The organism is Pseudomonas sp. IB20, assembly GCF_009707325.1.
Taxonomy (GTDB): domain Bacteria; phylum Pseudomonadota; class Gammaproteobacteria; order Pseudomonadales; family Pseudomonadaceae; genus Aquipseudomonas.
The window spans coordinates 1,830,026-1,945,368 of record NZ_CP046103.1 but is presented as its reverse complement, the minus strand read 5'-3'; the positions used below and the strand labels follow the sequence as shown (position 1 = coordinate 1,945,368).

Sequence of the window (115,343 nt, the reverse complement as noted above, 5' to 3'; positions counted from 1 at the left end):
TGCTGGCGACGGCAATCGCGATCAAGCTCGACTCTAAAGGCCCGGTGCTGTTTCGCCAGAACCGCTTCGGCTACAACGACAACGAGATTCGCGTGTTCAAGTTCCGCTCGATGTTCACCGACCAGAGCGACTTCACCGCCGAGCAACAAACCACCCGCAAAGACCCGCGCATCACCCGCGTGGGCCGGATTATTCGTAAAACCAGCATCGACGAACTGCCGCAGCTGTTCAACGTGCTGCTGGGCAATATGTCGATGGTCGGCCCACGCCCCCACGCCACGGCGACCAAGGCCGCCGGTATCCCGTTCGAAGTCGCGGTGAGCGAATACAGTTCGCGACATCGGGTCAAGCCGGGCATCACCGGCTGGGCACAGATCAACGGCTACCGAGGCGAGACCGACACCCTGATCAAGATCCAGAAGCGCGTCGAGTACGACCTGGAGTACATCTCCAAATGGTCGGTGTGGTTTGACTTGTACATCGTCTTTATGACGGTCCCCGCCGTCCTCTCCACCAAGGAGGTCTATTGATGAATGCCCTCAACGGCTTGATTCCCTGCATTATTTCCGGTGGTTCGGGCACACGGTTGTGGCCAGTGTCGCGGCAGAACATGCCCAAGCCCTTCATGCGCATGCGTGACGGCATGAGCCTGTTGCAAAAGACCTTCCAGCGCGCCGCGCGCCTGCCAGGTGTGGAAAGTGTGCTCACGGTGACCAACCGCGACCTGCTGTTTCGCACCCTGGATGACTACCGCGTGGTCAACAAGGCGCACCTGCCGTTGGACCTGTTGCTGGAGCCGTTCGGGCGCAACACCGCGGCGGCCATCGCGGTGGCGGCGCTGCATGTGCAGGAGCATTTCGGCGATCAGGCGCAGCTGCTGGTAATGCCTGCCGACCACTTGATCAGCGATGAAACCGCGTTCGCCGCCGCTGTGACCCAGGCCCGTGAGCTGGCCGAAGCGGGCTACCTGGTGACATTCGGCATCCAGCCCGACCACCCGGAAACCGGCTTCGGCTATATCGAAAAAGGCGACGTGCTGGGCACCGGCAACCGCGTCAAACGCTTCGTCGAGAAACCCGACCTGGCCACCGCGCAAGGCTACCTCGACGGTGGCAAACACCTGTGGAACGCCGGCATGTTCTGCTTCAAGGCCAGCACCTTGGTGGACGAACTCGCCGTTCATGCTCCCGACGTACTCGCGGCCGCGAGAGCCGCGCTGGAACACAGCCAGAACCTGCAGAATAAAACCTCGCGCCAGCGTGAACTGAGCGCCGAAGGCTTTGGCGCTGCGCCGGATATTTCCATCGACGTGGCGCTGATGGAGAAGTCCAAGCAAGTTGCCGTGGTGCCCTGCGACATCGGCTGGAGCGACATCGGTTCCTGGGAAGCGCTGCGCCAGCTCACCCCCAGCGATGCCAATGGCAACCAGGTCAATGGCGAAGCGATTTTGCATGACGTGCACAACTGCTACGTCGACTCGCCCAAGCGTGTCCTCGGTGCTGTCGGCGTGCGCGACCTGATCATTGTCGATACCCCTGACGCGCTGCTGATCGCCGACGCCAATCGCAGCCAGGATGTGCGCTACATCGTTGCCGAACTCAAGCGCCAGGACCATCCGGCGTACAGCCTGCACCGCACCGTAACCCGGCCGTGGGGCACCTACACGGTGCTGGAGGAAAGCAGCCGCTTCAAGATCAAGCGCATCGTGGTCAAGCCGCAGGCGTCGCTGTCATTGCAGATGCATCACCACCGCAGCGAGCACTGGGTGGTGGTCAGCGGCGCGGCACAGATCACCAATGGCGAGCGCGAATTCCTGATCAACGCCAACGAGTCCACCTACATTCCGGCCGGGCACAAACACCGCCTGACCAACCCCGGCATCATCGACCTGGTGATGATCGAGGTGCAGAGCGGCGAGTACCTGGGCGAAGACGACATTGTGCGTTTTGACGACATTTACGGGCGTGCGCCCGCTGCCGACGTGAAAAAGTGATATGCGTACCTCGCTGATCATCCCGACCCGCAACGCGTCCAGCCACCTGGCGCGATTGCTGCCCGCGCTGAAAATGCAGACGCTGCTACCGGACGAAATGCTGGTGGTCGACAGCGCCTCCAGCGATGACACCGTGGCGCGCTTTCGAGAGTTCGGCGCGCGGGTCGAGGTGATCAACGCCCGCGATTTCAACCACGGCGGCACACGACGTTGGGCCAGTGAACAGGTGAGCGGTGACGCGCTGATCGTGATGACCCAGGACGCGATCCCCGAAAGCCCCGAGACCTTCGCCAACCTGCTCGAAGAATTGCAGCAAGACCCGCTCAACGGCGTGGCCTACGGCCGCCAACTGCCGCACCCCGGCGCCGGCGTGCTGGGTGCGCAATCACGGCACTTCAACTACCCGCAACACAGCCGCAGCAAGAGCCTGGCCGATGCGCCGCAGTTGGGGATCAAGACCTGCTTCAGCTCCGACTCGTTTTGCGTGTACCGACGCAGCGCCTTGCAGGCCGTCGGCGGTTTTCCCGCCGATGTGATCGGCAGCGAAGACGCCTACGTCGCTGCGCGCCTGCTGCTTGACGGCTACAAGGTGCGCTACGCCGCGTCAGCGCGGGTGTACCACTCCCACGATTACCGACTCATGGATGAGTTTCACCGCTACTTCGACATTGGCGTGTTTTACGGCCGCGAGCCGTGGATTCGCCAGGCCTTTGGCGATGCCGGCGGTGAAGGTAAACGCTATGTACAGGCTGAGCTCGCGGCATTGCGCGCAGCCGGTGCATTGCACCGCGTACCCGAAGTACTGGTGCGCAGCGCGTTCAAGTTGCTCGGCTATCGGCTGGGCCATCTGGAACGCCGGCTCCCACTCGCCCTCAAGCGGCGCATCAGCATGTTCCCCGGTTATTGGAGGTGAGCAGCATGACCTACAGGAAGTCCCCCTTGATGAAAAAAACCGTGCTCCTCTTGGCCATGTTGGCCTTGGCCGCCTGCAATACGCCGGCACGCATCGTCCCGCCGGATGACCAGACCGTGGAGGACGGCAAACGCGCCCTCGACCAGTTGGCGCAGTTGCCGCCGGCGGTGGAACGCATCCGCATCGGCGACCAGTTGCGCATCGTGCGCGATGCCGGCGAGATGCCGACGCTGTCGGCGTTCAACGTCAGCACCATCTACGAGCTGACGCTGTACACGGTGCAGACCGACGGCAAGATCAACTACCCGTTCCTGGGCCCGATCCAAGTCGCCGGGCGCCAGCCATCGGAACTGGCCACCGAGCTAAGCAAAAAGCTCGCGCCGGTTTACCGCGAGCCACGCGTCACGGTGAACATCAACCAGGCACCGGGCAACTCGGTGATCGTCGGCGGCGCGGTGAATAACCCGACGGCGGTACAACTGGGCACGGCCAACACCCTGGAGCAAGCGATTGTCGGCGCCGGCGGGGTGAACCCATCGGGCAATGCCAGCATGGTTGCGTTGTTGCGCGAAGATGCCCAAGGCGCCTACCACGCCTACTTCCTGGACTTCAGCCAATACCTCAAGCCCGGCCCCAACGGGCGTAAACCGGTGCACCTGCAACGCGGTGACGTGGTGTTCGTGCCCAAATCCAATGTGGGCGAGCGCATCCAAGGAGTGGATACCTACTTGAACCAACTGATCCCGTTCACCAAGTCCATTGGGGTTGGCTACAACTACACCCGAACCAGCGGCGGCAATAACTAAAGGAGCGACATCCCATGATCGAGATCCGTTCTTTTCGTGATCTTCTGCGTCTGTTCTTCATCTTCCGGCATGAGTTCAAACTGGCGGCCATCGCGGCGCTGGTGATCATTTTGCTAGGGGCCTTTTTGCTGCCGGCCAAGTACGAATCCACCGCGCGCCTGCTGGTCAAGCCGGGGCGCGATTCGACCTTGCCGATCGAGATCAGCAACCGCCAGGCGCTGGTCATGCCCAGCACCCAGCGTGACCCGATTGTCGACGAGGAGCGCCTGCTGACCGGGCGCCCCATCGTGCGTGCGGTGGCCGAGCATTACCTGGAAGCGATCGACAAAATGCCGCCACCGGAAGGCTTCTGGAAGCGCACCAAGTACTACGTCAAAAGTGGCGTCGGCGCCGTGTTCGGCGGCCTGCGCGTGGTGTTAGAAACGGTGGGCATCGTTGAAAAAACCACCCCAGTGGAACGCCTGGCCGCGAGCCTGGAGAAGAACTTCGAAGTGAGCCACGCCGCCGGCTCCACGGTGATGGATATCAGCTTCAAGTGGGGCGACCCGGAGATCGCCCAGGCGGTGGTCAAAAGTTGGGTCGAGACCTACATCAACGAACGCACCCAGGCCTTGGGGCGCAAGAGCCTCTACGCCTTCTATGAAGGCCAGGTGTCCAACAGCGCCACCGAGATCAAGCGCTATAAGGAGCAAATCCTCAAGCATTTAAATGAGATCGGCGCGGCAAGCATCACCGATCGCCTGGAAGATTTGTCCGAACGCATCAACGTGCTGCGCGGCGAAACGTTCAACACCACGCGCCTGATCGCCTCTTCCGACAGCGCTCTGGACAGCACCCGCACTCAGCTCAAGACCCAGCCCAAGGAGGTGACCACGGTCCGCCAGATTGCGCTGAACCCGCAGCAGCAAGATTTGCGTCGCCTGCTCAACCAGAAGCTGCTGGAAAAAGCCGACATGATGCGCACCTACACCGACAACGCGCCGCCGGTCAAAGCCCTGGATGCCTCGATCCGGGCGATGCAGGCCCAGGTTGCAGGTGAAAGCAACACGGTGCAAAGCTCGGAAAACCGTGCGCCGAACACCCTGGAAATCCACTTGCAGCGCGTGCTGCTGGATGAGTCGAGTAACAACCTGGCCTTGCGTACCCAGTTGGTGCAGCAGCAGAAGCAATTGGTGAACCTCGAAGCGCAGCGCAAGCAAGCCTTGGAGATCGAACCGGAACTGGCGCGCCTTGCCCGTGAGCTGAGCGCCACCGAGCGCAACTACGCGCTGTACGTGGACAACCTGGAAAAATCGCGCATCGACCGTGAGCTGGACAACAGCCAAATCAGCAACATCGCGGTGATCGAAGAAGCCACCTTGAACCCAGGCCGCATCTTCCCCAAAACCCTGGTGATGCTGGTGTTGGCGATCCCGTTCGCGATCGTCGTCGGCCTGCTGGTGATCTACCTGTGCTACCTGCTCGACCAGCGCATTCACGACGGCGGGCTGGTAGAGCGCAAGTTCGGCTTGCCCCTGTGGACGACACTGCCGGAGCTGGACACCAGCACCGCGCAGAGTACCAACGCGTTCAATGCGAGCATTTACCGGCTGTATAGTTTGCTGCAATTGGACCGCGTGGCCGAACAAGGCCTGACCCTCGGGCTGACCTCGGCGCGCCACGGCGAAGGCGTGACCTTTGTGGTGGAACAGCTGCGTCAATTGCTGCAGGAAAACGGCATCACCGTGCGGGTCGGCGGCGTCGAGCCGCCAGCCCGCGGCGAAGTGGTGCTACTGGATGCCTCGGCGCTGCTGGACAACCGCGATGCCTTCATCAACCTGCGCCGCGCCGACCTGATCGCCTTGGTAGTGGAAGCGCAGAAAAGCACGGTGCCGGTGGTGGAACACGCGCTGTCGATCCTCAACACCGCGTTCGGCAAGGTGGACGGCATCATCATCAACCGGCGCAGATTCGAAGTGCCGGCCAAGGTGCTTAAAACCATCGCCAAATACCGGGGTGCGTTTTGATGCACATCGCCCTGCTCGCGCCTTTGCCGCCGGAGAAAAATGGGATCGCCGACTACGCGAACCATTTCAAGACGGCCTTGGAACAGCTGGGCGTGACGGTGGCGACACCGTTGAGTGGCGTGCAAGGCACGACGCAAGCGATCAAGCACGCCATCGCCGCGTTCGACTGGCACAGCGTGGACCTGGTCCACGCCGAGCTGGGCGGCGGGCGATTGGGCGAGTTCCTGGCCCTGCGCGAACTGCGCAAGGCTTACCCCCGGCTGCCGCTGACCGCCACGGTGCACGACCCGGAACGCATGGTGTGGCGCCGCGAGCACCTGCCCTTCCCGTTAAACCTGCTGGAGCGTTTGCCCAACCCGCTGCCGCAAGCGGCGGTGGTGCTCGCCGACCCGCTGACCTTGCGTGAAGAACGCCACGTCGCCCAAGGCCTGACGCGGCTGATCACCCTCACGCGCCTGGGTGCCGATTGCCTAGGCCTGCGCATGCAACTGCCGGCGGGCAAAGTGGCGGTGATCAACCACGCCAACCTGGCGATTGCTCCCGCGCCATTACCCTCGCTGGACACCTTGCACCTGCTGTATTTCGGTTTTATCTACCGTGGCAAGGGCATTGAGGACCTGCTGCAGGCCCTGGCCGATGCCTTCAAGCAAGCCCCCCAGTTGCGTGACCGTGTGCGCCTGACCCTGGCCGGTGGCACTGCCGCCGAAATGGCGTTCGGCGCAGGCGGCAATTACCTCGAGCAGTTGAACCGCCAGATCGCTGAACTTGGCCTGGCGGGCGTTATCGACTGGCGGCTGAACCTGCCGGCCAGCGAGATTGCACAGACGATCCAGGCGCACCATGTGATGGTGCTGCCGTACCGCGAATCGAAAAAGCTCAGCCTGCTGGGGCGCCAGCGCGGCACCAGTGGCGCGCTGTCCTGGGCTGCGGCGTGCGGGCGCGGGGCGATTACCTCGGATGCGCGGGCGTTTGCCGAAGAAGTCGCCAGCGGCAATGGCGCGATCTATCCCCAAGGCGACGTGGCGGCGCTGAGCGAACAACTGCTGCGCCTGGCGCGCACGCCGACATTGGCCCGCGACTGGGCCGAACGTGCCGGGGAAATTGGCAGCGAACGCCTGTGGCCGTTGACCGCACAGCAATTCAAGCAACTCTTTGAGCAGGCAATTGCAGGAGCCCCTGATGGCGCGTAAACGCACGTTCCTCGCCATCCTTGCGGTGGTTGCCGCACTTGGCCTGACCGCCTTTATGTGGGGCCGCCAGGCCGACGCCGAGAGCCATGTGCTCAAGGGCAACAAGGTGGTGGTGTGGAAGGATTTTTTGGGGGTTAACGCGCAATTCCTGTGGTTCAGCCCCGAGCGCTACCAGATGCAGATCAATCGCCTCAAGGCCTTGGGCCTGGAATGGGTGCGCCTGGACCTGCATTGGGATCAACTTGAGCCGGTGGAAAACCAGTATCAGGTGGCGACCCTTGATCAATTGGTCGGCAACCTGCAAACCAACCAGCTCAAGTCGGTGTTCTACCTGGTGGGCTCGGCGCCCTTCGCCACCACCGCGCCGGTCGGTGCGCCCTATCAGGACCAATACCCGCCCAAGGACCCGAACGTGTTTGCCAACCGCATGGCGCTGTTGTCGCAGCGCTACCCCAGCGTGAATGCCTGGCAGGTGTGGAACGAACCGAATTTGCTCGGTTTCTGGCGCCCGGTGGCCGACCCGGCCGGCTACGCCAACTTGCTGACAGCCACGGCCGCCGCGTTACGCGCGGTTAACCCGAGCAAACCGGTGGTGGCGGCCGGCATGGCATTCTTCAGCGAAATGCCCAACGGCCAGACCCTGTTCGATGCCCTCGGCGCACTCGGCGTGGCCAGCCTTAACACGGTGATTTCCTACCACCCTTACACGCAGCTGCCCGAAGGCAACGACCCGGCCAACCTGGACTTTATCGCCAAGACCACTGCGCTTAACCAATCCCTGCGCAACGCCGGCGTGCAAACGCTGTGGAGCACCGAGTGGGGCTGGTCGACCTACCCCGGGCCGAAAGACGCCCAGGACCTCATCACCCTGCAGGGCCAGGCCGATTATGTGGTGCGCCGCGTGGCGTTGATGAGCGCAATGGATTACGACCGGATCTTCCTGTTCACCTTGAGCGACCTCGACCAGCGCGCCAGCGTGCGCGACCAGTTCTATGGCTTGCTCGACATCGACGCCAACCCCAAGCCGGTCTATACCGCCTTGAAGAACTTCCTCGACGTCAGCGGCCCGCAGCTCACGCCCGGCGACCCGCCGACCGCCGACCAATTGCCCGACGGCCTGTTCAGCATCGGTTGGACCCGCGCCGACGGCCACAAACTGTGGTTCTTCTGGTCGGCCCAAGGCGGTAACGCGCACTTGCCCAACCTCGCCAGCGCCACGCTCTACGACCCGCTGCGCGGCACGCAAACCCCGGTGAGCGGCACCAACGGGCTGACCCTCGCGGTCAAGTCGAACCTGCAAATTTTGTTATGGGATTGAAGCCCGCCATGCGTATTTTATGGATCCTGCCTTACTCGCCCTGGCCGGCCACCATCGGCGGCAAGACGCGCCAGTTTCACCTGCTGCGCAGCCTCGCCGCGCGTGGGCATCGGATTACCTTGCTGCTGCATGACAAGCACCCGGTGTCGCTGACCGATTGCCAGGTGCTGGAAGCGTTCCTGGAACAACTGATCATCCTGCCGCGCCGCCCGCTGCGCAGCTTGAAAACCCTGGTGGCCGGGCTGTTTGCGCCCTACCCGTTGCTGGCCAGCGTGAATGGTCTGTCGGGGGCGCTGCAGGACACCTTCAACCAATTGCTGAAGGAGCATTGGGACGTGGTGCAGATCGAGCACAGCTACACGTTCCAGCCGTACGAAGACGCGCTGGCGCGCACATCCCAGCCTTTCGTGCTGACCGAACACAACGTTGAATCGGCGCTGGGCGCGGCCACTTATGACCGCCTGCCACGCTGGGCGCTGCCGTTCATTCGCTACGATCAATGGCGCTATGTGCGCTGGGAACGCCGGGTGATGCGCCAAGCCACGCAGGTGGTGGCGGTCACCGACGGCGATGCGCAGGTGCTGGCAACGATCGCCGGTAAACCGGTGCCGGTGGTGGTCAATGGCGTGGACTGCGATCACTTCGCCGCCGCCCACCCCGACCCGTCGACGCGCCGCGTGTTGTTCCTCGGCAACTATGAATACGCGCCCAACGTGGACGCCATCGAGTGGGCCCTGGATGAAATCCTGCCCAAAGTCTGGGAGCGCTGCCCCGACGCGCGCATGAGCGTGTGCGGCTTCGGCATGCCCGGCAGTTGGCGTGAGCGATGGAAAGACCCGCGCATCGAATGGCAAGGGTTTGTGCCGAACCTGTTGAACCTGCAATCGAGCTGTTCGGTGTTTCTGGCGCCGCTGCGCCATGGCGGCGGCTCCAAATTGAAAGTGCTCGAAGCGCTGGCCGCCGGGCTACCCTTAGCGAGTACCGAGCAAGGCGTGTCGGGCTTGGACCTGATCGAAGGCCTGGACTATCTGGGCGGGCAAACCGCCGACAGCCTGGCGGATGCCGTGGTGCGCCTGCTGCAATTTCCCGAGGCCGCCGCGCCCATGGGCGAAGCGGGCCGCGCCTATGTTCGCCGAGCTCATGACTGGAGTGTCGCCGCCAGCCAGCTTGAGCAGGTGTACGCGCGCCTTGCGCCGCTCAATCAAAAGGAGCCCGCATGCGTATAGGCCTGGATTACCGCACCGTCGGCACCTCGCCGCACTCGGGGATCAGCCGACAGGTGTACGCGCTGGAAGCTGCCTTGCGTACCTTGCCGCAGGTTGAACTTGAGCGATTTACCGTGGCGCCGCTGGGCGATGAAACCCGCTTGCAGGCGCACTGCCCGGCCTGGGGTTGTGCGAAAACCGCAATGCATCAGCCGCAGAATCGCCTGCGTTTCGAGGCCGGTTTTTTGCCGCGTGCATTGCGTGAACAACAGATCGACCTGTACATCAGCACCTTCAATATGGGCCTGCCGCTGCCTCCCAAACCCAAGGGTTTGCGCACCGTGGTGCTGTTGCATGACCTGTTCCAGATCACCTTGAACAACTACCACGCCAACCGCTTGAAGGCGCTGATCTACAAGACCTGCGATCGGCTGTCGATTGCCTACGCGGTGCACAGCGCCGACCGCGTATGGACGCCTTCGCAGTACAGCTTTGAAGAAACCGCGCGGCTGTTTCCCAAGGCAGCAGGCAAGATTCGGGTGCTGCCCAATCAAGTGGACAGTTTTGTCGAACTGGCGGCCGACCTCACGCCGCGTAACCTACCCGAGCAGTTCTGGCTGCTGGTGGGCACCCGCGAACTGCGCAAGAACGTGCCATTTCTGGTCGACGCCTGGCAGCAAGCGCGGCGCCTGTCACCCGACGTGCCGGCCTTGGTGCTAGTGGGCAGCCTTGAGCATTTGCCCGAGGCGCAGCGCAACCTGCCGGGCATTCGCGCCCTCAGCGGTGTGACGGATGCCGAGCTGCACGCGCTGTACCGCCAGGCCTCGCGCCTGTGGCAGCCGTCGTATGCCGAAGGGTTCGGCTTGCCGGTGATTGAAGCCCTGAGCGTCGGCACGCCGGTGGCCGTCGCCAGTGGCACCTCGCTGGATGAAATCACTCCGCCTTCAGCGCCGCGCTTCTCGCCCACTGACGGTCCAGCGCTGATGCAGTTGATGCTCGACCTAGTGGCGCGCCCCGCGCAAGAGTCGCCTGAGCAATGCCGGCTGTGGGCGCAACGTTTCAACCATCAGGCTTATCGCCGACGCCTGGCCGAACTGATCGAGGAATTGAAATGAGAGTCTCCCTGGCAAGCCTCGTCGCGATCCTGTTCGGCCTGCTGTTTGGCGCCCTGGCCTTGCTGCTGTCACCGGCCAAGGCGTTCCTCGCGTTGATCGGCCTGGCCGCTGCTGTGACCATCCTGCGCTTCCCGCTCTGGGGCTTGTTGCTGTTTGCCGGGGTCGCGACGTTTATGCCGTATTCGACGCTCAACCTGGGCATCCGCAGTACGGTGAGCGAAGCCATCCTCGCGCTGACTTGGGGCGCGGTGCTGTGGCACAGCTTTCTGTCGCGACTGCCCGACACGCCGAGCCTGTCGCGCCGCCCCACCGACCAGATGCTGTTGTGGCTGATGCTGTTCAGCGTGTTCCCGTTTATCGTCGGCCAAGTCACCATCCACGCCGACAGCAGCGGCGTGGCCAACTGGCTGCGCTGGTTGCTGAACCTGTCGGGGGTGTTCCTGACCGCCAAGTTACTGGTGAACCAAAAGCAGCGCGAATCCCTGGTCATTGCCCTGCTGCTGGGCAGCCTCGCGATGCTGGTGCTGTCGATTGCGGTGTTTGTGCGCACCCGCTCGGGCGCCGGCATTGCGCCGATTCTGGCGCTGTTCAATTACGGCAACTTCGACATGTTGAAATTCGGCCTGGAGGCAATGGCATCACGCATGGGCTCGCCGTGGATGCACCCCAATGCCATCGGCGGGATCATGGCGCTGCTGCTGCCGTTGGCGTTCTGCTACGGCATGACCGAACAAGGTTGGAAACGCGCACTGGGCCTAAGCGTGGCCTGTCTGGGCGCCGCTGCGTTGCTATTAGCCAGTAGCCGTGGCGCGATGGTCAGCCTGGCCTTGGTGCTGATCTGGATGGCCACGCGCCGCGTGCCCTACACCGGGCGCCTGTTGATGATCGGCGCAGCACTGACGGTGGCGCTGGTGATGGCCTACCCGCCGCTGCAGGACCGCCTGGCAACGATTTTTTCGTCGGACAACGCCAGTACCGAAGTCCGTTTCGACGAATACCGCATGTTCCCGCAGGCCGTGGAGGCGTACCCGTTCGGCATCGGTTTCAAGGTCGACCCGCCGGTGCCAGGTACGCACTTTTTAGGGATCTCGAACTTGTGGCTGAACTACATCTACAAGATCGGCATTGTCGGCATGCTGCTGTTTGTCGCCGTCACCGTGCGCTGGTGGCGTGAAGCGCGCCCGGAGCCAGGCCCAATCCGCCTGACCAAGGACAACGCGTTGTGGCTGGGCAGCACCGCCGGGATTCTCTCGGCGCTGGTCAGCGGCTTGTTTGACCACTACTTCAGTTTTGCCGTGGTGATGGTGTCGCTGTTCTGGTTGATGGTGGGCCTGAATGTGCTGGAGGCACGGCGGCTGTTTCCGGCGCGACTGCCGCAGGCCAAGGCCGTGGCTCTTCGCAAGCCGATGCTTGACGGCGCAAGGCCTTAGCCGTGCTTGGCAGCGCCGTCTGGCTGACCCTGGCGACCTTATTGGGCCTGTGCCTGGGGTTCGCCCGCGAGTGGCTGCTGGTGGCGGCCTGGGGCGCGGGCGAGCGCAGCGATGCGTTCCTGATCGCGCTGTTTTTGCCTGAGGCGTTGCGTATGTCGCTGGCCGGTGGCGTGCTCAGCGCCGCCGCGCTGCCGTTGTACCTGCAACGCAAAGATGGCGAGCGCTTGGACTGGCTGGGCGTGCTGTTCCCGGCATTGATGCTGATTGCCTTGCTCACCAGCCTGTTGCTGACGCTGTTGGCGCCGTGGCTGGTGCAGTTGCTGGGCCCGGGGCTCGCGGCGAGTGCCACGGCGCTGGCCAGCGGCAACCTGCAGATCGTCGCGTGGTGTGTGCCGGGCTTGATGCTGCATGCGCTGTTCAGTATTCCGTTGCAGGCCCGCGAGCGGTTTGTGCTGGCGGGGCTGGGTTCGCTGCTGTTCAACCTGCCGCCGGTGACGTACCTCGCCGTGGCCGGCACCGCCACCCAACCCCATGGGTTGGCACTCGCTTGCCTGGCCGGCAGCCTGTTGATGCCCTTGGCGCTGCTGCCGTCGATCTGGCGTCAGGGCTGGCGGCCGTGGCGCTGGCAATTGAGTGTTGCGCCACTGCGCGAGCTGGGCCAGCGCATCGGGCCACTGTTGCTGAGCAATGGCGCCAGCCAAGGGCTGGCGTTGATCGAGCGGCTGGTGGCCTCGCTGCTCGGCGAAGGCGCGGTGACTTGGGTCAACCTCGCCCGCAAGCTGATGAACCTGCCGCTGATTGCGTTGATGAGCCTCAACCAGGTGCTGCTGGGCATGATGAGCCGACGCCAGGGCGATGAGCGCCTGGCCTTGCTCAAGCGCGGCCTGGAAACCGCCAGTGTGCTGACATTGCCGGCCGGGGTTGGGCTGGTCGCGGCGGCGCCGAGCCTGGTGGCGCTGCTGCTGCCCAAACAATCGGCGGACTCGCCACTGCCGCTGCTGCTGGCGTGGTTCGCCGTGCCGCTGGTGTTCGGCGCCTGGAACGCCTTACTCGCGCGCTATGCCTACGCCGCCGGCGATACGCGCCAGCCGCTGCGTTGCGAGTTGCTCGGCAGCCTGGTCAACGTGCTGTTGCTGGGCGCCCTGCCGTTTGCGTTTGGCTTGGCGGGTATCCCGCTGGCCGCGCTGGCGGGGGTGATCTGCACGGCATTGCTGCTGATGCAGCGTCAAAACCTGCTGGGCGCCCTGCCCTGGGCGCGGCAATGGTTACTCAGTGCGGCTGTCATGGGGTTGGCCGCGCTGGTGCTGTTTCGGATTCAAGGCGTATGGCTGCAACTGGGGCTCAGCACCCTGGCAGGCGTCGTGGTGGTGCTGGGCATGGGGCTGTGGCTGAAGCCGTGGCGCAAGGCGTGAATAATCGATCGGGGGTGGTCAGGTGAAACATCGTTGGATACAGATGGATATTGCCAAAGGCATTGGTATCCTGATGATCGTGTACGGCCACAGTTGGTTCGTCGCCAACTCTCCGGAGCTGATCTATCCGGTCATCGCGTCGTTCATATTGCCGTTGTTCTTTTTCCTGTCCGGGGTGTTCTTCAAGCCCGAGCAACCGTTTGTGGAGATGGCGATACGCAAGGCCGACGGCCTGCTCAAGCCGTTTTTCTTCACGATGCTGGTGTATGTGATCGTACGCAGCCTATTGCGCGGGCAACCGCTGCTGCCGGATGTTGGCGGCGTGCTGTACGCCTCGGTGGACACCATTCCATGGCAGGCACTGTGGTTTCTGCCGCACTTTTGGGTAGCGATTCTGTTCAGTGGGTTGATGCTGCGGCTGATCCAGCGCCTGAAGCTGTCACTGGCGATGGGCTGCCTGCTGATGGTCGCGCAACTGTTGCTCGGCATCTGGGTGCTGCCGTGGTTCTGGCAAATTCCCGTGACCGTCGGTGAGCACACCTGGACGCTGCCCGGCCTGCCCTTCAGCCTCGAGATCACCCTGATCAGCAGTACCTACTTCGTGTACGGCTACCTGCTGCGCGATTGGCTGCGCCGCCATGAAGGCTCGCTGCTGACGCTGGTGATTTCAGTGGCACTGTTCGCCGCGGTGTTCCTCTACAGCCACGACACCATGGACCTGGCGCAGCGGCGCTACGACCACTGGTTGTGGACCAGCCTGCTGGCGGTAATCGGCGTGTACGCGTGCTGGGCACTGGCGCGGGTGCTGATGGTCTCGGCCGTGATCACGCGGGCGATGACCTACATCGGCCAGTCGACCCTGATCCTGTTGATCTTCCATGGGGAGATCCAGCACAAGACCGTCGACCTGATGGAGCGCCTGGGCCTGCACCCGTTGGTGTCGGCCTGCGTGGGCCTGGTGGTGGCGGTGGTGGTGCCGTTGCTGATCGGGGAAGTGATCAAGCGGGTGGCGTTCCTGCGGTTTTTCTACTTTCCGTTTCCGGTGCGCAAGGCCGCTAAAACTTCAGAGCAACGCTAACACGCCTGTGGGAGCGGGCTTGCCCGCGATAGCGGTGGATCATTCAAAGGTGTTTTGACTGACACTCCGTCATCGCGGGCAAGCCCGCTCCCACAAGGGTTATGTAGGTTCAATCATCGAGTTGCGCAGGGGCTGCCTTGCTGCCGGCCTTGGCAGGCTTGGCTGCTTTGGCGCCTTTGGCTGGCTCGGCGGCTGGCTCGGGTTCGGCTGGGGCGGCGAGTTCTTTTTCAGCCATGGGCATCTGGTCGATGGCGCTGAAGAACTCTTTCAGGTCGAGGGTATCCGGTGGCACGGTTTTCTCGACTTTCTTCTCGCCGTCCTTGCCCACCAGAATCACTTTGGTGCCGCTGCCGGCGCCGAGTTTGAGGGCGCGGATCAGCGCGTTGGTTTCAGGCGGCGTGAGCTTTTTGTTGTCCTTCGCGTCCTTGGCGAATTTTTCGCCTTCAGCACCGATGCTGCCGAACTTCACGGTGTAGAACACCATGTTGCGCTCTTCAAAGGACTGCTTGTTGGCAGGCTCGTCCAGCTGTTTTTTGAGGGTCGCCAATGTGTCGTTGCCGGAATCAAGTTCCACCACCACCAGCGGACGGGACTTGCCCACGTCCTGCTTGAGCGGGTTGATATCATCCGCGGCCAACAGCGGCCCCGTAAAAGCCATCAAGGTAGCCAGGGTCAGCGACCGGATGAGCATGCGCACCTCCTTTGAATTCCATGCAAGTTCTTGAGTTTCATGTCTGCGACAGCCAAATTCAAGGATGATTCCTACACCTCGTTAAGAAGCGTAGGTCAGGAAGCCCGCTACGCAAGGGGTTGGACAGGTGCAACGGTGATTGTTTCTTCTGATTGCAGAAACATTAGGAGACGCCCCATTCCGGCCAATGCCGAGCAAACACGGGCGCCACGAGGGGGTCGGCATCCACCTGCGCCAGCGTCTGGGCAAAGCCTGGCGCCAGGTCGTTTAACACATCCCGCGCCGCGTCCCAGCGCGACACCGCTGCGGCCATGATGCCCAGTGCATTCGGCACAGTATCCGGGGTAAACAACTGGTCGGCGAACTGCTGGGCGAACACCACCCAGGCGTGATGCAGATAGCGCCGCGTACCGGTGGTCAATTGCGTTTGCAGCGCTTCATCTGCAGTGCCCAGCCAGCGTTGCGGGTAGTCGATGATGCCGATGGCCGAGTAGCAGTTCGCGGCGATGTACACCAGGCCGCGCAGGATCTGCGCGCGGTTGCCGGCGAGTAGATGGGAGGCGGGGAACTCCAGGCCCAGGTGGATCAGGATCGCGGCGCTTTCGGTCAGCACCTGGCCATCGGGCGTGACCAGGGTGGGAATCTGTTTGAGCGGGTTGATGCGCGCCAGGTCTTCGCTGCCCTCGCCGTCCGCCCAGGAACTGGCGTCGATACGGCGCCAGGGCACCGCGCAACGCTGTAGGGCGATTTCGATCATGCAAGAGCCGGATTCATCAATGCCGTAGAGCGTGTACATGGGCGTTTCTTCCTTATCGCAGCAGTTTGGCCTGCAAGTTGGCCTTCACCTGCGGCCATTCCGAATCGATGATGCTAAAGCGCACCGAGTTGCGCTTGCGCCCGTCGGGCATGATGCGTTCGTGGCGCACGATGCCTTCTTGTAAGGCGCCGAGGCGCAGGATCGCGGCGCGGGACTTTTCGTTGAGTTCGTCGGTGCTGAATTGCACGCGCACGCACTCCAATACTTCGAAGGCGTAGGTCAGCAGCAACAGTTTGGCTTCGGTGTTGACCGCGGTTTTTTGCGTGGATTGCGCCAAGAAAGTGTGGCCGATCTCAAGCTTGCGATTCACCCTGTCCACCTTCCAGAAGCGTGTACTGCCGACCACCTGGCCGCTGTCGCGACGTACCACAGCGAACGGGATCATGCTGCCGGCCTCACGGCCGATGAGCGCAATGTCGAGGTACTTGTCGACAGTCTCGGGGCCGGGCACATTGGTGACGTTGAGGTTCCACAGCTCGCCGTCGGCGGCAGCCTCGACCAAGGCAGCCGCGTGTTCACGTTGCAGTGGCTGGAGTTCGACCGTGTTGCCGGTCAGGGTGATCTGAGTCATGAGAAGCTGCGCCGTCTGAAGGTGGTCATCATCAGGCCAAGAGTGCAGGCTCGTATCCCCTCCAGGCAAGCATTTTAGAACAGGCCCATTTGCCCGCCGACCAGGGTGGCGAAATCGTCGTTGACGAACGGCAAAATCGCATCCGCCACCGGCTGCAATTGCCGGGTGACGTAGTGGTCGTAGTCGATCGGCGCCTGCCGCACTTCCAGCGGTTCCGGGCCGTTGACCGTGATCACATAGCTGATCCAGCCACCGCGCTGGTACTGGCGCGGGCGCCCCAGGCGGTCGTTGTATTCATCGGCCAGGCGTGCGGCGCGCACATGCGGCGGCACGTTGCGTTCGTAGTCGTCCAATTGGCGGCGCAGGCGTTTGCGGTAGATCAGCAAGTCGTCGAGTTCGCCACTCAAGGTGCGGCGCACGTAGTCGCGAACGTAGTCCTGATGGGGCTGGCGATGGAAGATGCGCTGGTAGAGCTCCTGCTGGAATTGCCGGGCCAGGGGCGACCAGTCGCTGCGCACGGTTTCCAGGCCTTTGTAGATCATCTCTTCGCTGCCATCAGCGCGCACGACCAAGCCGGCGTAACGCTTTTTGCTGCCCTCCTCCGCGCCGCGAATGGTCGGCATGAGAAAGCGGCTGAAGTGGGTTTCGTATTGCAGTTCCAGGGCGCTTTGCAGGCCGTATTCAGCTTGCAAATGCGCGCGCCACCAGTCGTTGACGTGCTGCACCAATTCCCGGCCGATGCGGCTGGCGTCATCCGCAGCATGCGCACTGCCGAGCCAGACGAAGGTGGAGTCGGTGTCGCCGTAGATCACCTCATACCCCTTGGCCTCCACCAGCTCGCGGGTCTGGCGCATGATCTGATGCCCGCGCATCGTGATCGAGGACGCCAGCCGGGTGTCGAAGAACCGGCAACCGCTGGAACCGAGCACGCCGTAGAAGGCGTTCATGATGATCTTCAGCGCCTGGGACAATGGCGCGTTGTGGTCACGCTTGGCGGCTTCGCGCCCTTCGGAAACGCGGGTGACGATGGACGGCAGGCAGTGCCGGGTACGCGAAAAGCGCGCGCCGCGAAAGCCTTCCACCGACTCGCTGTCATCGGGGTGCTTGAGGCCTTCGATCAGCCCCACCGGGTCGATCAGGAAGCTGCGAATGATCGACGGGTAAAGGCTTTTGTAGTCGAGCACCAGCACCGATTCATAGAGGCCGGGACGCGAGTCCATCACGAACCCGCCGGGGCTGGCCTGGGGCGGTTTGTCGCCCAGGTTCGGCGCGACGAAGCCCTGGCGGTGCATCAGCGGCATGTACAAATGGGTGAACGCCGCGACGGAACCGCCGTTGCGGTCGGCCGGCAGCCCGGTGACGCTGGCGCGCTCGAGCAGGAACTTGAGCAGCTCGGTTTTCTCGAAAATCCGCGTGACCAGCTCGCAGTCCTTGAGGTTGTAGCGCGCCAGGGCGGGCTTGTCCTCGGCGAACATGCGGTTGATTTCGTCCATGCGCTGGTACGGCGTGGAGATGTCCTTGCCTTCGCCGAGCAGGGTTTGCGCGACGTTTTCCAGGCTAAAGGACTCGAAGCTCCAAGTGGCCGAGCGCAGGGCTTCGATGCCGTCGATAATCAAGCGCCCCGCTGCAGACGCGAAGTAGTGATTGCGGCTGCCGTGTTCGCGCCAGGCCATGGCTTCACCGCCACGGCCCAGCAACAGCGGCACGTTGAGGCGCTGGGCATGCTCGTGGAGCACGCGCAGGTCGAACTGCACCACGTTCCAGCCGATGATCGCGTCGGGGTCATGGGTGGCCAGCCATTGGTTGAGGCGTTCGAGCAGTTGCGCGCGGGTGTCGCAGTAGTCGAGTTTGAAGTCCACCGCACAGGTTTTGTTCGGCGGGCCGAGCATGTACACCTGGCGCTCGCCGCAGCCCTCGAGGGCGATGGAATACAGATCGCCCTGGGCGGTGGTCTCGATGTCCAGGGACACCAGCTTCAGCGGCGGGCGGTAGTCGGGCGCGGGTTTCATCTGCGCGTCGATCAGGCTGCCGTTGGCGTCTGGTGTGCCGCCGAACCACACCGGGGCGGTGATGAAGCGCTCCATCATGTAGCGCTCGGGCGGGCGCACGTCGCCTTCGTAGACATCCACACCGGCGGCACGCAGGCGTTTTTCCAGGTCCATCAACTGGCGGTGCTGGCGGGTGTAGAGGCCCAATACCGGGCGGTGATGGAAATCGCACAGCTGCAGCGGGCGCAGCTCGATATCGCGCTCGCCGTTGAGCAACCAACCCAGCGGCTTGCGATAGGCCTCGGGAATGAACATCACCGAGGTTTGCGCGGGTAAGCGCACGCACCGGGGGCCTTGGTCGGTCGCCAGCCAGAAACTGACCTCCGTACCTGCCGCCGTGTCGCGCCAATGCCGGGTCAGGACAAAACCCTGCTGTAAATCCACCGTACCGCACCTCAGGAATCGCTTTCAGGGCGTGATTCTACTCGGCATCCGGGCAAACGCGGCACGTTAACGCGCAGGGCGAACGCAATCTCACAAATTGGCTGAAGAACATTAATAACACTTACTATTATTCGCGCCGGAGTCGTCTGCGCGTTTGGATGTGCCGTTGCGCCGTTTCAGCACGGACATCAGCAGTGATGGGCGGGTTGGCGAACACCTCGACATCGGCGGCTAGCCACTACGCACCGAAATGGGGTTACACCAATATTGAAGACTCGGTCGGCATGCTGCGCGCTTAATATGACCTAAGCGACCACTGGACGGCTTACCTCGCGGACGCTGACAGACAATCTCGGCAACGCCACGGTGACGGGCTCGCGTATTCACCACTTGGAAGACAACACCCGCTTGATGACCGGCTGAACGGTAGGTGCCGTCAGCCACACACTCAGTGTCGGGCTGACGGGGATCTGGACACAGGCGCGCAACCGGTCAAACGACTGAGCGTGTTGATAACGGGCAGCATCAAGATGCCCGTTTGGGTCAGTCGCGACGGGCCTGGCCCAGATAGGTTTCGATGTTGCTCATTTGCTCATCCCAGCCACGGGAATTCTTCTTGAAGGCTTTCTGGCGTCGGGCTTCGGGCACGGCGTCAAAACCGGATTCAACCACCCGCAGCAGAATGCCTGGCGCGCGATCTTCGATGGTGAATTCCACCAGGGTTGGTGTTTCGCTGTCGTAGTCGACACCTTCTTCGACCGAGTAAGGGTGCCACCAGAACGAGAACAAGGTTTGTGGCAAGATGCGCTCGATCTTGGCCTTCCACACCACATGCTCGTAGCCTTTATAGGTGATCGGCGCTTCGATGGTTTGCCCGGGGGCAAAGGTTTTGCCTTCGAGGGCGATGCCGAACCAACTGCCGAATTGCTCGGCATCGGTGAGTGCTTCCCACACCTGTTTACGTGGAGCGTTGAGCAGGACTTTTCGTTCGATGCGATCTAATACATGCATAAGTCACCTCCTCCATTGACAGTAGGCGACATCGACCAATGCGCAACCGTCGGTTCTGCGCGATGATGAGCCCATCCCTGATCAGGTAATACGAGTATGACTGACCCGTTGAATGGAAGTTGCTTCTGCGAGGCTGTGCGCTACCAAGTCGACAACCTGGACATGCCCATCAGCCATTGCCACTGCGACAGCTGCCGTAAGGTGCATGCCGCAGCATTTGTGGCCACGGCTGGGGTGATGCGCGAACATTTTCGCTGGACGCAGGGTGAGGCGCTGCTGTCGTCGTTTGAGTCTTCGCCCGGCAAACTCCGGCATTTCTGCTCGCGTTGCGGCTCACATCTGATGGCGGAGCGAGGGCATCAGCCCCATGTGATTGTGCGGGTGGCGACGCTGGATAATGATCCGGGCGTACGGCCCACCGCGCACATCTGGACGGCCCATGATGTGCCCTGGCTTGCGTATGCAGGCGTAGAGCACTGGGACGAATGGAAGGCCTGATTTAAACGCGCGGGTCGCCCGGGGCTTTGGCCGGCGTGGCATATTGCGGCTTCAGGTGGCCGTCCTGGTCGAGTAGCCAGGCATCCATGATTTGCCGCACCACAGGGCCCGCTACCCGGCCTCCGGCCTCGCCGTTTTCGATCATCACCGAGATCACGATTGTCGGGTGCTCGGCCGGCGCGAAGCCAACGAACAAGGCGTTGTCGCGATGGCGCTCCAGGGTCTTGTTACGGTTGTAACGCTCACCCTGCTTGATCGCGACGACTTGCGCTGTACCACTCTTGCCGGCGATGCGGTATTGCGCGCCTGCTGCTGCGGCCCGCGCGATACCACGCGGGTCATGCATCACCAGCTGCATGCCATGGTTAACCTGCTCCCAATCACGCGGGTCCTTGAGGACCACGTTGGGCATCGGGTTCTCATCCACTGGCGGCACGCCATTGATGGTCTTGGCCAGGTGCGGTCGGTTCCACACGCCTTTGTTGGCAATCAAAGCGGTGGCCTGGGCTAACTGCAACGGTGTGACTTGCATGTAGCCCTGGCCGATGCCGAGGATCACGGTTTCGCCCGGGAACCACGGCTGGCGCCGTGTCGCGCGCTTCCAGGCCTGGGAAGGCATCAGGCCGGCTGACTCTTCGAACATGTCGAGGGAGACTTTCTGGCCGAGGCCGAATTCGGCCAGGTAGTCGTGCAGGCGGTCGATGCCCAGCTTGTGGGCCAGGTCGTAAAAATACGTGTCGTTGGAACGCATGATGGCGGCGTCCATGTCCACCCAGCCGTCGCCGCTGTGGTTCCAGTTACGGTATTTGTGGTCAAAATCGGGCAACTGGTAGTAACCGGGGTCGAACACGCGGGTTTGCGCGGTGACCACACCACTGTCGAGGCCGGCGATAGCGACTTCCGGCTTGATCGTCGAACCGGGCGCGTAGAGCCCGCGCAGCACGCGGTTGAACAGCGGCCGGTCGATGGAATCATGCAGCGCGGCATATTCCTTGAAGCTGATGCCGGTGACGAACAGGTTCGGGTCAAAGCTCGGCTTGCTGACCATCGCCAGGACTTCGCCAGTTTGCGGGTCGAGGGCAACCACCGAACCGCGCCGATCGCCCAAGGCCTCTTCCGCGGCTTCCTGCAGTTTGACGTCCAGGCTCAGAACGATGTTTTTACCGGGGATCGGGTCGGTGTGCTTAAGCACCCGCAGCACACGGCCTTGGGCGTTGGTCTCGACCTCTTCATAACCCACGTGGCCGTGCAGTTCGGACTCGTAGAAGCGCTCGATACCGGTTTTGCCGATGGACTGGGTACCGCGGTACTCCACGGAGTCGAGGGCTTTGGATTCTTTTTCGTTGATTCGGCCGACATAGCCGATTGAATGCGCAAAGTGCGCGCCCAACGGGTAATGGCGAACGAACTGCGGTTCAACGTCCACCCCGGGCAGGCGGAATTCGTTAACAGCCAATACGGCGATCTGTTCTTCGGTCAATTCGTAGAACAACGTGACGGGCACGAAAGGATGGCGCGCCTGTTTCAGCGCCTTGTCGAATACGGCGCGGTCTTCGGCGGGCAAGTGCAACAGATTGACGATGGCGTCCAGTTCACCCTTGAGGTCGGTGGTACGTTCGCGGGTGATCGTCAGGTTGTAGCTGGGACGGTTGTCGGCCAGCACCACGCCGTTACGGTCATAGATCAGCCCGCGGGTGGGCGTAATCGGCAGGACGTGGACCCGGTTGTTTTCGGAAATGGTCGAGTGATAGTCGTACTGCACCACTTGCAGGAAATACATGCGGCCCACCAGGGCACAGGTGATGCCGATGACCAACAGCGCACAGGCGAGCAGGCGCTTGTTGACCAGGCGGTTTTCTTTTTCGTGATCCTTGATCGGTATCGGTTCAGGCATTTCTACAGCATCTCGTTGAAGAAGGTCGACGCCGCGTCCTGCGAATGAAAGATCAATCCTTGTGAAAATGTGCTGCACCATACCAAAAATGCAGAAACACTTTGCATCGATTTCCCCAACGGCATGCTGTTTTGTCAGGCCAGGACCGATTTTGCCTGCTGAAAGGCCTCCAGATCGAAAGTGCCATACTCTCGGCAAGGGTATGGGCTCTTTACAGTCCCTAGGCCCGAGGAAAAAATGTGGGCCTGGAGACCGTAGGGTGTGTCGTTGGCGATGGCCCCAGCCCCAGCGCTTCCTCCCTAAGGGCTTAGGCGCTAGAGCGTGTCAGATACGCGCGTTAACATTGAGATTACTCGCGAGCATGACTTCTTTTACACTTTCCGACCGCCCAAAACAAAGTCGTCGGTTGCCGTGAACCACCATGAATCCAGCGCTGAGGGACGTCGCATCCGGCATAACGGCTTCCTTGGGAAAAGCAAAATCGAGGCATGGACTTTAGCATTGAAGGCGACCGCAAGCTGCAAACGAGGCGGGCCGCATTAAGCGATGGTCCATAGGTTGCTACAGTTTTCGACCGCCCAAAACAAAACCCCTGTTTGCGTTAGCAAACAGGGGTTCTGGAATTTAATCTTGACGATGACCTACTCTCACATGGGGAAACCCCACACTACCATCGGCGATGCATCGTTTCACTGCTGAGTTCGGGATGGGATCAGGTGGTTCCAATGCTCTATGGTCGTCAAGAAATTCGGGTACTGAGTCGTGACCTTATGGCCTCGCTTCAGCAAATTGGGTATGTGATAGCTTTCGGTGTTTTGTGAGATCGAACTTTCGGTTCTATCGTCTTCACACACCGCAATCTGATGCTTCTACTTGTTTCCAAGTCCGAAGTAGTCAAATTGCTTGGGTGTTATATGGTCAAGCCTCACGGGCAATTAGTATTGGTTAGCTCAACGCCTCACAGCGCTTACACACCCAACCTATCAACGTCGTAGTCTTCGACGGCCCTTCAGGGGACTCAAGGTCCCAGTGAGATCTCATCTTGAGGCTAGTTTCCCGCTTAGATGCTTTCAGCGGTTATCTATTCCGAACATAGCTACCCGGCAATGCCACTGGCGTGACAACCGGAACACCAGAGGTTCGTCCACTCCGGTCCTCTCGTACTAGGAGCAGCCCCTCTCAAATCTCAAACGTCCACGGCAGATAGGGACCGAACTGTCTCACGACGTTCTAAACCCAGCTCGCGTACCACTTTAAATGGCGAACAGCCATACCCTTGGGACCGGCTTCAGCCCCAGGATGTGATGAGCCGACATCGAGGTGCCAAACACCGCCGTCGATATGAACTCTTGGGCGGTATCAGCCTGTTATCCCCGGAGTACCTTTTATCCGTTGAGCGATGGCCCTTCCATACAGAACCACCGGATCACTAAGACCTACTTTCGTACCTGCTCGACGTGTCTGTCTCGCAGTCAAGCGCGCTTTTGCCTTTATACTCTACGACCGATTTCCGACCGGTCTGAGCGCACCTTCGTACTCCTCCGTTACTCTTTAGGAGGAGACCGCCCCAGTCAAACTACCCACCATACACTGTCCTCGATCCGGATAACGGACCTGAGTTAGAACCTCAAAGTTGCCAGGGTGGTATTTCAAGGTTGGCTCCACGCGAACTGGCGTCCACGCTTCAAAGCCTCCCACCTATCCTACACAAGCAAATTCAAAGTCCAGTGCAAAGCTATAGTAAAGGTTCACGGGGTCTTTCCGTCTAGCCGCGGATACACTGCATCTTCACAGCGATTTCAATTTCACTGAGTCTCGGGTGGAGACAGCGCCGCCATCGTTACGCCATTCGTGCAGGTCGGAACTTACCCGACAAGGAATTTCGCTACCTTAGGACCGTTATAGTTACGGCCGCCGTTTACCGGGGCTTCGATCAAGAGCTTCGCGTTAGCTAACCCCATCAATTAACCTTCCGGCACCGGGCAGGCGTCACACCCTATACGTCCACTTTCGTGTTTGCAGAGTGCTGTGTTTTTAATAAACAGTCGCAGCGGCCTGGTATCTTCGACCGGCATGAGCTTACGGAGCAAGTCCTTCACCCTCACCGGCGCACCTTCTCCCGAAGTTACGGTGCCATTTTGCCTAGTTCCTTCACCCGAGTTCTCTCAAGCGCCTTGGTATTCTCTACCCAACCACCTGTGTCGGTTTGGGGTACGGTTCCTGGTTACCTGAAGCTTAGAAGCTTTTCTTGGAAGCATGGCATCAACCACTTCGTTAACTAAAAGTTAACTCGTCATCAGCTCTCGGCCTTAGAATCCCGGATTTACCTAAGATTCCAGCCTACCACCTTAAACTTGGACAACCAACGCCAAGCTGGCCTAGCCTTCTCCGTCCCTCCATCGCAATAACCAGAAGTACAGGAATATTAACCTGTTTTCCATCGACTACGCTTTTCAGCCTCGCCTTAGGGACCGACTAACCCTGCGTCGATTAACGTTGCGCAGGAAACCTTGGTCTTTCGGCGTGGGTGTTTTTCACACCCATTGTCGTTACTCATGTCAGCATTCGCACTTCTGATACCTCCAGCAAGCTTCTCAACTCACCTTCACAGGCTTACAGAACGCTCCTCTACCGCATCACCTAAGTGATACCCGTAGCTTCGGTGTATGGTTTGAGCCCCGTTACATCTTCCGCGCAGGCCGACTCGACTAGTGAGCTATTACGCTTTCTTTAAAGGGTGGCTGCTTCTAAGCCAACCTCCTAGCTGTCTAAGCCTTCCCACATCGTTTCCCACTTAACCATAACTTTGGGACCTTAGCTGACGGTCTGGGTTGTTTCCCTTTTCACGACGGACGTTAGCACCCGCCGTGTGTCTCCCATGCTCGGCACTTGTAGGTATTCGGAGTTTGCATCGGTTTGGTAAGTCGGGATGACCCCCTAGCCGAAACAGTGCTCTACCCCCTACAGTGATACATGAGGCGCTACCTAAATAGCTTTCGAGGAGAACCAGCTATCTCCGAGCTTGATTAGCCTTTCACTCCGATCCACAGGTCATCCGCTAACTTTTCAACGGTAGTCGGTTCGGTCCTCCAGTTAGTGTTACCCAACCTTCAACCTGCCCATGGATAGATCGCCCGGTTTCGGGTCTATTCCCAGCGACTAGACGCCCTATTAAGACTCGCTTTCGCTACGCCTCCCCTATTCGGTTAAGCTCGCCACTGAAAATAAGTCGCTGACCCATTATACAAAAGGTACGCAGTCACCCAACAAAGTGGGCTCCCACTGCTTGTACGCATACGGTTTCAGGATCTATTTCACTCCCCTCTCCGGGGTTCTTTTCGCCTTTCCCTCACGGTACTAGTTCACTATCGGTCAGTCAGTAGTATTTAGCCTTGGAGGATGGTCCCCCCATATTCAGACAAAGTTTCTCGTGCTCCGTCCTACTCGATTTCATGACTAAGAGATTTTCGCGTACAGGGCTATCACCCACTATGGCCGCACTTTCCAGAGCGTTCCGCTAATCTCAAAGCCACTTAAGGGCTAGTCCCCGTTCGCTCGCCACTACTAAGGGAATCTCGGTTGATTTCTTTTCCTCAGGGTACTTAGATGTTTCAGTTCCCCTGGTTCGCCTCTTACGCCTATGTATTCAGCGTAAGATAACCATCTTATGATGGCTGGGTTCCCCCATTCAGACATCTCCGGATCAAAGTCTGTTTGCCGACTCCCCGAAGCTTTTCGCAGGCTACCACGTCTTTCATCGCCTCTGACTGCCAAGGCATCCACCGTATGCGCTTCTTCACTTGACCATATAACCCCAAGCAATCTGGTTATACTGTGAAGACAACATTCGCCGAAAATTCGATAATACTCAATTACGAGTAACTCACAAATTTTACCTTAGCCTGATCCGTTACCAGTGAAAGTAACGTTCAGTCTATCTTTCTATCACATACCCAAATTTTTAAAGAACGATCTAATCAAAGACTAGAAATCAACATTCACCATCGATGGAATGCTCATTTCTAAGCTTTCAAAACTTTCAGAAGCAGTAGTGGTGGAGCCAAACGGGATCGAACCGTTGACCTCCTGCGTGCAAGGCAGGCGCTCTCCCAGCTGAGCTATGGCCCCGTATTTCTACAGGCGTTTCCCACACAAAATTGGTGGGTCTGGGCAGATTCGAACTGCCGACCTCACCCTTATCAGGGGTGCGCTCTAACCAACTGAGCTACAGACCCAATTTCGGGCTGCTTCTTATCGTCTTCTTCAATGAATCAAGCAATTCGTGTGGGAACTTATGGAGCAGCTGATGTCGTCGATTAAGGAGGTGATCCAGCCGCAGGTTCCCCTACGGCTACCTTGTTACGACTTCACCCCAGTCATGAATCACACCGTGGTAACCGTCCTCCCGAAGGTTAGACTAGCTACTTCTGGTGCAACCCACTCCCATGGTGTGACGGGCGGTGTGTACAAGGCCCGGGAACGTATTCACCGCGACATTCTGATTCGCGATTACTAGCGATTCCGACTTCACGCAGTCGAGTTGCAGACTGCGATCCGGACTACGATCGGTTTTTGGGATTAGCTCCACCTCGCGGCTTGGCAACCCTCTGTACCGACCATTGTAGCACGTGTGTAGCCCAGGCCGTAAGGGCCATGATGACTTGACGTCATCCCCACCTTCCTCCGGTTTGTCACCGGCAGTCTCCTTAGAGTGCCCACCATTACGTGCTGGTAACTAAGGACAAGGGTTGCGCTCGTTACGGGACTTAACCCAACATCTCACGACACGAGCTGACGACAGCCATGCAGCACCTGTCTCAATGTTCCCGAAGGCACCAATCTATCTCTAGAAAGTTCATTGGATGTCAAGGCCTGGTAAGGTTCTTCGCGTTGCTTCGAATTAAACCACATGCTCCACCGCTTGTGCGGGCCCCCGTCAATTCATTTGAGTTTTAACCTTGCGGCCGTACTCCCCAGGCGGTCAACTTAATGCGTTAGCTGCGCCACTAAGAGCTCAAGGCTCCCAACGGCTAGTTGACATCGTTTACGGCGTGGACTACCAGGGTATCTAATCCTGTTTGCTCCCCACGCTTTCGCACCTCAGTGTCAGTATTGTCCAGGTGGTCGCCTTCGCCACTGGTGTTCCTTCCTATATCTACGCATTTCACCGCTACACAGGAAATTCCACCACCCTCTACCATACTCTAGTCAGTCAGTTTTGAATGCAGTTCCCAGGTTGAGCCCGGGGATTTCACATCCAACTTAACAAACCACCTACGCGCGCTTTACGCCCAGTAATTCCGATTAACGCTTGCACCCTCTGTATTACCGCGGCTGCTGGCACAGAGTTAGCCGGTGCTTATTCTGTCGGTAACGTCAAAACAATAACTGCTCTTCCTCCCAACTTAAAGTGCTTTACAATCCGAAGACCTTCTTCACACACGCGGCATGGCTGGATCAGGCTTTCGCCCATTGTCCAATATTCCCCACTGCTGCCTCCCGTAGGAGTCTGGACCGTGTCTCAGTTCCAGTGTGACTGATCATCCTCTCAGACCAGTTACGGATCGTAGCCTTGGTGAGCCATTACCTCACCAACTAGCTAATCCGACCTAGGCTCATCTGATAGCGCAAGGCCCGAAGGTCCCCTGCTTTCTCCCGTAGGACGTATGCGGTATTAGCGTCCGTTTCCGAACGTTATCCCCCACTACCAGGCAGATTCCTAGGCATTACTCACCCGTCCGCCGCTCTCAAGAGAAGCAAGCTTCTCTCTACCGCTCGACTTGCATGTGTTAGGCCTGCCGCCAGCGTTCAATCTGAGCCATGATCAAACTCTTCAGTTCAAACATCTTTGGGTTTTTAAGAAACCCTAAACTTGGCTCAGCAATCGTTGGTTACATCTTTGATTTCTCGCGGAGCAACTTGTGATGCTGATAATCTTGTTGACTATCAGTCTGACTCCACAAGCACCCACACGAATTGCTTGATTCAGTTGTTAAAGAGCGGTTGGTTAAGATCTTTCGTCTCAACCGAGGCGCGCATTCTACAGCAGCCTCATTTACTGTCAAGTGATTATTTTCAGAAGTCTTCGAAGATTTCTTCAACAACTTCAACCACTTGCGCCTCCGATCTCTCGTTAGCGGGAGGCGAATTCTACAGCGTTACACGCTGCTGTCAACACCTCTTTTTCTCCGCTTTCGACCGAGAAGATCGAAACGTTAATAGAGCCAAACAACACTGCTCTACCAACTCCTTCTGGGCTTCGATGAACTGAAGCAAGCCGCTGTCGAATTCTTCATAACTCTTTGTTTACCAAGGAGTTTTCCGTTTCGACTGCGCCGGAAGTGGGGCGAATTATAGACTTCCAGAATCTGCCGTCAACCCTTAATTTGGATTTCCTATCAAACAGTCAGAAAACCTACACATCCCTTCTATATAGAGAGTCAAACAGAGCCAGCTGAGCAATATATTGCTCAAAACTCAACTGTTAAGCATCATAGGCCTTCTGCTTCTTCTCTACTATGACTTCGGACGAACACCCCCAATGAGCACCCCACCCCGCAGCCTGGCCTCGGCATTGTTTCCTGTCGGCCTGCTGTTGATCGCCATGGCCTCTATCCAGTCGGGCGCTTCGCTGGCCAAGAGCATGTTCCCCATCGTCGGCGCACAGGGCACCACGACCCTGCGACTGATTTTCGCCAGTGCGATTATGCTGCTTCTGTTACGCCCCTGGCGCGCCAAGCTGACGGCCAAGTCCCTGCGCACCGTCGTCATCTATGGCATGGCACTGGGCGGTATGAACTTTCTCTTCTATATGTCCTTGCGCACAGTGCCACTGGGCATCGCGGTAGCGCTCGAATTCACAGGCCCACTCGCCGTTGCTATCTACGCTTCGCGCCGAGCAGTGGACTTTCTGTGGATTGGCCTCGCAATCGCTGGCCTTCTTTTATTAATCCCAATTGGGGAAGCCAACAGCGGCATCGACTTGACCGGTGCAGCCTACGCACTGGGTGCCGGTGTTTGCTGGGCGTTGTACATCCTGTTCGGTCAGAAGGCCGGCAATGACAATGGCGTCCAAACTGCGGCTCTCGGTGTAATGATCGCCGCTTTGTTTGTCGCCCCCATCGGCATCGTGCATGCTGGCTCCGCTCTACTCACGCCCGCATTGATCCCCGTGGCGATTGGTGTCGCCATTCTCTCCACGGCCTTGCCCTACACCCTGGAAATGGTCGCGCTCACTCGCCTTCCTGCCCGCACCTTCGGCACCCTGATGAGTATCGAACCCGCATTCGGCGCGCTTTCCGGTCTGTTCTTCCTGCAGGAACATTTGTCCCTGGCACAATGGCTGGCCATCGCGTGCATTATTTTGGCCTCAGTAGGCGCCACACTGACGATGCGCAACGAATCCAAACCCTTGGTGCCGGCGGACTGATCATCTTTAAAGGTAGCTCTAGTATTTGCCGCTCATTTAGGCCATGTTTAAGTCGCAAACGAATGTCATTCATGGAGAGTTTCGACAAGGACGCCTGAACGCTACAATCGAGAGCGAGTAAAGCCTGCCTAGCGCCTTTTTGCGAAGCGGCTATTAAGGACGGGAATGAAGCGAATTTTGATACTGTTATTGGTCGTAGGCATTGCTGGCTGTGCAGCGACCACCAAAACAGAAGTGAAACGGGGCAAAAAAGGGCTGCATATCAACTGTTCCGGGCTGTCCTCCTCCTGGGACCAGTGCTACACCAGTGCAACCAATTCATGTGGTGCCAAGGGCTACCGGGTTATCGCCAAGTCGGGTGACAACTCCGAAGAACCTGGCGACTACCCTTTCGGCCTCAACCCTGCCGGCTATACCAGCCGCAGCATGATCGTCATCTGTAAATGACCGCCCGAGCAGTCAATTGCGACTGCTCCCCCTTCTAAAATTTCTGACATCGCCCCGGCCATTTTCGACGCTGCGTCTACACTCCTGCTCGACGACTGAGCAACGGAGTTACCATGACAGACAACCCGAAAATCGTACTGGTAGTGGGTGCCGGTGACGCCACCGGCGGCGCCATCGCCAAGCGCTTCGCCCGCGAGGGTTACATAGCCTGCGTCACCCGCCGCAGCGCCGACAAGCTGCAGCCCTTGGTGGACAGCATCCAGGCAGCGGGTGGCCAAGCTCATGGCTTTGCCTGCGATGCGCGCAAAGAAGACGACGTCATCGCGCTGATCGAGCAGATCGAAACCGAACTAGGCCCCATCGAAGCATTCGTCTTCAACATCGGCGCCAATGTGCCGTGCAGCATCCTCGAAGAAACAGCGCGCAAGTACTTCAAGATATGGGAGATGGCCTGCTTCTCCGGCTTCCTGAACGCGCGCGAAGTGGCCAAACGGATGGTCACGCGCAACCGTGGCACCCTCTTGTTCACGGGTGCGACAGCAGGCTTGCGCGGTAGTGCAGGTTTTGCTGCCTTCGCCGGCGCCAAGCACGGCATCCGAGCGCTCGCGCAAAGCATGGCGCGAGAACTCGGGCCCATGAATATCCACGTCGCCCATGTGGTGATCGACGGTGCCATCGACACGGACTTCATTCGCGACAATTTCCCACAAAAATACGCCCAGAAAGATCAGGACGGCATCCTCAATCCCGAACACATCGCCGACAACTATTGGTACCTGCACACCCAGCCCCGCGACGCCTGGACCTTCGAGCTGGACCTGCGCCCCTGGAATGAACCCTGGTAAGCACGCCTCCATAACAATAAGCAGCGAGCCTCGACCATGAGTAAAACCCTGGAATTCTTCTTTGACCTCGGCAGCCCCGCCACTTACCTGGCGTACACCCAACTCCCCGCCCTGTGTGCCGAAACCGGCACACAGCTGGTTTATCAACCAATGCTGTTGGGCGGCGTATTCAAAGCCACCGGCAATGCCTCACCGATCACCATCCCTGCCAAAGGTCGTTACATGTTTAATGACCTGGCGCGATACGCCCAACGCTACAACGTGACGCTCAAGTTCAACCCGCACTTCCCCATCAACACCCTGGTACTGATGCGTGCGGTGACTGGCATCCAAATGCGCCAACCCGAGCGTTTCCAAGACATCATCGACTGCCTGTTCCGCGCCCTATGGGTCGAAAGTCGCCACTTGGGCGATCCTGCTGTCGTGGCCTCGGTGCTGACCGAAGCGGGCTTTAACCCCGAAGAGGTGCTGGGCCTGGCGAATGACGAAAGCGTAAAAGCTGCACTCAAGGACACCACCGAACAAGCCATTCAACGCGGCGTGTTCGGTGCGCCCAGTATGTTTGTAGGCAACCAGCTGTTCTTCGGTCAGGACCGTCTGGATTTTGTGCGCGAAGCCCTCAGCTAGAGGTCGGCCAACGCAATCCTGATACCGCCGGCCCCCCCCGAACTGCAGCCGATCAAATAGCCGCAGTACGCACCTGCAACCATTCCAGCGCGGCACCGCTGAGCAACGGGCTCAAACGCTCTCGGACCTCAGCGTGGTAGGCGTTGAACCACTCGCGCTCGTCCGCCGTCAGCAGCGACGGTTCCAGGCAACGGGTATCGATTGGGCACAAGGTCAGGGTTTCAAACTTAAGGAACTCACCAAACTCGGTCTTGCCCGCTTCACGGTTCAACACCAGGTTCTCGATGCGCACCCCCCAACGGCCTGGGCGATAAGTACCCGGCTCAATCGACGTAATCATGCCTGGCTGCATAGCCGTTTGCGGCGTAATGGCGGCCTGATAAGCGATCACCTGTGGGCCTTCGTGCACATTCAAGAAATAACCTACACCGTGACCGGTACCATGGCCGTAGTCCACGCCTTCAGCCCAGATCGGCGCACGCGCAATGGCGTCCAGCAGCGGCGACAGAATGCCCTTGGGGAAGTGCGCGCGCGACAGAGCAATCACGCCCTTAAGCACACGCGTGCAGTCGCGCTTCTGCTCTTCGCTCGGCGCGCCGATCGGCACCATCCGCGTGATGTCCGTGGTGCCGCCCAGGTACTGGCCGCCCGAGTCGATCAGCAGCAAGCCATCGCCTTCGATCAGCGCGTGCTCTTCTTCGGTGGCGTGGTAGTGCGGCATCGCGCCGTTGGCGTTGAATGCAGCAATTGTATTGAAACTCAGCGACACATAACCCGGACGACGGGTACGCGCGGCCGTCAGGTGTTCATCAATGGTCAGCTCGGTGATGCGCTCACGGCCCAGCGCACTGTCCAGCCAAGCGAAGAATTCGCACAACGCCGCGCCATCCTGCTCCATGGCTTGGCGGATATGCTCGGCGTCCGCCAGGCTCTTGCGCGATTTGGCCAGGGTGGTCGGGTTCAACCCTTCGACCAGCTTGACGCCGGCATCGAGGTTTTCCAGCAAACCGGCCGTCACCCGCGCCGGGTCGACTTGCAGGCTCGCGCCCTTCGGCACGGCACGCAGCGCATCCGCCACTTCGCTGTAGTCGCGCAGGGTTACACCGTCTTGCTCCAGCACCGTACGCAACTCGGCATCGACCTTACTCGGCGCCACAAACAAAGTGGCCTGCTGCTGGTTGATCAAGGCAAACGAGACAAACACCGGGTTGAACGACACATCGCCGCCACGCAGGTTGAACAACCAGGCGATGTCATCCAGGGTGGCGATGAAGTGCCAGTCGGCGCCCTTCTCTTTCAAACTGGCGCGCAGCGTGGCGAGTTTCTCGCCACGGCTGACGGTGGCCTGCGGCGGCAAGTGTTGATAGATCGGCTGGTTCGGCAATGCCGGGCGGTCTTGCCAGACTTCATTGAGCACATCGATATCGGTACGCAAACGCGCGCCGCGCTCTGCCAGCTTGCCGCCCAAAGTACGCGCCGAGGCCACGGCCATGACCGCGCCGTCCACCGCCACCACGGCGCCTTCCGGGGTTTGCTCGGCCAGCCATTCCAGCGGGCCGGGTTGGCCGGGCTGCAACTTCACCAACTCGATACCACTGCCCTTGAGTTCCTTGGTCGCCTGTTCCCAATAACGGCTATCGGCCCACACACCGGCGAAATCTGCGGTGACAATCAATGTGCCCACTGAACCATGGAACCCCGACAACCATTGTCGCCCCTGCCAGTAACCCGGCAAGTACTCGGACAAGTGCGGGTCGGCCGAGGGCACCAGCAGGGCGTGGATGCCCTCGCGGCGCATCAGTTCACGGGTATGCGCCAGGCGCTGGGGAACCGTTCCATGGGTCAAAGGCTGCGTACTCATTGTGTCTCCTGCTAACCACTAATAATTGTTATGGGTTGCGAATGTTAAATCAGACCGCCCAGAACGCCGGTGCACTGGCGAGGGCAGCCTTGATTAATTGCACCGCTTGGTCGATGTCCTGTTCGGTGGTAAATCGGCCCAGGCTCAAGCGAATGGTACGCCCCGCGCTGCGCGCGTCATGGCCCAGGGCCAGAAGCACGTGGGACGGCGCATTGCTCGCCGAGTTGCACGCCGAGGTCGCCGAGAAAGCGATGCCTGCACTCAGCGCGGCCGAATTGAATTCACCTTCACTGAACGTCAGGCTGAGAGTATGCGGGATACGCTGCGTGGCGCTGCCATTGAGGCGCACACCCGCCACCGATTCCAACTGATCGAGCAGACGCTGACGCAAGGCGACGATCGCGGCCTTTTCTTCAGCGAAAGACGCCGCTGCCAGAGCGAACGCAGTGCCCATGCCTGCAATCTGGTGCGTCGCCAGTGTGCCGGAGCGCAAGCCGCCCTCGTGGCCGCCGCCATGAATCTGCGCCAAGACTTTCTGCTGTGCCCGCGGGCCGACATACAGCGCGCCGATACCCTTGGGGCCATACAGCTTGTGCGCGGAAAACGACATCAAGTCCACCGGCCATTCAGCCAGGTTGATAGCCACTTTGCCGGCACCTTGCGCCGCGTCCACATGCAACAACGCGCCGTGTTCACGCACCCGCGCGCCGATGCCAGGAATGTCGTTCAAGGTGCCCAGTTCGTTATTCACCAGCATCAACGACACCAGAAAGGTGTCCTCACGCAAGGCTTCACTCACAGCCTCGGCGCTGATCAACCCATCGGCGTCCGGCACCAGGTAGGTCACGGCCACCCCGGCTTCCTGCAACTGCCGTGCGGTATCCAGCGTGGCTTTATGCTCGATCTGGCTGGTAATGATGTGCCCGCCCGCCACTCCACGCGCCTGGGCCACGCCCTTGATCGCAAGGTTGTTGGATTCAGTCGCACCGGAAGTCCAGACGATCTGCTCAGGGCTGGCCCCAACCAACTCGGCGACCTGGCGCCGCGCCTGTTCAACCGTTTGCCGGGCCGCTTGGCCGAACGCATGGGAACTGGATGCAGGATTACCAAAATTGGCATTGAAGCCCAGACACTCGACCATCACTTGGATGACCCGCTCATCCACCGGCGTGGTGGCAGCGTAGTCGAAATACAACGGACGTTTATTCATGACGTTTAAGACTCGCAGAGCGTATTCCCGAGAGCAACGTCTCAGGGGCATCAACCGGAACAGAGGTCGTCAGGTTTAACCGATCGAATGCCATTAAAGAAGGACCACTTTATTTAAATGTGCGTAGGAACGCTCCTGAAATTCAGCTTAACAGGCTGAAGTAGCCCCATGGCAAACAAAAAGCCCGAGGTTCCTTAAGGGAATCCTCGGGCTTTTTGCCGCTGAGCGCGGGCTCAACTGGGACGACCCTGCAGGGCCACACTGCGTTCGGCGTTCATTTCGCCATGGTGATCAAAGCCGAAGGGCTTGTGTGGCTGGCCCGTCAGTGCGGCACGCTGCTGTTGGTATTCATCAAATGACAGCCCGCGACGGCTCAGCGCCTCCAAGGCAAGCTGCTTGGTTTCTTCTGCGGTGTAGGGGCGCGACTCAGGTGACGGATGAGTCGCACAACCGGCGAGGACGGCGCTGACAACTATTAAGGAAACAGCCAGAAAGTGGTTCATGGTGAAGGCCCTGCGAAGGAGGTTTCGAGTCAATGAACACAGGCTACTCCCGCCCTTTCACAGTTAAAAATCATCGCCCGTGATAGTCGCTATCAACCGTTCAGACACCTGCGATAGCGAACCCTTGATATTCATTTAAGATCTATAAATATGGAAATACGTTCATTTACGGAATAACCGTAACCCTCTATAAATGGCCTCACGCCGAATCAACACTGTTCGCCACGCAACTGTTGCCCAGGCAACAGTCATTCAACAAAACACCAAGCAGCCAACAGCTTCACTTTTCAGCAGGGAACCTGCAGCCCACGCCAATCAAGGCTTTTAGCCGTTGGTACAGCTCTTGCTCAACACCTTGCACTGCACCCGCTACGTAGCCCTGTTGAAAAAGGAACTGTTCATGACCCGTCCCCTGAATGTCGTTGCCCTGTCCGGCGGAACCTGGCGCCCGTCGCGTACCCTGGTGCTGACCCAAGCCGTGCTGGCCGAACTGGCCACCCTGCTGCCGATCGAGACCACATTGATCGAACTGGGCGACATTGCCCGGCCCTTGGGCGGTGCCCTGTCGCGTGATGAGCTGCCGGCGCAGGTCGAATCGCAACTGTTGGCCATCGAACAGGCCGACCTGCTGATCGTCGCCGCACCGGTGTATCGCGGCTCCTACCCGGGCCTGCTCAAGCACCTGTTCGATCTGGTCGGTCTTAATTCGCTGATCAACACGCCAGTACTGCTCGCCGCAACCGGCGGCAGCGAACGCCACGCGTTGGTCCTCGATCACCAATTGCGGCCGCTGTTCAGCTTCTTTCAGGCACTGACCTTGCCAATCGGCGAGTACGCCACCGAAGCCGACTTCACCGACTACCAAATAACCAGTGAGCCCCTGAAGGGCCGTATACGCCTTGCCGCAGAACGCGCAGCGCCTTTGTTTGCCGCGCACTCTCCCTCTCTGCTAAAAATCGCTTAAGGATTTGTCATGGATGTTTTTTGGTTTCTGCCGACGCATGGCGACGGGCATTACCTGGGCACCACCCAAGGCGCGCGCCCGGTCACCCTCAATTATCTGAAGCAAGTCGCGCAAGCGGCGGACAACCTCGGTTACTACGGCGTGCTGATTCCTACCGGGCGTTCGTGCGAAGACTCCTGGGTGATCGCCTCGGCGTTGGTGCCGCTGACCGAACGTTTGCGTTACCTGGTCGCCATTCGCCCGGGCATCATCTCGCCCACCGTCTCCGCGCGCATGGCTGCGACACTGGACCGATTATCTAACGGCCGCTTGCTGATCAACGTGGTGACCGGCGGCGACCCCGACGAAAACCGTGGCGACGGCAGTTTCCTCGACCACAGCGAACGCTACGAAGTCTCCGACGAATTCCTGCAGATCTGGCGCCGCGTGTTGCAGGGCGAATCGGTAGATTTTGAAGGCAAACACCTGCGCGTGCAGAACGCCAAGGCCCTTTACCCACCGGTGCAGAAGCCGTATCCGCCACTGTACTTCGGCGGTTCTTCCGACGCCGCCCACGACCTGGCCGCAGAGCAGGTCGACGTGTACCTGACCTGGGGCGAGCCGCCCGCCGCCGTCGCGGAAAAGCTCGCGGATGTACGTGAACGCGCCGCACGCCACGGCCGCACCGTGAAGTTCGGCATTCGCCTGCACGTGATCGTGCGCGAAACCGAAGAAGACGCCTGGAAAGCCGCCGACAAACTGATCGAACACATCAGCGACGACACCATCGCCGCCGCGCAAAAATCCTTCTCGCGCTTTGACTCCGAAGGCCAGCGCCGCATGGCGGCCTTGCATGACGGGCGCCGCGACAACCTGGAAATCGCCCCCAACCTGTGGGCCGGCGTCGGCCTGGTACGCGGCGGCGCCGGCACCGCATTGGTAGGCAACCCACAGCAAGTGGCCGAGCGCATCAAGGAATACGCCGACCTGGGTATCGAGAGCTTCATCTTCTCCGGCTACCCGCACCTGGAAGAAGCCTATCGCTTTGCCGAACTGGTGTTCCCGCTGCTGCCGGAACCCTACGCGAGCCTCGCCGGGCGCGGCATCACCAACCTCACCGGCCCGTTTGGCGAAATGATTGCCAATGATGTGCTGCCAAAAACGAAGGCCTGAGTGCAGTGAAGCCTGCTTTATGTGGGAACTGCTTTTCTGTGGGAGCCGGGCTTGCCAGCGAGCCATCGCTGCGGTGCGACGACTCGACAAGCCAGCTCCCACATTTGGGCTTCATTGCCAAATAGACATTGAGGAACACCGTGTGACAGCCAAACCCCACAGCGTCCTGCCCTCGCCGCTGCAAACCGCCAAACTGCTGGCCGCCGAGTTCGCCCTCACTGCCGTCGAGCGCGACGAGCGTGGCGGTACACCCAAAGCCGAACGTGACGCCCTGCGCCACAGCGGCCTGCTGGCCCTGAGCATTCCCACCCAATACGGCGGCCTCGGCGCGCGCTGGAGCGAAACCCTGGGCATCGTGCGCGAATTCGCCAAGGTCGACAGCTCCATCGCCCATGTCTTCGGCTTCCACCACTTGATGCTCGCCACCGTGCGCTTGTTTGCGCGCCCGGACCAATGGCAACCCTGGTTCGAACAGACCGCGCGTAAAAACTGGTTCTGGGGCAACGCCCTCAACCCGCTGGACACCCGTACGGTGGTCAAGGATTTCGGCGGCTGGCGTGAGTTCTCCGGCAAAAAAAGCTTCTGTTCCGGCGCCAGCGACTCGGAAATGCTCATTGCCTCGGCGGTGGATGAGAACGCCGGCGGCAAACTGCTGATCGCGGCCATTCCCAGCGGGCGCAGCGGCATCACCTTGCACAACGACTGGAACAACATCGGCCAACGCCAGACCGACAGCGGCAGCGCCAGCTTTGAACGGGTGCGCGTCGAGGAATCGGAATTGCTCCTCGACCCAGGCCCGCTGAGTACGCCCTTCGCCTGCCTGCGCCCACTGATCGCGCAACTGACGTTCACGCATATGTTTCTCGGGATTGCCGAAGGCGCCTTTGAAGAAGCACGCAATTACACCCTGACCGAAACCCGTTCGTGGCATAAATCCTCGGCCGTCGACGTGCGCCAGGACCCTTACGTGCTGCACCACTACGGCGAGTTCTGGGTCGCGCTGGAAGGCGTGCGCCTGCTGGTGGAACGCGCCGCCGAGCTGCTCGACCAGGCCTGGGCCAAAGGCCCCAACCTGAACGAACACGAGCGCGGCCAATTGGCGATTGCGATTGCCATCGCTAAGGTCGCCGCCACCCGCCAAGGCCTGGATTTGTGCAGCCGCCTGTTTGAAGTCACCGGCGCGCGGTCCACCCACGCCTCGCTGCGCCTGGATCGCCACTGGCGCAACCTGCGCACGCAAACCTTGCATGATCCGGTGGACTACAAACTCCACGAACTGGGGGACTGGGCCTTGAACCAGTCCCTGCCGATTCCAACGTTCTACTCCTAAGAGAGGTGCCCATGCAGCTGTTAACCCTACCGCCCTCGCCCGCCCTCGCGACCTCGATCCGCGCTACGGCCCAGGTCTTCGAAGACCCCAAATCCCAGGCGCTGCTCGACCACATCCAGCAAGTGGCGCCCAGCGAAGCCAGCGTGCTGATCATCGGCGAAACCGGCACCGGTAAAGAGCTGGTGGCGCGCCACATCCATAACCTCAGTGCACGGCGCAACCGGCCGTTTGTGGCGGTCAACTGCGGCGCGTTCTCTGAATCCCTGGTGGAAGCTGAACTGTTCGGCCATGAAAAAGGCGCGTTTACCGGCGCCCTCAGCGCCAAGGCCGGCTGGTTCGAAGAGGCCGACGGCGGCACCTTGTTCCTCGATGAGATTGGCGATTTGCCGATGGCGATCCAGGTCAAACTGCTGCGCGTATTGCAAGAGCGCGAAGTGGTGCGCCTGGGTTCGCGTAAGAGTATTCCAATTGATGTACGCGTACTGGCCGCCACCAACGTACAGCTGGAAAAAGCCATCAACGCCGGGCATTTCCGCGAAGACCTCTACTACCGCCTCGACGTGGTCAGCTTGGAACTCAGCCCGTTGCGCGAACGCCCCGGCGACATCCTGCCGCTGACTCGCCACTTCATCGAAGCCTACAGCCAGCGCTTGGGTTACGGCCCGATCACCATCAGCCGCGAGGCCGAGCACAAGCTCAAGAGCTACAGCTGGCCGGGCAATATTCGCGAGCTGGAAAACGTGATCCACCACACCCTGTTGATCTGCCGTAACGGCGTGATCGAACGCGATGATCTGCGCCTGTCGAACATGCGCATCGAGCGCCAGGACGACAGCCAGCACGGCACCGACAACAGCGCCGAAGCATTGCTGGCGCGCGCCTTTCAGAAGCTCTTCGAGGAACAGGCCGGCGCGCTGCATGAAAAGGTCGAGGACGCATTACTGCGCGCCGCCTACCGCTTCAGCCACTACAACCAAGTGCACACCGCCAACCTGCTGGGCCTGAGCCGCAACGTCACGCGCACCCGCTTGATCAAAATTGGCGAGTTGGCGGTGAACAAGCGCCGCCCCGGAGAAAACATGCAAGGCGAGCGCATGTTGCACCTATCCATTTAGGCGGCAGTGCAACGCATTGTCATGGCTGCGCTCAAAGCTGCGCAGCACTTGAAACGAACCGAAGGTCACCGCCGTGGCCTGATGGGCGCGGATCAGCGTCCAGAAGTCTTCCTCACCGTGCTCAAAGCATTTAAAGGCCGCCTCGCCCTCCTCGCGCGAGCGCCATTGCAGGTAATTGAGCACCCGCCGCCCGTCATCGCTGACCTGCACACTCGCATTGATAAAGCCGCCATGGCCCTGGGCCAGGCGCTCGCTTTGGGTCGACAACGCCGCCACCAGCGCCCGCTGCTGCTGGGGCTCGATCTGAAACTCGATCAATTGAGTGAAGCCGCAATTTTTCTCTGATACCTGCATGAACACTCCCCTCTTTCTGTAGGCAGAATCTTGCGATTCGATGCCACGCAGGGTAAAACCTCTAGTTAAGTCAAGGTCAAGCATTGTTTCGGAGTTTTTCATGCTCAACAAAGCACTCACCGTCGGCCAATTGGCCGCCCGCAGTGGCGTGGCCGTCACGGCCCTGCATTTCTATGAAGCCAAGGGGCTGATCAAGAGCAATCGCAATGCCGGCAACCAGCGGCGTTACCCACGGGATGTGTTGCGGCGGGTGGTGGTGATCAAGATCGCCCAGCGTTTGGGCATACCGCTGGCGACGATTGGCGAGGCCTTGCAAACGTTACCGAATGAACGCACGCCCACCGCTGAAGACTGGGAACGGTTGTCGGCCCTGTGGCGAGAGGACCTGGATCATCGCATCAACAAATTGATGCTGCTGCGCGACAAGCTCAGTGGCTGTATCGGGTGTGGGTGTTTGTCGTTGGAAGCGTGCCCGTTGCGTAATGAGGGGGATCAGCTCAGCGAGCGCGGCCCGGGGGCGCAGCTGTTGGAGCCCACCTAAAAACTGAAGTGAAAACCCAATCAATGTGGGAGCTGCCTTGTCGGATCGCCGCACCGCTGCGATGCAGACACCTCGGTCCATCAGGTACACCGAGTTGATGCCATCGCAGGCAAGCCAGCTCCCACATTAAATTGAGTTCAGTTTCAAATATCAGGGACCCGCTGTAAGAGCGGAACCCATAGCAGCCGTTACCCAAATAACGGATATGTACCCAGCGCCCCCCCGCGACAACCAAAGCATTCAACCCCTAAAAAGATGTGTAGATACCTCCTATGCTGCGATGGCATCGCCACCGTGTATCTGTCAGACCGAGTAGTCTGCATCGCAGGCAAGCCAGCTCCCACATGAGTCCTCATTGTTTGAAATGATAGAGCCCGGCTTGCAGGCTCCTACACACTTCATGAACACCCCCTCCACGCTTTCCCCCTTGCCCCCGACGCCGGGTGATTCCAGGATGCAGCCAATCATCACAAGGAGCCATTCCATGTTCGCCGGATTCCAAAAAGACCAGTGCCACGTCAATGGCGTGGACATCAGCTACCGCCAAGGCGGTACAGGTCCCGGTCTGCTCCTGCTGCACGGGCACCCGCAAACCCACGTCATCTGGCACAAAGTCGCCGAACAGCTGGCCGAGCATTTCACCGTGGTCGCGGCCGACCTGCGCGGTTATGGCGACAGCAGCAAGCCGCCGGCCAATGACCAGCACACAAACTACTCGAAACGCGAAATGGCCCGCGACGGCGTCGAACTGATGCAGGCCTTGGGCTTCGATACGTTCTCGGTGCTGGCCCACGACCGTGGCGCCCGCGTTGCTCATCGCCTGGCGCTGGACCATCCAAAGGCGGTGCAACGCATGGTGTTGCTGGATATCGCGCCGACCCTATCGATGTACGCCCAGACCGATGAAGCGTTCGCCCGCGCCTACTGGCACTGGTTCTTCCTGATCCGCCCGGCGCCGTTGCCGGAAGCCTTGATCGAGAGCAACCCCGAGCTGTACCTGCGCAGCGTGATGGGCAGCCGCAGTGCCGGGCTCAAGCCGTTCACCGATGAGGCCTTCGCCGAATACCTGCGCTGCCTGCAACTGCCGGGCACTGCGCGCGGCATCTGCGAAGACTATCGCGCCGCCGCCGGCCTCGACCTTGAGCACGACCAGGCGGACATCGACGCCGGCAACCCCTTGAACCTGCCGTTGCTGGTGATGTGGGGCGCCGAAGGCACCGTCGGGCGCTGTTTCGAGCCGCTTAAGGAGTGGCAGAAAGTCGCCACCGACGTGCGTGGCAAAGCCCTGCCGGCCGGCCACTATCTTGCCGAAGAAGTCCCTGAATTGTTGCTCGGCGAAGTCCTGACCTTTCTTCGCTGAAGCCATTGCCCTGAATCATGTAAACCCGTGACCTGAAACACCCGCCTCGCAGGCTGCCAATGGCCTGCGACGGGTTCGTTTTGCCCAAAACAACGCACCGAGATAATAACAATGACAATCAGAAAACTGCTGGGAGCCCCGTACGTGCAGGTGCTCATCGCTATCGCGTTGGGTGTGGTGAACTCGATCGCGAGAAAATGGCGCCTGTCGCCCTCAAGCGCGGCCGGCATGCGCGCGCTGCGGCACAGGCCAAGATCGCTGCCGAGTAAACACCGATGCTATTGTGGCGGCTCATGCCGCCACGCCTGTATCGCGTTGGGTGTGGTGAACTCGATCGCGAGAAAATGGCGCCTGTCGCCCTCAAGCGCGGCCGGCATGCGCGCGCTGCGGCACAGGCCAAGATCGCTGCCGAGTAAACACCGATGCTATTGTGGCGGCTCATGCCGCCACGCCTGTTCGTGATGACTCATAAGAAAGATACCGTGCCCCTACCCGAAGACCTGCGGGTGTTTCTCACCGTGATCCGCAAGGCCGGCTTCGCAGCCGCCGCCGATGAGCTGGGGTTGTCGCCTGCGTATGTGAGCAAGCGTATCCAGATCCTCGAAACCACCCTGGCCACCCGCCTGCTGCACCGCACCAGCCGGCGCATCGCCCTGACCGAAGACGGTGAACGGGTGCAGCGCTGGGCCGTGCGCATCCTCGAAGACTTCCAGCAACTGTCCGACGAACTCAGCGACGCCCATGACAGCCCGCGTGGCCATCTGCATCTGTGCAGCAGCTTCGGTTTTGGCCGCAACCATGTGGCGCCGGCCCTGTCGTTACTGGCCGAACAGTACCCGGACCTGGAAATCCGCCTGGACCTGTTCGACCGCGTGGTGGACATCGTCAGCGAAGGCTTCGACCTGGAGATTCGCGTGGGCGATGACATCCCCGGCCAGCACATCGGCCGACACCTGGTGAGCAACCGCCGGGTGCTGTGCGCCGCGCCGGCCTATCTCAAACGCCGTGGCACGCCGCAACACCTGAGTGATCTGGAGCAACACGACTGCCTGGTGCTCAAAGAACGCGACAACGCGTTCGGCATCTGGAACCTGGAGCGTGACGGCGCCCCCGACAGCGTGCGCGTGCGTGGGCCGCTGTCCTCCAATAATGGCGAAATCGTATTGCAGTGGGCCCTGGACGGGCGCGGGGTCTTGCTGCGTTCGATGTGGGACGTGAAGCCGTTGCTGGAACAGGGCAAGCTGGTGCAAGTGCTGCACGCCTACACCCAGAGCGCCAACGTGTGGGCGGTGTACCCGACACGCTTGGCCTACTCTGGGAAATTAAGAGCCTGTGTGGAGTTTTTGCAGGAGCACTTCAAGGGGTTGTCGATTTGATGCTGTGGTCGCTCCGCCATATACCCATGACCAACAAAGCGGTCAGCGGCAGGCCATGAAACAGCACAATCACCTGCGCCGGCGTCCACGTCAGGTAGAACGGCCCCACCACCAACATGCCCACGCCGAAGCCAGCCATCTGGATCAGGGTCAATAAGCTGAACAGCGGCAGGCGCAGGCTGTCTGGCTCGCTTTGCGCACGGGAGATCAACGCCACTTCGGACACGCCGTCGCCCAGCCCCGCCCACACCACCAACAGCAGTGCCAACCACAGTTCGGTTTGCTGGAAGGTCAGGATGAAGCCGCTGGACATCAGCGCCACGCCCAGCATGAACAGGCGTTCCATGGCTTGGGTGCCACGGCCTTTGAGCAACGCACTGGCGATTCGCGCACCGACGAACTTGCCGCACGCCCACACCGCCAGCAGATACCCCATGACGGTCTTGGCTGTGTCCGGCGAAATGTACTGCGACAGCACCGGCCAGCCGACGTTATGCGCAGCGCTACCGAGGGTGTCGAGCATGCTGATCAACAACATCGCCGCCAGCACCGGCGCGCCCCGCAGCCCTTGGGTCAGCTCACGCCACTCCGCCGAGAGCCCGCGGTGCACGGCGACGGTGACCGAATACAAGGCGCGCAACGGCATGATCAGGCACGCAGCCAGGACGTAGGTGCCGATGTTGACGGCAAACACCGCCTCGAATCCTCCCGTGGCAATCAGCAACCCGGACAGCAGGCTGCCGAACACCGCACCGGTGGCCGCCGCCGACGTGATCCACGCATTGGTGCTCACCCGCTGTTCAAGCGCGACCCACGTCGGCAACTGGCTGTTCAGGCCAATCGCAAACAGCGAATTGCATAGGCCGATACCAAACGCGATAAAGGGCAGCACGCTGAGCTGATGCGCCGGTATCAGCACCAGCAGCGGCAACAGCAGCAATGCTCTGGCCAGGTCCAGCCCCGCCAGGGTGCTACGCCCTGGAAAGCGCCGAAAAAACGTAATGCCGAACAAGCTGGCGACAATCCCGCCGGTGACGCGGCACGCCAGGAAAATACTGACAAACACCACGCTTTGGCTGAGCCAGTAAACGTAGGTGGACAGCGCCACCATATTGAGGAACGCGCCAAAGTCCGAAACGCCACGGGCAAAGATGATCAAGCGCGCGTTGCGGGTCGACAGGGTCAGCTGCGGATCTTGGCTCATGCAGGCAGCGCCTCTTCGCACGCCCTCTTATTAAATAGAGGGCGTTCTTTCTACGTATATAACTACGTAATTCTCAACTTAGCCAAGGGTAGGCAGCCAAATGCCTGCGCTCAAACGCTTTGATTTGCTCACTGCGCTGCAAGGTGCTGCCAATCGCGTCCAGGCCGAGCAACAGCGCGGTTTTGCGCAAGGTATCGAGCTGGAACGGGATGACCTGGCCATCGGCCAGCCGAATCTGCTGTGCCTCAAGGTCTACGCTGATCTGCGCCTGGGCAGCCTGGCTGACGGTCTGCCCGAGTTTCTGCAATATCGCCTCGTCCAAGGTAATCAACAACACCCCGTTACGCTGGCAGTTGTCATAGAAAATCCCGGCAAAGCTGCTGCCGATCAGCGCGCGGATGCCCATTTGTTTCAAGCCCCACACCGCGTGTTCGCGGCTGGAGCCACAGCCGAAGTTCGGCCCAACCACCATGAAGCTCGCACCCTGCCAGGCCGGCTGGTTCAGCACGAACGCTGGGTTGGGCTGGCCGGACGCTAGAAATCGCAGGTCGAAGAACAGCCCACGGTCCAGACCGCTGCGGTCGATGCCCTTGAGAAACTGCTTGGGCATGATCACGTCGGTGTCGATATTCGCCGCCAGCATCGGCGCGGCTTTGCCGGTGACCAGAGTGAACGGTTGCAGGCTCATACACGGTCTCCAAAGTGGCGAATATCGGTGAGGCGGCCCGTGATCGCGGCGGCGGCCACCATCGCCGGGCTCATCAGGTGCGTGCGTGCACCCGCGCCCTGGCGGCCTTCGAAGTTACGGTTGGTGCTGGAGGCGCAGCGGTCGCCGGCGGCGAGCACATCGTCGTTCATCGCCAGGCACATCGAGCAGCCGGACTGGCGCCATTCGAAACCGGCGTCGATAAAGATCGCCGCCAGCCCTTCGGCCTCGGCCTGGTCGCGCACCTCGGTGGAGCCGGGCACGATCATCGCCCGCACGTGGTCGGCCACGTGTTTACCGCGCACCACGCTGGCGGCGTCGCGCAGATCTTCGATGCGGGCGTTGGTGCAGGAGCCGATAAACGCATGGCTGATGACGATATCGCTGAGCGGCATGCCGGCTTCCAGGCCCATGTAGTTGAGGGCCCGACGCATGTCCTGGCGCAGGATCAGGTCGCTGACGTCCTGCGGGTCGGGCACCCGAGCGCCGATAGGCGCGGCTTGGTCGGGGCTGGTGCCCCAGGTGACCATCGGCGCCAGGGTGTTGGCATCCAGATACACTTCGCGGTCGAACACGGCGCCTGCGTCCGAATGCAGTTGGCGCCAGCCCACCAGTGCCTGCTCCCACAGCTCGCCCTGCGGCGCGCGGGGCTTGCCCTTGAGGTAGGCGAAGACTTTTTCGTCCGGCGCCATGAAGGCGCCACGCGCACCGGCTTCCACCGCCATGTTGCAGATGGTCATGCGCGCTTCGACGCTCAGCGAATCAATGGTGGAACCGCGAAATTCGATGGCGTAACCGGTGGCACCGGACGCACCGATCTTGCCGATCAGCGCCATGATCACGTCTTTGGAGGTCAGGCCTGGCGCCAGCGCCCCTGTGACCGTCACGCGCAGGCTTTTCAGGCGCTTGTAGACCAGCGTCTGCGAAGCCAGCAGGTGCTCGATTTCCGAAGTGCCGATGCCAAACCCGAACGCGCCGAGGGCGCCGTAGGTGGTGGTGTGGCTGTCACCGGCGGCGATCACCATGCCCGGCAGGATGAAACCCTGCTCCGGGGCGATCACGTGTTCGATGCCTTGGCGCTTGTCGAGGATATCCAGCAGCTCAATGCCGAAGTCGCGGCAGTTTTGCGCCAGATACGACACCTGCCGCGCCCCGCCCGCATCCGGCATCGCCGCGATGCGCTTGGGCGTGGTGGGGTTTACATGGTCGACCACCGCCAATGCCGTGCCGGGGCGCCACACCTTGCGCCCAGCCTCGCGCAGGCCGCTGAAGGCCTGGGGGCTGGTGTATTCGTTGATCACCTGACGGTCGATATAAAGCAGCACATGGCCCTGGTCATCCAAGGGGCACACCGTGTGGGAATCGATGTGTTTGTCGTAGAGGGTTCTGGCAGTCATTTTTCTTAGGGCTCACGTTCTTGGGGCTGGCTCAACGGCATACACCCATCCTACGCAGCCACCCCGCCTCATCAATGGCGCCAGGGTGATGGCTTGGAACATGTTTCGTGTTCGATCTGCACCTCAAAGCACTGCGAATGTGAACCTGAAACATTTTCTTTCATATCTGACTTAGGGATTTCTGATTCTCATCCGTCTTAACTTAGATACAGCCCGTCGCGTCAGCAAAAGCTACGACCGGCCTTTTCCGGGCCTCTTTCGCCCCTCCGATCAAGATCCTCATTCACATGTCGAAGAAGTCGCGCTCCAAACTCTGGTTTCTCGTGCATAGCTGGCTGGCATTGCCCATCTGGTTCTTTGTGCTGATTGTCTGCGTCACCGGCACCCTGGCGGTGGTCAGCCAGGAAATCGTCTGGCTGGCCAACCCGGACATCCGCGCCAGCAAACCATCGGATGACGCCGAACTGCTGAGCTTTGACCAGGTGATCGCGGCCATCAAGCGCGACGAACCCCAGGCAATCGTGCAGTCCATCGTGCGTCCGGATGAATCGCACTTTGCCCTCAGTGTCGACCTCAGCTACCCCGACGGGCGCTCCGTGGAGGTCTACGTCAACCCGTTCACCGGCGCGATCCAGGGCATCAGCCCGTCGTTCAACTTCAAGCAATTTACCCGCGCCCTGCACGGCTGGTGGCTGGTGCCGTTCACCAATGGCTTCAGCTGGGGCTGGTACCTGGTCTCGGCGCTCGGTCTGCCGTTGCTGGCGTCGCTGGTCACCGGGCTGGTGGTCTACAAGCGCTTCTGGAAGGGCTTTCTGCGCCCTACGCTGCGCATCCGCCACGGCGCGCGGATCTTCTGGGGCGATTTCCACCGCCTGAGCGGTATCTGGTCGATCTGGTTTATTGCGGTGATTTCCATCACCGGCACCTGGTTCCTGATCCAGGCGATCCTGGGGGACAACCAGATTTCCATCTCCAGCGAACCGATCGTGCCGGTGATTGCCCGCGAGAAGGTGCCGACGTCTGCGCCCGGCGTGCCGGCACCGATGATCCCGCTGGACGACGCCATCAAGATTGCCACCCAACGCATTCCCGGGCTGGACGCCACGTTCGTGTTCCTGCCGCTCAATGCCTACAGCCACCTGCAGATTGGCGGGCGCGGCTGGTACCCGCTGATGTTCCAGACCGCCCAGCTCAACCCATACAGCGGCGAGATTGCGGTGTCGCACTTGCTGTCCGACCGCTCGACGCTGGAGTTCGTCACCGAATCCATGCGCCCACTGCACACCGGCGACTTTGGCGGGCTGTGGATCAAGCTGATCTGGGCATTCTTCGGCCTGGTGCTGAGCATGATGGTATTGAGCGGCCTGCTGATCTGGACCAAGCGCACCGCCCTGGCCACCCTCAACGCCCTCAAGCGCGAAGCCAAGACGCAACGTGCGCCGGCTTCCATCCCAGCCATGCACGCTGAAACCTCGCAGGCCCACTCATGAGCAAGGTCGCTCGCGCTACGCCCCCTTCGCCGCTGCGCGCCTTTTGGCTGAAATGGCGGTTCCACATCAACATCCTGCTGTTGCTGGTGCCGCTGGGGTTCATGCCCAAATACTTTGCCGATGCCGCGTTGTTTCGCGGCGACAGCGGCATTGGTGAGCGGGTGGTCGGGGACGTGCAGGTCGGGCCCTGGAGCCTGAAGCTCGCCGAGTTCCGCAATGAAGGCCCAAGCCCGGACCCGGCCGGCCCGATGAAATTCTTCAACGCCGCCCTGTGCGACACCTGCGCCGAGCAGGTCAAGGCCACCTACCTGCGCATCGGCAAACCGCGCAGCCTGCGCGCCGCCGGGGTGATCTTCTTTGGTACGCCGTACCGCATGGGCGCCGCCTTGCCGGTGCCGGAACGCACGCCGGCCGACGCCGAACTGTGGGTCACCATGGAAGGCTGGGACGGCACGATGCACCAGGGTTCCATCCCGCTGAGCCAGGCCTCGCCTGCCACCATTGCCTGGCTGAACAAGCAAGGAGTTAAACCATGACTTTCAAGCGCCTGACCCGCGCCTGCGCCGCACTGTTGCTCGGCGCCGGTTTCAGTATCGTGGCCCTGGCCCACAACCCGATGTGCGAATGCAAAGAGATCCCCGGCGAGCAGATCCAGTGCACCGGCGGTTTCTCCGACGGCAGCGGCGCCCCGGGTGTGACCCTGGACGTGATCGGCTACGACGAAACCATCCTGCTGCCCGGCAAACTCGGCCAGGACTCGACCCTGACCTTCAAGAAGCCTGCGGCCGAGTTCTATGTGCTGTTTGATGCAGGCCCCGGCCACGTCGTGGAAATCGACCAAGCGGATATCCAACCTCGATGAGTACCACACAGGTAGTCCGCCCGGCCGGTGCCGGCCACGAAACCCTCTACGTGCTACTGCTGTGCCTGATCATCCTCGCGGTGGCAGGCTCGGTGATTGCCCTGCACGGTGAAACCCAGGAAGTTGCGGCGCTGCCCAGCCACCAGTTGGATGCGCGCCGCGACCTCAGCGCCGCCGAGCAAGGCATCTACGCCGACCTGCGGGTGACCCTGGATGAGATCCAACTGCTGCAACAGGAGCAAAGCGCGCTGCCGACGCCTGAGCAACTGGCCGAAGAAGGGTTTGCGCCGTTTGCCCAGGACGCCAGTTCGGTCAGCCGTGGCGACCATCGCTGGCAGTTGCTGGCGCCGTCGGCCTATGTAGGTCTAAGCCAGACGCCCAGTGCCAGCGGCTCGCTGCTGATGCGCGTGCACGGCGCCGAGCCGGATATCTGGCTCAACCGCCAAGCCAACCTCGCCGCCCCTTCCGACCTCACTGACCAGGCGCTGATCGCTGCCGGCTGGCAACAGGTGGTCGCGCAATTCGATGCCGGCGTTACGCGCCAGCACCGTCACTGACCGAGAAGACCGATTGCCCATGTCTATTTCATCTCCCCTGTTGCGCCTGTTGCTGGTCAGCCTGTTCAGTTTGATGCTGGCACCTTTGGCGAACGCCGAGGCAGCCAAACGCCTGCGCATCGGCATCACCCTGCACCCTTATTACAGCTACGTCACCAATGTCGTCGGCGACAAGGCCGAGGTGGTGCCGTTGATTCCGGCCGGTTTCAACCCGCACGCCTACGAGCCGCGCGCCGATGACATCAAGCGCATCGGCACGCTGGACGTGATCGTGCTCAACGGCGTCGGCCATGACGATTTCGCCGACCGCATGATCGCCACCAGCGAGCGCCCGGGCATCCCGGTGATCGAGGCCAATGCCAACGTGCCGCTGCTGGCCGCCACCGGCAATGCCGCGCGCGGTGCGGGCAAAGTGGTCAACCCGCACACCTTCCTGTCGATCAGCGCCTCGATTGCCCAGGTCAACAACATCGCCCGAGAGCTGGGCAAACTTGACCCGGACAACGCCAAAACCTACACCCAGAACGCCCGCGCCTACAGCAAGCGCCTGCGCCAGATGCGCGCCGACGCCCTGGCCAAGCTGACCAGCGCGCCCAACCCGGATCTGCGCGTAGCCACTGTGCACGCGGCCTATGACTACCTGCTGCGCGAGTTCGGCCTGGAAGTCACCGCCGTGGTCGAGCCGGCCCACGGCATCGAACCGAGCCCCAGCCAGCTGAAAAAGACCATCGACGAACTGCGCGCCCTGGACGTGAAGGTGATCTTCTCGGAGATGGATTTCCCATCCACCTACGTCGAGACCATCCAGCGTGAATCCGGGGTCAAGCTGTACCCGCTGTCGCATATCTCCTACGGCGAATACACGCCTGAAAAGTACGAAGTGGAAATGACCGGCAACCTCAACACTGTGGTGCGGGCGATTCAGGAGTCGGGGGCATGACGGCGGCAGAGCACCTGAAGGTGGCCAGCATTGGCCCGACCCTCGACTTCGACAAGGTCTCGCTGACCTTGGGCCGCACCGTGATCCTCGATGGCGTGAGTTTCCAGGTCCAGCCGGGCAGCATCCACGCATTGGTCGGCCCGAATGGCGGCGGTAAAAGCTCGCTGATCAAGACCCTGCTGGGGCAAACGCCACACCAAGGGCAGTTGCGCCTCGAGTGGCCGACCACACCCGGCACCGTCGGCTATGTACCGCAGGCGTTGGAGTTCGACCGGGGCTTGCCGATGACTGTCGACGACTTCATGGCGGCCATGTGTCAGCGGCGCCCGGCGTTTCTTGGTTTGTCCAAGCATTACGCCGGGGCAATTGGCGAGGCGCTGGAACGGGTGGGCATGCAGGACAAACGTAAACGCCGCATGGGTGCGTTGTCCGGCGGTGAGCGTCAGCGCGTGTTGCTGGCCCAGGGCCTGATCCCGGCACCGCACCTGCTGGTGCTGGATGAACCGATGTCGGCCCTCGATGAAGCCGGCATCCAGGTTTTCGAAAGGCTGATCAATGACTGGCGCCTGGCCGGGATCACCGTGCTGTGGATCGAACACGACCTGGACGCCGTGGGCCGCCTGGCCGACCGCGTTACCGGCCTGAACCGCCGCGTGCTGTTCGACGCCACGCCCAAAGAGGCGCTGACCCCGGATCGCCTGTTGACCCTGTTCTCCACTCACCCTCGGAGCCCGGCGCAATGAGTTATGAAGCGTTTCGTTTGATGGTCCAGGGCTGGGCCTCTTCCGGCTATCTGCCGGAAGCGCTGGCCTATGGGTTTGTGGTCAATGCCTTGCTCGCCGGTTTGCTGATCGGCCCGGTACTGGGCGGCCTGGGCACGCTGGTGGTGGTCAAGCGCTTCGCGTTTTTCTCCGAAGCGGTCGGGCATGCCGCACTGACCGGCGTGGCCGTGGGCATTCTGTTGGGTGAACCCTACACCGGGCCGTATGGTGCGCTGTTCGGTTACTGCCTGTTGTTCGGCATCCTGCTCAACTACCTGCGCAACCGCACCGGCCTGGCGCCGGACACCTTGATCGGCGTGTTCCTCTCGGTGTCCCTGGCGTTGGGCGCGAGCCTGCTGCTGATCCTGGCGGGCAAGATCAACGTGCACATCCTCGAGAACGTGCTGTTTGGGTCGGTATTGACGGTCAACGGCAACGATTTGCTGGTACTGGCCGTGGTTGGCTCACTGGTGATGGCCCTGGCGCTGCCGCTTTACAACCGCATCATGCTCGCCAGTTTCAACCCGCAACTGGCCGCCGTGCGCGGTGTGGCCGTGAAGACCCTGGATTATTTGTTTGTGATCCTGGTGACGTTGATCACCGTGGCGGCGGTCAAGGTGATCGGCGCGATTCTGGTTGGCGCGCTGCTGGTGATTCCGGCAGCCGCCGCTCGCCTGCTGAGCCAGTCGCTCAAAGGCTTTTTCTGGATCTCGGTGGTGATCGCCACGGTGAGTACGCTGTGCGGCATCCTGCTGCCGATCATCTTCGACCTGCCTATCCCGTCCGGTGCCGCGATCATTCTGGTGGCCGGTATCGCCTTCGCCTTCGCCGCCATCGCGCGCGGCACCGTGCCCAGCCTCAAAGGGAATCTTGGATAATGCGCCCTGTCTTTCGCCCACTGGCCTTGGCCATCGCCTGTTTGCTCAGCACCTCGGCGCTGGCCGCCGTCGACGGTTTTAATCCCAACGAGTTCAAAGTCAACCAAGGCCTCGGCCATGCCGCCCTGACCAAGGCCAAGAAGCCGGTCAAGGTTCTGGCCTCGCTGCCCATCACGTACGGCTTGGCCGAGGTGCTGCTCAAAGGTACCGACGTGAAGCTTGAGCGCGCCGCGCCGCCCAACCTGCCCGGCTCGCGGCAGGTGTCCTACTTCACCGGCCGTGGCGCGCAGGCGTTGAACAGCCTGGCCCAGGACGCCGACGCCACCATCGGCCTGCGATCGCTGTGGGCGGATGACCCGCTGTACCCGGTGGCGCGGCGCAGCAATATCCGCATCATCGAAGTTGACGCCGCACGCCCGGTGGACGGCGGCTTGCCGGGTATCGCCGTGCAGCCGGGCAGCACCGATGGACTGAACAGCCAGCCGTGGCAGTCGAGCAACAACATGGGGCGCATGGCCGACGTGATGGCCGCCGACCTGAGCCGCCTGGCGCCCAGCGCCAAACCAAAGATCGACGCCAACCTCGCCGCCCTCAAACAGCGCCTGCTCAAACTCAACGCCGACAGCGAAGCGCGACTGGCCCAGGCGGACAACCTGAGCGTGGTCAGCCTGAGCGATCACTTTGCGTATCTGATCAGCAGCTTGAACCTGGAAGTGGTCAGCACCGATGCACGGCCGGATGCCGATTGGACGCCTGAGGCGTTACAGGCGTTAACCGCCAGCTTGAAGGGCAGCGACGTGGCCGTGGTGCTGCATCACCGCCAGCCGAGTGAAGCGGTGAAAGCGGCGGTGACGGCATCCGGTGCGCAGTTATTGGTGTTGAACGTCGACAGTGCGGACCCGGTGGCGGAGTTGGAAAGCAATGTGGATCAGGTGCTCAAAACACTGATGCCTGACTCAGAGTTCTTGTGACAAACAGGCTTGCTGTGGCGAGCGGGCTTGCCCCGCGCTGGGCTGCGCAGCAGCCCCAATAAGACCGCCGCGTTCTTTCAGACCAATCACCTTCGAAGGTTTTGGGGCTGCTGCGCAGCCCAACGCAGGGCAAGCCTGCTCGCCACAACAAGCCCGCCCCCGCAGCGTCACACCACATCCACCCCCACATGAATCGCATCATGCCGCCAAAACTCCAGGTCGCAGTCGATCAAACGCTGGTGCTGGTCATAATTGACCCGGGCAATGCGCAGGCCTGGGCTGCCCACCGACACGCGCAACGCGGCGGCGGCCTCCACCGGCAGTGACGTCGGCACAATCTCAAAACGCACGCGCCCGTAATGCAGGTCGTACTTGCGCGCATACAGCTCGGTCATCGACTGATTCAAATCACACGCCAGAATCCCTGGAAAATACTGCGGGTTCAGGTAGTGCTCCACATACAACACCAAGCGCCCATCAATCCGCCGGCTACGGCAGATCTGGATCACACTCGACAATGCCGGCAACTGCAGCCAGGCACACACCGCCGCCGACGCCGGTTGCAGCCGCGCCGAAATCACCTCCGTAGACGCCACCCGCCCCTGGTCGCTGACCATCGCGTGAAAGTGGCTGCGCTGCATCAGGTTATAGGCCAGGCGTGGCGGCGAAACAAACCAGCCACGGCGCTCTTCGCGATAAATCTGCCCTTGGGCTTCCAGCTGTAACAAGGCTTCCCGCACGGTAATGCGCGTGGTACCAAACAACTCGCTGAGCTTGCGCTCGGCGGGCAACTTACTGGCAGGTGGCAGCAGGCCATGGTCGATCTGCTCTTGCAGCGCCAGGCCGATGGATGTCACCGCCTTGATTGCCTCATCACGCATTAACGTTACCTATCTGGACTAGACCAGCACCGTTCAGGTGCACAAACCGCGCTGTATTCGGGCGTCTGCTGTTGCTTGCTAGCCTAGGCATAACAGATGACCGACAGATGACAGTCCCTGTCCACACCCGCCTCCATACCCTGCAATACATCGGCCAAGTCCAGGGCCTGCGGGTACTTGAGCATGGTCTACGCTGAGTCTGGAATGAGCGACATAAGCGATTTAAAAACGACATCGACATGAAACTGTCATCCAGCGAGCCTAGATTGGCTCAGGTATTGCTCTGACCTAGACCAAACGGGGCGATTCATCACTGATTTCTTGGGGCGCGCCGGGCCCTCGGTTGGGGAAGGCGCGAGGAGCGCGATTTGGTTTTTCCAAATAAGCTCCGAGTAACGCAGCCCAGCACACTAACAGGCCCGGCCCTTCGGGTTGTGCCTAAAAGCAAGCCAGGCTGCGTTTGCAGCCTGGCAAGGAAACAACCTTCCGCGGACTGCGCCTTGCCTGGCCGGCTTTCAGGCGCAACGCGCCCCAAGAAATCAGTGATGAACCGCCCCCCGCACACGTTCATAAAAACGCCGCGTTGAAAACGCCCAAAGGAGCTTCGGATGAAAAAGCTTTTCCTGGCATCACTGTTAGGCTCGACCATTGCCATGTGCACCGCCGCCATGGCCGCTGACACCGATTTGAAAACTTTGGAAGCCGCCGCGAAAGCGGAAGGCGCCATCAACAGCGTCGGCATGCCCGATGACTGGGCCAACTGGAAAGGCACCTGGGAAGACCTGGCCAAGACCTACGGCCTCAAGCACATCGACACCGACATGAGCTCGGCCCAGGAAATCGCCAAGTTCGCCGCCGAGAAAGACAACGCCAGCGCCGATATCGGTGACGTCGGCGCCGCCTTCGGCCCAATCGCGGTGAAACAGGGCGTGGCCCAGCCGTACAAGCCGACCACTTGGGCACAAGTGCCGGATTGGGCAAAAGATAAAGACGGCAACTGGGCACTGGCCTACACCGGCACCATCGCCTTTATCGTCAACAAAAAACTGCTGCACGGCTCCGAAGCCCCGAAAAGCTGGGCTGATCTTAAGACCGGAAAATACAAAGTCTCCATCGGTGACGTGAGCACCGCCGCCCAAGCCGCCAACGGCGTGCTGGCTGCAGCCTTGGCCAACGGTGGCGACGAGAAGAACATCCAGCCTGCGCTGCTGATGTTTGCCGAGATCGCCAAGCAAGGCCGCCTGTCGCTGGCCAACCCGACCATCGCCACCATGGAAAAAGGCGAAGTCGAAGTGGGCGTGGTTTGGGACTTCAACGGCCTGAGCTACAAAGCCAAGATGGCCAACCCGGATGACTACGTGGTGCTGATCCCCTCGGACGGCTCGGTGATTTCCGGCTACACCACCATCATCAACAAATACGCCAAGCACCCGAACGCCGCCAAGCTGACCCGCGAGTACATCTTCAGCGACGCCGGCCAGACCAACCTGGCGCGCGGCAACGCTCGGCCTATCCGTGCCGAGCACCTGACCCTGCCGGCCGATGTACAGGCCAAGCTGCTGCCGAACGAGCAGTACAAGAAAGTCACGCCGATCAAAGATGCCGACGCTTGGGAGAAGACCTCCAAGGCACTGCCGCAGAAGTGGCAGGAAGAAGTCATTATCAATATGCAGTAAGGCCTGAGCTGTAAACACGGTCAGTGTAGGCGCTGGCTTGTGTGGGAGCCGGGCTTGCCCGCGATGCAGACGACTCGGTGTTTCATGTGATCCGAGGTGATGCTATCGCAGGCAAGCCAGCTCCCACACAGGCCCGCTCCCACATTTTTCACTCAGTTCCCCCCAGAAAACCGAACCAAGTCTAATCCGTTGCGGAGCCCCAGCCCCTATGAAGCACAACGTCATCCTTGTGGTGCTCGACGGCCTGAACTACGAGGTTGCCCGCCATGCTATGGGACATCTGCAGGCCTATATCGGCGCAGGACGCGCAGCGCTTTACAAACTGGACTGCGAACTGCCGGCCCTGTCCCGGCCCTTGTATGAATGCATCCTCACCGGCGTGCCACCGATCGACAGCGGCATCGTCCACAACCATGTCTCGCGCCTGTCCAACCAGCGCAGCATTTTCCATTACGCCACCGACGCAGGTCTCACCACCGCGGCGGCGGCTTACCACTGGGTCAGCGAGTTGTATAACCGCACACCCTTTATTGCCGCGCGTGACCGTCATACCGACGACAAGGCGCTGGCGATCCAGCACGGGCATTTCTACTGGAATGACCACTACCCGGACTCGCACCTGTTTGCTGACGCCGAGAGCCTGCGCCACAAACACGCGCCGAATTTCCTGCTGGTGCACCCAATGAACATTGACGACGCTGGCCACAAGCATGGCCTGGACACCGCGCAATACCGCAACAGCGCGCGCTCGGCCGACATCATCCTTGCCGACTACCTGCAAGGCTGGCTCGACGCCGGCTACCAGGTGCTGGTGACCGCCGACCACGGCATGAACAACGATCGCTCGCACAACGGCCTATTGCCGGAAGAACGCGAAGTACCGCTGTTCGTGCTGGGTTCGGCGTTTAACTTCGACCCCGCTGCCAGCCCTAAGCAAACCGACCTGTGCGGCACCGTCTGCGAGCTGCTGGGTGTGCCCCATGACAAACCTGTATGCCGGGAGCTGTTGAAGTGAACGCCATGACCCGTAGCAAATGGCTGGCGATCCTGTGCCTAGTGCCCTTTGCGCTGTTCTTTATCGTGTTTGAAATCGCCCCGCTGGTGTGGGTAATGATCAACAGCCTGCAATCGGAAGAGTTCGGCTGGGGCCTGGCCAACTTCACCAAGATCTTCAGTTCGAAGTTCTACCTGCAGGCCATCCAGTACAGCCTGGAGATCAGCTTCTACTCCAGCGTGTTCGGCATCCTCATCTCAGTGCTCGGTAGCTATTCGTTACGCCGCGTCGATGGGCGGTTGCGCAATTTCGTCACCGCCTTCGCCAACATGACCAGCAACTTTGCCGGTGTGCCACTGGCCTTCGCCTTCATCATCCTGCTGGGCTTCAACGGCAGCATCACTATCATGCTCAAGCAGGCCGGAATCATTCAGGACTTCAACCTGTACTCCAAGACTGGCCTGATCATTCTTTACACCTACTTCCAGATTCCACTGGGCGTGCTGCTGCTCTACCCGGCCTTTGATGCGTTGCGCGAAGACTGGCGCGAATCGGCCTCCCTGCTTGGCGCCAGCAGCTGGCAGTTCTGGCGGCACATCGGCCTGCCGGTGCTCACCCCGGCACTGCTCGGCACCTTCGTGATCCTGCTGGCCAACGCCCTTGGCGCCTATGCCACGGTGTACGCGCTGACCACAGGCAACTTCAACGTATTGCCAATCCGCATCGCGGCGATGGTCTCCGGCGACATCTCCCTGGACCCGAACATGGCCAGTGCCCTGGCCGTGGTGCTGGTGGCGCTGATGACCGTGGTCACCGTGGTCCATCAACTGCTGCTCAAGAGGAGCTACCATGTCTCGCGCTGAAGCCGGCTCGGCCGCCCTCTACCATCGCGTAGTGGTGTACCTGTTGTTTGCGATCCTGGTGTTGCCGCTGGTGGGCACCTTTGTCTACTCGATTGCCAGCAGTTGGTCGGCGACCATCCTGCCCTCCGGCTTCACGCTGAAATGGTACGTGCAACTGTGGAGCGACCCGCGCTTTTTGGCCGCTTTCGGTCAGTCGCTGCTGGTATGTGTGGGCGCGTTGGTCCTGTCGGTGGTGCTGATTCTGCCGCTGCTGTTCGTGGTGCATTACCACTTCCCCCGACTCGACGCGCTGATGAACATCCTCATCCTGCTGCCCTTCGCGGTGCCGCCGGTGGTGTCGTCGGTGGGCTTGCTGCAACTCTACGGCTCCGGGCCGCTGGCGATGGTGGGCACACCGTGGATCCTGATCGGCTGCTACTTCACCGTGGCGCTGCCGTTCATGTACCGCGCGATCACCAACAACCTGCAAGCGATCAACCTGCGTGACCTGATGGACGCCTCGCAGCTACTCGGCGCCAGCACCTGGCAGGCGGCGATCCTGGTGGTGCTGCCGAACCTGCGCAAAGGCCTGATGGTGGCGCTGCTGCTGTCGTTCTCGTTCCTGTTCGGCGAGTTCGTGTTCGCCAATATCCTGGTGGGCACCCGCTACGAAACCCTGCAGGTGTACCTCAACAACATGCGCAACACGAGCGGCCACTTCACCAGTGCCATCGTCATTTCCTACTTCTTCTTTGTGCTGGTGCTGACCTGGGCCGCCAATATCTTGAACAAGGACAAAAGCCAATGAGCTTCGTCAGCGTCCAACACCTGCAAAAAGGCTACGCCGGCACCCCGGTGTTCAGTGATATCAATTGCGAGATCGCCAAGGGCGAATTCGTCACCCTGCTCGGCCCGTCCGGTTGCGGCAAGTCGACCTTGCTGCGCTGCATCGCCGGCCTCACCTCGGTGGACAGTGGCCAAATTCTGCTGGATGGCCAGGACATCGTGCCCCTGAGCCCACAGAAACGGCATATCGGCATGGTGTTCCAGAGCTATGCGCTGTTCCCCAACATGACCGTGGAACAGAACGTCGCCTTCGGCCTGCGCATGCAAAAGGTCAACGCCGACGACAGCCACAAGCGCGTGCAGGAAGTGCTGCAATTGGTGGAACTCAAGGAGCTCGCTGGCCGTTATCCGCACCAGATGTCCGGCGGCCAGTGCCAGCGCGTGGCCCTCGCCCGCTCCCTGGTGACTCGCCCGCGCCTGTTGCTGCTGGATGAACCGCTGTCGGCGCTGGATGCACGGATTCGCAAGCACCTGCGCGAGCAGATCCGCCAGATCCAGCGCGAACTGGGGCTGACCACGATTTTCGTGACCCATGACCAGGAAGAAGCACTGACCATGTCCGACCGCATCTTCCTGATGAATCAGGGCAAGATCGTACAAAGCGGCGATGCCGAGACCCTTTACACTGCACCGGTGGATGTATTCGCCGCCGGTTTTATCGGCAACTACAACCTGCTCGACGCAGACAAGGCCAGCCAGTTGCTGCAACGCCCGATCAGCGGGCGCATCGCGATTCGCCCGGAGGCCATCGAACTGAGCCGCAGCGGCGAGCTGGACGCACTGGTGCGCAGCCACAGCCTGCTGGGCAACGTGATTCGCTACCGCATCGAAGCGCGCGGCGTGCAGTTGGTGGTGGATGTACTCAACCGTTCGGCCGACGACCTGCACCCGGATGGCCAGCGTTTGGCACTTTCCATCGACCCCAGTGCGTTGTGTGAAGTAGCCTGACGCGACGATTTAATGAGAGAGCATGACGGATGGCATTGGTAATTTTTGATTTGGACGACACCCTGATCCACGGCGACTGCGCCACCCTGTGGAGCGAGCAGATGGGCCGCCTGGGCTGGGTCGACCCTGAGTCGTTTATGCGCAAGAACAACGAATTGATGGACGCCTACAGCCAGGGCAAGCTGCGCATGGAAGACTTCATGGCCTTCAGCCTGGAGCCGATGATCGGCCGCACGCCGGAAGAAATCGAGCACCTGGTGGAACCCTGGGTCGAGGACGTTATTGAGCCGCTGATCTACAGCGACGCCACCAAGACCATCGCCCGGCACCGTGCGAATGGCGACCGGGTCCTGGTGATTTCCGCCTCGGGCACGCATTTGGTCACGCCGATTGCGGCACGCATCGGTATCGACGAAGTGTTGGGAATTGATCTTGACGTCAGCCATGGCGCGTACAGCGGCCGTACCGTGGGTGTACTGACTTACCGTGAAGGCAAGATCACGCGGTTGCTCGAATGGTTAGAGCGCGAAGGTGAGACGCTGGAGGGTGCGTATTTCTACTCGGATTCGCGCAATGATTTGCCATTGCTGCTGAAGGTCGATCACCCGCAGGTGGTGAACCCGGACCCGGTGTTGCGCGAGCATGCCGAGAAGGCCGGCTGGCCGATCCACAACTGGGTGTGACCCCGACTTATTTGAATTGAAATCCAATCCACTGTGGGAGCGGGCTTGCCCGCGATAACGGTGTATCAGATGAAACATTCTTCACTGAGACACTGCTATCGCAGGCAAGCCAGCTCCCACATTGAACGCATTCCAGTTCAGAGTCAGGCCAAACTGTCGTCAATCACCAACACCAACTTCCCGGAGATCTGGTTGGTCGCCAACTCGGCAAACGCCGCCTCGGCATCCTTGATCGGGAAGGTCTTGGCCAGTTGCGGGCTCAAGCGCCTCTCGGCAAACAGCGGCCATACATGCTGGCTCAAGTCACTGAACAGGTCCGCCTTGAACTGATCACTGCGGCTGCGCAGGGTTGAGCCGAGCAGCTGGATACGCTTGCCCAGCACCTGCGCCAGGTCAAGCTGCGCGTCGCGCCCGCCCATCAAGCCAATCAACACCCAGCGACCGTCCAGGGCCAGCAGCTTGAGGTCCAGCGCCGCATAGTTGCCACCCACCGGGTCGAGGATCACGTCAAACGGCCCGAAATCGCGCAGCCCTTCAATCCCCTCAGTACGTACAACACCACCCTGGGCGCCGAGTGCTTCGCAGTAGGCCAGGCGCTCCGCCGAGCCGACGCTGACCCAGCACGGGCTGCCAAACGCCTTGCACAGCTGGATCGCCGCCGAGCCCACGCCACTGGCGCCGGCATGCAGTAATACTTTTTCACCGGGTTTTAGACCCGCCAGCTGGAACAGATTCAGCCACGCCGTGCTGTACACCTCAGGCAACGCCGCTGCTTCGGTCAGCGACAAGCCTTCCGGCACTGGCAGCACGTGGCGCGCATCCACCACCACTTCTTCGGCCATGCCGCCACCGGCCAGCAGCGCGCAGACGCGATCGCCGACCTGCCAGGACGACCCCGGCCCCACTTCGCTGATGATCCCGGAACACTCAAGACCGAGCACAGCGCTGGCCCCGGGCGGTGGCGGATAGAGCCCCGCGCGCTGTAATAAATCGGCGCGGTTGAGGCCCGCAGCCGCCACACGAATGCGAACTTGGCCTACATCGCAGGTAGGACTGGGTTCTGTCAGCCACTCCACATGACCTTCAACGCCTTGCAATGCTTTCACAGTGCCTCCATAGTGAGTCTGGACTGAGCCCGTTGCTGTAGCGCCGGGCTTTTTGCATTATGCGACCGGATCATATGGAACCGGCTCCCTCAAAGACGGCCTAATATGCGTTATCAATTGCCCCCGCGTCGAATCAGCATGAAGCATCTGTTCCCCAGCACCGCCCTCGCTCTTTTCATTGGTCTCGGCTTCGCGTCGATGTCGACCAATACGTTCGCAGCCAATAGCTGGGACAACCTTCAGCCTGATCGCGATGAGGTGATTGCCAGCCTTAACGTTGTCGAGTTGCTCAAGCGTCATCACTACAGCAAGCCGCCGCTGGACGACGCTCGCTCGGTGATCATCTATGACAGCTACCTCAAGCTGCTGGATCCGTCGCGCAGCTACTTCCTGGCCAGCGATATCGCTGAGTTCGACAAGTGGAAGACCCAGTTCGACGACTTCCTCAAGAGCGGCGACCTGCAGCCCGGTTTCACCATCTACAAGCGCTACCTGGACCGCGTCAAAGCGCGTCTGGACTTCGCCTTGGGTGAGCTGAACAAAGGCGTCGACAAGCTCGACTTCACCCAGAAGGAAACCCTTCTGGTGGACCGTAAGGACGCGCCTTGGCTGACCAGCACCGCCGCCCTTGACGACCTGTGGCGCAAACGCGTCAAGGACGAAGTGCTGCGCTTGAAGATCGCCGGCAAAGAGCCCAAGGCCATTCAAGAGCTGTTGACCAAGCGCTACAAGAATCAGCTGGCACGTCTCGACCAGACCCGTGCCGAAGATATCTTCCAGGCCTACATCAACACCTTCGCGATGTCCTACGACCCGCACACCAATTATCTGTCGCCAGATAACGCGGAAAATTTTGATATCAACATGAGTCTGTCGCTGGAAGGCATCGGTGCCGTCCTGCAAAGCGACAATGACCAAGTCAAGATCGTACGTCTGGTGCCGGCAGGCCCTGCCGACAAGACCAAGCAGGTCGCCCCGGCCGACAAAATCATCGGCGTAGCCCAGGCCGACAAAGAGATGGTCGACGTGGTCGGCTGGCGCCTGGACGAAGTGGTCAAGCTGATCCGTGGGCCGAAAGGCAGCGTGGTGCGCCTGGAAGTGATTCCGCACACCAATGCACCGAACGACCAGACCAGCAAGATCGTGTCCATCACCCGTGAAGCGGTGAAGCTCGAAGACCAGGCCGTGCAGAAGAAAGTCCTCAACCTCAAGCAGGATGGCAAGGACTACAAGCTGGGCGTGATTGAAATCCCGGCCTTCTACCTGGACTTCAAGGCGTTCCGCGCTGGCGATCCGGACTACAAGTCCACCACCCGCGACGTGAAGAAAATCCTCACCGAGTTGCAGAAAGAGAAAGTCGACGGTGTAGTCATCGACCTGCGCAACAACGGCGGCGGCTCCCTGCAGGAAGCCACCGAGCTGACCAGCCTGTTTATCGACAAGGGCCCGACCGTGTTGGTACGCAACGCTGACGGCCGTGTCGACGTGCTCGAAGACGAGAACCCAGGCGCCTTCTACAAAGGCCCGATGGCGTTGCTGGTCAACCGTCTCTCAGCTTCGGCCTCGGAGATTTTCGCCGGCGCCATGCAGGACTATCACCGTGCGCTGATCGTCGGTGGCCAGACCTTCGGCAAAGGCACCGTGCAGACCATTCAGCCGCTGAACCATGGCGAACTGAAACTGACGTTGGCCAAGTTCTACCGGGTGTCCGGGCAGAGCACCCAGCATCAGGGCGTGCTGCCGGATGTCGACTTCCCGTCGATCATCGATACCAAGGAAATCGGCGAGAGCGCCCTGCCCGAGGCCATGCCGTGGGACACCATCCGCCCTGCGATCAAGCCGGCGTCGGACCCGTTCAAACCGTTCCTGACGCAGCTTAAGGCTGACCACGACGCCCGCTCCGCCAAGGATGCCGAGTTCGTGTTTATCCGCGACAAACTGGCCCTGGCCAAGAAGCTGATGGAAGAGAAAACCGTCAGCCTCAACGAAGCGGATCGCCGTGCGCAGCACACCAGCATCGAAAATCAGCAGCTTGTGCTGGAAAACGCCCGCCGCAAGGCTAAAGGCGAAGACCCGCTCAAAGAGCTGAAGAAAGAAGATGAAGATGCACTGCCGGCCGAGCCTGAAAAAACCAAGCCGGAAGACGACGCCTACCTGGCCGAAACAGGTCGGATCCTGCTGGACTACCTGAAAATCAGCAAGCAGGTGGCGAAGCAGTAAATGATGGCAATTTAATGTGATGGCTCCTCAGAGTGTCATCATATAGACATCATTCTGTCGTGAAATGAAGGACCGCCGGCGTTGAGCCTGCGGTCCTTTTTTTCGATCGAGACCGACATGACCATGACCGAACAGCTGAATGCATTGGGCTCTATCCTGGCTCAAGGCAGTTTGCACAGCCTGTTCCAACCGATCATTTGCCTGTCCGAACGACGCATCCTGGGCTACGAAGCCCTCAGCCGTGGCCCGTCCAACAGCCCGTTGCACTCCCCAGTAGCCCTGTTCACAGTCGCCCGCCACGCCGGGCGCCTCAGCGAATTGGAAATGGCCTGCCGTGAAAGCGCCTGCCGACGCTTCAGCGAGCAAAAACTGCCGGGCAAGCTGTTCCTGAATATCTCGCCGGAATCCTTGATGGAAACGGCGCATCAACCGGGGCGCACCCTGCAACTGCTGCGCGACTTCGGCATTCCGCCCAGCCAGGTGGTGATCGAACTCACCGAGCAGACCCCCACCGACGATTTCAACCTGCTGCAAACCGCGCTTCATCATTACCGCGACATGGGCTTCGCCATCGCTCTGGATGACTTGGGCGCCGGGTATTCCAGCCTGCGCTTGTGGTCGGAGCTGCGCCCGGATTACGTGAAGATCGACCGGCACTTTATCGACGGCATCCATCAGGACGCACTCAAGCGCGAGTTCGTCGGCTCCATCCTGCAAATCGCCAGAGCTTCGCGCGCCCAGGTGATTGCCGAGGGCATTGAGCTGCCGGAAGAACTGGCGGTATTGACGGAGATGGGCGTTGACCTGGTGCAGGGCTACCTGCTTTGCCGTCCGCAGGAACACCCACCGCAGGAAGCACGCCTGATGCTGCCCAAGCAAGACAACGCCAACATCGCCCTCAACGAGGAAGGCAGCGACCTCAGCGCTCTGCTCAACGAGCAACCGGCGGTGCACCAGGACACCGCCACGGCGTTGGTGTTGGAGTCGTTCCGCCGCCAGGCTAACCTCAACTCACTGGCGGTACTGGACGGGCGCGGCCATCCGGTCGGCATCGTGCATCGGCACTCGTTGTCCGACGCGCTGCTCAAGCCGTTTGCCACTGACCTGTTCGCGCGCAAACCGATCAGCCGTTTGATGAGCGATGACTTTCTGGCAGTGGAGCTGAGCCAATCCCTGCAGCAAGTCAGCCGACTGTTGACCAGCCGTGCGCGGCAACGGATTGAGGAAGACTTCATCATCACGCTCAATGGCGATTACTTGGGGCTGGGCCGGGTGATCGATGTGCTCAAGCTGATCACCGAGCTGAAAATCCAGCAGGCACGTTACGCCAACCCACTGACCCTGCTCCCCGGCAACGTGCCGATCCAGCAGTGCCTGACGCGGCTGTTGCAGCAGCAAAGAGAGTCGGTGATCTGCTACGTGGATATCGACAGTTTCAAGCCGTTCAATGACATCTACGGCTATGGACGCGGGGATGAGGTGTTGCTGTGCCTGGCGCAGTGCCTCAACGACCGGGTCGACCCCAGCCGCGACTTTGTCGGGCATATCGGCGGCGATGACTTTTTGCTGGTGCTGGGCCCACAGGATTGGCGCAAGCGGCTCAACCAACTGCTGGATGATTTCCACACCCAGTGCCGACGTTTCTATCGCGCCGAACACCTCGATGCCGGCTGCTTTGTGGCGTTGAGTCGCCAGGGTGTGCGCCAGGAGTATGCCTTGCTGTCACTGTCGATCGGCGTGGTGCATTTATATCCGCAGGCCTGTGCACAACTGGATGCCAGCCAGTTGGCGGAGCTGGCCTCGCAGGCCAAGCACCATGCCAAGGATGTGGCTGGCTACAGCATTCATGTGATCGACAGCCTGGACATGCTGGGCCAGGCTTAGGCCTCGGCGGATTCCGGGTACTCGTACTCGAACACCCGCACCACTTCCGAAGCGTGCCAGGATGCGGCGGCCACGCCATCGGATGGCCCGCTGAAACGCCCCAAGCGCTCCACACATTCAAAAAACCCGGTGCGCGGCAGGCGGCTGGCGCCCTGGCTGATCACCAGCGAGCTACGCAATGGCTGCTCGGCCTTGGCGTCCAGCGCGGCCAGGTGCTCCAGGGCGGCGGCCAGGGTCTGCATCGCCGGCGTGGGGAATTGCAGGCGCTCCAACAGCGCGCGGTAAGTCAGCAGGTGGCGCTGTCGGCGCGCCTGGTCCAGTTCGTTGAGTAACCCGTCCCAGTGTTGACGGCTGATACGTAGGCTCAAGATTCATCCCTCCATCCTGCAACGCCCAACTCCCAGGCCAGGCTGCGGCGTATGGCGGCATCCGGCTGGCGTTCACCACTTTCAATCAATCCCAGGTACGAGGGGCTGATACCCACGGTGCGGGCCAGCGTTTCGATGGCCAGGCCCTTGGCTTCACGCAGGCCGCGCAGGTCCGCGAGCGGGCGCAAGGCCTGATCGGGAGCGACCTGGGCGGTAGAAGTAGGCGTTGGCACTGGTTGTTGCTGACCGGCGGCTTTTAGTAGCGCCTGGTACTGGTCCCATGGCAACACCGCGTATTCGGGTTCGCCATCGCGTGAAATTATCTGAATATCCATGACCGCCCCGTAGGATAACAACACTCACTAAGTAAGCACTTTCCTTAGGAGTGTAATCCTAACAGCCACAAAGGTCGCAGAGGGATATAAGCGTCGTCAGTTTTTTTGCGGGTTTTCCTCGGCCAACAGCGCAGGCGTCGCTGGCAGGCGCTCAACCACGGCGAGCTTTTCCGGACGCTGGGCGTCGCGCCAGGCGCGGAAGGCGCTCATTTCGCCGTCCAGGGTCTTCATGACCCATGCCAGCACGGCAATGTCGTCGAGCATACCGAACACAGGAATAAAGTCCGGGATCGCGTCAATCGGGCTCAAAAAGTACATCAGCCCCGCCACCACCGAGATCAGCGCCTTGGGGCTGATCGCCCTGTACTCACCGCGCCAGTAGGCCAGACACAGAGCCTGAAGCAATTTGAGATCATCCTTGAGCTTACCCAGCCGGTTACCTTGGTTTGAGCCTTTGGCGGCGACGGCAAACAGCAGGGTCGGCAACCGCCCACGGCCGAGCAAGCGGGCGGCCATGGGCAGGAAACGGGTGAAATTGAAGGGTGGTTTCATTCGTCACTCCAGTTCCAGACGACATAAAAGGTTATCCACACAAATTGTGGATAACCTTGTGAACAGAGCCTGTTTTATCGGCTGAAAGCCACGGGATACAAGGCTTTCAGTCAGATCGGGCGTTTTTTGCGCACATAAAAAAAACCCAAGATTTCATTGACTTGGCGTTGATGTGCCGCTACCCGTGCTCAAGTCTTATATCAGACTGTTTCAGGTTGCAGGGGTTCGTTTGGATTTGCTGCGGGTTCAACTGCCGACACCAGATACGACAACGCCCCGTCGAAACGGGGCGTTGTCTGTTCAGGCGCCGATTACTTCTTGGCAGCTGGAGCCGCAGGTGCGTCAGGGGCTTCAGCCTTGGCTGGGTCCTTGATGGCCAGCAGTTCCAGGTCGAATACCAGCACGGAGTTGGCTGGAATCGCTGGGCTCGGGCTCTGGGCACCGTACGCCAGGTCGGACGGGATGTACAACTCGACCTTCTCGCCAACGTGCATCAGTTGCAGGCCTTCGACCCAACCTGGGATCACGCCGCTGACCGGCAGGTCAATCGGGCTACCGCGATCCACGGAGCTGTCAAAGGTAGTACCGTTGGTGAGCTTGCCGGTGTAGTGAACGGTCACCACGTCGGTCGGCTTAGGCTGTGCGCCATCGGCCTTCTTCACGATCTTGTACTGCAGACCCGAAGCTGTGGTGACTACACCGTCTTTCTTGGCGTTTTCTTCGAGGAATTTCTTGCCGGCGGATGCCGACTCTTCACTCATTTTGGTCATACGTTCTTCTGCACGCTTCTGCAGTGCGGCAAACGCTTCAACCAGTTCGTCGTCTTTCAGCTTCTGTTCTTTCTTACCGACGGCATCTTCGATGCCCTGGGCTACCGCTTTGGAGTCCAGGTCATCCATACCTTCTTGAGCAAGGCTTTTGCCCATGTTCAGGCCGATACCGTAGGAAGCTTTCTGCGCCGGGGTTTTCAGCTCTACGCTGGTCTGCGAATCACAACCCGCAAGTACCAGGCTAACCAGGGCCACCGCCGCCGCCAACCGATGCTGTTTCATGCTATTTCCTTGTTCATGCGCCAAAAGGGCAATCGAATAAAGTCGCGAGCTTATCAGGCGGCCACGACCAATGGCTACCGGCATGTGAGCAGGAAACTTCTGATAAGTTCACGTGTTTAAAAGCATTTTCATTCATTATGAAGGCCCGCGAAGGATCGCGGGACCCGCTGCAACCAGACTGCTGGCCACTTGCCGCACCTGTGACGCAGTGGCATAAGAACGCTACAACTCGACAAGGATAGTTATCTTGCGCATTTTTTCCCGTGTTTTACTCCTGATATTGATAGCGCTCGGCCTGCTCCTGGCCGTGGTGCTCTATTACACCGTCAACCCCAAGCTGCCGGACTATGTGCCCGTGGAGCAAGTGCACTACCAGGACCAATGGAGTGCCGCCGACCGCCAGACCTACTACTTCACGCCCCAGGGCACCCAGGTAAAAGGCCTGCATTACGCCTGGTTCACCGCCCTGGAACTGCCGTTCTCCGACCAGCGTTTTGCCACGCCCGAGTACCTCGCGCGCTTCGGTTTCTTGGTGGACCCCAAGCAAGTCCCCACCGCACAAAACCCCGGCAACCTGCCAGTGGGTTTCACCCGGCACCAGAACGCCGGCAGCCCGGTTGAATACCTGGACATCACCTGCGCCGCCTGCCACACCGGCGAGCTGCACGTTAAGGGCCAAGCCCTGCGCATCGATGGCGGTTCGGCCCAGCACATGCTGCCCTCAAGCGTGCCCACGTTGCGCGGCGGCAGTTTCGGCCAGGCGCTGGTGGCCAGCCTGGCCGCCACTTATTACAACCCGTGGAAATTCGAACGCTTTGCCCGCCACGTGCTGGGCGATCGCTACGACGCCGAGCACAACCAACTGCGCCAGGACTTCAAGCAGTCGCTGGATAGGTTTTTCACCGTCGCCTGGAACGACACCCATCGTGGCCTCTACCCCACCGAAGAAGGCCCGGGCCGCACCGACGCGTTTGGCCGTATCGCCAACGCCAGCTTCGGCGACGCCCTCTCCTCGGACAACTACCGAGTCGCCAACGCGCCGGTGGACTACCCCTACCTGTGGGATATCTGGACCTTCAACTGGGTGCAATGGAACGGCTCGGCCCAGCAGCCCATGGCGCGCAATATCGGTGAGTCCCTCGGTGTCGGCGCGACGTTGGATTTCTTCGACAGCGCCGGCCAACCGCTTCAGGGCGATGCACGCTACCCCTCCAGCGTGCGCGTGCGTGACCTCAACCTGCTCGAAGAAACCTTGCAACGCCTCAAACCGCCCACCTGGCCGGAAGACCTGTTCGGCGCTGTCGACAAGCCCCTCGCCGCCCAAGGCCGCGCACTGTTCTCCGAGAACTGCGCCGGCTGCCATGTGCCCGCCGTCAGCCAGGCCAATGGCCGCCCGGTGCAACAACTGAAAATGCTCCCCGTGGAGTACATCGGCACCGACCCCGGCGCCGCCAGCAACATCGCCGACCTGCGCTATGACCTCAGCGCCCTGCAATGGGACCCGGCGGAACTGGCCAAGCTCAACGTCGAGCTGCACCCCACACCGACCGCACCGCTGGACCTGCACAAAATGTCCGTGGCCCAAGGCCTGGCCTACATCACCGCCTTCGTCGAAGACCACGCCTACCGCGCCGCAGGTGTAACCCCGGCCGAGCGCCAGCGCCTGAACGGTTTCGGCCTGCCCATCGGCGTACGCGAGTTGCGCGCCTACAAAGCGCGGCCATTGGCCGGCGTGTGGGCCACACCGCCGTTCCTGCACAACGGCTCGGTGCCGACGATCTACCAATTGCTCTCGCCCCAGGACGAGCGCAGCACCACCTTCTATAAAGGCACGTTCAACTATGACCCGCGCCACCTGGGGTTTGAGACCGGCGCGTTCAAGAATGCCTTCCTGTTCGATACCCACATCACCGGTAACCACAACAGCGGCCATGAATTCCGTGCCGGCCAGCGCGGTAATGGCGTGATCGGCCGCGGCCTGCTGCCGCAAGAGCGCTGGGCGTTGTTGGAATACCTCAAAGTGCTGGGCGGCCCGCTGGAGCAACAGTTGCCATGATTATCCGATCTCACAAGGAACCTTCGATGCTCGCACGTCTGTGGCTGCGCCTCGGCGCATTTCTGGGTAAAGCCCTGCTGTGGCTGGTGGGCTTGGGCCTGCTGGGCTGGCTGATCGCCACTGCCTGGTTTGCCTGGCAACACAGCGGCCCGGTGTCGCCGGATGAGCAGATCCCACCCGGTGAAGCGGCCATGACCCAGGGCATCATCCAAACGGCGGTGCGCATCGTCGATCAGCACCGCGAAGGCACGCGCTACCTGCGCGATGCCCATGCCAAGGCCCATGGCTGCGTGAAGGCTGAAGTCAGCGTAGTGGCGGATCTCGACCCGGCATTGCGTCAGGGCGTGTTCGCCGAGCCGGGCAAGACCTGGCAAGCGCTGATGCGCCTGTCCAACGGCAACGCCTACCCGCAGTTCGACAGCATCCGCGATGCACGCGGCATGGCGCTCAAACTGCTGAACGTGCCGGGCAAACAGCTGCTGGACGACCAACAAACGCGCACGGAACAGGACTTCGTGATGTTCAGTCACCCGAACTTTTTCGTCAGTGACGTGGCGGAGTACGCGCAGAACATCGGCGCTCAGGCGGACGGCAAGAAGGTCCAGGCATTCTTCCCCAAGGCTGACCCACGTAGCTGGCAGGTGCGTCACTTGTTTATCGCCCTGGCAACGTTAGCCCCCGCACCCACCAGCCCGACGCAAACCACCTACTTTTCGGTATCGCCCTATAAATTCGGCACGGCTAACGCCAAGTTCCGGGTTGCGCCCGACCCACAAAGCTGCCCGGAATACGCATTGCCCGAGCAGAACCAGGACCTGCCGAACTTCCTGCGCAGCGCCTTGAATCAGCAACTGTCGATTGATCGTGCACCGGCTTGTTTTGTGCTGCAGATTCAGCGGCAGAATCCACAGAAATTTATGCCGATCGAAGACACCAGCATTGAATGGAAGGAGAGCGATGCGCCGTATGAGACCGTGGCCAAGGTGCGGATACCCGCGCAGGATTTTGATACGCCCGAACAGAACCTGGCGTGCGACAACCAGTCTTTCAACCCTTGGTTCGGCGTCGCCGAGCATCGCCCCATCGGCGGTATAAACCGCTTGCGCAAGGCGGTATACGAAGCGGTCAGCGATTACCGCCACAGCCGCAACACCCCGTAAATAGTGCGTAACAATGGGCCCGGCGCCGTTGCTGTTACCGAACAGTGCGCAGCGCGCGGGTGCCTTAATCCGTAATGGGCGCGCGCCCGTGACCGCCAAATCGCTGATCATCCGTAAAGAATGCGTATAGATAGCCTATTCGCCATAACGATTACGTCGCCTCTATTGAGCAACTAACCCCGCACCCTCTACCGTCACTTCCTGCCCTAATCACCCGTAGGAAGTCATCGTGGAAAGTTCAACGTTAGGCATGGTCGTCCTGTCAATGATTGCGCTCTTCGGCACCGCTGCGTTTTGCTTCGAGCACCTCGCCACCCGTGGCGAAAAGAAAAAGAAAGCCAAATAAGCTGATCAGCGAAATCAGCAGAACCCCAGACTTTCAAGGGATACCCCAGCACCGGGCTATCCCTTGTTTTCGTTCGCCCAGCCAAAACCCATCTATATACCGTCTTAATACCGCCCCCCGTAATCAGTGCCCGAGCTTGATACCCAAGCGCTTAACCTCGCCGGCTTATTCAACAAGGGGAGTTACACCGTGCTCACACTGACCTTCATTTATGTCGCCAGCGGTTTATGTGCCGTCGGGCTGTTCGCTTACTTGGGCTACGCCCTCATTCGCGCCGAAAAGTTCTAGGGAGCTCGCCATGTACGACGTGATGTTTATGGGCCTCTCCCTGGTGTTCTTTAGTGCGACTGCCATGGCCATTGTCGCCATGGGCAAGATTTGAACGGAGCCACGACATGTTAAGCACTTTGCTGGAATTTGCGCTGGTCCTGGGGTTGATGACCGCGCTCGCCGTGCTGATGGGCAAGTGGCTGACCCGGGTATTCACCGGGACCCACCACGCCCTGCCGGAACGCGGTACCTATCGCCTGCTGGGCATCAACCCGTTAGAGACCATGGGCTGGGCCCGCTATGGCTCAGCGTTGCTGCTGTCGAACGCGGCAATGATGCTGCTCGGCTATATCGTCCTGCGTTTGCAGGCGGTGATGCCCATCAACCCGCTGGGGCTGGCCGCACAAACCCCGGACCTGGCGTTCAACACCGCCGCGTCCTTTATTACCAACACCAACTGGCAGGCGTACTCGGGCGAAACCAGCCTGTCGAACTTCAGCCAGATGGCGGTCATCACCTTTCTGATGTTTGTCGGTGCCACGTCCGGCGTGGTCGCGGCGGCAGGTTTTATTCGTGGATTGAGCCGTTCGAGCTCAGCCGATATCGGCAACTTCTGGGTCGACTTCACTCGCACCCTTTACCGGGTGATGCTGCCGCTGTGCGTGGGCATGGCGCTGGTGTATGTGTGGCAAGGCATGCCGCAGACCTTCGCCTCTCAAGCCTTGGCAACGACGCTTGAGGGCGCGCAGCAACAGTTGATTGTCGGCGCAGTCGCCAGCTTTGAATCGATCAAGCATATCGGCACCAACGGCGGCGGCTTCTTCAGCATGAACGCCGCGCATCCGTTCGAAAACCCGACGCCGCTGACCAACATCCTGCACATCCTCAGCATGCTGTTGATCCCGTCGGCACTGACCTACACCTTTGGCAGCATGCTGGTGCAACGCCGTCAGGGCTGGGTGTTTTTCGGCACCTTCCTGGTGATGTTTATCGGCTTCCTGGCGCTGGTGTATGGCGCCGAGCAAACCGGCAACCCGCTGCTGACCCAGGCCGGCGCCAACCAGACGCTGTCGATCGAGCAAAGCGGCGGCAACATGGAAGGCAAGGAATTGCGCTTTGGCATCGCCGACAGCAGCCTGTTTATCGCCACCACCACCGCCGCCACTACCGGCTCGGTCAACACCATGCATGACTCGCTGACGCCCATGGGCGGCTTCGTGCCGCTGGCGCAGATGATGCTCAACTGCGTGTTCGGCGGTGACGGCGTGGGCTTTATCAACCTGATCCAGTACGCGCTACTCACCGTGTTCCTGGTGGGCATGATGATCGGCCGCAGCCCGGAATTCCTCGGCAAGAAAATCGAGGCCCGCGAGATGAAACTGGTGATGCTCTCGGTGCTCGCGCACCCCATCAGCATTCTCGGTTTCACCGCCCTCGCCGCCCTGTGGCCGGACACCCTGGCCAGCCTCAACAACCTCGGCCCCCACGGCTTCAGCGAGGTGCTCTACGCCTACACCTCGGGCACCGCCAACAACGGTTCGGCGTTTGCCGGGCTGAACGCCAACACGCCGTTTTTCAACACCACCATTGGCTTGGCGATGTTGATCGGACGCTTCTTCACCATGCTGCCGATGCTTGCCGTGGCCGGTTCCCTGGCGATGAAAAAGACCGTACCGGCCGGCGCCGGCACCATCCCCACCGCGACCCCGCTGTTCATGCTGCTGGTGGTGTTCGTGGTGCTGGTGGTCGGTGGCCTGACCTTCTTGCCGGCGCTCGCGCTCGGCCCGCTGGTGGAGCAACTGCAGTTGCTGTCCGGCCAGACGTACAACTAAGGACATGTTGATGACGACTCAATCGATATTCAAAGGGCTGCTGCGTCCGGTGCTGGTGTCGGCGGTGTTTTTCATGCTGCTGACCGGGCTGGCGTACCCCGCCTTCACCACCCTGGCCGCGCAACTGTTGCTCCCGTATCAGGCCAATGGCTCGCTGATTGAACGCGACGGGCTGGTGATCGGCTCGGCGTTGATCGGCCAACACTTCACGAAGCCTGAGTACTTCCAGGGCCGCCCGAGCATGACCCTCGGCGCCGATCCGCAAGACCCGAGCAAAAGCATTTCGCAGCCGTACAACGCCGGTTCCAGCGGCGCCAGCAATTTGGGTCCGACCAGCCAGAAACTGCTGGACCAAGTGGCGGCGCGGGCCAAGGCCTATCGCCAGGCCAACGGCCTGGCCGCCGATGCCCAGGTGCCAGTGGACGCAGTCACCGCCTCCGCATCGGGCCTCGACCCACATATCTCGGTGGTCAACGCCCGGCTGCAACTGGCCCGAGTAGCGCGCCTGCGGCACATCCCCGAAGCCGAGCTGCTGCAACTGCTCAACGACCACACCGCCGCGCGCACCCTCGGCTTGCTTGGCGAGCCACGGGTGAACGTGCTGCAACTCAACTTGGCGCTGGATGCACGTCAGCCCTCTATTGCGGTCAGTGAGTAAGAGATTGCCCTCATGAAGAATGCTCGTTTACCCCTGTTTGACCGACGCATCGTGCTCACCGCCGGCGTCGATGCGTTGAAGAAACTGCTGCCCCAGGCCCAATGGAAAAACCCGGTGATGTTCGTGGTGTACCTGGGCAGCATCCTCACCACTCTGCTGTGGTTCCAGTCCCTGGGCGGCAAGGGTGAAGCGCCCAGCGGTTTTATCCTCAGCATCACCTTGTGGTTGTGGTTCACCGTGCTGTTCGCCAACTTCGCCGAAGCCCTGGCCGAAGGTCGCAGCCGCGCCCAGGCCGCCAGCCTGCGCGGCATGAAACGCCAGACCCTGGCCAAGTTGCTGCAGCAGCCGCGCCACGGTGCGGCCTGGTTGCCGCTGGAAGCCAGCCTGCTGCGCAAAGACAACGTGGTGTTGATCGAAGCCGGCGACCTGGTGCCGCTGGACGGCGTGGTGATTGAAGGCGTGGCCTCGGTGGATGAAAGCGCAATCACTGGCGAATCGGCGCCGGTGATTCGCGAGGCCGGTGGCGACTTTTCCTCGGTCACCGGCGGTACGCGGGTGCTGTCGGATTGGCTGGTGGTGCGCATCAGCGTCAACCCCGGCGAATCGTTCCTGGACCGCATGATTTCGATGGTTGAATCGGCCAAGCGCCAGAAGACCCCCAACGAAGTCGCGCTGACGATTTTACTGGTGGGCCTGACCCTGCTGTTCCTGCTGGTGATCGCCACGCTCAGCCCTTACTCGATTTTCGCCGTGGCCATGAGCGGCAGCGGCAGCGTGATCAGCGCCACGGTGTTGGTGGCATTGCTGGTGTGCCTGATCCCCACCACTATCGGCGGCCTGCTCTCGGCCATCGGCGTGGCGGGCATGAGCCGGATGATGTCGACGAACGTCATCGCCACCTCCGGCCGTGCGGTCGAGGCGGCGGGCGATGTCGACGTGTTGCTGCTGGACAAGACCGGCACCATCACCCTGGGCAATCGCCAGGCCAGCAGCTTTTTGCCAGCACCGGGCGTGAAAGAAGCCGAGCTGGCCGATGCCGCGCAGCTCGCGTCGCTGGCGGATGAAACCCCAGAAGGCCGCAGCATCGTGGTGCTGGCCAAACAGAAATTCGACATCCGCGCGCGGGACATCAACGCCCTGGGCGCCAGCTTTGTGCACTTCACCGCGCAAACCCGCATGAGCGGCGTAGACCTGCCCGAAGGCCGGGCGATTCGCAAAGGCGCGGCGGATGCGATTCGCAGCCATATCGAAGCCTTGGGTGGGAGTTTCCCGGCGGCGTTGCAGGCCAAGGTCGATGAAGTGTCACGGCGCGGCAGCACCCCGCTGGTGGTGTGCGACGGTGCCAAAGCGTTGGGCGTGGTAGAGCTCAAGGACGTGGTCAAAGGCGGCATCAAGGAGCGCTTCGCCGAACTGCGGCGCATGGGCATCAAGACCGTGATGATCACCGGCGACAACCGCCTGACCGCCGCCGCGATTGCGGTGGAAGCCGGGGTGGATGACTTCCTCGCCGAGGCCCGCCCGGAAGACAAGCTGCAACTGATCCGCGACTACCAGGCTCAGGGCAAGCTGGTGGCCATGACCGGCGACGGCACCAACGACGCACCGGCGCTGGCCCAGGCCGACGTGGCGGTGGCGATGAACAGCGGCACCCAAGCGGCGAAAGAGGCCGGCAACATGGTCGACCTCGACAGCAACCCGACCAAGCTGATCGAAGTGGTCGAGGTCGGCAAACAGATGCTGATGACCCGTGGCGCCCTCACCACCTTCAGCGTGGCGAATGACGTGGCGAAGTACTTCGCAATTATCCCGGCGGCGTTTGTTGCCACCTACCCGCAGCTCGGCGCGTTGAACGTGATGCACCTGAGCAGCCCCAACTCGGCGATTCTCAGCGCGGTGATTTTTAACGCGCTGATCATTGTCGCGTTGATTCCGCTGGCGCTGCGCGGGGTGACCTACCGCGCGATCGGTGCGGCGGCGTTGCTTAACCGCAACTTGCTGATCTACGGCCTGGGCGGGGTGTTGGTGCCGTTCGCCGGGATCAAGTTGATCGACATGCTATTGACCGGATTAGGTCTCGGACGACACTCGCCGCCATCGCAGGCAAGCCAGCTCCCACAGTTAAATGTGTTGTATTCAACAGGAATGACATGCCCGCATTAAACGATGACCGCCCCGACCCCGACGCCCTGCTGGCCCGGGTACAGCTGGAAGAACAGGCCGCCTTGCGCGGCAAATTGCGTATCTACTTCGGCTCCAATGCCGGGGTGGGCAAGACCTGCGCCATGCTCGCGGCGGCACAACGCGAAGTCGCCCTGGGCCGTGACGTCCTTGCAGGCGTGGTGGAAACCCATGGCCGCGCCGAGACCGCCGAGCTGCTCGACGGCCTGGAACAACTGCCCCGTGCCGCCCTGTTGCACCGCGAGTTCGCCCTCAGCGAATTCGACCTCGATGCTGCCCTGCGCCGGCACCCCGCCGTGGTGTTGGTGGACGAACTGGCCCACAGCAACGTGCCCGGTTCGCGCCACCCCAAGCGCTGGCAAGACGTTGAAGAACTGCTCAGCGCCGGCATTGATGTGTGGACCACCCTCAACGTCCAGCACCTGGAAAGCCTGAATGATCTGGTCAGTGGGATCATCGGCATTCGCGTACGCGAAACGGTGCCGGATCATGTGTTCGATAACGCCCACGAAGTGGTGGTGATCGACCTGCCGCCCGATGATCTGCTGCAACGCTTGAAGGACGGCAAGGTGTACCTGGGCCCACAGGCGGAGCGCGCCTCGCGGCATTTTTTCCGCAAGGGCAACCTGTTGGCATTGCGTGAGCTGGCGCTGCGCCGCACGGCCGACCGCGTCGATACGCAAATGCGTGTGTACCGCCGTGAACGCTCGATCAGTACCTTGTGGCCGGCCCGCGAACGGCTGCTGGTTGGCGTGGCGGGCGATGCCGGCGATGAGCGTCTGGTGCGCGAAGCGGCGCGCCTGGCGCAAAAACTCGAAGCCGACTGGATCGTGGTGCACGTGGCCGCGCACCAAGGCCGCGGCGCCAGGCGCTACCTGACCGCGATGAAAACCTTGGCATTGGCCGCCGAATTCGGCGCCGACACCGCGACGCTGCCGGGCATGGACGTGGCCGAGGCGCTGGCCGCCTGCGCCCGCGAGCACAACGCCAATCGCCTGGTGCTCGGCCACCATCCGCGCCAGGCGTGGCGGTTCTGGCACCAGTCGGTCAGCGACCGGATCAGCCGGCACCATCCGCAAATCGATCAGATCGTGATTGCTCATGGGCTGTTGCCGGGCAAGCCGCCGCTCATCGAAAAAACTGCACCGGCTGCCGGTACAACGCTGGCGTATCTGTGGGCCAGCCTGGCGTGTTTCGCTGCCAGTGCCGTCGCCGCCCTGCTGCTGCAGGTGTTCGACCTGGCCAACGTGGTCATGCTGTTTTTGCTCACGGTGGTGCTGGTGGCCCTGCGTTTAGGGCGCGGCCCCGGCGTATGGGCGGCGATGCTCGCGGTGCTGTGTTTCGACTTCTTTTTCGTGCAGCCGCGCTACTCGTTCACCGTCAATGACACCCAGTATTTCTTCACCTTTGCATTGATGCTCGGCATCGCCCTGATCACCGGGCAACTCACCGCGCGCCTGCGCCACGAAGCACGCACCGCCGCCGCCCGCGAACGGCGCGCCACCTCATTGGCGCGGCTGGCCCGCGACCTGTCGGCGGCGCTGACCGTGGAGCAAATCAGTGAAGTGGCCCTGCGCACCTTCAGCGGCGTGTTCGAAGCGCGGGTCGGCCTGGCGCTGCCGGATGCCGCCGATGGCGTGCACAGCGTGAGTGCCAGCGGGTTGCCGATCGACGACAGCATCGCCCAATGGACCTACGACCATGGCCAAGCCGCCGGCCACGGCACCGACACCTTATCGGCGGCCAAGGGCTGCTACTGGCCGCTCAAAGCGCCGATGCGCGTACGCGGCGTACTGGTGCTGGAACTGGCGCAGAGTGAACGCTTGAGCGACCCGCAGGAACGCCGGCTGCTGGAAGCCTGCATGAGCCAACTGGCGATTGCACTGGAGCGCGTGCACTTCGTCGAAGTGGCGCAAAGCACGCTGGTACAGATGGAAGGCGAGAAAATGCGCAACACCTTGCTCGCGGCGATTTCCCACGACCTGCGCACACCGCTGACCACACTGATCGGCGCCGCCGACACCGCCCTGCCCCATGCCCCGCCCGGTCCGCTAACCGAATTGCTCACTGGCATTCATGAACAGGCCACCTCCATGCAGCGGCTGATCGAAAACCTGCTGGACATGGCGCGCATGCAGGAACGCGGTGTGCGCCTGAACCGCCAATGGCATTCGCTGGAAGAAATCGTCGGCAGTGCGCTGCGCCAACTGCGTGAGCCACTGGCGCGCCACCGCCTAAACACCCCACTGGACCCGCAATTGCCGCTGGTGGAAATCGACGCGCTGTTGATCGAGCGCGTGCTGGTCAACCTGCTGGACAACGCCGCCAAGTACACCCCGCCGGGCACCCGCATTACCGTCGCGGCGCGCGCCGTTGCCGACACCATCGTGCTTGAGGTCAGCGACAACGGCCCAGGCAGCGCCCCGGCCAATCTGTTCGAACCCTTCACGCGCGGCCAGCAGGAATCGTCCGTCGCCGGCATCGGCCTGGGCCTGGCGTTGGCCAAACGCATCGTTGAAGCCCATGGCGGGCGCATCGAAGCCAACCCCGGCCACGCGGGCGGCATGCACTTCATCATTATCTTACCGGCGGGCACCCCGCCGCTTATGGAAGCCCTATGAGCACTGCACGCATTTTGATTGTTGAAGACGAAGCCAATATTCGCCGCTTCGTCGGGATCTCCCTGCAAGACGAAGGCTTTCAGGTGTTTGAGGCCGACAGCGTCAAACGTGCGCTGATCCATGCCGCCAGCCGTCAACCGGACCTAGTGATCGTCGACCTCGGCCTGCCGGACGGCGATGGCAAGCAACTGATCAGCGAACTGCGTGGCTGGCTGGCCGTGCCAATTCTGGTGCTGTCGGCGCGTGATCGCGAGGAAGAAAAAGTCGCCGCCCTGGACGCCGGGGCCGATGACTACCTGACCAAGCCGTTCGGCGTGCCCGAGTTGCTCGCCCGCATCCGCGCGCAACTGCGCCGGCATGGGCAGACCGGCGCCGTGGCGGCCACCAGCAAAGTCGCGTTTGGCGAGATTGAAGTCGACCTTGCAACCCATGAGGTATGGCGCCAGGGGCAGCCGGTGCACCTCACGCCCATCGAGTACCGCTTGCTCTGCGCGATGATTCGCGGCCAGAGCCGTGTACTGACGCACCGTCAATTATTACTGGAAGTGTGGGGCCTGGATTACGTGGATCGCGCGCACTATTTGCGCGTGCACATGGCGCACTTGCGGCAAAAACTAGAAGCAGATCCGGCGCAACCGCAGCATTTTATTACCGAGTTGCAGGTGGGCTACCGGTTGATGGGGGTGTGAACAGATGCTCGGCGGCAAAGTCCACAAACACGCGGATTTTTGGCGACAGATGCCGACTGGACGGCCACAGCGCCCAGAACTGGCCCTGGTCATCAGCGTGCCCGTCCAACACGGTTTCCAACTGTGCTTGAGCCAGCGCCTCACGGGCCAGAAAGTCCGGCACGTAGGCAATGCCATGGCCATCAATCGCCGCCCTGAGCATGGCTTCCATATTGTTCAAGGTCAGTGCGGTGGGCAGGCGCAACTGAGTGATCGCCGGGTTGGCAGATAAGCTCCAGTCCATGATTTTGCCGGTGGTAGCGAACCGATAACGCAGGCATTGGTGGTGTTCAAGATCACTGAGGGTTGCTGGGCGGCCATTAGCCCGCAGGTACGTTGGGGACGCACACAGTACAAACCTGAACGGCCCGAGCTTACGCGCCATCAGCGTCGAGTCGGCCAGGCCGCCGCTGCGGATCACCACGTCGAAACCCTCCTCGATAACGTCCACTAGGTGGTCGTTGAAATCCAGTTCCAACTCAATCTCCGGATAGGCTTGCCTGAATGCGAGCATATGGGGAAAGAGGAAGCGATAGCCGATGGTGGGCAGGCTGACCCGCAGCTTGCCACGCGGTGCCTGCATGGCATGGGAGAGCATGGCGCGGGCGTCCTGCAGGTCATCGAGGATTTTGCGACTGCGCTCATAGAACAGCTGGCCCTCGGCGGTGAGGCTGACTTTGCGAGTACTGCGGTGCAACAGCCGCACCTTCAGTTCGGCCTCCAGCTTGGCGACGTTTTTGCCGACCGCCGAAGCGGAAATACCCATCGCCCGGGCAGCCCCGGTAAAGCTGAGGGCTTCTGCCGTTTTGACGAAGGCGACCACACCGTTGAGATTGTCCGCCACGTCATTGCATCCTTTTAGTCCGCTATGAGCGGAATGTAAGCCTGTTTATCGATGATTACATCCTGATTAGAGTCTTTATCTCGATAGATCAACGGGACATTCCCCATGAACGCAGCAAACCACTCCACGCATGGCCGCTATGCGATCTTGGCCGCGATCTGCCTGGCGGCCCTGGTGCTGCCCATGAGTTTTACCGGAGGCGCGGTGGCCACGCCCTTTATCGGTCAAACCTTCGCAGCCCATCCCACACCGCTGGCGTGGATCACCAACGCATTCATGCTCAGTTTCGCCAGCCTGTTGATGGCCGCCGGAACCCTCGCTGACCGCTATGGGCGCAGGCGTTTGTTCTTGTGGGGAATGGCGCTGTTCAGCCTGGTTTCCCTGCTGTTGGCCGTGGCGCCGGGCATACTCTGGCTGGATATATTGCGCGGGGTGCAAGGCGTTGCAGCGGCGACAGCATTAGCCAGCGGCTGTGCGGCATTGGCCCAGGAATTTGACGGCCATGCCAGAACGCGCGCCTTCAGCCTGCTGGGCACGACCTTTGGCGCCGGCCTAGCGTTTGGCCCGCTGCTGTCGGGGTGGCTGATCGAACAATGGGGCTGGCGCGCGATTTTCCTCGCCACCGCCTTGCTGGCAGGCCTCTCGCTATTATTTGCCGCGCCCACAATGCGTGAGAGCCGCGACCCGTACGCACTGCGCCTGGATGTGGCCGGGGTGTTGACGTTTTCAGCCATGCTGGTGAGCTTGACCACGGCGGTGATCCTGTCACCGGAACAGGGTTGGAGCTCCTTCACGACCCTCTCTTTGCTGGTGGCGACGGTGGTGTTTTTACTGGCGTTTATCCTGGTTGAAAACCGCGCAAGCCAACCGATGTTGGACCTGCGGCTGTTTCGCTTTGCGCGCTTTCTTGGCGTGCAGTTACTGCCGATTGGCACCTGTTACTGCTACATCGTCTTGATTGTGCTGCTGCCGCTACGGTTTATCGGTGTGGAAGGCGCCAGTGCATTTGACGCAGGCTTGATGATGCTGGCGCTGTCGGCCCCGATGCTGGTGGTGCCGATCATTGCCGCAACGCTGACGCGCTGGCTGTCGCCCGGCGTGTTGTGTGCCATTGGCCTGCTGATCGCGGCAGCAGGTCTGTACGGGTTGAGCCGGGTCGAGGTCGGCCAGCCGCTGCAGGCTGTGGCCGCGATGCTGGTCATTGGGATGGGTACGGGGTTGCCGTGGGGTTTGATGGACGGCCTGGCAATCAGCGTGGTGCCAAAAGAACGCGCAGGCATGGCGGCAGGGATTTTCAATACAACCCGGGTCGCCAGTGAAGGTGTAGCGCTGGCGATCACCATGGCGGTGTTGAGCGCGTTGATCGCGCAGCATCTACCAGCGAGTACTGCTCAGGATGTTTTAGTGGTTGCCCAGCAGTTGGTCATGGGTGATGCCCGACACGCCAGTACGAACATTCCACTGGATGTGCTGCGCACGGCTTACATCGCCGGGTTCACTACGTTGCTGCAATTGTTGGCCGGGCTCACCTTGCTTACGGCGGTGGTGGTGTGTGTGTTCTTGGGCCGACGCGATGTCGCGCCGATGCGCGCCGTTGAGTCGCCCTGCTGAATCGCAGGCAAAAAAAAGCCCGCTCAATGAGCGGGCTTCTTGTGGTGACCTGGCGTTCAGCGTTCCAGGTTACCGAATATGGCGCAGCGGACGGGACTCGAACCCGCGACCCCCGGCGTGACAGGCCGGTATTCTAACCGACTGAACTACCGCTGCGCGTAACACTTGAAGCGAATGGTGGGTGATGACGGGATCGAACCGCCGACCCTCTGCTTGTAAGGCAGATGCTCTCCCAGCTGAGCTAATCACCCTTCGTTTCGGTGTGGGCGGCATCATACACCAAAAATCCGCAATGTCTTGATTTAAATGCAATTTATTTAAAATAATTTCTTCAGGACGACGCACACCCCGAAAAATGGGGCTTCTCGCCCTCAAACGCGAGTTTTGTGGTGACCTGGCGTTCAGCGTTCCAGGTTACCGAATATGGCGCAGCGGACGGGACTCGAACCCGCGACCCCCGGCGTGACAGGCCGGTATTCTAACCGACTGAACTACCGCTGCGCGTAACACATGAAGCGAATGGTGGGTGATGACGGGATCGAACCGCCGACCCTCTGCTTGTAAGGCAGATGCTCTCCCAGCTGAGCTAATCACCCTTCGTTTCGGTGTGGCGCGCATTCTACGGAGCGACCTTAGATCTGGCAAGCACTTTCTTAAATCTTTTTTTTCAGCCCTTCCAATGGCTTAGGCAGGGTTGGCCTCAGGCGATATCAAGAGAATAATGCCCCCCTTTGTATAAAGGAGAGACTCACCCCATGTGGTTCAAGAACCTGCTTATCTATCGCCTGACCCAAGATCTGCCTGTTGATGCCGAGGCGTTGGAAGCGGCCATGGCCACCAAACTGGCGCGCCCTTGTGCCAGCCAGGAGTTGACCACTTACGGTTTCGTCGCCCCTTTCGGTAAAGGTGAAGACGCTCCCCTGGTTCACGTCAGCGGTGACTTCCTGCTGATCGCCGCGCGCAAGGAAGAACGTATCCTGCCGGGTAGCGTGGTGCGTGACGCACTCAAAGAGAAAGTCGAAGAGATCGAAGCCGAGCAAATGCGCAAGGTCTATAAAAAGGAACGCGACCAGATCAAGGATGAAATCATCCAGGCCTTCCTGCCGCGCGCCTTTATTCGTCGCTCGTCGACCTTCGCCGCCATCGCGCCGAAACAGGGTCTGATCCTGGTCAACTCGGCCAGCCCCAAGCGCGCCGAAGACCTGCTGTCGACCCTGCGTGAAGTGATCGGCACCCTGCCGGTTCGCCCACTCACAGTAAAAACTGCGCCAACCGCGATCATGACCGACTGGGTCACGACCCAGAAGCCGGCCGATGACTTCTTCGTCCTCGACGAATGCGAGCTGCGCGACACCCATGAAGACGGCGGCATTGTGCGTTGCAAGCGCCAAGACCTGACCGGCGAAGAAATCCAGCTGCACCTGACCACCGGTAAAGTCGTGACCCAATTGTCCCTGGCCTGGCAGGACAAGTTGTCCTTCATGCTCGACGACAAAATGACCGTCAAGCGCCTGAAGTTCGAAGACCTGCTGCAAGACCAGGCAGAACAGGACGGCGGCGACGAGGCCCTGGGCCAACTGGACGCCAGCTTTACCCTGATGATGCTCACGTTCGGCGAGTTCTTGCCGGCGCTGATCGAAGCACTGGGTGGTGAAGAAACCCCACAAGGCATCTAAAGCCATGTGAAGATCAAAATGTGGGAGCCGGCGTGTGTGGGAGCTCCGAGGTGCCTGCATCGCGGGCAAGCCCAGCTCCTACGCACGCCCGCTCCCACATTTGATTGGGTTTCCAAGCAGGCATCGGCGTTACCGAACTTAACTAATAACAAGGACATCCCCCATGCGCGCACTCGCCGCCTTGAGCCGCTTCGTCGGCAATACCTTCGCCTACTGGGTGTTGATTTTCGCGGTGCTCGCCTTCCTCGAACCCGGTTGGCTCATCGGCCTCAAAGGCGCCATCGTGCCGCTGCTGGGCCTGGTGATGTTTGGCATGGGGCTGACCCTCAAACTTGAAGACTTCGCCGAGGTCGCGCGCCACCCGTGGCGCGTGGCCCTGGGCGTGGTCGCGCACTTTGTGATCATGCCGGGCGTGGCCTGGTTGCTGTGCCGGGTGTTCAACCTGCCACCGGAAATTGCCGTCGGCGTGATCCTGGTCGGTTGCTGCCCAAGTGGCACTTCGTCCAACGTAATGACCTGGCTGGCCCGCGGCGACCTGGCGCTGTCGGTGGCGATTGCCGCCGTCACCACCCTCCTCGCCCCGCTGCTGACGCCGGCACTTATCTGGCTGCTGGCCTCGGCCTGGCTGCCGGTATCGTTCATGGAGTTGTTCTGGTCGATCCTGCAAGTGGTGTTGCTGCCGATCGTGCTGGGCGTAGTCGCGCAACGCGTGCTTGGCGAGCGTGTCCGCCATGCGGTGGAGGTACTGCCCTTGGTGTCGGTGGTGAGCATCGTGATCATCGTCGCCGCCGTGGTTGCCGCCAGCCAGGCGAAGATCGCCGAGTCGGGCCTGTTGATCATGGCCGTGGTAATGCTGCACAACAGCTTCGGCTACCTGCTGGGCTACTTCACCGGTCGGCTGTTCAAGCTGCCGTTGGCGCAGCGCAAGTCGCTGGCGCTGGAAGTGGGCATGCAGAACTCCGGGTTGGGCGCTGCCTTGGCCAGTGCGCACTTTTCGCCATTGGCGGCGGTGCCGAGTGCGCTGTTCAGCGTCTGGCACAATATTTCCGGGGCGCTGCTCTCGACTTACTTCCGCCGCATGAGCGAAAAGGAAGACCGCCGCGTATTGGAAAACACGCCGCAAACTTGATCGCCTGATCAATTTTCGGCACTCTACCGAACTTCGCGGGGACGACCCCGCGACGCTGTCGAGCGCTTTCCAGGGGACGACCCCACTTTTAGAAGAGAGGTCATCATGTCCTGGATCATCCTGTTTTTTGCCGGGCTGTTTGAAGTGGGCTGGGCGGTCGGTTTGAAGTACACCGACGGCTTCAGCAAACCGCTGCCCACCGCCCTGACGATTGCCGCCATGGTCATCAGCCTCGGCCTACTGGGCCTTGCCATGAAAGAACTGCCGCTGGGCACGGCCTATGCGATCTGGACGGGCGTGGGCGCAGTGGGCACGGTGATCGCCGGGATTATCCTGTTTGGCGAATCCATGGCGCTGTTCCGGTTGGCCAGTGTGGCGTTGATAATTTGCGGGCTTATTGGGCTCAAGATCAGCGCCTAAGCCACAACCGCTATCGCAGGCAAGCCAGCTCCCACATTCGACCGCGTTCGCCTGAACACCTCGGATGTGCCGATGCTGCGATGGGGCCCGAACAGCCAGCAGAAAACTACCTGACACTCCCGCGCAACACGCCTACGCGTTCCTGCAACTGCTCAGGTGTCGCCGCCTCGGCCGTCACCGGCTCACCCGCCACCAACGTGACATGCGACCAGATCCGGTGAAAGAACCCCTTGCTCGGATCGCGGCTGAAAAAACTCCCCCACAAGCCCTGCAACGCCATCGGAATCACCGGCACCGGCGTCTCCTCCAAAATGCGCGTCACGCCACCGCGGAACTCATTCATCTCGCCGTCCCCGGTCAACTTGCCTTCTGGGAAGATGCACACCAACTCGCCTTCCTTCAGGTACTGGGCAATGCGCGTGAAGGCCTTTTCGTAGATCTGAATATCCTCGTGACGCCCGGCAATCGGAATCGCCCCGGCGGTGCGGAAGATAAAGTTAAGCACTGGCAAGCGGTAGATCTTGTAGTACATAACAAAGCGAATCGGCCGACGCACCGCGCCGCCAATCAACAAGGCATCGACAAACGACACGTGGTTGCACACCAGCAACGCCGCGCCTTCATCCGGAATCAGCTCAAGGTTGCGGTGTTCCACGCGGTACATGGAATGGCTGAGCAGCCAGATCATGAAACGCATGGTGAACTCGGGGACGATTTTGAAGATGTAGGTGTTGACTGCGATGTTGAGCAGCGACACCACCAGAAACAACTCAGGGATCGACAGCTTGGCCACGCTCAGCAGCAGGATCGACACGATGGCCGAAACCACCATGAACAACGCATTGAGAATGTTGTTGGCCGCGATCACCCGCGCGCGCTCGTTCTCGGCGGTGCGCGACTGGATCAGCGCGTACAACGGCACGATGTAGAAACCGCCGAACACGCCCAAACCCAGGATATCGAACAACACCCACCAGGCCTGGCCGTAACTGAGTACGGCCAACCAGTCGTTGGCCTGGACGTTCTGCGGGAAGCCGCCGGAGTGCCACCACAGCAACAGCCCGAACACGGTCAGGCCGAATGAACCAAACGGCACCAGGCCGATTTCGACCTTACGCCCTGAGAGCTTTTCGCAGAGCATCGAACCGAGGGCGATACCCACGGAGAACACCGTGAGAATCAGCGTCACCACGGTTTCGTCGCCGTACAACCATTCTTTGGCGTAGGCCGGGATCTGCGTGAGGTAGATCGCGCCGACAAACCAGAACCACGAGTTGCCGACGATCGAGCGCGACACCGCCGGCGTCTGCCCCAGGCCCAGGCGCAAGGTGGCCCAGGACTCGCTGAAAATGTTCCAGTTCAGGCGCAGCCCTGGCGTAGACGCCGCCGCGCGCGGAATGCTGCGGCTGGCCAGGTAACCCAGCACCGCCACGCCGACAATCGCCACGGCCACTATCGGTGCGTAATGGGTAGACGACATCATGACCCCGGCGCCAATGGTGCCGGCCAGGATCGCCAGAAACGTGCCCATCTCCACCAGGCCGTTGCCGCCCACCAGCTCATCGTCCTGCAATGCCTGGGGCATGATCGAGTACTTCACCGGGCCGAACAGCGCCGAGTGCGTGCCCATGGCAAACAGCGCCAGCAGCATCAACTCCAGGTGATTGAACAAAAAGCCCGTGGCGCCGACGGCCATGATCACGATCTCGCCGATCTTGATCGCGCGGATCAGCGCGTCCTTGTTGAATTTCTCGCCAAACTGCCCGGCCAGCGCCGAGAACAGGAAGAACGGCAGGATAAACAGCAAGGCGCACAGGTTGACCCAGATGGAGCGGTCACCGTCGATGGTCAGCTTGTAGAGAATGGCCAGGATCAGCGATTGCTTGAAGATGTTGTCGTTGAAAGCGCCCAGTAACTGGGTAATGAAAAACGGCAGGAAGCGCCGTGTGCGCAGCAAGGTGAATTGTGAGGGGTGGCTCATCGTCCGTGTTCCTGCGTGGCCTGTAGGCTATTGTTGATTTTCAGGCCACGACTTTACCTAATCCCGCTTACTTATTCCCTAGTCCTGCAATGCAAGGCGATACAAAAAGCTCACCTTTATAGGCGCCCAGCACGGTGCGCGTGGCGACGAGCAGCCACATCAGCGCCAAGGCCACCACCAATACGCAGCCAAACAGGCTGAAAAAACCCAGGTGCAGCACGCTCGCAAGCTTCAGCGTGGCCAAGGCGTAGACGCCCAAGGGGAAGGTAAAGCCCCACCAGCCGAGGTTGAACGGGATACCGGCGCGCAGGTAACGCAGGGTGATCAACACGGCGATCAGCATCCACCACAAGCCGAAGCCCCACAGGGTGATGCCGGCCACCAGGCCGAGGCCGTTGGCCATCTCGCCTACGCCTGGCAACCCATTGGCCGCGAAGATCGCCGGCGCGTCGCCGCCCAGCAACAGCATGCCGAGGGCACCGGTGCCGATAGGCCCGAGGGCCAGCCAGCTCGACGCGGCCATGTTGGCGTGGGGCAATTTGTGCAAGGCCATGCGCAGCATCAGGATGGTCAGGATGCTGAACGCCACCGGCAGCGAAAACGCCCACAGCACGTAGCTGGTCACCAGCATCACCAGTTGCGAGTGAGCATCGGCCAGGTGCGGCGCCAGCAGGCCACCGCTGGCGGCGGCGACTTCAGCGGCGACTACCGGCAACAGCCACACGGCGGTCATCTGGTCGATGCTGTGTTCTTGGCGTGTGAACATCATGAACGGGATCAGCACGCCACAGGCCAACGCCATTGCCACGTCCAGCCACCATAAGGCTTCGGCCAACGGCACCACATCGGCGCCCCAGCGCGGCAGCCCGAACAGCAGCAAGCCATTGATAATCGTCGCCAAGCCCATGGGAATGGTGCCGAAGAACATCGACACCGTGGAGTGCCCGAAGATGCGCCGCGCCTCGTGGAAAAACATCAACCAGCGCGCCGCGTACAACACGCTGAACAGCACAAACAGGCCGATGGTGAACAGCCACAGCCCTTCGGCAATCGCCTGCAGGCCGGGCAGATTGATCGGCAATTGGGCCAGCGCAAGGGCCAGCACGCCGGTGCCCATGGTCGCGGCAAACCAGTTGGGGGTGAACTGGCGTATCACTTCCCGTGGGCGGGTCAGGTGACTGAAGGGTTTGTAAGTAGTGGTATTAGAGCAAGTCATGTTGGTAATCCTCTTCCTCGCATGAGGTTGAGATCATCATAGAACCTGAACGAATATCTATATAACGGGTAATATCTCTAACTGTTATCTACTTTACCAATATAGAGACACTGACTAGGCCGCCGCCTTGGCCCGCGCCGAATCCTGCAGCAGCAAACCGGCTAAGGCACTCAGGGCCAGCACGATGAGCACGGCGCCGTAGCCATCGGTAGTGGCGATCAGGCCAAACACTCGGCTTAGGTTACCCGCCAGCAGCGCGGGCACGCAGAACGCCAAGTAGCTCAGGACATAAAACGCCGACATCAACCCCGCCCGCTCATGAGGCAATGCCAAGCTCACGATACTGCGCACACTGCCCATGAACCCGCCGCCGAAGCCCAAACCTGCGATCACACTGGCAGCAAAGAACAGCCACAGGCTGGCGCTCTGCACTGCCACTAGCAGCAACGCCACGCCCACCGCCAACAGCACCGCCGAGAGGCGCATGACCTTGTCTGCCGGGCGATCACGCAGGCTGTAGATCATCACCGCACCGCTCAAGGTCACGACCGCCACCAGGCCGCCTCCGATCAGGTGCGAGGTCGAGCCGGTGGCGGCGCGCACCAGCGAGGGCGCCAACGAGGAAAAGAACCCACCCAGTGCCCACACCGCCACATTCAGCGGCATCACCAGCCACAAGCCCCGGCGCGCTTGCGCGGGCACATGCAGGGTGGGCGCCAGCGACTTCAGGGCACCCGGAATGCGGCTGACGGTTTCCGGCAAGCGCCACACATAAAGCGCCTGCAGCAGCATCAAGCCCAGCAGCGTGAAGTAAATCAATTGGGTCGGGCGTGGGCCGTACTCCACCAGCAAGCCGCTGCCCAAGGCGCCACTGGCCATGCCCAGCAGCGGCGCGAGGCTATTGAGCATCGGGCCGCGCAGGCGGTCGGTGTCCAGCAGCGTTGCCGCCAGCACCGCGGTTGCCGTGCCGGTGGCGAAACCTTGCAGCGCTCGGGCGGCTATCAGGTAGGCGGTGCTGTCAGCGTTGATAAACAACAGCATCGACACAATATTGAGGATCAGTGCGACGAAAATCACCGGCTTGCGCCCCACATGGTCCGACAGCGAACCGACGGTCAGCAGCGCCGCCAGCAAGCTCACGGCATACACGCCAAAGATCACCGTCAGCATCGCTGCGGAGAAATGCAGGTTGTCCTGGTAAACCTGATACAGCGGCGTCGGCGCGCTGGACGCAGCGAGGAAGGTCAACATGGTGATGACCAGGAACGCCAAGCTGGAACGTTGAGAAATGACGCTAGGCATGTGCACACTCCACTAAAGCTAATATTTTGCTTTTGCGGAGTGTGCTACCAGCAAGCGCTTAAAGCAAATTCTTTGTGTTAAGGTTTTACGCATGGCGATTAAAGAAGGCCTTCGCCCGGGGGGCCGCAGTGCCCGGGTTCAAGAATCAGTGCATAACGCCGCGCGCGAACTGCTTGAAGCCCATGAGCGTTCCAGCGTTACCGTGCCGATGATTGCTGCGCGCGCGGGCGTTACGCCCTCGACCATCTACCGCCGGTGGGGCGACTTGGCTGCCCTGCTCGCCGACGTGGCGCTGGAGCGCCTGCGCCCGGACACCGAGCCCGCTAACACCGGCACCCTGCGCGGTGACTTGCGCGCATGGGGGGAGCAATACCTGGATGAAATGAGCTCTGAGCTTGGGCGCAACATGATGCGCGACGTGCAGTGCAGTCATCCCAAGGACTATTGCAGCAACATTCTCATGGGCCAGTTGCAGATTATTCTCGACCGTTACCAAAGCAGCATCGATGTGCTGCCGACGCTGGATCGGTTGCTGAATTTGATCGCGGCGCCCACGGTGTATCGCAGCCTGTTTGCCAGTGCGCCGTTGCCGGTTGAAGAACTGCATGAATTGATTGAGCTGGCACTGAAAGGCTAAGAGCCCAACACCGACACACTCAACCAATACCTATGCTGCAAAACTCCCCCATTAGTTCCGCGCACCCAATAAAAAACGGCCTCATCAAGAGGCCGTTTCTTTGCAACCGACTAACTACTTACGTACGCATCCCACGCCCGCTCACCAGCAACCGCGCGCAACCGATATACAGCACCACGGTGGCCACCAGCATAAAGGTAATCGCCACGCTGATCTTGATATCCGACACACCCAGGATGCCGTAGCGGAAGGCATTGACCATGTGCAGCACCGGGTTGGCCAGCGACACGGTCTGCCAGAACGGCGGCAACAAGGTGATGGAGTAGAACACCCCGCCCAGGTAAGTCAGCGGCGTCAGCACGAACGTCGGAATGATCGAAATATCATCGAAATTGCGCGCAAACACAGCGTTGATAAAGCCCAGCAGCGAGAAGATCGTCGCGGTCAGCACCACCACCAGAATAGTAACCCCAAGGTGATGCACTTGCAGGTGGGTAAAGAACAGTGACAGCAAAGTCACGATCACGCCGACCATCAAGCCACGCAGCACGCCGCCCAAGGTGTAGCCGATCAGAATCGTGTGCGGCGACACCGGCGACACCATCAGTTCTTCGATGGAACGCTGGAACTTACTGCCGAAGAAACTGGAGACCACGTTGCCGTAGGAGTTGGTGATCACCGACATCATGATCAGGCCCGGCACGATGTACTCCATGTAGGTGAAGCCACCCATGTCGCCGATCTGACGGCCGATCAAGTTACCGAAAATCACAAAGTACAGGACCATGGTGATCGCCGGCGGCAGCAAAGTCTGCGGCCAGATCCGGGTAAAGCGCTTCACTTCACGGTAGACAATCGTCTGCAGCGCGACAATGTTGGGTTGCAGTTCAGAACTCATACCGCCACCTTCGCCAGATTTTTCTCCACCAAGGACACGAACAACTCCTCAAGGCGATTGGTTTTATTACGCAGGCTCAGCACTTCGATGTTCTGGGCGGCCAGTTGGGTAAACAACGCAGTGATGCCCATGGCTTTGTCCACCTGGACTTCCAGGGTGTGGGCGTCGACCAGGCGGCTTGGGTAGCCAAGCAGTTGCGGCGCCACCGGCAGATTGTTTTTCACGTCGAGCAGGAAAGTTTCCACATGCAACTGGCCCAGCAAGTTACGCATGCTGGTGTTCTCGACGATGGTGCCATGGTCGATGATGCCGATGTTGCGGCACAGTTGCTCAGCCTCTTCCAGGTAATGAGTGGTGAGGATGATGGTGATGCCCTTCTCATTCAGCTCGGTGAGGAAGGTCCACATCGAGCGACGCAGCTCAATGTCGACACCGGCGGTCGGCTCGTCGAGGATCAGCAGGCGCGGTTCGTGCACCAGTGCGCGAGCGATCATCAGGCGGCGCTTCATGCCACCCGAGAGCGAACGCGAAGGCACGTCGCGCTTGTCCCACAGACCCAACTGGGTCAGGTACTGCTCGGCGCGTTCCTTGGCGATTTTTGCCGGGATGCCGTAGTAGCCGGCCTGGGTGACGATGATGTCGAAGGTCTTTTCAAACTGGTTGAAGTTGAATTCCTGGGGCACCACGCCGATGGAACGCTTGAGCGCCGCCGGGGACTTGTCCAGGTCATGACCAAAAATATTCACCGTGCCGCTGGTCTTGTTGACCAGGGTCGAGAGAATGCCGATGGTGGTGGATTTGCCAGCGCCGTTGGGGCCGAGCAAGGCGAAGAAGTCACCTTCGGCAACGTCCAGATCGATACCACTCAGGGCCTGGAAACCGTTGCCGTAGGTTTTGGTTAGCTGCCGGATGGACAGAGCGGAACTCATATCGGAATACGCACCAAAGAAGGGAATAGGAACAGTAGATGAGGGCGCAGCCCAGGTAGTTCAACGGCGGCGCATGGCAGGCATGTTGCTTGCCCGCGCCGCACAAGTACAGTCACCCGTATTAATAGTGGGTATTAAGTCAACGCGGTCATCACGGCTTTGCGGTAGGCCGGGCGCTGTTGCAAGCGTTGGTACCAGGCCTCTAAATGGGGCATCGACGGGCGTTCGATGGGCATTTCAAACCAGGCATAAATGAAGCTGCCCAGCGGGATATCGCCCATGCCGATCGCGTTGCCCGACAGATACGGCTGCACGGCCAGTGCCTGCTCGACGGTGTGGAGCACATCAATACACGCCTGACGCCCGGCGTGGATGGTGTCCCAGTTCTGTTTTTCCGCCGGGGTGCGCAGTACGCCCCAGAACACGATCTTGAACGGTTCGGCGAAGGTGGACGTGGTCCAATCCATCCACTTCTCGGCATTCGCCCGCGCTTGCAGGTCGCTTGGGTACCAGTTCGACGCCTGCTTGGCGCAGAGGTAACGCACGATGGTGTTGGATTCCCAGAGCACAAAGTCGCCGTCTTCGATCATCGGCACCCGGCCATTGGGGTTCAACGCTCGGTATTGCGGCGTGTCGACCACACCAAAAGCTCCGCCCGCATCAATTGCTTCATAGTCCAGGCCGAGCTCCTCGGCGCACCACAGTGCTTTCCTGACGTTTGATGAATTTTTACGACCCCAGACTTTCAGCATGACCGCGCCTTATCGTTGATGAACATGGCTTGATGAACGCAGCAGCATACGCCGGTTCATGCGCGGCTTAAATCGCTCTGCAGGTCCCCCAGCAGGATCGGCATGTCCTCGGCAAACAGGTGCGGGTAACACTGCTGAATATGCGCGAAGAAAAATGCCTCCGGCACGTCGGAAAACTGCCCGTGGTCCAGCACATATTCCATCGAGCGCTGGCCCTGGCGATTGAACGCATGGAACACGCTGTCGTTGAGGCCATCGAATTCCAGCGGCGGTACATCAAACAATTCGCACAGCTGGCTGTTGAACGCAGGCGTGGCTTTGACCCAACGCCCGCGCAGGTACAACTCGGTATAGCCGTGCATGGCGAACACATCGCTTTTGAGCAAAGCGATCAGGCGTGGCGTCGAGAGATGATTGCGCACATCCGCCAGGCCGATGCGCGCCGGAATGCAGCAGTGGCGGGCGCAGGCGGCGAGCAAGGTGGCCTTGGGCACGCAGTAGCTCTCACCGGCAGCCAGGGCGAAGCTGGCGCTCAGGGTGCCTGGGTCGCGGCTGAAGGTGTAGGGGTTGTAGCGAATCGCCTCACGCACGGCGTAATAAAGACTGACTGCCTGGTCACGCAAATCCGCGCTGGGACCGCGATGTTTTTCCGCGAACTCCACCACCGCAGGGTGGTCACTATCGATGAAGCGGCTGGGACGCAGGTACGTATCCATGAGCGTTATCTCCGGAGGAAGCCTTGAGTCTAACGACAGGTCTGCCCTTGCGATAACGACGATTCGGCCAAATGTCGGCGCCTGGTGATCGGTGCTTCCTGTACAACTCGTTACACGCTCATCACCGCGCTTTTTCGGATGCCGACTAAGCTCCATGGTGGTTTCGCCCCTGGTTTCACGGAGGATTGAATATGCTGTTGTTGTGGATACTGGTTCTGGTGGTCGGCATTGCCTACCTGGCACACCGCCGCACCGCGCCCCTGCCCGCCCTGGGCGTGGTCGCCGTTTACCTGCTGGCGATGGGCGCCTGGAGCCACGCACCGGGTTGGCTGCTGCTGATCTTCTGGGTGTTGATCGCCCTCGTGGCCGCGCCCCTGCTGCTGCCCGACCTGCGCCGCCAATACTTCACCAAGCCGCTGTTCAGCTGGTTCCAGAAAGTCCTGCCGCCGATGTCCGAGACCGAGCGCGACGCGATTGATGCCGGCACCGTATGGTGGGATGGCGAACTGTTCAGCGGTCGCCCCGATTGGGACAAGTTACTGGCCTACCCCAAGGCGCAACTGACCGAAGAAGAACAGGCCTTCATCGACGGCCCCACCGAAGAACTCTGCGCGATGGTCAGCGACTGGGAAATCGGCCAGGCCATGGACCTGCCGCCCGCTGCCTGGGAACACATCAAGACCCACGGCTTCTTTGCCCTGATCATTCCCAAGGAGTACGGCGGCAAGGGCTTCTCCGCCTACGCCCACTCCCAGGTTGCCATGAAGCTCGCGACCCGCAGCGGCGACCTGGCCTCCACGGTGATGGTGCCCAACTCCCTCGGCCCGGCTGAATTACTGCTGCATTACGGCACCGATGAACAACGCAACCACTACCTGCCGCGCCTGGCGCGTGGCGACGATATTCCGTGCTTCGCGCTGACGGGCCCGCTGGCCGGCTCCGACGCTGGCGCCATGCCCGACACCGGCGTGATCTGCAAAGGTGAATGGGAAGGCAAGGAAACCCTTGGCCTGCGCCTCAACTGGGAAAAACGCTACATCACGCTCGGCCCAGTCGCGACCCTGTTGGGGCTCGCGTTCAAGGCGCATGACCCGGACCACCTGCTGGGCGATAAAGAAGACTTGGGCATCAGCCTGGCGCTGATCCCCACCGACACCCCTGGCGTGGAAATCGGCCGCCGCCACCTGCCACTGGGCGCGGCGTTCATGAACGGCCCCAACTCGGGCAAAGACGTGTTCATCCCCCTGGAATTCCTCATCGGTGGCCAGGAGATGCTCGGCAAGGGCTGGATGATGCTGATGAACTGCCTGTCGGTGGGCCGCTCGATCTCCCTGCCCGCGGTGGGCACCGGCGCGGCCAAGTTCACCAGCCTGGTGACCGGCCAGTACGCCCAGGTGCGTGAGCAGTTCAACGTGCCGCTGTCGGCCTTCGAAGGTATCCAGGAAGCCCTGGCGCGTATCGGCGGCAATGCCTGGCTGATGGACAGCGCACGCATGCTCACCGCCAACGCGGTGGACCTGGGGGAAAAACCCTCGGTGCTGTCAGCGATCCTCAAGTACCACCTCACTGAGCGCGGCCGCGAGTGCATCAGCCACGCCATGGACGTACACGGTGGCAAGGGCATCATCATGGGCCCGAACAACTACCTGGGCCGTAACTGGCAAGGCGCGCCGATCTTCATCACCGTGGAAGGCGCGAACATCCTGTCGCGCAACCTGATGATCTTTGGCCAGGGCGCGATTCGCTGCCACCCGTTCGTGCTCAAGGAAATGGCCCTCGCCGGCCGTGAAGACCATGACCAGGCACTCAAGGAGTTCGACGGCTTGCTGATGCAACACATCGGTTTCGCCGTGAGCAACGCCGCCAGCACTTTGGTGCTGAACCTGGGTGTTGGCCACTTCGAGAAAGCCCCGGGCAACCGCCTGAGCCAGGGTTACTTCCGTGCGCTTAACCGTCAGGCAGCCGCATTTGCCCTGCTTGCCGACTTGAGCATGATGCTGCTGGGCGGCGAGTTGAAACGTCGCGAACGCCTGTCGGCGCGCCTGGGGGATGTGCTGAGCCACATGTACCTGGCGTCGGCAGCGCTCAAGCGCTATCACGACCTGGATTCGCCGGACCATCTGGAACCGCTGTTCGCCTGGGCCATGGAAGAAAGCCTCGGCGAATCGGAACGCGCGCTGGATGAGCTGCTGAGCAACTTCCCGAACAAGGTGCTCGGCTGCCTGCTGCGGGTGATCGTGTTCCCGTTCGGGCGTCGCCATACCGGGCCGTCCGATGCGCTGGATGCCGAAGTAGCCGCCGTCATCGGTCGCGCCAAAGGCGACCCGACCCTCGAAGAACTGCTGGCCGGCTGCTACCGTCCGCAATCGGCAGAAGACCCGGTCGGCGCCCTGCAACATGCCTACGACTTGCTCGGTGCCAGCCAACCGCTGCAGAAAAAGCTGCACGCCGCGCTGAAAAGCGGCCAAGTCAAACCGAGTGCCGGTGAGCATGCCATCGATGCCGCACTGCACGCCGGAGTGCTGCAACCGGCCGAAGCGCAAACCCTGCGCGACGCCGAAGCAGCGCGGCGCAAGGTGATCGACGTGGATGATTTCAGCAAGGAAGAGCTGACCCAGGCTGAGGGTAAAGTCCGCTGATCACCCACGCCCTATAAGCTAAGGTGATATAAATACGGGCGCGAGAGGCATATACTCTCGCGCCCGTTTTTGCTTTGAGGACTTATCTCGTGTCCAACGTCGTTGCCGATCATCTCGTCTTGCTCGACCACTTGCGCAGCATCCTGGTTGCCGTCGGCGAAGCCGAACAGGTGCCCGAGGAAAGCCATACCCTGTTCCTGGAGCGTTTCGACGAATTGCGCGCCCTGCTGCCGATCGACCCGATCGAAAGCCAGTACCTGGGCCAGGACATAATGAGTCAGGTTATCCTGCGCTACCCGCAAATCGCCCACTTGGTGCCGCGCGACCTGCTGTGGTTCTTTGGCGGTGACTGCCTGCACTTCATGCCGGATGAAGAACTGGACCTATACCAGGCCTTGGAAGAACGTCGTTTCGAAGCTGAACAGAACGACGAACCGTTTGACTGGAACCAGGAAAAACAGCTGCTGGCCATGCCGCAGGATCAAAGCAAGCACTGATCCCAGCGAACAAACGCTCTTCTATGGGAGCTGGCTTGCCTGCGATGGAGTCGCCAAGGTTTTGACTTCCAGACCGAGTCGCCTGCATCGCAGGCAAGCCAGCTCCCACATGAGCCAGCGCCTACAATCAGCGTCGACGCAACGTCGGCTCCTTCGCCATACACGCCACCAGATAATCAATAAACACGCGTAACTTCGGCGGCAGATACCGCGTCGGCGAATGCAGCAACCACGCCTCGCCATGGTAGGACGCAATAAAATCCCACGCTGGCAACACCTGCACCAACCGCCCCTGCTCCAGCGCATGCCGCGCGGTGAAATACGGCAAGCTGCCAATCCCCACATGCTGCAACACCGCGTCCAGCCTCACCCCAGTGTGGTTCGCCGCATAGCGACCGCGCACCCCGACCGTCACCGCCTTGCCGCCCTGGCGGAATTTCCAGCGTGAATCGCCCGGCGTTTCGCCGAGGTAAATACAACTGTGCTCAAGCAAATCATGCGGATGGTCCGGCGTGCCGTGCTCGGCCAGGTACTGCGGGGTGGCGCACAGCAAGTGTTCGATGGGCAACAATTGTCGGCCAACCAGACCGGGCGGCGGGCTGTCGGTGATGCGAATACTCAGGTCGACGTTGTCGTCGATCAGGTCCACATGCCGGTCCTCAAGAATCAACTGCACATCCACCTTCGGATAACGCCGCAAAAACTCAGGCATATGCGGATGCACCACAAACCGCCCGACTGCCTTGGGCACGCTGACCCGCACCAACCCTTCGGCTTCGTGGGTGAACTGGCCGCTGATTTCCATCACCGAGCGCGCCGCGTTGACCATTTCCTGGCACCGCTTGAACACCTCTTCACCTCCCTCGCTCAGGCGCAACTTGCGCGTGGTGCGTTGCAACAGGCGCGTAGCCAGTGCCTGTTCCAGGCGTGAGATGCTGCGGCTTACCGCCGAAGGCGAAACGCTGAGTTGCCGCGCCGCTTCAGAGAAGCTGCCGGTTTCCACCACTTTGACGAAAATCGCCATTTCACCCAGCAGCGGCAAAGGAAGATTGATGCTCATGACGCACAGGTCCATTGATAATTGAACGGATTATCACCCATCCGCGCACTATTTATACTGCCCGTAGAACCCTGATGCGGATGTAAACGATGACCGAGCGCCTGTTTTTTACCCACGACCACCTGACTGCCGAGCTTGAAGTGCTGGCCTGCACCCCGCACGAAGGCCTGTTTGCCGTCACCTTGCAGTCGACGATCTTCCACCCGCAGGGCGGTGGGCAACCCTTCGACACCGGTTGGCTCGGCGACAGCCAGGTGCTGCGCGTCACCCAGGAAGCCGACCGAGTGGTGCATTACGTCGACCAGCCTGTGGAGCCTGGGCCGATCATCGCGCGGGTCGATGAACAGCGCCGCGCCCTGCACACACGCCTGCATTCTGCCGGGCATCTGATTGGCAGCGCCGGGGAGAGCCTGGGCTGGATGCCGATCAAGGCCCATCACTGGCCGGGCGAGTGCAAAATCACCTTTATTCGTGGCGAAGCCGCACAAGCCATGGACGCCGAGGCGATTCAAACTCAAATCAACCAGTGGATCGCCGCGGACTACCCGCGTCACATGGTCTTGGAAGATGGCACCCGCGAAGTAGGCTTCGGTGAATTACCCGCCTACGCCTGCGGCGGCACGCATGTGCAGGCTTTGGCAGGGAGCCCGCTCGCCACAACAAGCCGCTCGCCACATTGAGCTTGTGCTCAACCAAAGAGCCCATCAAACCGCAATCGCCCCCGCCCGCCCCGGCTCCACCACAAATGACTTGAGCGTCGACACCGTGGCGTTCGGATCGCGTGGGTCAGTAATCACGCGGAAGTTCGTCAGCATCTGTTGCGCCTCCAACGCCACCGAGACATACCCGCGCTGGCGACTGTCGAAGAACTTCACATGCGGGTTGAGCGGCAGGATCTGACTGAACGCCTCAAAAGGCGGGCCATCGGAGGTCACCGAGCTGCCGACAAACTCGGTGGCAACGATGGGCGAGTCCGGGTTGTTGCCATCGGCGTGCAGGTCGGTGGTCCAGAACGAATGGATGTCGCCGCCCCAGAACACCGGATTGTTGAGCTTATGGCGCTGGATGGACGCCAGCATCCGTGAGCGATTGGCCATGTAGCCATCGGTCCAATGACCCACCTTGTGGCTGGTCAAGTCACGCTGGATCAGCGGGGCCACCAGCAAATCCTGAGCGATCACATTCCACTGCGCCTTCGATTGCGCAAAGCCCTGGTCCAACCACGCCTCCTGTTGCCAGCCGAGCAGGGTGCGGCCAAGGTCGCGCAAGCCTGCGCAGGTGTTGGAAGCGATGTGCCCCTGGTGACTGCCGTTGGCTTGGATACACGGCTGCTCCGAGCGGTACTGGCGCCCATCCAGCACATGAAAACGCGCCAGCCGGCCGTAATCCAGGCGCCGGTAAATGCGCATGTCCGGCCCCTTCGGCACACTGCTGGCGCGCAGTGGCATATGTTCGTAAAACGCCTGGTACGCCGCTGCTCGTTGCTGCAGAAATTGCGCCACCGGAATCTTCGAGTCCTGGGACCAGCGGTTGGCGTAGTCGTTCTGCACCTCGTGGTCATCCCAGGTCGCCACGCTGGGCGCTGCGGCGTGCAAGGCTTGCAGGTCCGGGTCGGTTTTATACAAGGCGTAGCGGTTGCGGTAGTCAGTGAGGCTCACGGCATTGCCGCTGCCGTGGGGGCGAATGATCTTGCCCGAGTCCGCGGCGTAGGAGCTGTCGTAAATATAGTCGCCGAGAAAAAACACCAGGTCAGGTTGCTCCGCCGCCAAGTGGCGATAGGCGCTGAAATACCCGCGCTCCCAGTGCGAGCAGGAGACAAACCCCACAGTTGCCGCCGCCATGGCGTGCAGCGGCGGCGCGGTACGTGCCTGGCCCACCGGGCTCTGCGCGCCGAGGCTATCGAACTGATACCAATACGGCCTGCCCGCCTCCAACCCCGCGACCTCGATATGCACCGAATGGGCAAAGCGCTCAGTCGCCAGCACCTCGCCGTGCTTGACGATACGCGTCATCGCCGCATCGCTGGCCACGCGCCAACGCACCGGCACTGCGCGACTCAGCCCACCACGGCCATCCGCTGCATTGAATAACGGCGCCAGGCGCGTCCAGATCACAAAGCCATCCGGCAGTGGGTCGCCGCTGGCCACGCCGAGGGTGAACGGGTAATCCACCCCGGCACTGCGCGCAAACGGGCTGAGGATTGCAAACGCGGTGGCGACTGCCAGCCCCGTCAGTACTCGACGCCGGCCCTGGTCCACCGCGTCACTCACAGTGCGCGCTCCCAGTCGTCGCGCACGGTGGCGAATACCAGCAAGTCCTCATACACGCCGTTCTTGAGAAACGCCTCGCGCATGCAGCCTTCATAACGCAGGCCGATTTTCTGCATGACCCGCGCCGATTCCTTGTTGCGACCAAAGCACTGGCTGCCGACGCGCTGTAACCCCAACTCGGTGAAGCCGAAATCCATCATCGTGCTCGCCGCTTCTGCCGCATAACCCTGGTTGCGGCAGTGCGCCGCGACCCAGTAGCCAAGGTGACCATAGTGGTGACGGGCGTTGATGCGCAGGCTGACCATGCCGATCAATTCGCCGGTTTCACGCAGGTGCATGCCCTGGCCCAACAGACCACCCGCCCGGTATTTTTCCTGCATCTGGCCAATAAACGTCTGAGCCACTTCCAAGGTGTAGGGCGACGGAATATTCGCCGTGTTATCAGCGATTGCGGGGTCGCTGACAAGGCGAAAAAGCGTCTCGGCCTGGTCCATTTCCAGTGCCCGCAAGCGTAGTCGCGGGGTCAACAATTGAGGCAATGCAGTCGGCATACGAAACGGCTCTGAAGATAAATTCCTCCAGAATGTGCGCGCTTCGTGTCAATTTCATTACGTCACAAAACTGCAAGGCAAATCATCTGTAAGACACGTCCTAGAGCCTTTAAAACGTAAATTAAAGTTAACCATTCGGTCATTTTTAGTTGTTAGCGTGTCGCCCCTAATTCAATAACGGGGTAACGGAATGAGAACCTGGGACGAACCCAAAAAACGCAAGGCGCACATCGAACTGATCCCGATGATCGACGTGATGATGTTCCTCCTGGTGTTTTTCGTACTGGTGAGCCTGAACGTGATTCCGGCCCTTGGCATGAAGACGCAATTGCCCAGCGCCAGCAGTTCGCAGCAGCTCAAACCGCAGAACAAATTCATCCTGACCTTGGGCCTGGAAGGTCACTTGCAACTCGACGGCAAGGACCTCACGGTCGATGCCCTGGTACCGGCGCTGAAGGCGGCTGAAAAGCCGGACACCAAGTCAACGATCATCGTCAACAGTGACAAGGGCGTGGAGGTTTCACGTCTGGTGGAGGTCATGGACACCCTGCGCCTGGGTGGCTTTACCTCCGTGTCCATCGCCACGCGTAAGTCCTGAACATGTACGTCTTGTTTCGTGCGCGTCAGCTGCTGGGCAGTGTCCCGGCCCTGATCGCCCTGGTGCTGATTGCAATGGGCATCCAGTCACAGACGTTGAAGGTCGAGCCGGTGTACGACGAGTCGGCGGTCGAGTTGGCGCTGGTCGAGCCAGAGCCCGAAGTGGTTCCGACACCGGTGGTGGAGCAAGAGCCGCCGCCACCGGTGATCGAGGACGAAGAGGCCGAACCGGCCCCGCCTCCACCGCCGCCAAAGCCACTGCCAAAACCTGAACCCAAGCCCAAGCCCAAGCCGGTGCCCAAGCCCAAACCCGTCGTGGCCGCCAAGCCGACACCCACGCCTGCACCAGCGCCACCGGTGGCCGCCAAACCGGTACAAGCCGCCGCCGCCCCGACACCCGTGCCGCCCGCCCCACCGGCGGCGCCCAAGGTCGACGGCCAGGCCCTGGAAGGCGGTTACCTCAAGGGTTTGCGCAACGAGCTGGACACCTACAAGCAGTACCCCACCGGTCGCCAGGCTTCCCTCGAACGCCCCAGCGGCGAAGTGGTGGTGTGGTTGCTGGTCGATCGCCAGGGTCGCGTTCTGGACGCAGGCGTGCAAACCCAGGCCTCGAGCATGTTGCTCAACCGGGCCGCCGCCAACAGCTTGCGGCGCATCAAGCAAGTCAAGCCGTTCCCCGAGCAAGCCTTCGGGGGGCGCAATGAGCAGCGCTTCACCGCCACCTTCAACTACAGCGTGCAATAAGCACCCGACACCAGGACGACAGTGATGAGGTTCACACGTATTCATCTGGCACTTGTTGCCGCAAGCATGGGCCATGGGATGGCCATGGCAGATACAAGCGACAGTGACGTCGGCACGATTGGTGTTCAGGGCAAGGCCACCGCGGGTGGCGGCTACATGGTGCAGGAAGAAAGCATCAAGGGCCGCTCCACGATCACCAAGGAAGCGCTGGATAAACAGACCGCCACCGGTAACGCAATCGACAAGCTCAAGTACACCCCGGGCCTGAACATCTCCAGCGAGGACAACACCGGCCTGTCGGGCTTTCGCTTCACCATGCGCGGGCTCAACTCCGACCAGGTGGGGATGTCGGTGGACGGCATGCCGATCAACGACTCCGGCAACTACGCGCTGTACTCCAACCTGCTGGGCGACCCGGAAAACATCGACCAGATCTTCGTCACCCAAGGCTCATCCGAGGCCGACGGCCCGCACATCGGTTCCAGCGGCGGCAACATCGGTATCGTGACCATTCGCCCAACCAAAGAAACCGGTGCCTTCGTCAAGCAGATCGTCGGCAGCAACGCCACCCGCAAGACCTTCGCGCGGCTCAACACCGGCGAGGTCAATGGCCTGAGCAACTGGCTGTCGGTGTCCCACACCGAAGGCCAGATGTGGCGCGGTTCAGGCGCCGTGCGCGCGGACAAGGTGGAGTGGAACAGCTTCTTCGATGCCGGCAACGGCAACACTGCCAACCTGATCCTCAAGTACCACGAGCAGGACAACAACAGCTACAGCCAGCTGACCAAGGGCCAGTTCCAGCAGTACGGCCGCAAGTACGACCCCTACCCCGCCAACCCGACGGTGGGCAGTAACGGCAAGCTCAACAGCTACTACGCGCTGGCGCAGAACCCGTTCCAGACCTTTACCGGCGTGCTCAACACCCAATTCAAACTGGCCGATAACCTGGCCCTCTCGGTGATCCCGTATTACTACTGGGGCAACGGCAGCGGCGTGGGTTCTTCCAGCTATGCGCTGAACCGTGGCTCGAACCAAGGCGGCATCTTCGACCTGGGCAACTTGCCCACCGCCGCCCAGTACAACGCTGACGGTTCCTCCACCACCGGCGTCTACTATCGCCCTTCGCGCACGCAGACCTGGCGCCCGGGCATTACCACCAAGCTGAACTGGGACCTGGGCGATCACAGCCTGCAATTCGGCTACTGGTACGAACGCGCGCGCCAAAGCCAGACCCAGCCGTTCATTGCCCTAAAGAGCAGCGGCAAACCCACCGACACCTGGCCCGACGGCAACGCCGTGGTCGATGCCAACGGCAACACCGTGCAGGGCCGCGACCGTTTCACCGTCACCCCGGCGCAAAAAGTCTGGGCCCAGGACACTTGGTACATCAACCCAGACTGGACCTTGGTGGCAGGCCTGGCCTACATGAACGTCAAACGCGACGGCACCAACCACGGCAGCCTCACCGAGCAGCCGGAAAAGCGTAACCAGAGCTACAACAAGCTGCTGCCCAACGTCGGCCTCAAGTACCAGCTCGACGAGCGTGACCAGTTGTTCTACAGCCTGTCACGCAACATGCGCATACCGCAGAACTACGTGCTGTACGACAAGGGCCTGGACTCGATCAACGCCAAGCCGGAAACCAGCTGGAACCACGAACTGGGCTGGCGCTTCACCGACGAAGACATGACCGTGGCGGCCACCTTGTTCTACATGCAGTTCAAGGATCGCCAAGTCTCGTCCAAAGACATCAACGGTGACTTCGCCGACATCAACGCCGGCTCCGTCAACAACAGCGGCCTGGAACTGGAGTGGAGCGGCCTGCTGCCCAACCACTTCAACTACTACACCTCCTACACCTACACCAAGGCCGAGCAGCAGGATGACTTGACCGTCTACAACGCGGGCAAAGCCATCGTCCTGCCCACCAGCGGCAAGCAGTTCGCCAACGTGCCGAAGAACATGCTGGCGGCCAACATCGGCTACGACGACGGCCGCTTCTACGGCACCTTCGGTGGCAAATACACCAGCAAGCTGTTTGGCGACCTGACCAACGATGAAGCGATTTCCGGCCGCACCGTGTTCAACCTCGGCGCCGGTATCTACCTGCCGGTGGACAAGAAGGTGGTCAAGGACGCGACCCTGCGCCTGAACGTCGACAACCTGTTCGACAAGAAATACCTGGACGGCGTGTACACCACCAAGACCAACGCCGGCACCTACAGCGGCTTCAAGGACGGCGACCCGGCTTACATCGTTGGCCTGGACCGCACCGTAACCGTTTCCCTGGAAGCGAATTTCTAACTGCGAGGCTTTAGATCATGGACATGAACCTGCTTCACGACATCACCTTTTATGTGATGTACGCCGCCATGGCGATTGCGATTTTTATCAGCATCGAACGCGGCATTTACTTCGCCTACGTGCGCCGCCAGGCCCGCGCCTTGACCGAGGTACTGGGCGCCAACGTGCACAGCGAGCGCGACCTGCCGCAAAGCCTGACCCACCGCGACAGCCTGCCACTGAACATGGTGCTGCCGGTGCTGGCACAGAAGGCGTCCCAGGGTTCGCGCAAAGACCTGGACGATGAAATCGAAACCCAGTATCTGAAGACGCGTGCGCCACTCTCGCGCAGCCTGTGGATCATCGAAACCATCACCACTGCCGCGCCATTGCTCGGTCTGTTGGGCACCATCCTCGGCATCATCGACACCTTCAAGGCGCTGGCGTCGGCGGGCGTATCCGACCCTGGCCAGATCTCCGGTGGCATCGGTACGGCCTTGTTCGCCACGGGTTTGGGTATCGCCATCGCGTTGTTTTGCGTGGTGTTCCACAACTTCTTCCAGGACAGCCTGGAGCGCATCAACGATCAGCTGAAGATCCTGCTGATTCGCGCCGCCACCGGTGCCCGCGTGCAGGGTGAAGTACCGCACTTGGTGCCAACACCGTTGCACAGCCGCACCGCGTGACATCCGGGGCGGGCACATGATGTGCCCGCCGTTCTTTTTGCCCGATGAGACGCCTATGGCCCTTTCGATGAAGTTGCGTATCGCAGGCCTCACCGGCTTGCTCCTCAGTCCGCTGGCCCAGGCGGACTTTTCTATTCCAGGCTTTGAACTGGTGCACACCGTGCCGGTGGACACCGTGCTGGGCACTGCCGATTTGCGCCAGCCGGGGCCGGTATGGATCGAACTGTTTGACGGCGCGAAAAACAGCATTGATATCGGCCAGTTCTACGCGGCCGACCATCCCGGCTCGGTGATGGACACGGTGATTGAACACCTGGAAGCCGCCGGCAAACGCGGTGTGAAAATTCGCTTTTTGCTGGAAGAAAAAGGCATCAAATTGTCGGAGGCCTCCACCCTGGAACGCCTGCGCGCGATTCCCAACCTGACCTTTCGCGTCCTGTCGTATGGGCAACTGAGCGGCGGGATCATCCACGCCAAGTACATGCTGGTGGACGGCAAGCAGGCGTTTATCGGCAGTCAGAATTTCGACTGGCGCTCGCTGGAACATATCCACGAGACCGGGCTGCGTATCAGTGATGCAACGGTGGTCAGCCAAGTGCAGGCGATCTTCAATCAGGACTGGCAAGCCCAGGCCGCGCTCGCGGATAAACAACCCGTGCCGTTGCCTGCCCCAAGCCAGGAACCTGCACGCACCGGCAACTATCTAGTGGCCAGCCCGCAACGCTACAACCCACCGGGCGTGGGCGACTCGCAGTTGGAACTGCCGCGTCTGCTGAGTGAGGCAAAAAAAGAAGTGCGTGTGCAACTGCTCGACTACGCACCGCTGTCCTACGGCCCAGACAGAACCCGGCCGTACTACGCGGTGATCGACAACGCCGTGCGCGCCGCCGCCGCGCGCGGGGTGTCGGTCAAGTTGATGGTCTCCAACTGGAACACCGACAAACTGGAGCTGCCCTACCTCAAGAGCCTGGCGGTGTTGCCCAACGTGCAGGTGAAGATCGTCACATTGCCCGAGGCCAAGCAAGGGTTTATCCCTTACGCGCGGGTGATCCACAGCAAGACCATGGAGATCGACGGGCAAGTGGCGTGGGTCGGCACCAGCAACTGGCTGGGCGGGTACCTGGATAACTCGCGCAACCTGGAGGTGGTGATGCGCAGCGAGGCAATGGCCAAGCGCATAGGCCAATTGCATGAGCAGTTGTGGGATGGACCGTATGCCAAGGCGCTGGAGGTCATGGCGCAGTATCCGGATCCGCATCCGGGTAAGCCTTGATCTGAACTCGGTTATTGAGGCACCACAAACCCCCTGTGGGAGCGGGCTTGCCCGCGACAGTGCGTAGAAGGTGACTGACACTACGTCATCGCGGGCAAGCCCGCTCCCACAGTTGAATCTCTTCAATCCGGGCATTTGAGTAGGATATTTCCTTCGCCAGGGTCTCCCCTACCGCTCCTTCGTGATGGTAGTGTGTGGAAATGTTTCTGACAGCTTGATCAGAAACGCCCCACTCACTACCTGCAAAGGAATGCCGTCAACAATGCACTTCCCACTCAAAAAACGGGTTGCCGCCACCCTGTTCGCCGCCGCCCTCTGCGCCGTCGCTGCGCCTGCATTCGCCAACATCAGCGCCGAACAAAGCGCGACGATTATCAAGGGTTTCAGCGAAACCCCGGCCACCGATTTCCGTGGTTTCCTCGCCACCCTGGCCAAGGGCGACCTGGGCAAAACCGCCGACGTCGGCCCGGCCATCGAGGCCTTCCTTGCCAACAAAACCCTGACCGCCGACCAGCAGAACGAGATCAATCGTCTGCTGGGTATTTACACGCGGGTGAAGTATGGCAAGGCCGCCCTCGAAACCCTGCGCGAGCTGGTAGAGATCCCGACGTTTAACATCGACGGCCTGCCGCAGTACAAGAACCCGGAGTTCCTCAAGATCGCCGATAAGATTCAGGGCCTGGCAAAGGCCTTCAACCTGAACTTCCGTAACGTCGACAACCGCGTGTACGAAATTTCCCTGGAAGGCAGCGGCGATGAAGTGGTCGGTATCCACGCCCACGCCGACGTGGTGCCCGTGACGCCGGAGAACTGGGTGCTCAAAGACGGCACCAAACTCGACCCGTTCAAGGTCACGCTGATCGGCGACCGCATGTACGGCCGTGGCACCGAGGATGACAAAAACGGCATCGTCGTGGCCCTGTACGCCATGAAGGTGATCAAGGAAGAGAAGCTGCCACTGGCGCGCAACTTCAAGCTGCTGGTGGACACCACCGAGGAAACGTCGGGCGACGCGATTCCGTACTACTTCGAACATAACCCAGTGCCGCAATACAACCTGGCGCTGGACGGCGGCTACCCGGTGGTGATCGCCGAAAAAGGCTACGGCACCGTGATGGCCACCTTCCCGGTGCGCAAGGGCGAAGGCAAAGGCGCACAAATCATTTCGATGACCGGCGGCATGGCCACCAACCAGATTCCTTCGGTGTCAGTGGCCACTCTGGTCAGCGACAAACCGGCCGAATTGGCCGCCAGCCTGCAGCAAGCCGGTGCTGACTACGTCAAGCGCAATGGCGGCGACTTCGAAGTGACGGCCAAGGTGGTCGGCAAAGAGGTCAAGCTGACGGTCACCGGCGTGTCTGCTCACTCGTCCGAGCCGCAAACCGGTGTCAACCCGGTCGCACGTATGCTCGAGCTGATCCACGGCGTCGACGGCAAGATCGCCCTCAAGCACAACCACATCACCGACGCCGCGCGTTATGCCGCCGACAACTGGGGCCTGGATTACCTCGGTGGCAAGCTGGGCGTGGGATTCTCTGATGCGTTCATGGGGCCTTTGACCACGTCGCTGACCTTTGTCGGCCAGGATGACAAAGCCTTCAAACTGGCCGTGAACCTGCGTGTGCCGAAGGGCAAATCGCCGGAAAAACTCAAGGCAGAAATTGCTGACAAACTGAGCGCCTGGGATAAACAAACGAAGGTTAAGGTGAGCTTCACCTACTCGGTAGCCGAGCCGATGTACCGCAACCCTGAAGGCGAGTGGGTGAAAGCCTTGCTGGCCGTGGCCAGCGAAAACCTGGGCATGGAACACACGTTCGGTACGTCGGCCGGCGCCACCTCCGTGCATGAACTGCCCAATGGCGTGCAGTTCGGCCTGGCGCGCCCGGAAGTGAAGTACACCGGGCACACCGACGGTGAGTTCAAAACGGTCGACCAGTTCCTGCTGGACCTGCAGATCGTCACTGAAATGATGGGCCGCGTCGGCCAGTTACCGAAGCTCTGACGCCCTTTGAGCCCGCCGCAATGGCGGGCTCATCGCATCAGGATATCTTCAAAAAAACCGCCGATGGGCAACGTGGGATGACAGAGCTGGATCTCCAGACCCCCTTTCGCGGAGTGCCACTTGGCGGCCACATGATGAGTCACGTTGATGTCGTTGCTGTCAGCGCGGGCCCGGCCGGTTGCGCCACAGCGACCGGCGGCGCACAGAAGAGCACGGTACGGCTGTAGAGGCAGGCTTAGCCCGCCGCGCCCAAAAAAGGCAGCGCCAAGTACAACTTGATCACTACCGCATTGGTGATATCGATGAAGAACGCCCCCACCATCGGCACCACCAGAAAGGCAATTGGCGAGGGGCCGAAGCGTTGCGTCACCGCCTGCATGTTGGCAATCGCAGTGGGCGTGGCGCCCAGCCCAAAACCGCAGTGCCCCGCCGCCAATACCGCCGCATCGTAGTTGCTGCCCATGACCCGGAATGTCACGAAGATTGCGAACAGGGCCATCAACAACGCCTGCGCCGCCAACAAGATCACAATCGGCAACGCGAGGGCCGCCAAATCCCAGAGCTTGAGCGACATCAAGGCCATTGCCAGGAACAACGACAGGCTGACATTGCCCAGCAGCGAGACTTCACGCTCGAACACTTGGTGCCAGCCCAGTGCCGACAAGCCGTTGCGCAACACCACACCGACGAACAACACGCACACAAAGGTCGGCAACTCGAAGGCGGTGCCTTGGATAAAACCACTCAGGAAGGTGCCGACTTGCAGGCTGATCGCCAGCAGGGCCAGTGTCTCGATAAACGAGAACGCGGTGATCATGCGCTCCTGATTGGGCTGTTCAAAGCCTTTGGGCAGGCGCGGTTGCGATTGTTCAGCGCCAGGTACCTGCACACGCTTGATGAGCAGGCGCGCAACCGGGCCGCCAATCAAACCACCCAACACCAGGCCAAAAGTCGCTGACGCGATGGCCAGCTCAGACGCGGAGGCCACGCCATACTTCTCACTAAACACCGCGCCCCACGCCGCGCCAGTGCCGTGCCCGCCCGACAACGTGATCGAACCGGCGAGCAAGCCCATCAACGGGTCGAGCCCCAACGCTTTGGCCAAGGCGATGCCCATGGCGTTTTGCACCACTAAAAGCGCTGTCACGACCAGCAGGAAAACGCCCAGTACCCGGCCACCTTTCTTAAGGCTGGCAAAGTCCGCATTCAGGCCAATGGTGGCGAAAAACGCCAACATTAACGGGGCTTGCAATGAAGGGTCGAAGCGAACTTCGATACCCGCCAGTGCACGCAGCGCCACCAGCAACGCGGCAACTAATAAACCACCGGCGACCGGCTCCGGAATGCTGTAGGCGCGTAAAAAGCCGATGTGAGCCACCAGCCAGCGCCCCAGCAGCAGCACCAGGGAGGCGGCGACCAGGGTTGAATAGACATCGAGTTGCAGCATCTGGGAGTTCTCTGAAGTGAACGAGGAGAATGGGCAGGCCAGAGTAGAGACAGCGGGACAGGTAAACAGCTACCCAACAATTATTACAGACTATTCCTACGCATTTCACGCCTTCACCTGTGCGTCGCGGATAAAAAAGCAGCACAAACAAAAACGCCGATCATTGCTGATCGGCGTTTTCGTTAAATATGGAGCGGGAAACGAGACTCGAACTCGCGACCCCGACCTTGGCAAGGTCGTGCTCTACCAACTGAGCTATTCCCGCAAATGGCGTCCCCTAGGGGACTCGAACCCCTGTTACCGCCGTGAAAGGGCGGTGTCCTAGGCCACTAGACGAAGGGGACACGCTACTGAAACACATGGTGTGTATTTCAGTGCCCAGAGGCCTCATCCGAAGACTTGACCCTGGTTTCACTCAATGCCACCCGAGGGCAACACTGCTTAAAAATTGGAGCGGGAAACGAGACTCGAACTCGCGACCCCGACCTTGGCAAGGTCGTGCTCTACCAACTGAGCTATTCCCGCATATGGCGTCCCCTAGGGGACTCGAACCCCTGTTACCGCCGTGAAAGGGCGGTGTCCTAGGCCACTAGACGAAGGGGACACACGTACAACATTCACTCCCTACCGCGTTTCGCTGTGTGCTTTACGCTGTAAGTGGCGCGCATTCTATGGATGGATTGAAAGGTCGTCAACCCCCAAGGATAAATTTATTTAAATCAATGACTTCGCCGTGCTTTCCAGGCCTTTGCGGGCAGTGTGTCTGTCCAGGCTTTGACGCCTATATTCTGGCGTCCGACAAGGCGCTATAGTTCGCCCCGGCAAATGGTGGCAATGTGCATCCATGCGCTAAATGCTTACCTATATAGAAGAAACTACCTGGGCAACTGGTCGAACAGCCCTATCCGCCGGATGGCACAGTCACTACACTCCACAGCAAACCCTATAAAGAGGTCACACCGGTGACACCACTCATGATCACCCTGCTGGTAATAGCCGGGATCGTAATACTGATCGCCATTGGCTACATGAACCACGTGGTGGAAAACAACAAACTGGAAAAGCAGCGTACCGTGATCGAGCTTAACGATCGGCTGCGTCGTTGCGGTGAAATCACCGAGACATTCCCCGGCCAGTTGATGACCCCGAAGCTCAAACTGTTGTTGACCCGCCTGGAACTCAACGTCAACCAGCGCCTGTTGAACCTCAACAAGTCCAGCGCGGCGCTCAAGGCGCGTATCGCTGAATTGAACGCACTGATCGGCCAAGGCGAATCGATTCCGGTAGCCAACCCACCCGCGCCGATCCAGACCGAAGCCAAGGCCAAAGACGTGCGTTTTCTGCTTGAAGCCCTGCACGGCCAAGTCACGCGTGCCGCCCAGGACGGTTTTCTGCCGACCAACGAAGCCAAGCACTGGATCAAGGAAATTCGCCATATTCTGGTGCTGCTGCACATCGAGTTCTTCAACAACCTCGGTCAGCACGCTCTGCAACAAGGCCAGCCTGGCCAGGCGCGCCTGGCATTCGAGCGCGGCGTACAGTACTTGCGCAAACAGCCGGAGCCGGTGCTCTACAGTGCGCAATTGCAACTGCTGGAAAGCCAACTGGTCCGCGCCAACTCCACGGTGCTGACCAACAACCAGCCGGCTGACGACGAAGTCAATGAATTGACCGAAGGCCTGAAAGCCGTCGACGCCGACGCCGAATGGAAAAAGAAAGCCATCTACGACTGATCATGCTGAACGCCTTGCCACAACATGCCATCACTTTGCACCTATCCCCCCGCCCCCGACTAGCGTAAAAAAGTGGCCCTCACTCCGTGAAGTTAGAGGCCTGCTATGCCTGTTGCCGTGATTGATGGACAACCGCTGCACTATGTCGACCAGGGCACCGGCCCGGTCGTCCTGCTGGGTTCAAGTTACCTGTGGGACCGCGACATGTGGGCCCCGCAAATTGAAGCCCTGTCGCAACAGTACCGCGTAATCGTTCCCGAGCTGTGGGGCCACGGTGAGTCCGGCCCGCTGCCGGCGCAAACTCAGTCCCTGGATGACCTCGCGCGCCAAACCCTGGCGTTGCTGGATCAGCTCGACATCGCGCAAATCAACCTGGTCGGCCTGTCTGTTGGCGGCATGTGGGGCGCGCGGCTGGCGCTACTGGCACCGGAGCGCATCAACAGCCTGGTAATGATGTACACCTACCTTGGTGCCGAACCCGAGGCCACACGCCAGTACTACTTCTCGCTGTTCAAGATGATCGAAGACGCCGGCGCGATCCCTGCGCCGTTGCTGGATGTGATCGCACCGATCTTCTTCCGCCCGGGCATCGACCGCGAATCAGCGCTGTACCAAGGTTATCGCCAGGCGCTGCAAGACTTCTCCAAGGAACGCCTGTTGCACAGCATCGTGCCCTTGGGCCGCTTGATCTTCAGCCGCGCGAGCATTCTGGACCAACTGCCCCGCCTGGACGCCGACACCACCTGGGTGATGTGCGGCGAGCAGGACAAGCCTCGGCCCCCCGCTGAATCCCAGGAAATGGCCGAACTGATTGGCTGCAGCCTGACGCTGATTCCAGAAGCGGGGCATATCGCCTCGCGGGAAAACCCAGACTTCGTCAATGAAGCGCTGTTGACCTTCCTCGCCAACCACGCCTGATCGCTCCCCTGCCCTTTGGTCGCGGCGGGCACGCTGCGATCAAAGGCGGAAGTGCCCGACCATGCCCTTGAGCTCCGCGCCCAATTGCGCCAGCTGGATACTCGAGGCGGCATTGCCCTGCATGCTCAACGCCGATTGATCGGCGCTCGCCCGAATACAGGTGACGCTGCGGTTGATTTCTTCGGCCACCGAGCTTTGCTCCTCGGCTGCCGCGGCAATCTGCTGGTTCATCTGCTGGATCAATGACACCGCGGCCGCGATGCTGCCCAACGCGCTCTCGGTTTCCAGCGCATCACTGACCGCCAGCTTCACCAGTTCGCCGCTCTGCTGGATCTGCTGCACCGACGACTGTGCCGCGCTGCGCAACGTACTCACCAGCCGCTCGATTTCCTCGGTCGATTGCTGCGTGCGCTTGGCCAGCGCCCGCACCTCATCGGCCACCACCGCAAACCCTCGACCTTGCTCGCCGGCGCGGGCGGCTTCGATCGCTGCGTTGAGGGCCAGCAAGTTGGTCTGTTCGGCCACGCTCTTGATCACGCTCAGCACGGTGCCGATGTTCTGGATTTCCGCGCTGAGGCTTTCGATACTGGCGCTGGCACTGCTGCTGGAGGTCGCGAGCAATTCAATCCGCTGCAGGCTCTGACGCACCACCTGCTGGCCGCTGTCGACCTTGTCATCGGCGGTCTGCGCGGCTTGCGCGGCCTCTTCGGCGTTGCGCGCCACGTCATGCACCGTGGCGGTCATCTGGTTCATCGCCGTGGCGACCTGCTCGGTCTCTTCCTTCTGGCTGCTGACTTCGACGTTGGTCTGCTCGGTGACGCTGGAGAGTGAATGCGCCGAACTCGCCAGTTGTTCGATGCCCGCCTGCAACCCGCTGACCATCTGGCTCAGGCCGCTGCCCATCTGTTGCATCGCCTGCATCAACTGGCCGATCTCATCACGGCGGCTGACTTCCATGCGCCCGCTCAGGTCACCGGCAGCAATCTGCTGGGCCACGGTGATCACACTGCGCAGCGGCGCCACGATCAGGCGTGTGATCACCCACGCCGCGATCAAACCCACCAACAGCGCCAAGGCTGACGAGCCGATGATCAGCAGCGCGCTTTTCTTCAATTGCGCCTGCATCGACTGGTCTTCAGCGTCATACGCCTGGTTGACCCGGCTGACCACTTGGTCGGCGCGGTCGTGCAATTGCTTGTAGACGACTTTTTCCTGGGCCAGCAGCCCGGTGTACTCGCCGAGTTTTTCGCTGAACGCGGCGATATGCCCGGACACTTCGTTGAGCACGGTCTGGTAACCCGCATCCTTGACCGAGGTTTTCAGCTGCTCGACCTGAGCCAAGGCCTGGTCGGCCTGCTCAATCTTGCCCTGCTCGGCGTTGTCTGCATCAGCCTTGCGACTCTGGTCCAGGCGTACCTGCGCTTCGTTCATCGCTTGCAACATCAACCGCGACACCTGGCCGACCTGCCCCGCCTGCTCGATAAACTCGGCGCCGTCCTTGCCCTGGCTTTCCTTGAGGCCATAGGCGCCATCGTCGGCCAGGCCCGCCTGCAGCACGTCAAGGTTATTGGCCACGCTGGACACCGACCAACTGGCCATTTCCAGGGCCAGGTCCTTGGTCTGGGTCAGCTCGACAAATTCATCGAACGCCTTGCGGTACGCGGCCAGCGCCTGCTCGACTTCGCTCATGACCGGCACATTGGCGGCAGATTGGGTTTTGAGGCTGGCGGCCAGGGCGGCCAAAGCGTCGACGCTCTCGTGCAGGGCCTCGACGGCCTTGGGGTCGGCGTGCAGCGCATAGTCCTGCTCAATCAGACGCACTTTCAGCAGGCCACTGTTAAGCGAAGACATCGCCTTGAGGCCCTCAAAACGCTGGCCAACGGTTTGCAGGGACCACACGCCAATGGCCGCCACCAACGCCGTCAGCAGCAGCACCAAGGTGAAGCCCAAGCCCAGTTTTTTCGCCATACCGAGGTTGGCGAAACGTCGTTGCACGGCCGAAATCATTGCAGTTGAATCCTCTTGCAATGGCGGATGCCATCAAGCCAGGTTTCCATGTTGCGAGATTCGCAACGACGGGCTACCTGCACAAGACGCTGACGCCACAATAATGGCAAAAAGCTACATGTTCGTCGTTTTCAGAATGGTCGAGGTCGATCTGGCAGGACCCATGGCACGGAACAACGCCAACGCCCGCTGATCAGCAGCATAGGCCACATTGATACGCAGCCAGTCACTGTGTTCGCCCTTGGGGCTGAACAGCGCGCCGGGCGACAACAAAATGCACAGCCGCCGCGCGCACGCCTGCAACCGGGAGCGGTCGCCCACGCCAGGCCGAGCCCACACAAACATGCCCCCGGCGGGCACGGCAAACACCTCCCACTCCTCGTCTTCCAGCACCTGCAAGGTCGCAGCCATCTGCGTGTTCAAGCGCTTACGCAGGCGCTGCACCCACTTGCGGTAGGTGCCGTTGGTCAACAGCGTGGTGACCACCGCTTCGGCAAACCGCGAGGTGCCGATGCCTGTCAGCGTCTTGAGCGTAGCCAGTTGCGTGATAATCGCCGCACTGGCGCTGAGATACCCCACCCGCAAGGCACTGCTGAGGGTTTTGGAAAAACTCGAAATATAGATCACCCGCCCCTCATGTGGCAGCGCGGACAGTCGTGTGCAACTGGCGTGCTGCAAATCGCCGTAGACGTCCTCTTCAACAATCAGGAAGTCTTCGCTGTGCGCCAACTCCAACAGGCGCTCGGCCACTCCGCGACACAAGCTGGTGCCGGTGGGGTTGTGATACAGGCAATTGATGAACAGGCACTTGGGCCGGTGGCTTTGCAGCAGCGTTTCCAGCACCCGGATGTCCGGGCCACCCACGGTACGCGGGACCTCCAGCAGCGTGACCCCGTGGCGCTCCAACTGACGATAGAGGTTGGCATAGCCCGGGGTCTCGACCACCACCGTGTCGCCAGACTTGAGTAGCGTGCGTATCAATAGGTCCTGAGCGTGGCTGGCGCCGTGGGTGGTGAGGATGCAATCAAG

The 115,343-nt window shown here is 60.8% G+C and carries 96 protein-coding genes, 10 tRNA genes, 3 rRNA genes and 3 pseudogenes (2 of these 112 running past the window's edge); 65 read left to right on the top strand and 47 right to left on the bottom strand.

The features are described from left to right. The 12 genes in view from GJU48_RS09110 to GJU48_RS09055 are tightly spaced (at most 43 nt apart) and all read left to right on the top strand, a layout consistent with a single transcriptional unit that may run on beyond the window. Window positions 1-530, top strand: partial view of an undecaprenyl-phosphate glucose phosphotransferase gene (locus tag GJU48_RS09110; protein ID WP_094951206.1) — the end only. The gene continues 910 nt to the left of window position 1, outside the view; the window shows 530 of its 1,440 coding nt (coding positions 911-1,440); its start codon lies off the left edge, out of view; its stop codon occupies window positions 528-530. Further along, window positions 530-1,993: a mannose-1-phosphate guanylyltransferase/mannose-6-phosphate isomerase gene (locus tag GJU48_RS09105; protein ID WP_094951205.1), complete on the top strand. Its 1,464-nt coding sequence runs from the start codon at window positions 530-532 to the stop codon at window positions 1,991-1,993. Before GJU48_RS09110 ends, GJU48_RS09105 begins: the two co-directional genes overlap by 1 nt. 1 nt (window position 1,994) lies before the next feature. Next, window positions 1,995-2,906 carry a glycosyltransferase family 2 protein gene (locus GJU48_RS09100; RefSeq protein WP_094951204.1) on the top strand — a complete coding sequence of 304 codons (912 nt, stop codon included), beginning with the start codon at window positions 1,995-1,997 and terminating at the stop codon, window positions 2,904-2,906. A gap of 29 nt (window positions 2,907-2,935) precedes the next feature. Then, window positions 2,936-3,712, top strand: coding sequence for a polysaccharide biosynthesis/export family protein (locus GJU48_RS09095; RefSeq protein WP_094951203.1), 777 nt, complete (start codon window positions 2,936-2,938; stop codon window positions 3,710-3,712). Between the two features lie 14 nt (window positions 3,713-3,726). Beyond that, window positions 3,727-5,718, top strand: coding sequence for a GumC family protein (locus GJU48_RS09090; protein WP_094951202.1), 1,992 nt, complete (start codon window positions 3,727-3,729; stop codon window positions 5,716-5,718). Beyond that, window positions 5,718-6,908, top strand: coding sequence for a glycosyltransferase (locus GJU48_RS09085; protein WP_094951201.1), 1,191 nt, complete (start codon window positions 5,718-5,720; stop codon window positions 6,906-6,908). The genes GJU48_RS09090 and GJU48_RS09085 overlap by 1 nt, the downstream gene beginning before the upstream one ends. Then, window positions 6,898-8,226: a GH39 family glycosyl hydrolase gene (locus GJU48_RS09080; protein ID WP_094951200.1), complete on the top strand. Its 1,329-nt coding sequence runs from the start codon at window positions 6,898-6,900 to the stop codon at window positions 8,224-8,226. The genes GJU48_RS09085 and GJU48_RS09080 overlap by 11 nt, the downstream gene beginning before the upstream one ends. 8 nt (window positions 8,227-8,234) lie before the next feature. Further along, complete coding sequence (locus GJU48_RS09075; protein ID WP_094951199.1) at window positions 8,235-9,452, top strand: glycosyltransferase family 4 protein; 1,218 nt, start codon at window positions 8,235-8,237, stop codon at window positions 9,450-9,452. Further along, complete coding sequence (locus GJU48_RS09070) at window positions 9,443-10,546, top strand: glycosyltransferase family 4 protein (protein WP_094951198.1); 1,104 nt, start codon at window positions 9,443-9,445, stop codon at window positions 10,544-10,546. The genes GJU48_RS09075 and GJU48_RS09070 overlap by 10 nt, the downstream gene beginning before the upstream one ends. Continuing rightward, window positions 10,543-11,976, top strand: coding sequence for an O-antigen ligase family protein (locus GJU48_RS09065; protein ID WP_094951197.1), 1,434 nt, complete (start codon window positions 10,543-10,545; stop codon window positions 11,974-11,976). Before GJU48_RS09070 ends, GJU48_RS09065 begins: the two co-directional genes overlap by 4 nt. Before the next feature lie 2 nt (window positions 11,977-11,978). Beyond that, entirely contained in the window at window positions 11,979-13,388 is a 1,410-nt protein-coding gene (murJ, locus tag GJU48_RS09060) for a murein biosynthesis integral membrane protein MurJ (protein WP_094951196.1), read from the top strand. A gap of 43 nt (window positions 13,389-13,431) precedes the next feature. Then, window positions 13,432-14,466, top strand: coding sequence for an acyltransferase family protein (locus GJU48_RS09055; RefSeq protein ID WP_094951195.1), 1,035 nt, complete (start codon window positions 13,432-13,434; stop codon window positions 14,464-14,466). A gap of 109 nt (window positions 14,467-14,575) precedes the next feature. Here the strand turns inward: GJU48_RS09055 and GJU48_RS09050 are convergent, their stop codons facing one another. The 4 genes from GJU48_RS09050 to GJU48_RS09035 form a co-directional block, all read right to left on the bottom strand. After that, window positions 14,576-15,157 carry a DUF4174 domain-containing protein gene (locus GJU48_RS09050; RefSeq protein WP_094951194.1) on the bottom strand — a complete coding sequence of 194 codons (582 nt, stop codon included), beginning with the start codon at window positions 15,155-15,157 and terminating at the stop codon, window positions 14,576-14,578. A gap of 163 nt (window positions 15,158-15,320) precedes the next feature. After that, window positions 15,321-15,953 carry a glutathione S-transferase N-terminal domain-containing protein gene (locus GJU48_RS09045; protein WP_094951193.1) on the bottom strand — a complete coding sequence of 211 codons (633 nt, stop codon included), beginning with the start codon at window positions 15,951-15,953 and terminating at the stop codon, window positions 15,321-15,323. Between the two features lie 13 nt (window positions 15,954-15,966). Next, window positions 15,967-16,545, bottom strand: coding sequence for a GNAT family N-acetyltransferase (locus GJU48_RS09040; RefSeq protein WP_094951192.1), 579 nt, complete (start codon window positions 16,543-16,545; stop codon window positions 15,967-15,969). Window positions 16,546-16,619: 74 nt separating this feature from the next. Continuing rightward, window positions 16,620-18,977, bottom strand: coding sequence for a DNA polymerase II (locus GJU48_RS09035; RefSeq protein WP_094951191.1), 2,358 nt, complete (start codon window positions 18,975-18,977; stop codon window positions 16,620-16,622). 157 nt (window positions 18,978-19,134) lie between these two features. On the opposite strand from GJU48_RS09035, the pseudogene GJU48_RS25640 reads away from it, so the two are divergent. Next, window positions 19,135-19,466: pseudogene (locus GJU48_RS25640) on the top strand (hypothetical protein); the annotation flags it as partial. 54 nt (window positions 19,467-19,520) lie between these two features. On the opposite strand, the gene GJU48_RS09030 reads toward GJU48_RS25640, so the two are convergent. Further along, window positions 19,521-19,988, bottom strand: a complete 468-nt coding sequence (locus tag GJU48_RS09030) for an SRPBCC family protein (RefSeq protein WP_094951190.1) — start codon at window positions 19,986-19,988, stop codon at window positions 19,521-19,523. 96 nt (window positions 19,989-20,084) lie between these two features. Between GJU48_RS09030 and GJU48_RS09025 the strand changes: the two genes are divergently transcribed. Then, complete coding sequence (locus GJU48_RS09025; RefSeq protein WP_094951189.1) at window positions 20,085-20,486, top strand: GFA family protein; 402 nt, start codon at window positions 20,085-20,087, stop codon at window positions 20,484-20,486. A 1-nt stretch (window position 20,487) separates the two neighbouring features. Here GJU48_RS09025 and mrdA read toward each other — a convergent pair whose 3' ends face one another. The 6 genes from mrdA to GJU48_RS08995 all read right to left on the bottom strand — a co-directional run bounded on the left by mrdA (window position 20,488) and on the right by GJU48_RS08995 (window position 28,220). Continuing rightward, window positions 20,488-22,380 (bottom strand): penicillin-binding protein 2, encoded by a 1,893-nt coding sequence (gene mrdA / locus GJU48_RS09020; RefSeq protein WP_094951188.1) that lies wholly within the window; start codon window positions 22,378-22,380, stop codon window positions 20,488-20,490. Between the two features lie 628 nt (window positions 22,381-23,008). Continuing rightward, window positions 23,009-23,124, bottom strand: a 5S ribosomal RNA gene (gene rrf, locus GJU48_RS09015). A 170-nt stretch (window positions 23,125-23,294) separates the two neighbouring features. Then, window positions 23,295-26,186, bottom strand: a 23S ribosomal RNA gene (locus tag GJU48_RS09010). 246 nt (window positions 26,187-26,432) lie between these two features. Further along, window positions 26,433-26,508 (bottom strand) — tRNA-Ala (locus GJU48_RS09005). A gap of 30 nt (window positions 26,509-26,538) precedes the next feature. Continuing rightward, window positions 26,539-26,615: transfer RNA gene (locus GJU48_RS09000), tRNA-Ile, on the bottom strand. An 82-nt stretch (window positions 26,616-26,697) separates the two neighbouring features. Then, a 16S ribosomal RNA gene (locus tag GJU48_RS08995) occupies window positions 26,698-28,220 on the bottom strand. The 16S, 23S and 5S rRNA genes sit together here with 2 tRNA genes alongside, the layout of an rRNA operon. 701 nt (window positions 28,221-28,921) lie before the next feature. On the opposite strand from GJU48_RS08995, the gene rhtA reads away from it, so the two are divergent. The 4 genes from rhtA to GJU48_RS08975 all read left to right on the top strand — a co-directional run bounded on the left by rhtA (window position 28,922) and on the right by GJU48_RS08975 (window position 31,728). Beyond that, window positions 28,922-29,809, top strand: a complete 888-nt coding sequence (rhtA, locus tag GJU48_RS08990) for a threonine/homoserine exporter RhtA (RefSeq protein ID WP_094953515.1) — start codon at window positions 28,922-28,924, stop codon at window positions 29,807-29,809. Between the two features lie 165 nt (window positions 29,810-29,974). After that, window positions 29,975-30,256 carry a hypothetical protein gene (locus GJU48_RS08985; RefSeq protein ID WP_094953514.1) on the top strand — a complete coding sequence of 94 codons (282 nt, stop codon included), beginning with the start codon at window positions 29,975-29,977 and terminating at the stop codon, window positions 30,254-30,256. A gap of 113 nt (window positions 30,257-30,369) precedes the next feature. Next, complete coding sequence (locus GJU48_RS08980) at window positions 30,370-31,101, top strand: SDR family oxidoreductase (RefSeq protein ID WP_094953513.1); 732 nt, start codon at window positions 30,370-30,372, stop codon at window positions 31,099-31,101. A 36-nt stretch (window positions 31,102-31,137) separates the two neighbouring features. Beyond that, window positions 31,138-31,728: a 2-hydroxychromene-2-carboxylate isomerase gene (locus GJU48_RS08975; RefSeq protein ID WP_094953512.1), complete on the top strand. Its 591-nt coding sequence runs from the start codon at window positions 31,138-31,140 to the stop codon at window positions 31,726-31,728. 52 nt (window positions 31,729-31,780) lie between these two features. On the opposite strand, the gene GJU48_RS08970 is transcribed toward GJU48_RS08975, so the two are convergent. The 3 genes from GJU48_RS08970 to GJU48_RS08960 all read right to left on the bottom strand — a co-directional run bounded on the left by GJU48_RS08970 (window position 31,781) and on the right by GJU48_RS08960 (window position 35,302). Continuing rightward, window positions 31,781-33,589 carry an aminopeptidase P family protein gene (locus GJU48_RS08970; RefSeq protein ID WP_094953511.1) on the bottom strand — a complete coding sequence of 603 codons (1,809 nt, stop codon included), beginning with the start codon at window positions 33,587-33,589 and terminating at the stop codon, window positions 31,781-31,783. A gap of 49 nt (window positions 33,590-33,638) precedes the next feature. Further along, window positions 33,639-34,799 carry a cysteine desulfurase family protein gene (locus GJU48_RS08965; RefSeq protein WP_094953510.1) on the bottom strand — a complete coding sequence of 387 codons (1,161 nt, stop codon included), beginning with the start codon at window positions 34,797-34,799 and terminating at the stop codon, window positions 33,639-33,641. Between the two features lie 233 nt (window positions 34,800-35,032). Next, window positions 35,033-35,302, bottom strand: coding sequence for a hypothetical protein (locus GJU48_RS08960; RefSeq protein WP_094953509.1), 270 nt, complete (start codon window positions 35,300-35,302; stop codon window positions 35,033-35,035). A 400-nt stretch (window positions 35,303-35,702) separates the two neighbouring features. On the opposite strand from GJU48_RS08960, the gene msuE reads away from it, so the two are divergent. The 4 genes from msuE (at window position 35,703) to GJU48_RS08940 (ending at window position 39,863) form a co-directional block, all read left to right on the top strand. Further along, on the top strand, window positions 35,703-36,266 hold the full coding sequence (gene msuE, locus GJU48_RS08955) for an FMN reductase (RefSeq protein ID WP_094953516.1): 564 nt from the start codon (window positions 35,703-35,705) through the stop codon (window positions 36,264-36,266). 9 nt (window positions 36,267-36,275) lie between these two features. Further along, window positions 36,276-37,418, top strand: coding sequence for an FMNH2-dependent alkanesulfonate monooxygenase (gene ssuD, locus GJU48_RS08950; protein ID WP_094953508.1), 1,143 nt, complete (start codon window positions 36,276-36,278; stop codon window positions 37,416-37,418). 142 nt (window positions 37,419-37,560) lie between these two features. After that, entirely contained in the window at window positions 37,561-38,748 is a 1,188-nt protein-coding gene (locus tag GJU48_RS08945) for an acyl-CoA dehydrogenase family protein (RefSeq protein WP_094953507.1), read from the top strand. Window positions 38,749-38,759: 11 nt separating this feature from the next. Further along, window positions 38,760-39,863 carry a sigma-54 interaction domain-containing protein gene (locus GJU48_RS08940; RefSeq protein ID WP_094953506.1) on the top strand — a complete coding sequence of 368 codons (1,104 nt, stop codon included), beginning with the start codon at window positions 38,760-38,762 and terminating at the stop codon, window positions 39,861-39,863. Here GJU48_RS08940 and GJU48_RS08935 read toward each other — a convergent pair. Beyond that, a complete protein-coding gene (locus GJU48_RS08935; protein ID WP_094953505.1) occupies window positions 39,852-40,217 on the bottom strand; it encodes an antibiotic biosynthesis monooxygenase in 366 nt (121 codons plus the stop codon). The genes GJU48_RS08940 and GJU48_RS08935 overlap by 12 nt on opposite strands. A gap of 100 nt (window positions 40,218-40,317) precedes the next feature. Between GJU48_RS08935 and soxR the strand changes: the two genes are divergently transcribed. The 3 genes from soxR (at window position 40,318) to GJU48_RS08920 (ending at window position 43,494) form a co-directional block, all read left to right on the top strand. Beyond that, entirely contained in the window at window positions 40,318-40,758 is a 441-nt protein-coding gene (soxR, locus tag GJU48_RS08930) for a redox-sensitive transcriptional activator SoxR (RefSeq protein WP_094953504.1), read from the top strand. 484 nt (window positions 40,759-41,242) lie between these two features. After that, on the top strand, window positions 41,243-42,118 hold the full coding sequence (locus tag GJU48_RS08925; RefSeq protein ID WP_094953810.1) for an alpha/beta fold hydrolase: 876 nt from the start codon (window positions 41,243-41,245) through the stop codon (window positions 42,116-42,118). 461 nt (window positions 42,119-42,579) lie between these two features. Further along, window positions 42,580-43,494, top strand: coding sequence for a LysR substrate-binding domain-containing protein (locus GJU48_RS08920; protein WP_218193716.1), 915 nt, complete (start codon window positions 42,580-42,582; stop codon window positions 43,492-43,494). Here GJU48_RS08920 and GJU48_RS08915 read toward each other — a convergent pair. The 3 genes from GJU48_RS08915 to leuC all read right to left on the bottom strand — a co-directional run bounded on the left by GJU48_RS08915 (window position 43,475) and on the right by leuC (window position 46,801). Further along, window positions 43,475-44,698 (bottom strand): MFS transporter, encoded by a 1,224-nt coding sequence (locus tag GJU48_RS08915; RefSeq protein WP_155295962.1) that lies wholly within the window; start codon window positions 44,696-44,698, stop codon window positions 43,475-43,477. The genes GJU48_RS08920 and GJU48_RS08915 overlap by 20 nt on opposite strands. Window positions 44,699-44,771: 73 nt before the next feature. Further along, a complete protein-coding gene (gene leuD / locus GJU48_RS08910; RefSeq protein WP_094952093.1) occupies window positions 44,772-45,386 on the bottom strand; it encodes a 3-isopropylmalate dehydratase small subunit in 615 nt (204 codons plus the stop codon). Further along, a complete protein-coding gene (gene leuC, locus GJU48_RS08905) occupies window positions 45,383-46,801 on the bottom strand; it encodes a 3-isopropylmalate dehydratase large subunit (protein ID WP_094952094.1) in 1,419 nt (472 codons plus the stop codon). The genes leuD and leuC overlap by 4 nt, the downstream gene beginning before the upstream one ends. A gap of 287 nt (window positions 46,802-47,088) precedes the next feature. On the opposite strand from leuC, the gene GJU48_RS08900 reads away from it, so the two are divergent. From GJU48_RS08900 to GJU48_RS08865, 8 genes are read left to right on the top strand one after another with little or no spacing between them, the layout of a single operon-like run. Then, on the top strand, window positions 47,089-48,291 hold the full coding sequence (locus tag GJU48_RS08900) for a PepSY-associated TM helix domain-containing protein (RefSeq protein ID WP_094952095.1): 1,203 nt from the start codon (window positions 47,089-47,091) through the stop codon (window positions 48,289-48,291). Further along, a complete protein-coding gene (locus GJU48_RS08895) occupies window positions 48,288-48,827 on the top strand; it encodes a thiamine pyrophosphate-binding protein (RefSeq protein WP_094952096.1) in 540 nt (179 codons plus the stop codon). Before GJU48_RS08900 ends, GJU48_RS08895 begins: the two co-directional genes overlap by 4 nt. Continuing rightward, window positions 48,824-49,153 carry a hypothetical protein gene (locus tag GJU48_RS08890; RefSeq protein WP_094952097.1) on the top strand — a complete coding sequence of 110 codons (330 nt, stop codon included), beginning with the start codon at window positions 48,824-48,826 and terminating at the stop codon, window positions 49,151-49,153. The genes GJU48_RS08895 and GJU48_RS08890 overlap by 4 nt, the downstream gene beginning before the upstream one ends. Next, window positions 49,150-49,710 (top strand): DUF6162 family protein, encoded by a 561-nt coding sequence (locus GJU48_RS08885; RefSeq protein ID WP_094952099.1) that lies wholly within the window; start codon window positions 49,150-49,152, stop codon window positions 49,708-49,710. Before GJU48_RS08890 ends, GJU48_RS08885 begins: the two co-directional genes overlap by 4 nt. A 19-nt stretch (window positions 49,711-49,729) precedes the next feature. Next, a complete protein-coding gene (locus GJU48_RS08880) occupies window positions 49,730-50,650 on the top strand; it encodes a metal ABC transporter substrate-binding protein (protein WP_094952100.1) in 921 nt (306 codons plus the stop codon). Continuing rightward, on the top strand, window positions 50,647-51,393 hold the full coding sequence (locus GJU48_RS08875; protein WP_094952101.1) for a metal ABC transporter ATP-binding protein: 747 nt from the start codon (window positions 50,647-50,649) through the stop codon (window positions 51,391-51,393). The genes GJU48_RS08880 and GJU48_RS08875 overlap by 4 nt, the downstream gene beginning before the upstream one ends. Then, on the top strand, window positions 51,390-52,289 hold the full coding sequence (locus tag GJU48_RS08870; RefSeq protein ID WP_094952102.1) for a metal ABC transporter permease: 900 nt from the start codon (window positions 51,390-51,392) through the stop codon (window positions 52,287-52,289). The genes GJU48_RS08875 and GJU48_RS08870 overlap by 4 nt, the downstream gene beginning before the upstream one ends. Then, complete coding sequence (locus GJU48_RS08865) at window positions 52,289-53,260, top strand: metal ABC transporter substrate-binding protein (protein ID WP_094952103.1); 972 nt, start codon at window positions 52,289-52,291, stop codon at window positions 53,258-53,260. The genes GJU48_RS08870 and GJU48_RS08865 overlap by 1 nt, the downstream gene beginning before the upstream one ends. A gap of 167 nt (window positions 53,261-53,427) precedes the next feature. Here the strand turns inward: GJU48_RS08865 and GJU48_RS08860 are convergent, their stop codons facing one another. Further along, window positions 53,428-54,141, bottom strand: a complete 714-nt coding sequence (locus GJU48_RS08860) for a UTRA domain-containing protein (RefSeq protein WP_094952104.1) — start codon at window positions 54,139-54,141, stop codon at window positions 53,428-53,430. Window positions 54,142-54,749: 608 nt separating this feature from the next. Here GJU48_RS08860 and GJU48_RS08855 point away from each other — a divergent pair. From GJU48_RS08855 to GJU48_RS08830, 6 genes are all read left to right on the top strand, one after another. Then, window positions 54,750-55,817 (top strand): ABC transporter substrate-binding protein, encoded by a 1,068-nt coding sequence (locus GJU48_RS08855; RefSeq protein ID WP_094952105.1) that lies wholly within the window; start codon window positions 54,750-54,752, stop codon window positions 55,815-55,817. A 208-nt stretch (window positions 55,818-56,025) separates the two neighbouring features. Then, window positions 56,026-56,832, top strand: coding sequence for an alkaline phosphatase family protein (locus GJU48_RS08850; protein WP_094952106.1), 807 nt, complete (start codon window positions 56,026-56,028; stop codon window positions 56,830-56,832). Between the two features lie 5 nt (window positions 56,833-56,837). Next, window positions 56,838-57,674, top strand: coding sequence for an ABC transporter permease (locus GJU48_RS08845; protein ID WP_176462973.1), 837 nt, complete (start codon window positions 56,838-56,840; stop codon window positions 57,672-57,674). Beyond that, on the top strand, window positions 57,661-58,461 hold the full coding sequence (locus tag GJU48_RS08840; protein WP_094952108.1) for an ABC transporter permease: 801 nt from the start codon (window positions 57,661-57,663) through the stop codon (window positions 58,459-58,461). The genes GJU48_RS08845 and GJU48_RS08840 overlap by 14 nt, the downstream gene beginning before the upstream one ends. Beyond that, window positions 58,458-59,447, top strand: coding sequence for an ABC transporter ATP-binding protein (locus GJU48_RS08835; protein ID WP_094952109.1), 990 nt, complete (start codon window positions 58,458-58,460; stop codon window positions 59,445-59,447). The genes GJU48_RS08840 and GJU48_RS08835 overlap by 4 nt, the downstream gene beginning before the upstream one ends. A 29-nt stretch (window positions 59,448-59,476) precedes the next feature. Then, window positions 59,477-60,130 (top strand): HAD family hydrolase, encoded by a 654-nt coding sequence (locus GJU48_RS08830; RefSeq protein WP_094952110.1) that lies wholly within the window; start codon window positions 59,477-59,479, stop codon window positions 60,128-60,130. A gap of 143 nt (window positions 60,131-60,273) precedes the next feature. Here the strand turns inward: GJU48_RS08830 and GJU48_RS08825 are convergent, their stop codons facing one another. Then, entirely contained in the window at window positions 60,274-61,236 is a 963-nt protein-coding gene (locus GJU48_RS08825) for a zinc-binding dehydrogenase (protein WP_094952111.1), read from the bottom strand. Between the two features lie 138 nt (window positions 61,237-61,374). On the opposite strand from GJU48_RS08825, the gene GJU48_RS08820 reads away from it, so the two are divergent. Together GJU48_RS08820 and GJU48_RS08815 are read left to right on the top strand one after the other, a co-directional pair. Next, complete coding sequence (locus GJU48_RS08820; protein WP_176462974.1) at window positions 61,375-63,456, top strand: carboxy terminal-processing peptidase; 2,082 nt, start codon at window positions 61,375-61,377, stop codon at window positions 63,454-63,456. A 117-nt stretch (window positions 63,457-63,573) separates the two neighbouring features. Continuing rightward, on the top strand, window positions 63,574-65,340 hold the full coding sequence (locus tag GJU48_RS08815; RefSeq protein ID WP_094952121.1) for a bifunctional diguanylate cyclase/phosphodiesterase: 1,767 nt from the start codon (window positions 63,574-63,576) through the stop codon (window positions 65,338-65,340). On the opposite strand, the gene GJU48_RS08810 is transcribed toward GJU48_RS08815, so the two are convergent. The 4 genes from GJU48_RS08810 to GJU48_RS08795 form a co-directional block, all read right to left on the bottom strand. After that, window positions 65,337-65,708: a hypothetical protein gene (locus GJU48_RS08810; protein WP_005786715.1), complete on the bottom strand. Its 372-nt coding sequence runs from the start codon at window positions 65,706-65,708 to the stop codon at window positions 65,337-65,339. The genes GJU48_RS08815 and GJU48_RS08810 overlap by 4 nt on opposite strands. Beyond that, window positions 65,705-66,043 (bottom strand): helix-turn-helix domain-containing protein, encoded by a 339-nt coding sequence (locus tag GJU48_RS08805; RefSeq protein ID WP_094952122.1) that lies wholly within the window; start codon window positions 66,041-66,043, stop codon window positions 65,705-65,707. Before GJU48_RS08805 ends, GJU48_RS08810 begins: the two co-directional genes overlap by 4 nt. 96 nt (window positions 66,044-66,139) lie before the next feature. Further along, on the bottom strand, window positions 66,140-66,595 hold the full coding sequence (locus tag GJU48_RS08800) for a YkvA family protein (protein WP_094952113.1): 456 nt from the start codon (window positions 66,593-66,595) through the stop codon (window positions 66,140-66,142). Between the two features lie 311 nt (window positions 66,596-66,906). After that, a complete protein-coding gene (locus GJU48_RS08795) occupies window positions 66,907-67,647 on the bottom strand; it encodes an FKBP-type peptidyl-prolyl cis-trans isomerase (protein WP_094952114.1) in 741 nt (246 codons plus the stop codon). 247 nt (window positions 67,648-67,894) lie between these two features. Between GJU48_RS08795 and GJU48_RS08790 the strand changes: the two genes are divergently transcribed. The 8 genes and pseudogenes from GJU48_RS08790 (at window position 67,895) to GJU48_RS08755 (ending at window position 79,457) form a co-directional block, all read left to right on the top strand. Continuing rightward, on the top strand, window positions 67,895-69,703 hold the full coding sequence (locus GJU48_RS08790) for a di-heme-cytochrome C peroxidase (protein WP_094952115.1): 1,809 nt from the start codon (window positions 67,895-67,897) through the stop codon (window positions 69,701-69,703). Continuing rightward, the gene (locus tag GJU48_RS08785) at window positions 69,700-70,863 is read left to right on the top strand and encodes a catalase family protein (protein ID WP_094952116.1); all 1,164 of its coding nucleotides are present in this window, start codon (window positions 69,700-69,702) and stop codon (window positions 70,861-70,863) included. Before GJU48_RS08790 ends, GJU48_RS08785 begins: the two co-directional genes overlap by 4 nt. A gap of 535 nt (window positions 70,864-71,398) precedes the next feature. After that, window positions 71,399-71,497 carry a K(+)-transporting ATPase subunit F gene (gene kdpF, locus GJU48_RS08780; RefSeq protein ID WP_053255293.1) on the top strand — a complete coding sequence of 33 codons (99 nt, stop codon included), beginning with the start codon at window positions 71,399-71,401 and terminating at the stop codon, window positions 71,495-71,497. Between the two features lie 107 nt (window positions 71,498-71,604). Beyond that, window positions 71,605-73,311 carry a potassium-transporting ATPase subunit KdpA gene (gene kdpA / locus GJU48_RS08775; protein WP_094953568.1) on the top strand — a complete coding sequence of 569 codons (1,707 nt, stop codon included), beginning with the start codon at window positions 71,605-71,607 and terminating at the stop codon, window positions 73,309-73,311. Between the two features lie 10 nt (window positions 73,312-73,321). Beyond that, on the top strand, window positions 73,322-73,969 hold the full coding sequence (gene kdpC, locus GJU48_RS08770; RefSeq protein ID WP_094953569.1) for a K(+)-transporting ATPase subunit C: 648 nt from the start codon (window positions 73,322-73,324) through the stop codon (window positions 73,967-73,969). Between the two features lie 12 nt (window positions 73,970-73,981). Continuing rightward, a pseudogene (gene kdpB, locus GJU48_RS08765) lies at window positions 73,982-76,045 on the top strand (potassium-transporting ATPase subunit KdpB); the annotation flags it as partial. Between the two features lie 71 nt (window positions 76,046-76,116). Next, window positions 76,117-78,768: a sensor histidine kinase gene (locus GJU48_RS08760; RefSeq protein ID WP_094953571.1), complete on the top strand. Its 2,652-nt coding sequence runs from the start codon at window positions 76,117-76,119 to the stop codon at window positions 78,766-78,768. After that, the gene (locus tag GJU48_RS08755) at window positions 78,765-79,457 is read left to right on the top strand and encodes a response regulator (RefSeq protein WP_094953572.1); all 693 of its coding nucleotides are present in this window, start codon (window positions 78,765-78,767) and stop codon (window positions 79,455-79,457) included. Before GJU48_RS08760 ends, GJU48_RS08755 begins: the two co-directional genes overlap by 4 nt. Here the strand turns inward: GJU48_RS08755 and GJU48_RS08750 are convergent. Beyond that, window positions 79,417-80,340, bottom strand: a complete 924-nt coding sequence (locus GJU48_RS08750) for a LysR family transcriptional regulator (RefSeq protein WP_094953573.1) — start codon at window positions 80,338-80,340, stop codon at window positions 79,417-79,419. The genes GJU48_RS08755 and GJU48_RS08750 overlap by 41 nt on opposite strands. A 105-nt stretch (window positions 80,341-80,445) precedes the next feature. Between GJU48_RS08750 and GJU48_RS08745 the strand changes: the two genes are divergently transcribed. Next, entirely contained in the window at window positions 80,446-81,951 is a 1,506-nt protein-coding gene (locus GJU48_RS08745) for an MFS transporter (RefSeq protein ID WP_094953574.1), read from the top strand. Between the two features lie 79 nt (window positions 81,952-82,030). On the opposite strand, the gene GJU48_RS08740 is transcribed toward GJU48_RS08745, so the two are convergent. The 4 genes from GJU48_RS08740 to GJU48_RS08725 form a co-directional block, all read right to left on the bottom strand. Further along, window positions 82,031-82,107, bottom strand: a tRNA-Asp gene (locus tag GJU48_RS08740). 19 nt (window positions 82,108-82,126) lie between these two features. Beyond that, window positions 82,127-82,202 (bottom strand) — tRNA-Val (locus tag GJU48_RS08735). Window positions 82,203-82,375: 173 nt separating this feature from the next. Next, window positions 82,376-82,452: transfer RNA gene (locus tag GJU48_RS08730), tRNA-Asp, on the bottom strand. Between the two features lie 19 nt (window positions 82,453-82,471). Further along, window positions 82,472-82,547, bottom strand: a tRNA-Val gene (locus tag GJU48_RS08725). Between the two features lie 159 nt (window positions 82,548-82,706). On the opposite strand from GJU48_RS08725, the gene rdgC reads away from it, so the two are divergent. The 3 genes from rdgC (at window position 82,707) to sugE (ending at window position 85,176) form a co-directional block, all read left to right on the top strand. After that, on the top strand, window positions 82,707-83,627 hold the full coding sequence (gene rdgC, locus GJU48_RS08720; RefSeq protein ID WP_010567523.1) for a recombination-associated protein RdgC: 921 nt from the start codon (window positions 82,707-82,709) through the stop codon (window positions 83,625-83,627). 163 nt (window positions 83,628-83,790) lie between these two features. Continuing rightward, window positions 83,791-84,756, top strand: coding sequence for a bile acid:sodium symporter family protein (locus GJU48_RS08715; protein ID WP_094953893.1), 966 nt, complete (start codon window positions 83,791-83,793; stop codon window positions 84,754-84,756). Between the two features lie 105 nt (window positions 84,757-84,861). Continuing rightward, the gene (sugE, locus tag GJU48_RS08710; protein ID WP_094953892.1) at window positions 84,862-85,176 is read left to right on the top strand and encodes a quaternary ammonium compound efflux SMR transporter SugE; all 315 of its coding nucleotides are present in this window, start codon (window positions 84,862-84,864) and stop codon (window positions 85,174-85,176) included. Between the two features lie 106 nt (window positions 85,177-85,282). Here sugE and GJU48_RS08705 read toward each other — a convergent pair whose 3' ends face one another. The 3 genes from GJU48_RS08705 to GJU48_RS08695 form a co-directional block, all read right to left on the bottom strand. Continuing rightward, on the bottom strand, window positions 85,283-87,157 hold the full coding sequence (locus tag GJU48_RS08705) for an MFS transporter (protein WP_094953830.1): 1,875 nt from the start codon (window positions 87,155-87,157) through the stop codon (window positions 85,283-85,285). A 67-nt stretch (window positions 87,158-87,224) separates the two neighbouring features. Then, window positions 87,225-88,373 carry a TDT family transporter gene (locus GJU48_RS08700; RefSeq protein WP_094953829.1) on the bottom strand — a complete coding sequence of 383 codons (1,149 nt, stop codon included), beginning with the start codon at window positions 88,371-88,373 and terminating at the stop codon, window positions 87,225-87,227. A gap of 114 nt (window positions 88,374-88,487) precedes the next feature. Next, a complete protein-coding gene (locus GJU48_RS08695; RefSeq protein WP_094953828.1) occupies window positions 88,488-89,675 on the bottom strand; it encodes an MFS transporter in 1,188 nt (395 codons plus the stop codon). Between the two features lie 91 nt (window positions 89,676-89,766). On the opposite strand from GJU48_RS08695, the gene GJU48_RS08690 reads away from it, so the two are divergent. Continuing rightward, the gene (locus GJU48_RS08690; protein WP_094953827.1) at window positions 89,767-90,312 is read left to right on the top strand and encodes a TetR/AcrR family transcriptional regulator; all 546 of its coding nucleotides are present in this window, start codon (window positions 89,767-89,769) and stop codon (window positions 90,310-90,312) included. Between the two features lie 118 nt (window positions 90,313-90,430). On the opposite strand, the gene GJU48_RS08685 is transcribed toward GJU48_RS08690, so the two are convergent. The 4 genes from GJU48_RS08685 to GJU48_RS08670 all read right to left on the bottom strand — a co-directional run bounded on the left by GJU48_RS08685 (window position 90,431) and on the right by GJU48_RS08670 (window position 93,607). Continuing rightward, on the bottom strand, window positions 90,431-91,210 hold the full coding sequence (locus GJU48_RS08685; protein ID WP_094953721.1) for an ABC transporter permease: 780 nt from the start codon (window positions 91,208-91,210) through the stop codon (window positions 90,431-90,433). Further along, window positions 91,207-92,139 (bottom strand): ABC transporter ATP-binding protein, encoded by a 933-nt coding sequence (locus GJU48_RS08680; RefSeq protein WP_094953720.1) that lies wholly within the window; start codon window positions 92,137-92,139, stop codon window positions 91,207-91,209. Before GJU48_RS08680 ends, GJU48_RS08685 begins: the two co-directional genes overlap by 4 nt. A gap of 134 nt (window positions 92,140-92,273) precedes the next feature. Continuing rightward, window positions 92,274-92,891, bottom strand: coding sequence for a glutathione S-transferase family protein (locus tag GJU48_RS08675; RefSeq protein WP_094953719.1), 618 nt, complete (start codon window positions 92,889-92,891; stop codon window positions 92,274-92,276). A gap of 56 nt (window positions 92,892-92,947) precedes the next feature. Further along, entirely contained in the window at window positions 92,948-93,607 is a 660-nt protein-coding gene (locus GJU48_RS08670; protein WP_094953718.1) for a transglutaminase-like domain-containing protein, read from the bottom strand. 191 nt (window positions 93,608-93,798) lie between these two features. Here GJU48_RS08670 and GJU48_RS08665 point away from each other — a divergent pair, with 191 nt between their 5' ends. After that, window positions 93,799-96,246, top strand: coding sequence for an acyl-CoA dehydrogenase (locus GJU48_RS08665; protein WP_094953717.1), 2,448 nt, complete (start codon window positions 93,799-93,801; stop codon window positions 96,244-96,246). A gap of 89 nt (window positions 96,247-96,335) precedes the next feature. Then, a complete protein-coding gene (locus tag GJU48_RS08660) occupies window positions 96,336-96,743 on the top strand; it encodes a PA2817 family protein (RefSeq protein WP_083359297.1) in 408 nt (135 codons plus the stop codon). A gap of 127 nt (window positions 96,744-96,870) precedes the next feature. Here GJU48_RS08660 and GJU48_RS08655 read toward each other — a convergent pair whose 3' ends face one another. Then, window positions 96,871-97,803, bottom strand: a complete 933-nt coding sequence (locus tag GJU48_RS08655; RefSeq protein WP_094953716.1) for a LysR family transcriptional regulator — start codon at window positions 97,801-97,803, stop codon at window positions 96,871-96,873. Window positions 97,804-97,892: 89 nt separating this feature from the next. On the opposite strand from GJU48_RS08655, the gene GJU48_RS08650 reads away from it, so the two are divergent. Further along, window positions 97,893-98,483, top strand: a complete 591-nt coding sequence (locus GJU48_RS08650) for an alanyl-tRNA editing protein (RefSeq protein WP_155295961.1) — start codon at window positions 97,893-97,895, stop codon at window positions 98,481-98,483. 24 nt (window positions 98,484-98,507) lie between these two features. On the opposite strand, the gene GJU48_RS08645 is transcribed toward GJU48_RS08650, so the two are convergent. Both GJU48_RS08645 and GJU48_RS08640 read right to left on the bottom strand, forming a co-directional pair. Further along, window positions 98,508-100,073, bottom strand: coding sequence for an alkaline phosphatase D family protein (locus GJU48_RS08645; protein WP_094953748.1), 1,566 nt, complete (start codon window positions 100,071-100,073; stop codon window positions 98,508-98,510). Further along, complete coding sequence (locus GJU48_RS08640) at window positions 100,070-100,624, bottom strand: GNAT family N-acetyltransferase (protein WP_094953749.1); 555 nt, start codon at window positions 100,622-100,624, stop codon at window positions 100,070-100,072. The genes GJU48_RS08645 and GJU48_RS08640 overlap by 4 nt, the downstream gene beginning before the upstream one ends. 190 nt (window positions 100,625-100,814) lie before the next feature. On the opposite strand from GJU48_RS08640, the gene GJU48_RS08635 reads away from it, so the two are divergent. The 6 genes from GJU48_RS08635 (at window position 100,815) to GJU48_RS08610 (ending at window position 108,209) form a co-directional block, all read left to right on the top strand. After that, window positions 100,815-101,222 carry an ExbD/TolR family protein gene (locus GJU48_RS08635; protein ID WP_094953750.1) on the top strand — a complete coding sequence of 136 codons (408 nt, stop codon included), beginning with the start codon at window positions 100,815-100,817 and terminating at the stop codon, window positions 101,220-101,222. A gap of 2 nt (window positions 101,223-101,224) precedes the next feature. Then, window positions 101,225-101,965, top strand: coding sequence for an energy transducer TonB family protein (locus tag GJU48_RS08630; protein ID WP_094953751.1), 741 nt, complete (start codon window positions 101,225-101,227; stop codon window positions 101,963-101,965). 24 nt (window positions 101,966-101,989) lie between these two features. Continuing rightward, window positions 101,990-104,269 carry a TonB-dependent receptor gene (locus tag GJU48_RS08625; protein WP_094953752.1) on the top strand — a complete coding sequence of 760 codons (2,280 nt, stop codon included), beginning with the start codon at window positions 101,990-101,992 and terminating at the stop codon, window positions 104,267-104,269. 17 nt (window positions 104,270-104,286) lie between these two features. Then, entirely contained in the window at window positions 104,287-104,934 is a 648-nt protein-coding gene (locus tag GJU48_RS08620) for a MotA/TolQ/ExbB proton channel family protein (protein WP_094953753.1), read from the top strand. Window positions 104,935-104,989: 55 nt separating this feature from the next. Continuing rightward, on the top strand, window positions 104,990-106,207 hold the full coding sequence (locus GJU48_RS08615; RefSeq protein ID WP_094953754.1) for a phospholipase D-like domain-containing protein: 1,218 nt from the start codon (window positions 104,990-104,992) through the stop codon (window positions 106,205-106,207). Between the two features lie 262 nt (window positions 106,208-106,469). Then, a complete protein-coding gene (locus tag GJU48_RS08610) occupies window positions 106,470-108,209 on the top strand; it encodes a dipeptidase (protein ID WP_094952727.1) in 1,740 nt (579 codons plus the stop codon). Between the two features lie 235 nt (window positions 108,210-108,444). On the opposite strand, the gene gltS is transcribed toward GJU48_RS08610, so the two are convergent. From gltS to GJU48_RS08585, 5 genes are all read right to left on the bottom strand, one after another. Beyond that, on the bottom strand, window positions 108,445-109,656 hold the full coding sequence (gltS, locus tag GJU48_RS08605; protein WP_094952720.1) for a sodium/glutamate symporter: 1,212 nt from the start codon (window positions 109,654-109,656) through the stop codon (window positions 108,445-108,447). A 189-nt stretch (window positions 109,657-109,845) separates the two neighbouring features. Further along, a tRNA-Gly gene (locus GJU48_RS08600) sits at window positions 109,846-109,921 on the bottom strand. Between the two features lie 3 nt (window positions 109,922-109,924). Further along, window positions 109,925-110,000, bottom strand: a tRNA-Glu gene (locus GJU48_RS08595). Window positions 110,001-110,105: 105 nt separating this feature from the next. Beyond that, window positions 110,106-110,181 (bottom strand) — tRNA-Gly (locus GJU48_RS08590). A 3-nt stretch (window positions 110,182-110,184) separates the two neighbouring features. Next, a tRNA-Glu gene (locus GJU48_RS08585) sits at window positions 110,185-110,260 on the bottom strand. Window positions 110,261-110,630: 370 nt separating this feature from the next. Between GJU48_RS08585 and GJU48_RS08580 the strand changes: the two genes are divergently transcribed. Both GJU48_RS08580 and GJU48_RS08575 read left to right on the top strand, forming a co-directional pair. Continuing rightward, a complete protein-coding gene (locus GJU48_RS08580) occupies window positions 110,631-111,389 on the top strand; it encodes a hypothetical protein (protein WP_094952717.1) in 759 nt (252 codons plus the stop codon). A gap of 105 nt (window positions 111,390-111,494) precedes the next feature. Further along, window positions 111,495-112,307: an alpha/beta fold hydrolase gene (locus tag GJU48_RS08575; protein WP_094952716.1), complete on the top strand. Its 813-nt coding sequence runs from the start codon at window positions 111,495-111,497 to the stop codon at window positions 112,305-112,307. Between the two features lie 39 nt (window positions 112,308-112,346). Here the strand turns inward: GJU48_RS08575 and GJU48_RS25635 are convergent, their stop codons facing one another. The 3 genes and pseudogenes from GJU48_RS25635 to GJU48_RS08565 all read right to left on the bottom strand — a co-directional run. After that, the gene (locus tag GJU48_RS25635; protein WP_371917707.1) at window positions 112,347-113,189 is read right to left on the bottom strand and encodes a methyl-accepting chemotaxis protein; all 843 of its coding nucleotides are present in this window, start codon (window positions 113,187-113,189) and stop codon (window positions 112,347-112,349) included. Window positions 113,190-113,207: 18 nt separating this feature from the next. After that, a pseudogene (locus GJU48_RS25630) lies at window positions 113,208-113,432 on the bottom strand (HAMP domain-containing protein); the annotation flags it as partial. A 996-nt stretch (window positions 113,433-114,428) separates the two neighbouring features. Continuing rightward, window positions 114,429-115,343 carry the 3' portion of an aminotransferase-like domain-containing protein gene (locus tag GJU48_RS08565; protein ID WP_094952714.1) on the bottom strand. 498 nt of this gene lie beyond the right edge of the window, so only the last 915 of its 1,413 coding nucleotides appear in the window; its start codon lies beyond the right edge, outside the window — the gene reads right to left on this strand; its stop codon occupies window positions 114,429-114,431.

Bases quoted from the DNA above. Each gene is read 5' to 3' on its own strand.
- GJU48_RS08760 (WP_094953571.1), top strand. From the start codon at position 76,117: ATGCCCGCATTAAACGATGACCGCCCCGACCCCGACGCCCTGCTGGCC.
- GJU48_RS09070 (WP_094951198.1), top strand. From the start codon at position 9,443: ATGCGTATAGGCCTGGATTACCGCACCGTCGGCACCTCGCCGCACTCG.
- msuE (WP_094953516.1), top strand. From the start codon at position 35,703: ATGACCCGTCCCCTGAATGTCGTTGCCCTGTCCGGCGGAACCTGGCGC.
- leuC (WP_094952094.1), bottom strand. From the start codon at position 46,801: ATGACTGCCAGAACCCTCTACGACAAACACATCGATTCCCACACGGTG.
- GJU48_RS08665 (WP_094953717.1), top strand. From the start codon at position 93,799: ATGCTGTTGTTGTGGATACTGGTTCTGGTGGTCGGCATTGCCTACCTG.
- GJU48_RS08840 (WP_094952108.1), top strand. From the start codon at position 57,661: ATGTCTCGCGCTGAAGCCGGCTCGGCCGCCCTCTACCATCGCGTAGTG.
- soxR (WP_094953504.1), top strand. From the start codon at position 40,318: ATGCTCAACAAAGCACTCACCGTCGGCCAATTGGCCGCCCGCAGTGGC.
- GJU48_RS09025 (WP_094951189.1), top strand. From the start codon at position 20,085: ATGACTGACCCGTTGAATGGAAGTTGCTTCTGCGAGGCTGTGCGCTAC.
- GJU48_RS08745 (WP_094953574.1), top strand. From the start codon at position 80,446: ATGAACGCAGCAAACCACTCCACGCATGGCCGCTATGCGATCTTGGCC.
- rhtA (WP_094953515.1), top strand. From the start codon at position 28,922: ATGAGCACCCCACCCCGCAGCCTGGCCTCGGCATTGTTTCCTGTCGGC.
- GJU48_RS08985 (WP_094953514.1), top strand. From the start codon at position 29,975: ATGAAGCGAATTTTGATACTGTTATTGGTCGTAGGCATTGCTGGCTGT.
- GJU48_RS08920 (WP_218193716.1), top strand. From the start codon at position 42,580: ATGACTCATAAGAAAGATACCGTGCCCCTACCCGAAGACCTGCGGGTG.
- GJU48_RS08875 (WP_094952101.1), top strand. From the start codon at position 50,647: ATGACGGCGGCAGAGCACCTGAAGGTGGCCAGCATTGGCCCGACCCTC.
- GJU48_RS09080 (WP_094951200.1), top strand. From the start codon at position 6,898: ATGGCGCGTAAACGCACGTTCCTCGCCATCCTTGCGGTGGTTGCCGCA.
- GJU48_RS08625 (WP_094953752.1), top strand. From the start codon at position 101,990: ATGAGGTTCACACGTATTCATCTGGCACTTGTTGCCGCAAGCATGGGC.
- GJU48_RS08650 (WP_155295961.1), top strand. From the start codon at position 97,893: ATGACCGAGCGCCTGTTTTTTACCCACGACCACCTGACTGCCGAGCTT.
- GJU48_RS09085 (WP_094951201.1), top strand. From the start codon at position 5,718: ATGCACATCGCCCTGCTCGCGCCTTTGCCGCCGGAGAAAAATGGGATC.
- GJU48_RS08575 (WP_094952716.1), top strand. From the start codon at position 111,495: ATGCCTGTTGCCGTGATTGATGGACAACCGCTGCACTATGTCGACCAG.
- GJU48_RS08635 (WP_094953750.1), top strand. From the start codon at position 100,815: ATGAGAACCTGGGACGAACCCAAAAAACGCAAGGCGCACATCGAACTG.
- GJU48_RS08685 (WP_094953721.1), bottom strand. From the start codon at position 91,210: ATGAGTTCTGAACTGCAACCCAACATTGTCGCGCTGCAGACGATTGTC.
- sugE (WP_094953892.1), top strand. From the start codon at position 84,862: ATGTCCTGGATCATCCTGTTTTTTGCCGGGCTGTTTGAAGTGGGCTGG.
- GJU48_RS08975 (WP_094953512.1), top strand. From the start codon at position 31,138: ATGAGTAAAACCCTGGAATTCTTCTTTGACCTCGGCAGCCCCGCCACT.
- GJU48_RS08680 (WP_094953720.1), bottom strand. From the start codon at position 92,139: ATGAGTTCCGCTCTGTCCATCCGGCAGCTAACCAAAACCTACGGCAAC.
- GJU48_RS09100 (WP_094951204.1), top strand. From the start codon at position 1,995: ATGCGTACCTCGCTGATCATCCCGACCCGCAACGCGTCCAGCCACCTG.
- GJU48_RS08895 (WP_094952096.1), top strand. From the start codon at position 48,288: ATGAGCAAGGTCGCTCGCGCTACGCCCCCTTCGCCGCTGCGCGCCTTT.
- GJU48_RS08880 (WP_094952100.1), top strand. From the start codon at position 49,730: ATGTCTATTTCATCTCCCCTGTTGCGCCTGTTGCTGGTCAGCCTGTTC.
- GJU48_RS08965 (WP_094953510.1), bottom strand. From the start codon at position 34,799: ATGAATAAACGTCCGTTGTATTTCGACTACGCTGCCACCACGCCGGTG.
- GJU48_RS09055 (WP_094951195.1), top strand. From the start codon at position 13,432: ATGGATATTGCCAAAGGCATTGGTATCCTGATGATCGTGTACGGCCAC.
- GJU48_RS08860 (WP_094952104.1), bottom strand. From the start codon at position 54,141: ATGCGTGATGAGGCAATCAAGGCGGTGACATCCATCGGCCTGGCGCTG.
- GJU48_RS08900 (WP_094952095.1), top strand. From the start codon at position 47,089: ATGTCGAAGAAGTCGCGCTCCAAACTCTGGTTTCTCGTGCATAGCTGG.
- GJU48_RS08580 (WP_094952717.1), top strand. From the start codon at position 110,631: ATGATCACCCTGCTGGTAATAGCCGGGATCGTAATACTGATCGCCATT.
- GJU48_RS08970 (WP_094953511.1), bottom strand. From the start codon at position 33,589: ATGAGTACGCAGCCTTTGACCCATGGAACGGTTCCCCAGCGCCTGGCG.
- GJU48_RS08850 (WP_094952106.1), top strand. From the start codon at position 56,026: ATGAAGCACAACGTCATCCTTGTGGTGCTCGACGGCCTGAACTACGAG.
- GJU48_RS08835 (WP_094952109.1), top strand. From the start codon at position 58,458: ATGAGCTTCGTCAGCGTCCAACACCTGCAAAAAGGCTACGCCGGCACC.
- GJU48_RS08640 (WP_094953749.1), bottom strand. From the start codon at position 100,624: ATGCCGACTGCATTGCCTCAATTGTTGACCCCGCGACTACGCTTGCGG.
- GJU48_RS08830 (WP_094952110.1), top strand. From the start codon at position 59,477: ATGGCATTGGTAATTTTTGATTTGGACGACACCCTGATCCACGGCGAC.
- GJU48_RS08700 (WP_094953829.1), bottom strand. From the start codon at position 88,373: ATGACTTGCTCTAATACCACTACTTACAAACCCTTCAGTCACCTGACC.
- GJU48_RS08855 (WP_094952105.1), top strand. From the start codon at position 54,750: ATGAAAAAGCTTTTCCTGGCATCACTGTTAGGCTCGACCATTGCCATG.
- GJU48_RS08925 (WP_094953810.1), top strand. From the start codon at position 41,243: ATGTTCGCCGGATTCCAAAAAGACCAGTGCCACGTCAATGGCGTGGAC.
- GJU48_RS08795 (WP_094952114.1), bottom strand. From the start codon at position 67,647: ATGAAACAGCATCGGTTGGCGGCGGCGGTGGCCCTGGTTAGCCTGGTA.
- GJU48_RS08620 (WP_094953753.1), top strand. From the start codon at position 104,287: ATGGACATGAACCTGCTTCACGACATCACCTTTTATGTGATGTACGCC.
- GJU48_RS08695 (WP_094953828.1), bottom strand. From the start codon at position 89,675: ATGCCTAGCGTCATTTCTCAACGTTCCAGCTTGGCGTTCCTGGTCATC.
- GJU48_RS09030 (WP_094951190.1), bottom strand. From the start codon at position 19,988: ATGCATGTATTAGATCGCATCGAACGAAAAGTCCTGCTCAACGCTCCA.
- GJU48_RS08800 (WP_094952113.1), bottom strand. From the start codon at position 66,595: ATGAAACCACCCTTCAATTTCACCCGTTTCCTGCCCATGGCCGCCCGC.
- GJU48_RS08870 (WP_094952102.1), top strand. From the start codon at position 51,390: ATGAGTTATGAAGCGTTTCGTTTGATGGTCCAGGGCTGGGCCTCTTCC.
- GJU48_RS09095 (WP_094951203.1), top strand. From the start codon at position 2,936: ATGAAAAAAACCGTGCTCCTCTTGGCCATGTTGGCCTTGGCCGCCTGC.
- kdpA (WP_094953568.1), top strand. From the start codon at position 71,605: ATGTTAAGCACTTTGCTGGAATTTGCGCTGGTCCTGGGGTTGATGACC.
- GJU48_RS08815 (WP_094952121.1), top strand. From the start codon at position 63,574: ATGACCATGACCGAACAGCTGAATGCATTGGGCTCTATCCTGGCTCAA.
- gltS (WP_094952720.1), bottom strand. From the start codon at position 109,656: ATGCTGCAACTCGATGTCTATTCAACCCTGGTCGCCGCCTCCCTGGTG.
- GJU48_RS25635 (WP_371917707.1), bottom strand. From the start codon at position 113,189: ATGGTCAGCGGGTTGCAGGCGGGCATCGAACAACTGGCGAGTTCGGCG.
- rdgC (WP_010567523.1), top strand. From the start codon at position 82,707: ATGTGGTTCAAGAACCTGCTTATCTATCGCCTGACCCAAGATCTGCCT.
- GJU48_RS08715 (WP_094953893.1), top strand. From the start codon at position 83,791: ATGCGCGCACTCGCCGCCTTGAGCCGCTTCGTCGGCAATACCTTCGCC.
- mrdA (WP_094951188.1), bottom strand. From the start codon at position 22,380: ATGCCTGAACCGATACCGATCAAGGATCACGAAAAAGAAAACCGCCTG.
- GJU48_RS08940 (WP_094953506.1), top strand. From the start codon at position 38,760: ATGCAGCTGTTAACCCTACCGCCCTCGCCCGCCCTCGCGACCTCGATC.
- GJU48_RS09045 (WP_094951193.1), bottom strand. From the start codon at position 15,953: ATGTACACGCTCTACGGCATTGATGAATCCGGCTCTTGCATGATCGAA.
- GJU48_RS08865 (WP_094952103.1), top strand. From the start codon at position 52,289: ATGCGCCCTGTCTTTCGCCCACTGGCCTTGGCCATCGCCTGTTTGCTC.
- GJU48_RS08610 (WP_094952727.1), top strand. From the start codon at position 106,470: ATGCACTTCCCACTCAAAAAACGGGTTGCCGCCACCCTGTTCGCCGCC.
- GJU48_RS08630 (WP_094953751.1), top strand. From the start codon at position 101,225: ATGTACGTCTTGTTTCGTGCGCGTCAGCTGCTGGGCAGTGTCCCGGCC.
- GJU48_RS08845 (WP_176462973.1), top strand. From the start codon at position 56,838: ATGACCCGTAGCAAATGGCTGGCGATCCTGTGCCTAGTGCCCTTTGCG.
- GJU48_RS08615 (WP_094953754.1), top strand. From the start codon at position 104,990: ATGGCCCTTTCGATGAAGTTGCGTATCGCAGGCCTCACCGGCTTGCTC.
- GJU48_RS08785 (WP_094952116.1), top strand. From the start codon at position 69,700: ATGATTATCCGATCTCACAAGGAACCTTCGATGCTCGCACGTCTGTGG.
- GJU48_RS08655 (WP_094953716.1), bottom strand. From the start codon at position 97,803: ATGAGCATCAATCTTCCTTTGCCGCTGCTGGGTGAAATGGCGATTTTC.
- GJU48_RS08755 (WP_094953572.1), top strand. From the start codon at position 78,765: ATGAGCACTGCACGCATTTTGATTGTTGAAGACGAAGCCAATATTCGC.
- GJU48_RS08915 (WP_155295962.1), bottom strand. From the start codon at position 44,698: ATGAGCCAAGATCCGCAGCTGACCCTGTCGACCCGCAACGCGCGCTTG.
- GJU48_RS08885 (WP_094952099.1), top strand. From the start codon at position 49,150: ATGAGTACCACACAGGTAGTCCGCCCGGCCGGTGCCGGCCACGAAACC.
- GJU48_RS09040 (WP_094951192.1), bottom strand. From the start codon at position 16,545: ATGACTCAGATCACCCTGACCGGCAACACGGTCGAACTCCAGCCACTG.
- GJU48_RS08675 (WP_094953719.1), bottom strand. From the start codon at position 92,891: ATGCTGAAAGTCTGGGGTCGTAAAAATTCATCAAACGTCAGGAAAGCA.
- GJU48_RS09050 (WP_094951194.1), bottom strand. From the start codon at position 15,157: ATGCTCATCCGGTCGCTGACCCTGGCTACCTTGATGGCTTTTACGGGG.
- GJU48_RS09105 (WP_094951205.1), top strand. From the start codon at position 530: ATGAATGCCCTCAACGGCTTGATTCCCTGCATTATTTCCGGTGGTTCG.
- GJU48_RS09090 (WP_094951202.1), top strand. From the start codon at position 3,727: ATGATCGAGATCCGTTCTTTTCGTGATCTTCTGCGTCTGTTCTTCATC.
- GJU48_RS08690 (WP_094953827.1), top strand. From the start codon at position 89,767: ATGGCGATTAAAGAAGGCCTTCGCCCGGGGGGCCGCAGTGCCCGGGTT.
- leuD (WP_094952093.1), bottom strand. From the start codon at position 45,386: ATGAGCCTGCAACCGTTCACTCTGGTCACCGGCAAAGCCGCGCCGATG.
- GJU48_RS08805 (WP_094952122.1), bottom strand. From the start codon at position 66,043: ATGGATATTCAGATAATTTCACGCGATGGCGAACCCGAATACGCGGTG.
- GJU48_RS09065 (WP_094951197.1), top strand. From the start codon at position 10,543: ATGAGAGTCTCCCTGGCAAGCCTCGTCGCGATCCTGTTCGGCCTGCTG.
- GJU48_RS09075 (WP_094951199.1), top strand. From the start codon at position 8,235: ATGCGTATTTTATGGATCCTGCCTTACTCGCCCTGGCCGGCCACCATC.
- GJU48_RS08980 (WP_094953513.1), top strand. From the start codon at position 30,370: ATGACAGACAACCCGAAAATCGTACTGGTAGTGGGTGCCGGTGACGCC.
- GJU48_RS08935 (WP_094953505.1), bottom strand. From the start codon at position 40,217: ATGCAGGTATCAGAGAAAAATTGCGGCTTCACTCAATTGATCGAGTTT.
- GJU48_RS08890 (WP_094952097.1), top strand. From the start codon at position 48,824: ATGACTTTCAAGCGCCTGACCCGCGCCTGCGCCGCACTGTTGCTCGGC.
- kdpC (WP_094953569.1), top strand. From the start codon at position 73,322: ATGACGACTCAATCGATATTCAAAGGGCTGCTGCGTCCGGTGCTGGTG.
- GJU48_RS08960 (WP_094953509.1), bottom strand. From the start codon at position 35,302: ATGAACCACTTTCTGGCTGTTTCCTTAATAGTTGTCAGCGCCGTCCTC.
- GJU48_RS08670 (WP_094953718.1), bottom strand. From the start codon at position 93,607: ATGGATACGTACCTGCGTCCCAGCCGCTTCATCGATAGTGACCACCCT.
- GJU48_RS08705 (WP_094953830.1), bottom strand. From the start codon at position 87,157: ATGAGCCACCCCTCACAATTCACCTTGCTGCGCACACGGCGCTTCCTG.
- ssuD (WP_094953508.1), top strand. From the start codon at position 36,276: ATGGATGTTTTTTGGTTTCTGCCGACGCATGGCGACGGGCATTACCTG.
- GJU48_RS08820 (WP_176462974.1), top strand. From the start codon at position 61,375: ATGAAGCATCTGTTCCCCAGCACCGCCCTCGCTCTTTTCATTGGTCTC.